General features: G+C 51.5%; 113 protein-coding genes, 2 tRNA genes and 1 pseudogene (2 of these 116 cut by a window edge). 83 read left to right on the forward strand and 33 right to left on the reverse strand.

Annotated elements, in window-relative coordinates:
* Positions 1–489, reverse strand: the 5' end (the start) of a protein-coding gene (locus AB9F26_RS00540) for a type I secretion system permease/ATPase (protein ID WP_369767057.1). Its footprint begins 1,248 nt before the window's first position; the window shows 489 of its 1,737 coding nt (coding positions 1–489); it begins with the start codon at positions 487–489; its stop codon lies beyond the left edge, outside the window.
* Positions 490–711: 222 nt separating this feature from the next.
* Between AB9F26_RS00540 and AB9F26_RS00545 the strand changes: the two genes are divergently transcribed.
* Positions 712–1,473: a VacJ family lipoprotein gene (locus tag AB9F26_RS00545; protein ID WP_369767058.1), complete on the forward strand. Its 762-nt coding sequence runs from the start codon at positions 712–714 to the stop codon at positions 1,471–1,473.
* Positions 1,474–1,482: 9 nt separating this feature from the next.
* Positions 1,483–2,088 (forward strand): ABC transporter substrate-binding protein, encoded by a 606-nt coding sequence (locus AB9F26_RS00550; protein WP_335585402.1) that lies wholly within the window; start codon positions 1,483–1,485, stop codon positions 2,086–2,088.
* Here AB9F26_RS00550 and AB9F26_RS00555 read toward each other — a convergent pair.
* The gene (locus AB9F26_RS00555; RefSeq protein ID WP_369767059.1) at positions 2,085–4,235 is read right to left on the reverse strand and encodes a transglycosylase domain-containing protein; all 2,151 of its coding nucleotides are present in this window, start codon (positions 4,233–4,235) and stop codon (positions 2,085–2,087) included. The genes AB9F26_RS00550 and AB9F26_RS00555 overlap by 4 nt on opposite strands.
* Positions 4,236–4,505: 270 nt before the next feature.
* On the opposite strand from AB9F26_RS00555, the gene AB9F26_RS00560 reads away from it, so the two are divergent.
* The 3 genes from AB9F26_RS00560 (at position 4,506) to AB9F26_RS00570 (ending at position 6,718) form a co-directional block, all read left to right on the forward strand.
* Positions 4,506–4,844, forward strand: a complete 339-nt coding sequence (locus tag AB9F26_RS00560) for a P-II family nitrogen regulator (RefSeq protein WP_335585404.1) — start codon at positions 4,506–4,508, stop codon at positions 4,842–4,844.
* 27 nt (positions 4,845–4,871) lie between these two features.
* On the forward strand, positions 4,872–6,209 hold the full coding sequence (locus tag AB9F26_RS00565; protein WP_335585405.1) for an ammonium transporter: 1,338 nt from the start codon (positions 4,872–4,874) through the stop codon (positions 6,207–6,209).
* Positions 6,210–6,310: 101 nt separating this feature from the next.
* The gene (locus AB9F26_RS00570; protein ID WP_335585406.1) at positions 6,311–6,718 is read left to right on the forward strand and encodes a DUF1801 domain-containing protein; all 408 of its coding nucleotides are present in this window, start codon (positions 6,311–6,313) and stop codon (positions 6,716–6,718) included.
* On the opposite strand, the gene AB9F26_RS00575 is transcribed toward AB9F26_RS00570, so the two are convergent.
* Positions 6,715–8,394, reverse strand: coding sequence for an acyl-CoA dehydrogenase family protein (locus tag AB9F26_RS00575; RefSeq protein WP_369767060.1), 1,680 nt, complete (start codon positions 8,392–8,394; stop codon positions 6,715–6,717). The genes AB9F26_RS00570 and AB9F26_RS00575 overlap by 4 nt on opposite strands.
* 158 nt (positions 8,395–8,552) lie before the next feature.
* Between AB9F26_RS00575 and AB9F26_RS00580 the strand changes: the two genes are divergently transcribed.
* Entirely contained in the window at positions 8,553–9,323 is a 771-nt protein-coding gene (locus AB9F26_RS00580) for a sulfite exporter TauE/SafE family protein (protein ID WP_369767061.1), read from the forward strand.
* A 47-nt stretch (positions 9,324–9,370) separates the two neighbouring features.
* On the opposite strand, the gene AB9F26_RS00585 is transcribed toward AB9F26_RS00580, so the two are convergent.
* Complete coding sequence (locus tag AB9F26_RS00585) at positions 9,371–10,969, reverse strand: phosphoenolpyruvate carboxykinase (RefSeq protein ID WP_335585409.1); 1,599 nt, start codon at positions 10,967–10,969, stop codon at positions 9,371–9,373.
* A 359-nt stretch (positions 10,970–11,328) separates the two neighbouring features.
* Between AB9F26_RS00585 and AB9F26_RS00590 the strand changes: the two genes are divergently transcribed.
* Genes AB9F26_RS00590 through AB9F26_RS00615 form a run of 6 tightly spaced genes read left to right on the forward strand, consistent with a single transcriptional unit; the run spans position 11,329 to position 15,787 of the window.
* Positions 11,329–12,030 (forward strand): response regulator transcription factor, encoded by a 702-nt coding sequence (locus tag AB9F26_RS00590; RefSeq protein ID WP_039000056.1) that lies wholly within the window; start codon positions 11,329–11,331, stop codon positions 12,028–12,030.
* Positions 12,030–13,748 (forward strand): sensor histidine kinase, encoded by a 1,719-nt coding sequence (locus AB9F26_RS00595; protein WP_335585410.1) that lies wholly within the window; start codon positions 12,030–12,032, stop codon positions 13,746–13,748. The genes AB9F26_RS00590 and AB9F26_RS00595 overlap by 1 nt, the downstream gene beginning before the upstream one ends.
* A gap of 22 nt (positions 13,749–13,770) precedes the next feature.
* Positions 13,771–14,193, forward strand: a complete 423-nt coding sequence (locus tag AB9F26_RS00600) for an HPr kinase/phosphorylase (RefSeq protein ID WP_369767062.1) — start codon at positions 13,771–13,773, stop codon at positions 14,191–14,193.
* A complete protein-coding gene (gene rapZ, locus AB9F26_RS00605; RefSeq protein WP_369767063.1) occupies positions 14,190–15,116 on the forward strand; it encodes an RNase adapter RapZ in 927 nt (308 codons plus the stop codon). Before AB9F26_RS00600 ends, rapZ begins: the two co-directional genes overlap by 4 nt.
* Positions 15,113–15,508: a PTS sugar transporter subunit IIA gene (locus AB9F26_RS00610; RefSeq protein WP_039000054.1), complete on the forward strand. Its 396-nt coding sequence runs from the start codon at positions 15,113–15,115 to the stop codon at positions 15,506–15,508. Before rapZ ends, AB9F26_RS00610 begins: the two co-directional genes overlap by 4 nt.
* A gap of 6 nt (positions 15,509–15,514) precedes the next feature.
* The gene (locus AB9F26_RS00615; RefSeq protein ID WP_369767064.1) at positions 15,515–15,787 is read left to right on the forward strand and encodes an HPr family phosphocarrier protein; all 273 of its coding nucleotides are present in this window, start codon (positions 15,515–15,517) and stop codon (positions 15,785–15,787) included.
* Here AB9F26_RS00615 and AB9F26_RS00620 read toward each other — a convergent pair.
* Entirely contained in the window at positions 15,784–16,659 is an 876-nt protein-coding gene (locus AB9F26_RS00620) for a 3-hydroxybutyryl-CoA dehydrogenase (RefSeq protein WP_335585413.1), read from the reverse strand. The two genes, AB9F26_RS00615 and AB9F26_RS00620, sit on opposite strands and share 4 nt — an antisense overlap.
* A 188-nt stretch (positions 16,660–16,847) precedes the next feature.
* Between AB9F26_RS00620 and AB9F26_RS00625 the strand changes: the two genes are divergently transcribed.
* The gene (locus AB9F26_RS00625; RefSeq protein WP_369767065.1) at positions 16,848–17,666 is read left to right on the forward strand and encodes a DUF6473 family protein; all 819 of its coding nucleotides are present in this window, start codon (positions 16,848–16,850) and stop codon (positions 17,664–17,666) included.
* A 64-nt stretch (positions 17,667–17,730) separates the two neighbouring features.
* Here the strand turns inward: AB9F26_RS00625 and AB9F26_RS00630 are convergent, their stop codons facing one another.
* From AB9F26_RS00630 to AB9F26_RS00650, 5 genes are all read right to left on the reverse strand, one after another.
* Positions 17,731–18,657, reverse strand: a complete 927-nt coding sequence (locus AB9F26_RS00630) for an FAD-binding protein (RefSeq protein ID WP_335585415.1) — start codon at positions 18,655–18,657, stop codon at positions 17,731–17,733.
* Positions 18,657–19,415, reverse strand: coding sequence for an electron transfer flavoprotein subunit beta/FixA family protein (locus AB9F26_RS00635; protein WP_039000048.1), 759 nt, complete (start codon positions 19,413–19,415; stop codon positions 18,657–18,659). Before AB9F26_RS00635 ends, AB9F26_RS00630 begins: the two co-directional genes overlap by 1 nt.
* A gap of 142 nt (positions 19,416–19,557) precedes the next feature.
* Positions 19,558–20,130 (reverse strand): cob(I)yrinic acid a,c-diamide adenosyltransferase, encoded by a 573-nt coding sequence (locus AB9F26_RS00640; RefSeq protein WP_369767066.1) that lies wholly within the window; start codon positions 20,128–20,130, stop codon positions 19,558–19,560.
* A gap of 8 nt (positions 20,131–20,138) precedes the next feature.
* Entirely contained in the window at positions 20,139–20,336 is a 198-nt protein-coding gene (locus AB9F26_RS00645) for a twin transmembrane helix small protein (RefSeq protein WP_039000046.1), read from the reverse strand.
* 84 nt (positions 20,337–20,420) lie between these two features.
* Complete coding sequence (locus AB9F26_RS00650) at positions 20,421–21,248, reverse strand: SDR family NAD(P)-dependent oxidoreductase (RefSeq protein WP_039000044.1); 828 nt, start codon at positions 21,246–21,248, stop codon at positions 20,421–20,423.
* Between the two features lie 147 nt (positions 21,249–21,395).
* Between AB9F26_RS00650 and parC the strand changes: the two genes are divergently transcribed.
* The 23 genes from parC (at position 21,396) to AB9F26_RS00765 (ending at position 47,881) form a co-directional block, all read left to right on the forward strand.
* Positions 21,396–23,633: a DNA topoisomerase IV subunit A gene (parC, locus tag AB9F26_RS00655; RefSeq protein ID WP_335585418.1), complete on the forward strand. Its 2,238-nt coding sequence runs from the start codon at positions 21,396–21,398 to the stop codon at positions 23,631–23,633.
* 183 nt (positions 23,634–23,816) lie between these two features.
* Positions 23,817–24,995 carry an elongation factor Tu gene (tuf, locus tag AB9F26_RS00660; RefSeq protein ID WP_369758199.1) on the forward strand — a complete coding sequence of 393 codons (1,179 nt, stop codon included), beginning with the start codon at positions 23,817–23,819 and terminating at the stop codon, positions 24,993–24,995.
* Between the two features lie 164 nt (positions 24,996–25,159).
* Positions 25,160–25,828 (forward strand): CatB-related O-acetyltransferase, encoded by a 669-nt coding sequence (locus tag AB9F26_RS00665; protein ID WP_369767067.1) that lies wholly within the window; start codon positions 25,160–25,162, stop codon positions 25,826–25,828.
* Between the two features lie 105 nt (positions 25,829–25,933).
* Positions 25,934–26,009, forward strand: a tRNA-Trp gene (locus tag AB9F26_RS00670).
* A 217-nt stretch (positions 26,010–26,226) separates the two neighbouring features.
* Positions 26,227–27,153 (forward strand): hypothetical protein, encoded by a 927-nt coding sequence (locus AB9F26_RS00675; protein ID WP_369767068.1) that lies wholly within the window; start codon positions 26,227–26,229, stop codon positions 27,151–27,153.
* Between the two features lie 88 nt (positions 27,154–27,241).
* Positions 27,242–27,445 carry a preprotein translocase subunit SecE gene (gene secE, locus AB9F26_RS00680; RefSeq protein ID WP_039003436.1) on the forward strand — a complete coding sequence of 68 codons (204 nt, stop codon included), beginning with the start codon at positions 27,242–27,244 and terminating at the stop codon, positions 27,443–27,445.
* 185 nt (positions 27,446–27,630) lie between these two features.
* Positions 27,631–28,164 carry a transcription termination/antitermination protein NusG gene (gene nusG, locus AB9F26_RS00685; protein ID WP_039003437.1) on the forward strand — a complete coding sequence of 178 codons (534 nt, stop codon included), beginning with the start codon at positions 27,631–27,633 and terminating at the stop codon, positions 28,162–28,164.
* Positions 28,165–28,288: 124 nt separating this feature from the next.
* Entirely contained in the window at positions 28,289–28,714 is a 426-nt protein-coding gene (rplK, locus tag AB9F26_RS00690) for a 50S ribosomal protein L11 (protein ID WP_039003438.1), read from the forward strand.
* A gap of 2 nt (positions 28,715–28,716) precedes the next feature.
* Positions 28,717–29,415, forward strand: a complete 699-nt coding sequence (rplA, locus tag AB9F26_RS00695) for a 50S ribosomal protein L1 (protein WP_039003439.1) — start codon at positions 28,717–28,719, stop codon at positions 29,413–29,415.
* Between the two features lie 249 nt (positions 29,416–29,664).
* Positions 29,665–30,180 carry a 50S ribosomal protein L10 gene (gene rplJ, locus AB9F26_RS00700; protein WP_335586677.1) on the forward strand — a complete coding sequence of 172 codons (516 nt, stop codon included), beginning with the start codon at positions 29,665–29,667 and terminating at the stop codon, positions 30,178–30,180.
* A 69-nt stretch (positions 30,181–30,249) separates the two neighbouring features.
* Positions 30,250–30,624, forward strand: coding sequence for a 50S ribosomal protein L7/L12 (rplL, locus tag AB9F26_RS00705; RefSeq protein ID WP_369767069.1), 375 nt, complete (start codon positions 30,250–30,252; stop codon positions 30,622–30,624).
* 244 nt (positions 30,625–30,868) lie between these two features.
* Positions 30,869–35,005 (forward strand): DNA-directed RNA polymerase subunit beta, encoded by a 4,137-nt coding sequence (rpoB, locus tag AB9F26_RS00710; RefSeq protein WP_039003442.1) that lies wholly within the window; start codon positions 30,869–30,871, stop codon positions 35,003–35,005.
* 50 nt (positions 35,006–35,055) lie between these two features.
* Complete coding sequence (rpoC, locus tag AB9F26_RS00715) at positions 35,056–39,306, forward strand: DNA-directed RNA polymerase subunit beta' (RefSeq protein WP_335586678.1); 4,251 nt, start codon at positions 35,056–35,058, stop codon at positions 39,304–39,306.
* 145 nt (positions 39,307–39,451) lie between these two features.
* Positions 39,452–40,264, forward strand: coding sequence for a glycosyltransferase (locus tag AB9F26_RS00720; RefSeq protein WP_335586679.1), 813 nt, complete (start codon positions 39,452–39,454; stop codon positions 40,262–40,264).
* Complete coding sequence (locus AB9F26_RS00725) at positions 40,264–41,178, forward strand: DMT family transporter (protein WP_369767070.1); 915 nt, start codon at positions 40,264–40,266, stop codon at positions 41,176–41,178. The genes AB9F26_RS00720 and AB9F26_RS00725 overlap by 1 nt, the downstream gene beginning before the upstream one ends.
* Before the next feature lie 377 nt (positions 41,179–41,555).
* Complete coding sequence (gene rpsL / locus AB9F26_RS00730) at positions 41,556–41,927, forward strand: 30S ribosomal protein S12 (RefSeq protein WP_039003445.1); 372 nt, start codon at positions 41,556–41,558, stop codon at positions 41,925–41,927.
* A gap of 12 nt (positions 41,928–41,939) precedes the next feature.
* Positions 41,940–42,410 (forward strand): 30S ribosomal protein S7, encoded by a 471-nt coding sequence (gene rpsG, locus AB9F26_RS00735; RefSeq protein WP_039003446.1) that lies wholly within the window; start codon positions 41,940–41,942, stop codon positions 42,408–42,410.
* A 25-nt stretch (positions 42,411–42,435) separates the two neighbouring features.
* Positions 42,436–44,553, forward strand: a complete 2,118-nt coding sequence (fusA, locus tag AB9F26_RS00740; protein ID WP_335586681.1) for an elongation factor G — start codon at positions 42,436–42,438, stop codon at positions 44,551–44,553.
* Between the two features lie 57 nt (positions 44,554–44,610).
* Positions 44,611–45,789 carry an elongation factor Tu gene (tuf, locus tag AB9F26_RS00745; RefSeq protein ID WP_369758199.1) on the forward strand — a complete coding sequence of 393 codons (1,179 nt, stop codon included), beginning with the start codon at positions 44,611–44,613 and terminating at the stop codon, positions 45,787–45,789.
* 138 nt (positions 45,790–45,927) lie between these two features.
* Positions 45,928–46,236: a 30S ribosomal protein S10 gene (gene rpsJ / locus AB9F26_RS00750; RefSeq protein WP_038999803.1), complete on the forward strand. Its 309-nt coding sequence runs from the start codon at positions 45,928–45,930 to the stop codon at positions 46,234–46,236.
* Positions 46,237–46,248: 12 nt separating this feature from the next.
* The gene (gene rplC / locus AB9F26_RS00755) at positions 46,249–46,971 is read left to right on the forward strand and encodes a 50S ribosomal protein L3 (protein ID WP_369756384.1); all 723 of its coding nucleotides are present in this window, start codon (positions 46,249–46,251) and stop codon (positions 46,969–46,971) included.
* Complete coding sequence (gene rplD / locus AB9F26_RS00760) at positions 46,968–47,588, forward strand: 50S ribosomal protein L4 (protein WP_038999800.1); 621 nt, start codon at positions 46,968–46,970, stop codon at positions 47,586–47,588. The genes rplC and rplD overlap by 4 nt, the downstream gene beginning before the upstream one ends.
* Complete coding sequence (locus AB9F26_RS00765) at positions 47,585–47,881, forward strand: 50S ribosomal protein L23 (protein ID WP_038999799.1); 297 nt, start codon at positions 47,585–47,587, stop codon at positions 47,879–47,881. The genes rplD and AB9F26_RS00765 overlap by 4 nt, the downstream gene beginning before the upstream one ends.
* 207 nt (positions 47,882–48,088) lie before the next feature.
* On the opposite strand, the gene AB9F26_RS00770 is transcribed toward AB9F26_RS00765, so the two are convergent.
* Together AB9F26_RS00770 and AB9F26_RS00775 are read right to left on the reverse strand one after the other, a co-directional pair.
* Positions 48,089–49,642: an alanine/glycine:cation symporter family protein gene (locus AB9F26_RS00770; protein ID WP_335586593.1), complete on the reverse strand. Its 1,554-nt coding sequence runs from the start codon at positions 49,640–49,642 to the stop codon at positions 48,089–48,091.
* An 8-nt stretch (positions 49,643–49,650) separates the two neighbouring features.
* Positions 49,651–50,088 (reverse strand): universal stress protein, encoded by a 438-nt coding sequence (locus tag AB9F26_RS00775; protein ID WP_335586592.1) that lies wholly within the window; start codon positions 50,086–50,088, stop codon positions 49,651–49,653.
* 610 nt (positions 50,089–50,698) lie between these two features.
* Between AB9F26_RS00775 and rplB the strand changes: the two genes are divergently transcribed.
* The 6 genes from rplB to AB9F26_RS00805 all read left to right on the forward strand — a co-directional run bounded on the left by rplB (position 50,699) and on the right by AB9F26_RS00805 (position 54,019).
* Positions 50,699–51,541 carry a 50S ribosomal protein L2 gene (gene rplB / locus AB9F26_RS00780; protein WP_039001092.1) on the forward strand — a complete coding sequence of 281 codons (843 nt, stop codon included), beginning with the start codon at positions 50,699–50,701 and terminating at the stop codon, positions 51,539–51,541.
* Between the two features lie 3 nt (positions 51,542–51,544).
* Positions 51,545–51,823, forward strand: a complete 279-nt coding sequence (gene rpsS, locus AB9F26_RS00785; RefSeq protein ID WP_039001093.1) for a 30S ribosomal protein S19 — start codon at positions 51,545–51,547, stop codon at positions 51,821–51,823.
* 3 nt (positions 51,824–51,826) lie between these two features.
* A complete protein-coding gene (gene rplV / locus AB9F26_RS00790; protein ID WP_039001094.1) occupies positions 51,827–52,207 on the forward strand; it encodes a 50S ribosomal protein L22 in 381 nt (126 codons plus the stop codon).
* Positions 52,207–52,914, forward strand: a complete 708-nt coding sequence (gene rpsC / locus AB9F26_RS00795) for a 30S ribosomal protein S3 (RefSeq protein ID WP_039001095.1) — start codon at positions 52,207–52,209, stop codon at positions 52,912–52,914. The genes rplV and rpsC overlap by 1 nt, the downstream gene beginning before the upstream one ends.
* An 11-nt stretch (positions 52,915–52,925) precedes the next feature.
* Positions 52,926–53,339: a 50S ribosomal protein L16 gene (rplP, locus tag AB9F26_RS00800; protein WP_039001096.1), complete on the forward strand. Its 414-nt coding sequence runs from the start codon at positions 52,926–52,928 to the stop codon at positions 53,337–53,339.
* Between the two features lie 107 nt (positions 53,340–53,446).
* Entirely contained in the window at positions 53,447–54,019 is a 573-nt protein-coding gene (locus AB9F26_RS00805) for a YceI family protein (protein ID WP_369767071.1), read from the forward strand.
* Between the two features lie 7 nt (positions 54,020–54,026).
* On the opposite strand, the gene AB9F26_RS00810 is transcribed toward AB9F26_RS00805, so the two are convergent.
* Positions 54,027–54,647: a 2OG-Fe(II) oxygenase family protein gene (locus AB9F26_RS00810; RefSeq protein WP_335586590.1), complete on the reverse strand. Its 621-nt coding sequence runs from the start codon at positions 54,645–54,647 to the stop codon at positions 54,027–54,029.
* 325 nt (positions 54,648–54,972) lie between these two features.
* Between AB9F26_RS00810 and rpmC the strand changes: the two genes are divergently transcribed.
* From rpmC to AB9F26_RS00960, 30 genes are all read left to right on the forward strand, one after another.
* A complete protein-coding gene (rpmC, locus tag AB9F26_RS00815; RefSeq protein WP_039004075.1) occupies positions 54,973–55,176 on the forward strand; it encodes a 50S ribosomal protein L29 in 204 nt (67 codons plus the stop codon).
* Between the two features lie 10 nt (positions 55,177–55,186).
* A complete protein-coding gene (gene rpsQ, locus AB9F26_RS00820) occupies positions 55,187–55,417 on the forward strand; it encodes a 30S ribosomal protein S17 (protein WP_039004074.1) in 231 nt (76 codons plus the stop codon).
* A gap of 73 nt (positions 55,418–55,490) precedes the next feature.
* Positions 55,491–55,859 (forward strand): 50S ribosomal protein L14, encoded by a 369-nt coding sequence (rplN, locus tag AB9F26_RS00825; RefSeq protein WP_039004073.1) that lies wholly within the window; start codon positions 55,491–55,493, stop codon positions 55,857–55,859.
* Between the two features lies 1 nt (position 55,860).
* Positions 55,861–56,166, forward strand: coding sequence for a 50S ribosomal protein L24 (rplX, locus tag AB9F26_RS00830; protein ID WP_039004072.1), 306 nt, complete (start codon positions 55,861–55,863; stop codon positions 56,164–56,166).
* Positions 56,166–56,726 (forward strand): 50S ribosomal protein L5, encoded by a 561-nt coding sequence (gene rplE, locus AB9F26_RS00835; protein WP_039004071.1) that lies wholly within the window; start codon positions 56,166–56,168, stop codon positions 56,724–56,726. Before rplX ends, rplE begins: the two co-directional genes overlap by 1 nt.
* 21 nt (positions 56,727–56,747) lie before the next feature.
* The gene (gene rpsN, locus AB9F26_RS00840; protein WP_039004070.1) at positions 56,748–57,053 is read left to right on the forward strand and encodes a 30S ribosomal protein S14; all 306 of its coding nucleotides are present in this window, start codon (positions 56,748–56,750) and stop codon (positions 57,051–57,053) included.
* Between the two features lie 12 nt (positions 57,054–57,065).
* Complete coding sequence (gene rpsH / locus AB9F26_RS00845) at positions 57,066–57,458, forward strand: 30S ribosomal protein S8 (protein WP_039004069.1); 393 nt, start codon at positions 57,066–57,068, stop codon at positions 57,456–57,458.
* A gap of 9 nt (positions 57,459–57,467) precedes the next feature.
* Positions 57,468–58,001, forward strand: a complete 534-nt coding sequence (gene rplF / locus AB9F26_RS00850; protein WP_039004068.1) for a 50S ribosomal protein L6 — start codon at positions 57,468–57,470, stop codon at positions 57,999–58,001.
* Positions 58,002–58,012: 11 nt separating this feature from the next.
* A complete protein-coding gene (rplR, locus tag AB9F26_RS00855; protein ID WP_039004067.1) occupies positions 58,013–58,372 on the forward strand; it encodes a 50S ribosomal protein L18 in 360 nt (119 codons plus the stop codon).
* Between the two features lie 114 nt (positions 58,373–58,486).
* Positions 58,487–59,083 (forward strand): 30S ribosomal protein S5, encoded by a 597-nt coding sequence (gene rpsE, locus AB9F26_RS00860; protein ID WP_039004066.1) that lies wholly within the window; start codon positions 58,487–58,489, stop codon positions 59,081–59,083.
* A gap of 10 nt (positions 59,084–59,093) precedes the next feature.
* Positions 59,094–59,282, forward strand: a complete 189-nt coding sequence (gene rpmD / locus AB9F26_RS00865; RefSeq protein ID WP_039004065.1) for a 50S ribosomal protein L30 — start codon at positions 59,094–59,096, stop codon at positions 59,280–59,282.
* Between the two features lie 125 nt (positions 59,283–59,407).
* Positions 59,408–59,788, forward strand: coding sequence for a GFA family protein (locus tag AB9F26_RS00870; protein WP_335586589.1), 381 nt, complete (start codon positions 59,408–59,410; stop codon positions 59,786–59,788).
* 170 nt (positions 59,789–59,958) lie between these two features.
* A complete protein-coding gene (gene rplO / locus AB9F26_RS00875) occupies positions 59,959–60,438 on the forward strand; it encodes a 50S ribosomal protein L15 (protein WP_335586588.1) in 480 nt (159 codons plus the stop codon).
* A gap of 103 nt (positions 60,439–60,541) precedes the next feature.
* A complete protein-coding gene (gene secY, locus AB9F26_RS00880) occupies positions 60,542–61,900 on the forward strand; it encodes a preprotein translocase subunit SecY (RefSeq protein WP_039004062.1) in 1,359 nt (452 codons plus the stop codon).
* Positions 61,897–62,541, forward strand: coding sequence for an adenylate kinase (locus AB9F26_RS00885; RefSeq protein WP_335586587.1), 645 nt, complete (start codon positions 61,897–61,899; stop codon positions 62,539–62,541). The genes secY and AB9F26_RS00885 overlap by 4 nt, the downstream gene beginning before the upstream one ends.
* Before the next feature lie 209 nt (positions 62,542–62,750).
* Positions 62,751–63,119 (forward strand): 30S ribosomal protein S13, encoded by a 369-nt coding sequence (gene rpsM / locus AB9F26_RS00890; RefSeq protein WP_039004083.1) that lies wholly within the window; start codon positions 62,751–62,753, stop codon positions 63,117–63,119.
* Between the two features lie 14 nt (positions 63,120–63,133).
* Entirely contained in the window at positions 63,134–63,523 is a 390-nt protein-coding gene (gene rpsK / locus AB9F26_RS00895) for a 30S ribosomal protein S11 (RefSeq protein WP_039004060.1), read from the forward strand.
* Between the two features lie 113 nt (positions 63,524–63,636).
* On the forward strand, positions 63,637–64,653 hold the full coding sequence (locus tag AB9F26_RS00900) for a DNA-directed RNA polymerase subunit alpha (protein WP_039004059.1): 1,017 nt from the start codon (positions 63,637–63,639) through the stop codon (positions 64,651–64,653).
* Positions 64,654–64,796: 143 nt separating this feature from the next.
* Positions 64,797–65,216: a 50S ribosomal protein L17 gene (gene rplQ / locus AB9F26_RS00905; RefSeq protein WP_039004058.1), complete on the forward strand. Its 420-nt coding sequence runs from the start codon at positions 64,797–64,799 to the stop codon at positions 65,214–65,216.
* A gap of 348 nt (positions 65,217–65,564) precedes the next feature.
* A complete protein-coding gene (locus tag AB9F26_RS00910; RefSeq protein ID WP_335586586.1) occupies positions 65,565–66,176 on the forward strand; it encodes an autoinducer binding domain-containing protein in 612 nt (203 codons plus the stop codon).
* Positions 66,177–66,239: 63 nt separating this feature from the next.
* Complete coding sequence (locus tag AB9F26_RS00915; RefSeq protein WP_335586585.1) at positions 66,240–66,827, forward strand: acyl-homoserine-lactone synthase; 588 nt, start codon at positions 66,240–66,242, stop codon at positions 66,825–66,827.
* Between the two features lie 99 nt (positions 66,828–66,926).
* Positions 66,927–68,243 (forward strand): replication-associated recombination protein A, encoded by a 1,317-nt coding sequence (locus AB9F26_RS00920; protein WP_369767072.1) that lies wholly within the window; start codon positions 66,927–66,929, stop codon positions 68,241–68,243.
* 31 nt (positions 68,244–68,274) lie between these two features.
* A complete protein-coding gene (crcB, locus tag AB9F26_RS00925) occupies positions 68,275–68,652 on the forward strand; it encodes a fluoride efflux transporter CrcB (protein WP_039004054.1) in 378 nt (125 codons plus the stop codon).
* On the forward strand, positions 68,649–69,683 hold the full coding sequence (locus tag AB9F26_RS00930; protein ID WP_039004053.1) for an RluA family pseudouridine synthase: 1,035 nt from the start codon (positions 68,649–68,651) through the stop codon (positions 69,681–69,683). The genes crcB and AB9F26_RS00930 overlap by 4 nt, the downstream gene beginning before the upstream one ends.
* Positions 69,680–70,366, forward strand: a complete 687-nt coding sequence (locus AB9F26_RS00935) for an HAD-IA family hydrolase (protein ID WP_369767073.1) — start codon at positions 69,680–69,682, stop codon at positions 70,364–70,366. The genes AB9F26_RS00930 and AB9F26_RS00935 overlap by 4 nt, the downstream gene beginning before the upstream one ends.
* Positions 70,363–71,079, forward strand: coding sequence for an ATP12 family protein (locus tag AB9F26_RS00940; RefSeq protein ID WP_335585999.1), 717 nt, complete (start codon positions 70,363–70,365; stop codon positions 71,077–71,079). Before AB9F26_RS00935 ends, AB9F26_RS00940 begins: the two co-directional genes overlap by 4 nt.
* Before the next feature lie 219 nt (positions 71,080–71,298).
* Positions 71,299–72,315: an amino acid ABC transporter substrate-binding protein gene (locus AB9F26_RS00945; RefSeq protein WP_335586000.1), complete on the forward strand. Its 1,017-nt coding sequence runs from the start codon at positions 71,299–71,301 to the stop codon at positions 72,313–72,315.
* 134 nt (positions 72,316–72,449) lie between these two features.
* Complete coding sequence (locus tag AB9F26_RS00950) at positions 72,450–73,706, forward strand: ABC transporter permease subunit (protein ID WP_335586001.1); 1,257 nt, start codon at positions 72,450–72,452, stop codon at positions 73,704–73,706.
* Between the two features lies 1 nt (position 73,707).
* On the forward strand, positions 73,708–75,090 hold the full coding sequence (locus AB9F26_RS00955; RefSeq protein ID WP_335586002.1) for an amino acid ABC transporter permease: 1,383 nt from the start codon (positions 73,708–73,710) through the stop codon (positions 75,088–75,090).
* A 15-nt stretch (positions 75,091–75,105) separates the two neighbouring features.
* A complete protein-coding gene (locus AB9F26_RS00960) occupies positions 75,106–75,897 on the forward strand; it encodes an amino acid ABC transporter ATP-binding protein (protein ID WP_039004048.1) in 792 nt (263 codons plus the stop codon).
* Between the two features lie 78 nt (positions 75,898–75,975).
* On the opposite strand, the gene AB9F26_RS00965 is transcribed toward AB9F26_RS00960, so the two are convergent.
* The 11 genes from AB9F26_RS00965 to rpmH form a co-directional block, all read right to left on the reverse strand.
* Positions 75,976–76,464 carry a histidine phosphatase family protein gene (locus tag AB9F26_RS00965; RefSeq protein WP_335586003.1) on the reverse strand — a complete coding sequence of 163 codons (489 nt, stop codon included), beginning with the start codon at positions 76,462–76,464 and terminating at the stop codon, positions 75,976–75,978.
* The gene (locus AB9F26_RS00970; protein ID WP_335586004.1) at positions 76,464–77,255 is read right to left on the reverse strand and encodes a sterol desaturase family protein; all 792 of its coding nucleotides are present in this window, start codon (positions 77,253–77,255) and stop codon (positions 76,464–76,466) included. The genes AB9F26_RS00965 and AB9F26_RS00970 overlap by 1 nt, the downstream gene beginning before the upstream one ends.
* A 42-nt stretch (positions 77,256–77,297) precedes the next feature.
* Entirely contained in the window at positions 77,298–78,164 is an 867-nt protein-coding gene (gene argB / locus AB9F26_RS00975; protein WP_039004045.1) for an acetylglutamate kinase, read from the reverse strand.
* A 74-nt stretch (positions 78,165–78,238) separates the two neighbouring features.
* Complete coding sequence (yihA, locus tag AB9F26_RS00980) at positions 78,239–78,889, reverse strand: ribosome biogenesis GTP-binding protein YihA/YsxC (RefSeq protein WP_335586005.1); 651 nt, start codon at positions 78,887–78,889, stop codon at positions 78,239–78,241.
* A complete protein-coding gene (locus AB9F26_RS00985) occupies positions 78,886–79,644 on the reverse strand; it encodes an MOSC domain-containing protein (RefSeq protein WP_369767074.1) in 759 nt (252 codons plus the stop codon). Before AB9F26_RS00985 ends, yihA begins: the two co-directional genes overlap by 4 nt.
* Entirely contained in the window at positions 79,641–81,440 is a 1,800-nt protein-coding gene (gene yidC, locus AB9F26_RS00990; protein ID WP_335586007.1) for a membrane protein insertase YidC, read from the reverse strand. The genes AB9F26_RS00985 and yidC overlap by 4 nt, the downstream gene beginning before the upstream one ends.
* A gap of 99 nt (positions 81,441–81,539) precedes the next feature.
* Positions 81,540–83,078 (reverse strand): bifunctional diguanylate cyclase/phosphodiesterase, encoded by a 1,539-nt coding sequence (locus tag AB9F26_RS00995; protein ID WP_052275083.1) that lies wholly within the window; start codon positions 83,076–83,078, stop codon positions 81,540–81,542.
* An 89-nt stretch (positions 83,079–83,167) separates the two neighbouring features.
* Entirely contained in the window at positions 83,168–84,049 is an 882-nt protein-coding gene (gene ttcA / locus AB9F26_RS01000; RefSeq protein ID WP_039004042.1) for a tRNA 2-thiocytidine(32) synthetase TtcA, read from the reverse strand.
* Positions 84,042–84,299: a membrane protein insertion efficiency factor YidD gene (gene yidD / locus AB9F26_RS01005; RefSeq protein WP_039004041.1), complete on the reverse strand. Its 258-nt coding sequence runs from the start codon at positions 84,297–84,299 to the stop codon at positions 84,042–84,044. Before yidD ends, ttcA begins: the two co-directional genes overlap by 8 nt.
* The gene (gene rnpA / locus AB9F26_RS01010) at positions 84,296–84,673 is read right to left on the reverse strand and encodes a ribonuclease P protein component (RefSeq protein ID WP_039004039.1); all 378 of its coding nucleotides are present in this window, start codon (positions 84,671–84,673) and stop codon (positions 84,296–84,298) included. Before rnpA ends, yidD begins: the two co-directional genes overlap by 4 nt.
* A gap of 170 nt (positions 84,674–84,843) precedes the next feature.
* Positions 84,844–84,978 (reverse strand): 50S ribosomal protein L34, encoded by a 135-nt coding sequence (rpmH, locus tag AB9F26_RS01015; RefSeq protein ID WP_039004038.1) that lies wholly within the window; start codon positions 84,976–84,978, stop codon positions 84,844–84,846.
* Between the two features lie 292 nt (positions 84,979–85,270).
* Here rpmH and AB9F26_RS01020 point away from each other — a divergent pair, with 292 nt between their 5' ends.
* The 4 genes from AB9F26_RS01020 to AB9F26_RS01035 all read left to right on the forward strand — a co-directional run bounded on the left by AB9F26_RS01020 (position 85,271) and on the right by AB9F26_RS01035 (position 89,023).
* Entirely contained in the window at positions 85,271–86,002 is a 732-nt protein-coding gene (locus AB9F26_RS01020; protein WP_335586008.1) for a VTT domain-containing protein, read from the forward strand.
* Positions 85,999–87,417, forward strand: coding sequence for an NAD(P)/FAD-dependent oxidoreductase (locus AB9F26_RS01025; RefSeq protein ID WP_369767075.1), 1,419 nt, complete (start codon positions 85,999–86,001; stop codon positions 87,415–87,417). The genes AB9F26_RS01020 and AB9F26_RS01025 overlap by 4 nt, the downstream gene beginning before the upstream one ends.
* A 17-nt stretch (positions 87,418–87,434) precedes the next feature.
* Positions 87,435–88,850 (forward strand): sensor histidine kinase, encoded by a 1,416-nt coding sequence (locus tag AB9F26_RS01030; RefSeq protein WP_369767076.1) that lies wholly within the window; start codon positions 87,435–87,437, stop codon positions 88,848–88,850.
* 96 nt (positions 88,851–88,946) lie between these two features.
* Positions 88,947–89,023, forward strand: a tRNA-Arg gene (locus AB9F26_RS01035).
* On the opposite strand, the gene AB9F26_RS01040 is transcribed toward AB9F26_RS01035, so the two are convergent.
* Positions 88,986–90,554, reverse strand: a complete 1,569-nt coding sequence (locus AB9F26_RS01040) for a recombinase family protein (protein ID WP_369767077.1) — start codon at positions 90,552–90,554, stop codon at positions 88,986–88,988. The two genes, AB9F26_RS01035 and AB9F26_RS01040, sit on opposite strands and share 38 nt — an antisense overlap.
* Complete coding sequence (locus tag AB9F26_RS01045; protein ID WP_369767078.1) at positions 90,547–90,873, reverse strand: hypothetical protein; 327 nt, start codon at positions 90,871–90,873, stop codon at positions 90,547–90,549. The genes AB9F26_RS01040 and AB9F26_RS01045 overlap by 8 nt, the downstream gene beginning before the upstream one ends.
* Before the next feature lie 531 nt (positions 90,874–91,404).
* Between AB9F26_RS01045 and AB9F26_RS01050 the strand changes: the two genes are divergently transcribed.
* The 3 genes and pseudogenes from AB9F26_RS01050 to AB9F26_RS01060 all read left to right on the forward strand — a co-directional run bounded on the left by AB9F26_RS01050 (position 91,405) and on the right by AB9F26_RS01060 (position 95,521).
* Positions 91,405–92,418, forward strand: coding sequence for a helix-turn-helix domain-containing protein (locus tag AB9F26_RS01050; RefSeq protein WP_369767079.1), 1,014 nt, complete (start codon positions 91,405–91,407; stop codon positions 92,416–92,418).
* Between the two features lie 243 nt (positions 92,419–92,661).
* On the forward strand, positions 92,662–93,531 hold the full coding sequence (locus tag AB9F26_RS01055; RefSeq protein ID WP_369767080.1) for a hypothetical protein: 870 nt from the start codon (positions 92,662–92,664) through the stop codon (positions 93,529–93,531).
* A gap of 939 nt (positions 93,532–94,470) precedes the next feature.
* A pseudogene (locus AB9F26_RS01060) lies at positions 94,471–95,521 on the forward strand (IS3 family transposase).
* An 895-nt stretch (positions 95,522–96,416) separates the two neighbouring features.
* Here the strand turns inward: AB9F26_RS01060 and AB9F26_RS01065 are convergent.
* A complete protein-coding gene (locus tag AB9F26_RS01065; RefSeq protein ID WP_369767081.1) occupies positions 96,417–99,224 on the reverse strand; it encodes a methyl-accepting chemotaxis protein in 2,808 nt (935 codons plus the stop codon).
* Positions 99,225–99,611: 387 nt separating this feature from the next.
* Between AB9F26_RS01065 and AB9F26_RS01070 the strand changes: the two genes are divergently transcribed.
* The 4 genes from AB9F26_RS01070 (at position 99,612) to AB9F26_RS01085 (ending at position 105,065) form a co-directional block, all read left to right on the forward strand.
* On the forward strand, positions 99,612–100,523 hold the full coding sequence (locus AB9F26_RS01070) for a LysR family transcriptional regulator (protein WP_369767082.1): 912 nt from the start codon (positions 99,612–99,614) through the stop codon (positions 100,521–100,523).
* A gap of 117 nt (positions 100,524–100,640) precedes the next feature.
* Positions 100,641–102,719, forward strand: a complete 2,079-nt coding sequence (locus AB9F26_RS01075; protein WP_369767083.1) for a hydantoinase/oxoprolinase family protein — start codon at positions 100,641–100,643, stop codon at positions 102,717–102,719.
* A 4-nt stretch (positions 102,720–102,723) separates the two neighbouring features.
* Positions 102,724–104,433, forward strand: coding sequence for a hydantoinase B/oxoprolinase family protein (locus AB9F26_RS01080; protein ID WP_369767084.1), 1,710 nt, complete (start codon positions 102,724–102,726; stop codon positions 104,431–104,433).
* Between the two features lie 167 nt (positions 104,434–104,600).
* Positions 104,601–105,065, forward strand: a complete 465-nt coding sequence (locus AB9F26_RS01085; protein WP_335586015.1) for a potassium channel family protein — start codon at positions 104,601–104,603, stop codon at positions 105,063–105,065.
* An 81-nt stretch (positions 105,066–105,146) separates the two neighbouring features.
* Here the strand turns inward: AB9F26_RS01085 and AB9F26_RS01090 are convergent, their stop codons facing one another.
* The 6 genes from AB9F26_RS01090 to AB9F26_RS01115 form a co-directional block, all read right to left on the reverse strand.
* Positions 105,147–106,019 carry a DmsC/YnfH family molybdoenzyme membrane anchor subunit gene (locus AB9F26_RS01090; protein WP_335586016.1) on the reverse strand — a complete coding sequence of 291 codons (873 nt, stop codon included), beginning with the start codon at positions 106,017–106,019 and terminating at the stop codon, positions 105,147–105,149.
* Positions 106,016–106,765 carry a 4Fe-4S dicluster domain-containing protein gene (locus tag AB9F26_RS01095; RefSeq protein WP_335586017.1) on the reverse strand — a complete coding sequence of 250 codons (750 nt, stop codon included), beginning with the start codon at positions 106,763–106,765 and terminating at the stop codon, positions 106,016–106,018. The genes AB9F26_RS01090 and AB9F26_RS01095 overlap by 4 nt, the downstream gene beginning before the upstream one ends.
* Complete coding sequence (locus AB9F26_RS01100; RefSeq protein WP_369767085.1) at positions 106,762–109,569, reverse strand: molybdopterin oxidoreductase family protein; 2,808 nt, start codon at positions 109,567–109,569, stop codon at positions 106,762–106,764. The genes AB9F26_RS01095 and AB9F26_RS01100 overlap by 4 nt, the downstream gene beginning before the upstream one ends.
* Before the next feature lie 140 nt (positions 109,570–109,709).
* The gene (locus tag AB9F26_RS01105) at positions 109,710–110,648 is read right to left on the reverse strand and encodes a phosphoadenosine phosphosulfate reductase (RefSeq protein WP_369767086.1); all 939 of its coding nucleotides are present in this window, start codon (positions 110,646–110,648) and stop codon (positions 109,710–109,712) included.
* A 42-nt stretch (positions 110,649–110,690) separates the two neighbouring features.
* Positions 110,691–112,931 (reverse strand): glycosyltransferase family 2 protein, encoded by a 2,241-nt coding sequence (locus AB9F26_RS01110; RefSeq protein WP_369767087.1) that lies wholly within the window; start codon positions 112,929–112,931, stop codon positions 110,691–110,693.
* Between the two features lie 172 nt (positions 112,932–113,103).
* Positions 113,104–113,655: the end of an iron-containing alcohol dehydrogenase gene (locus tag AB9F26_RS01115; RefSeq protein ID WP_335586021.1), read on the reverse strand. 594 nt of this gene lie beyond the right edge of the window; only the last 552 of its 1,146 coding nucleotides appear in the window; its start codon lies beyond the right edge, outside the window — the gene reads right to left on this strand; the stop codon is at positions 113,104–113,106.

Below are 113,655 nucleotides of genomic sequence, written 5' to 3' on the forward strand. Positions count from 1 at the left end.
GAGGATGCCAAGCCACGGGTGGAAGAGAAAAATTGTCGCGATAAAGAGCGGCGTCCACGGCAAGTCAACGAAGGCAATGAAAATGGGGGAGGAAATGAAGGATTGCACGGCATCGACATCTTGCAGCGCTGTATTGGCGTTCTTTTGCAATTGCGGCACCGTGTTGGCGCGTAAAACTGCGGAAAAAACCCGCTTGTTTAAACTGGCCTGAAAACGAGCCCCTGCACGCGCCATAATCCGCCCACGCGTGAAATCCAAAACGCCCATGCAAAAATAAAGGAACGTTGCCAATATCGAGAGTGCGATCAGCGTTTCAACAGAACGACTAGAAAGGACGCGGTCGTAAATTTGGAGCATAAACAACGGCCCCGTCAGCATTAACAAATTCACAAAGATGCTAAACAGAATCATCGCCCAGATTAGGGGGCGGTTCTGGCGCTGTGCCGCATTGAGTTCTTCGCGACCCAGATCAGTGAATTGTTTTTGCATTAGGTGTAAATGTCTCGTTTAATAGGAGTTGCGGTTGCAATTTCGTAGGCTGCGTTGTACCCAAAAAGCTTCAAAAGATAATCGGTCGGTCTGTTTGGGTTGGGCTTTGTCGATAACATCATTGTGTGACCCAAAAGTACAAATAACTCGTTGAGAAGTGTCGTGTTTTTGCCAGAATTTCGTATCCGCGCCAAGTGTAGCTTAATTATTTGTTTGTTAAGCGTGTCGTTATTGTCCTCCTGTGCGCACCCAGAGCGCACGGGCGAAATTTACGACCCTTACGAAAAATCAAATCGTGCACGCCACGAAAACACCAAACAGTCGGATCAGGGGATGATTGGGCCTGTCGCGCAGGCTTATGGAAAGACCCCAGAGTTTTTGCGGACCACGGTGACGAATTTTTCAGATTATCTCGCGCTGTATCCGATGGTTGGAAACAACCTTCTTCAGTTTAACTTGGCGGGGGCCGCGCAAAATTCAACGCGCCTCTTGGTGAATACGACCTTTGGCCTTGCTGGCTTGTTTGATGTCGCATCCGACATGGGTATTTACGAGGACAGCACAGGGTTTGGCGACACATTGGCAGTATGGGGGGTCGGTGAAGGGGCATATCTTGAAGCGCCGTTTTTGGGCCCAACGACCCAACGTGACGCCGTCGGTGGCGTTGTTGATTTGGCGACTAATCCAATGTTCTATTCTGATGGTGGGCGCTATGCCGCCGTTGGCCTTCTGGCATTGTTGGGTGCGAAGCTTGATAAGCGTTTCCGTTATTCAGGTTCCGTGGATCAGCTTTTCAATGAGAGCGCGGACAGTTATGTTCAGACACGTATGATGTACCTTCAGAACCGTCGCTATGAACTTGGGCAAGAAGTCGCTCCAAGTGCGGATGGTTGCACAAATGGCTATGCAGACCCATATGAGGACCCATATGCAGATCCCTACGCGGACCCTTCTGCATCTACAGGGTCCTGCGATACTGAATAAGAGGCAGTTATGACACATCAGGTTACACGACGCAGCATTTTGGGAGGCCTCGTTGCCTCTGGGCTTTGGCTATCGACGGCCCCCATGACTTTTGCGCTTTCGGTGGATGCATCTAAAACGCTCGTTATCAAACTGGTGGATGATATCAACGCTGTGATCGCCACGGGGAAGCCTGAACGGTCGATGTACAAAGATTTTCAGCGTATTTTCGCGGACTATGCGGATGTGCCCGCTATCGCACGCTATGCTTTGGGGTCGGATGCGCGCAGGGCCTCACCCGCCCAAATAAAGGCGTTTACGGGCGCTTTTGAAACTTACATCGCGCGTAAATACGGCAGCCAGTTCCACCAATTTATTGGGGGTCGAATTGAAGTCGATAGCGCCGAAACCGTGAAAAGCTTTGTCGAAGTTAAAACGACCGCGTTTATGCGCGGCGAAGCGCCGTTTGAAATCAAATTCCTGATCTCCGATAAATCGGGCAAACACAGGTTTTTCAACATGTTCATCGAGGGCATCAATATGCTCCTAACCGAGCGCTCCGAAATCGGCTCGATCATTGACGCCAACAATGGCGATCTTAATAAGGCAATCGCGCAGTTGAAGAAACTCAGCTAGTTCCCGCCGCCAAAAATCTGCAGGAGCAGGTTCTCGATCGGATTGGTTCCCTTGGGCTGGGGATTGGCACGTTGGGGCGCATTCGGGTCGACATAGGTGCTGGGCGCTTGTCCATCGATCATCGGCAGGGGAGAAATCGGGACCCCCTCGTTAATGCGGACCATAGCATCGTGCCAGATTTCAGCGGGAAGTCCGCTTCCCGTGACACCCGTTAGCGGCGTATTGTCGTCATAGCCAAGCCAAACACCGGTAACATAATCCGCCGTAAATCCGATAAACCACGCGTCGCGCGCGGCCTGTGTTGTGCCCGTTTTCCCTGCGGCTTGACGGCCGTCAAGTTTGGCACGACGGCCACTTCCGGATTCGATCACTTGATACATCATATAGGTGAGTTGCTCGGCAGCATTGGTTGTGATGACCCGCTCGCCCATACCACCGTCTTGACCAATCAGCGGCTCCGTGTCGCCTTGAAGGCGCAGTTCCGAAAGGCCGTAGGGGGTCACGCTACGGCCGCCATTAAGGATGCCAGCATAAGCACCCGTCATTTCAAGTAGCGTGCTCTCAGACGCGCCAAGGGCCAGCGCGGGACCCGCCGCAAGGTCGCTTTGAATGCCAAACATTTCGGCCACGGTGCGTACATTTTCGCGCCCTACGCCTTCGGATATGCGAACCGCAGGAATGTTCAGGGAGCGTCTTAAGGCTTCGGTTAAGGTAACTGTGCCGCTGAACTTATGGTCGTAATTCGATGGCGTCCACGGGCCCGAGCCCGGGATATCGATCGTTAGGGGTTCGTCTTTGACATAGTCGTTGTAGGAATATCCAAGGTCCAAAGCGGCCGCATAAACGAAGGGTTTGAATGCGGACCCTGTTTGGCGCGAAGCTTGGGTTGCGCGGTTAAAGGCGCCTGTTGCTTTAACATCGCGGCCACCAACCATTGCCCGTACTGCTCCGTCTGCCGACATGACCACAATCGCGGCTTGGGCCTTGGAACCATCGCGGACTTTGGTGTCAAAAATATGCAGCATGGCTTGTTCGGCAGCGCGTTGGACGCGCGGATCAAGCGTTGATTGAATGATCACATCTTCGGTGGTGTCGCGAGTTAGATAGCTCGGACCTTCGGACATAACCCAATCGGCAAAATACCCACCCGTACGCGACTTGGCTGCATCAGAAAGCGTGGCGGGATTTGCACGCGCTTCATTGGCTTGCGCAGTGGTTAGGAGACCTTGTTCTTCCATCAATTTCACCACGGTCTCTGCGCGATCTTGGCTGCGTTGAAGATCATTGGTCGGCGCATAGCGCGTGGGCGCCTTAAGTAGACCCGCCAGCATCGCCGCTTGCGCGGGCGAAATTTGGTTGGCGGACAGATTGAAATAGCGCTGGCTTGCAGCTTCAAATCCACGAGCGCCCGCACCGAGGAAGGCGCGGTTCAGGTAGATCGTTAGGATTTCATTCTTGGTGAACTTTACCTCAAGCGCCATCGCATACAGCGCTTCTTTAGCTTTACGAACGAGCGATCCTCGACGGCAATCGGACTCATACTCGCGTTCGGTCATTTTATTCGTGTCGTGTGGAACTCCAAGACACAACAGTTTCGCGGTTTGCTGTGTGATTGTGGACCCGCCATTCCCAGAGAGCGCCGAGCGCCCTTCGGACAGGTTGATTTTGACAGCACTCGCGATGCCGCGTGGCGAAACGCCAAAGTGCCAGAAAAAGCGTTTGTCCTCGGTCGCGGTGACGGCATTCTTGAGGTGTGGAGACACCGTTTCGGTGGTGACCATGCCGCCGAATTGATCACCGCGCCATGCAAAGACTTGGCCATTGGTGTCGAGAAGCGTTACCGAACCGCGTGTCCGCCCATCAACCAGTTCTTCAAGCTCGGGCAAAGTGGACGCGTAAAACAACACACCCAGCGCGACGAGAATGGTACAGACAGCCCCCACGCGCCACGTAATTCCCCAGAACAACCGGACGATCCAACGAAACAGCCGACTGATCGGATTTCTCTTCGGCGCGGGTCGAGCACGCCGCTTGGAGCGCGTTTTTCGCGTCGCAGTTTTAGGAACCGCCCGCTTAGGGCTGCTCTTCTTAGCGTTCGCGCGCTTCTCTGCCACCAATTTGGGGCGTTTTGGGCCTGTTCCGGTCATCTGCTACTCGTCTTAGGGCGTATTTTTCCTCAACTTACAGGGTCTGAACCGAATTGTAACGGGACTATTCGTGACTGATTCTTCTTTTTGGTGTGCTCAAATTTTAATCTAATCGCCCAATTTGTGCATTTTTTGTGCACTTTCGGTCGCCGGAGGCCCGCATTATAGGGTTTGCTTCCTTGAATCCGAACAAGTCTGCGCGTTTTTTAGCCTCATGGAAGCGCGGGCACCGAACAGATGTTCAACGCCTGAGAATGTAAGGGGAACGACGTGAAACTCATTATCGCAGCAATCAAACCGTTCAAGCTCGAAGAGGTGCGCGAAGCACTCACCGCCATCGGTGTTCGGGGCATGATGGTTACAGAAATTAAGGGGTTCGGATCTCAATCCGGCCATACCGAAATCTACCGTGGCGCAGAATACGCGGTGAATTTCGTGCCGAAGGTCAAATTGGAAATCGTCGTTTCGGCCGCCATGGCGGACCAAGTCGTAGAAACCATCCAAAAAACCGCCAAAACCGACAAAATTGGCGACGGCAAGATTTTTGTTCTGGACGTAGCCCATGCGGTGCGCGTGCGGACTGGCGAAACCAACGAAGACGCGCTGTAGGCGCTGGATTCGACAAAGGAATTATACATGAAACTGAATAAATTAATCCCGCTGAGCGCGACGGCAGCCTTGCTTCCCCTCGCCAGTTTTGCCCAAGACGCTGAAGCTGTTGTAGCGGTTGCTGTGCCAACAGATTCCGTCTTTATCCTCAACTCGCTCCTCTTTCTCATCGGTGGCTTCTTGGTCTTCTGGATGGCCGCTGGGTTCTCGATGCTCGAAGCCGGTCTTGTCCGTTCCAAAAACGTTACCATGCAGCTTACAAAGAACATGGCGCTCTTTGGTCTGGCCTGTATTTTCTACTACTTGATCGGTTACAACCTTATGTACCCATTGGGCAATTGGTCGGTTGACGGTGTTCTTTCCGGTGTGTTTGGCCCGGCAGTTCTTGAAGTTGTTGGCGTGACGGCTGACGGTGCAGACGATTACTCCTATGCGTCCACTGGCTCTGACTTCTTCTTCCAGTTGATGTTCTGTGCGGCGACGGCCTCTATTGTTTCTGGTACGCTTGCTGAGCGCATCAAACTTTGGCCCTTCTTGGCTTTCACAATTGTTCTAACGGCAATCATCTACCCAATCCAAGCGTCTTGGAAATGGGGCGGCGGTTTCCTTGATGCGGCTGGCTTCCTTGACTTCGCGGGCTCCACAGTTGTGCACTCCGTTGGTGGCTGGGCAGCTTTGACTGGCGCACTTGTTCTTGGTCCACGTTTGGGTAAATACAAAGACGGTCGAGTCATCCCAATGATGGGTTCCAACCTTACGCTCGCTACTTTGGGTACGTTCATCCTTTGGATGGGTTGGTTTGGCTTCAACGGTGCTTCGCAACTCGCAATGGGTTCGGTTGGCGACGTCGCTGATATCTCGCGGATCTTTGCAAACACAAACGCGGCGGCGGCAGGTGGTTTGATCACAGCCCTCTTGCTCACTCAAGCTCTCTATAAAAAGCCAGACCTTACAATGATCCTTAACGGCGCACTTGCTGGTCTGGTTTCCATCACAGCAGAGCCGCTGACGCCAACAATTGGTGAAGCAACGCTTATCGGTGCTATCGGTGGATTGATTGTTGTCTTCGCAGTACCAATGCTCGACAAACTCAAAATCGACGATGTTGTTGGTGCGATCCCAGTTCACCTTATGGCTGGTATCTGGGGCACAATCGCGGTTGTCTTCACAAACAGCGACGCGTCTTTGGGCACACAGCTTTACTCCATCGTAGTTGTAGGTGGGTTCACAGTTGTAACTTCTGGCGCCCTCTGGCTCCTCCTGAAACACACCGTTGGTATCCGAGTGAGTGCAGAAGCAGAGATCACAGGTCTTGATGTGGCGGAGCTTGGTATGGAAGCCTATCCCGAGTTCTCTAAAGGCTAACTACATCTGAGAAATTTCAAGAAACGCGCTCGGGCTGTCATGGCCCGAGCTTTTCCGTTTTTACTTGTTGTTCCGGCTCTTGAATGGCTGCAAAGTGTGGCATGACGCAGATCGATCCAACCATTTCCGACAAAGCTGTTGCGGCTGTTTTTGCCGGATTTCCAAGGCCTGCGCGGGACGGCACACTTCTCCTGCGCTCCATCATCTTTGAAATCGCCGATAGGGATGAGCGGGTCGGCGGCGTTTCGGAAACCCTCAAATGGGGGCAGCCTTCGTATTTACCGATTGCCAAAAATGTTGGCACCCCAATTAGGCTGGGTGTCCCAAAGGCGGGGGGCTTTGCTTTATTCGTCCATTGTCAAACGACTGTGATCAGTGAATTTCGAACGCTTTTTTCTGGTGACTTTGAATTCGACGGTAATCGCGCGGTGTTGTTTGACAGCAAGGAAGGCATCGAAATCGAGAAAATCACGCTGCTGATCAATCGCGCTTTGACATATAAGCTCTAGTTTAAAAGGCGACGCGCAATCACCTGCGCTTGAATTTCTGCCGCGCCCTCGAAGATGTTTAGGATGCGGGCGTCGCACAATATGCGGCTGATTTGATACTCAAGTGCGAAGCCGTTGCCTCCGTGGATTTGCAGGGCATTATCCGCCGCCGCCCAAGCGACCCGAGCTCCAAGGAGTTTCGCCATGCCAGCCTCAAGGTCGCAGCGGCGCTCATTATCTTTCTCACTCGCCGCGAAATAGGAAAGTTGCCGTGCGATCATGATCTCGACGGCCATCATCGCCAGCTTGCCCGAAACCCGCGGGAAATTAATGATGCTTTTGCCGAATTGCTTGCGGTCGATGGCGTATTGCATCCCGACTTCCAACGCATTCTGGGCAACGCCGATTGCGCGTGCGGCCGTTTGAATGCGCGCACTCTCAAAGGTTTGCATCAACTGCTTAAACCCTTTGCCCTCTACGCCACCCAGAAGGTTTTTGGCATCAACTTTGAACCCATCAAATGCCAGTTCGTATTCCTTCATGCCGCGATAGCCCAGCACCTCGATTTCACTGCCACTCATCCCCTGCGTAGGGAAAGGTACGTCGTTCGTACCGGGAAGTTTCTCAGCCAAGAACATGGAGAGCCCCTTGTGGTCATCGCTTGAGGTGTCGGTCCGCGCCAAGAGGGTCATCACGTGGGTTCGGGCGGCGTGGGTTATCCACGTTTTGTTGCCCGTCACGGTATAGCTTTCGCCATCTTTCACAGCGCGTGTCCGTAAGTAGCCAAGATCGCTGCCTGTGTTCGGTTCGGTGAAAACGGCGGTTGGCAGGATTTCTGCGCTGGCGATTTTGGGGAGCCAATACTGTTTTTGCTCCTCGGTTCCACCACATAGGATCAATTCCGCTGCAATTTCGCTGCGGGTACCCAGGCTACCAACACCGATGTAGCCGCGAGAAAGCTCTTCGCTGACCACACACATACTTGCCTTGGATAGCCCAAGCCCACCGTATTCTTCGGGAATGGTCAGTCCAAAAACGCCCATCTCGGCCATTTCATTGAGGATCTCAAGCGGGATTAATTCATCCTTGAGGTGCCAGCCGTGGGCAAAGGGAGTAACGCGTTCGTTGGCGAAACGGCGGAACTGATCGCGGATCATCTCAAGGTCTTCGTCTAGACCCGTAGCACCAAATGTGGCGTGGCCGGTGTTGTCTTGCATAAGGGTAACAAGTCTGGTGCGGGCGGCGGTAGAGTTGCCTAGGGCCATAAGCGTTTCCACCGCCGTCACGCGCAGAGCGTCAGGCGAGATTTCGAGGTCCTGCAAGCGGGCCATCTCCCCTTGGCTCATCGGGATACCACCTGAAATTTGACAGAGGTATTCGCCAAAACTGATCTGAAGGATCAGTTGTTCCATTTCCGCAAAAGTGCCGCTATCCGCGAGGGATTGTGCCCACGCCAGCATCCGAGTGAGGGCCGCCTGATAGGTCGCAAACCACGCAAAGACGTGGGCTTGGTGCTGATGGGTTTCGAGGTGTGCGGCGTTGACGCGACCATCGACGTGCACCTTTTGCAGGAGGTTTGCCCTGGCCTCCTCAAGCAATGATTCTAAGGGCGGCAAACTCTGGGCGCAGCAGTTTAGGAGGTCCGGCAGTATGGGCAGCGATTGGGATTTGCGCATATCTAGTCCATCTTTTGGCATTGGGCTCTCCTTAAGTTCGTTGATATGAATAATCCTTTCGCAACTGCAGCGCAAGAAAAATTCGTTTAACGCAGTAAAATTGATTTAAAAGAACTTTATCGAATTTGTGATGTTCTCCGAGTATTCCCTGTATAACGGGTACGAAATTGGGGACATTCTTGGAAAATATACTTACAGACATTCCCCTTTGGGTGCTTATAATTGCCTGTTTAATAACGGTTATTGCGGGTTTTGTGAAAGGCGCTATTGGGTTTGCGATGCCGATGATTATGATTTCGGGGTTGGCTTCTGTCTTGAGCGCCGAGGCTGCACTTGCAGCGCTGATTTTGCCCACGGTCATGACGAATGCTGCACAAGCATTGCGACAGGGCCTCCATGAAGCATTGCAAAGTGCGTGGCGATTCCGGCTGTATTTGGGGATCGTTTTGGTCTGCATTATGGGGAGTGCGCAACTTGTTACGCTCATGCCTCAAAACGCGATGTTCTTGATGATCGGCATTCCAGTTTTGCTGTTTTCGATTACGCAAATTTTGGGTTGGCATCTGTCTATCAAGAAGGAGCATCGCAAGCGCGCAGAGGTCATCATTGGATGTGTAGCTGGCTTTACCGGCGGGCTATCTGGGATTTGGGGGCCGCCCACTGTGGCCTATCTGACGGCCATTGGAACCGAAAAAAAAGAGCAAATCCGCGTTCAAGGCGTCATCTATGGGGCGGGCGCGGTGGTTCTTTTACTCGCCCATATTAAGTCGGGCGTCTTTACCGTAAGTACGGGGTCGTTTTCTGCGCTTATGTTGGCGCCCGCCCTGTTGGGAATGCTCTTGGGGATGCGGGTTCAGGATCGACTCGATCAAGCGAAATTCAAGAAGGCGACGCTGATCGTTCTAGCGATTGCGGGTCTCAATCTTATTCGTCGTGGGGTGTTTGGTTGAAACGCCCCAACCATTTGGAAGGGGCGTTTTGAAGCTCAATTGGATGACTAGCCGATTGCCGCAGAGCGAACATCATCGTCAATATAGTCTAGGTACTGTGTGAAATTGTCCGAAAACATTGAGACAAGCTTTGCGGCTTGCAGGTCATAGGCTTCGGAATCGCCCCAAGTCCGTCGAGGATCAAGCAGGATATCTGCAACACCGTCCACGGAAACCGGCACGTCGAAGCCGAAATTTTCATCCTTGCGGAAGCGCGCTTTCTCAAGGGAGCCGTCGAGCGCCGCTGTCAAAAGTGTCCGCGTGGCCTTGATGGGCATTCTGGAACCAGTCCCATAGGCACCGCCCGTCCAACCCGTGTTCACCAACCAACATGTCGCTCCGTGTTTCGCAATTTTTTCGCGCAGGAGGTTGCCGTAAATCTCAGGACGGCGTGGCATGAAGGGGGCGCCAAAACAAGTTGAGAATGTAGGCTCAGGTTCGGTCACACCCCGTTCGGTACCCGCCACTTTGGAGGTGAAGCCGGAAAGGAAATGATACATCGCTTGCGCGGGGGTTAAACGGCTGATCGGTGGAAGAACGCCAAAGGCATCGCAGGTCAACATGATGATGTTTTTGGGATGCCCGCCAAGCGCGCTTTTGGACGCGTTCGAAATGTAGTGAAGCGGGTAGGCGCACCGCATATTGGCCGTCAGACTATCATCCTTGAAGTCAAGTTCTTTGGTCTCGGGATCAAAAACCATGTTTTCGATTACGGTGCCAAAGGTCCGCGTGGTCTCATAGATTTCAGGTTCTGCATCGGCACTAAGATTGATGGTTTTCGCGTAACAGCCTCCCTCGAAATTGAAGGTTCCACGATCCGACCAACCATGCTCATCATCGCCGATCAAGGTACGGGAGGGATCGGCGGAAAGGGTCGTTTTCCCAGTGCCTGAGAGGCCAAAGAAAATGGCCGTATCGACGGGGTTTCCCGGGGCGTGGTTGGCCGAGCAATGCATCGGCATGATACCCTTTGCCGGTAGTAAGTAGTTGAGAAGTGAGAAGACGGATTTCTTATTTTCGCCGGCGTATTCAGACCCACCAATAAGGATGAGTTTCTGGTCGAAATTCATGGCAATAACGGTCTCGGAACGACATCCGTGGCGTTTGGGGTCGGCTTTGAATGTCGGGCAATTAATAACGGTAAACTCGGGAAGGAAATCCTCCAATTCATCGCGATCAGGGCGACGCAACATATGTCGAATGAAAAGCGCGTGCCATGCAAGCTCTGTGACCATGCGTACATCAAGACGCTGACTTGCATCGGCGCCCGCATAAAGGTCTTGGACGAAATAGTCGCGACCTTTCATATGCTCGAGCATGTCTGCATAAAGGATGTCGAATTTATCTTCCTGCATGGGGGCGTTGTTTTCCCACCAAATTCCGCCTTTTACAGAGTCACTTTGCACCACAAATTTATCTTTGGGCGAGCGACCAGTATGTTTGCCAGTGGTGACCAAAAGCGTGCCGCCTTGGCCTAATGTACCCTCGTCGCGCTTAAGAGCGGTCTCGATGAGGGCAGGTTCCAGATCGTTATAATAGACATTTCCCAGCCCCTTTATGCCTTGTGTCTCAAGGTTGCAGGTTGGGTTCACACGACCGTGTGTCATAATGTAGCTCCTCGCGCCGTGTCCTAGCAGCGCGCAATCTCTTCCAAAGCGCAAAGGGCCAATTCTGCGCACCAGCCGCGGGCCCGGCTGATAGGCAATTGTAGCACGGAAGATCGGTTTGAAAAGCGGTCAGGGGCGCGCAGTTTGCGCTAACATTTTGGGTTTAGCGTTACCGTTTAGCGCTAACGGGGCGCTTGGATTGAAAAATCCAGCCGTGTTTGCAAAGTTTTATGCCTTTTGGGGCACATTCTAATTCAAGAACGTAGGGTGATTCGCAGTTAAGAGTTGATTCGTCAAAGTGGAACACCCAGAGTGGATAAAAAATTGAGCATAAAAAAACTATATAAAGGAAGACCTCCATGTCGAAGATCGCTTTGGTCGACGACGACAGGAACATCCTGACGTCAGTAGCTATGACCCTTGAGGCAGAGGGTTTCGAAGTAGAAACATATAATGACGGTCAATCCGCACTAGACGCTTTTAACAAGAGTCTGCCGGATATGGCTGTTTTGGATATTAAAATGCCGCGCATGGATGGAATGGACTTGCTCCAACGTCTGCGCCAAAAAACCGCAATGCCGGTTATTTTTCTCACATCCAAAGATGATGAGATTGATGAAGTTCTTGGGCTGCGCATGGGGGCGGATGACTACGTAAAGAAGCCGTTTTCCCAACGTTTGCTGGTTGAACGCATTCGCGCTCTCCTGCGTAGGCAAGAAGCAATGAACGGTGTAGAGATTGCCGAAACCGAAGAAACCAAAGTTATCGAACGCGGTGATTTACGGATGGACCCATTGCGGCATTCCGTGCGTTGGAAAGGGAATGATGTTTCCCTAACTGTGACCGAATTCTTGTTACTGCAAGCTTTGGCCCAACGTCCTGGTTTTGTGAAAAGTCGTGATCAGTTGATGGATGTCGCCTATGACGATCAAGTTTACGTCGACGACCGCACGATCGACAGTCACATCAAACGGCTTCGTAAAAAGATGCGGACCGCAGATGATGATTTTTCGGCAATTGAGACGCTTTATGGTATCGGCTATCGATACAACGAAGATTGATGCCCCCAACTTTGGGTAAGAATGTGCGCGATACAAAAATGCAAAAAGAAGCGAATGTTGTTCTCGGTGAAGACTGGGATGGACCGAGCAGTGGCGTGGAAAGCGAGCTGCGCAAAAGGCGCGAGCAACGCGGGTTTATTTCCCTCAACCGTTCGCCACTTGCGCGCAAAATTATCACGTTCAATTTATTGGCCCTCGTCATTTTGGTGGCGGGTGTTTTGTATCTCAATCCGTTCCGTGACAGCCTTGTGTTGCAACGCGAACGGGGTCTTGTCATTGAGACACAACTGGTCGCGGACGTACTCGAAGCGCATTTTTGGGATGCAGAGACCCTTCCCAATGAGGCATCTGTTTTTGCAAATCTTGCAAAACTGTCGCTTCCTTCGGGCGTCGACGCATATGTTTACGATCCTGAAGGAAAGCTCGTAGCCTCTACGATTGGGATCGAGCGCTCGGGCATACCACCGGTAAGCGGTTTGGTTCAGAACACTCGTAGTACGCTTATTACCGACTTCTTGAATTCTATGTGGGAAGGTGTTTCCGGAGTATTTACCTCGGAACCCGCAAGCGATGGTTTTGGTTCAACTGTTGAGCCTCCCGTCGAATTTGTACAGAAGACTTCGGATGGCTCAACCCACGTGAACACCGGATTGGATTCCCAAGGTCGTGCAGTGTTTACCGTGGTAACTCCGATCCTTGTTGGTGGGGAGAATTTGGGTTCAGTCGCCGTGACGAGTGCTGAGGGCGAAATCGATTTTCTTGTTCGAAGTGAACGGGAGCAGGTGCTGCAAATGTTTGTAATCGCTATCCTCGTCTCAGTTGGGTTAAGTCTTGTGCTTGCTTCAACCATCGCCAATCCACTTTCGGATTTGGCCGCGGCCGCCGAACTTGGGCGCGACAAAAATGCGCGTAAAATGAGTCCGAACCGTGTGCGCATCCCTGACCTAACCGCTCGGCCAGATGAAATCGGGCGTCTTTCCGGTGCGCTTCGAGGGATGGTGACCGCCCTATATGATCGCATTGAGGGCAACGAACAATTTGCGGCTGATGTCGCGCATGAGATCAAGAATCCTTTGGCTTCCCTTCGATCTGCCGTCGGTACTTTACGTGTCGCAAAACGCGAAGATCAGCGGGACAAACTCCTCGATGTTATCGACCATGATGTGCGTCGCTTGGATCGTCTTGTCAGTGATATTTCAAACGCTTCTCGGCTCGACAGCGAGCTTGTCCGAGAAGAAGAAGAACAGTTTGATCTGTTGAAAATGCTTGGCAACATCAACGATTACCTTGGTGGCGATGCGAAATCCAAGGGGGTTGAGTTCATTTCCGACTTGCCTGCTGATCCGATCCATATTCACGGTCTTGAGGCGCGTTTGGCACAAGTTTTCGTTAATCTCATTACCAATGCGATCTCGTTTTGCGAAGACGGGGACGCAATTCGAGTTTGGGCGCGAAAACGAGAAAATCGCGTGCTTATAGTAATTGAGGACACTGGCCCAGGGATTCCTGACCAAGCATTGTACAAAATTTTCCAACGCTTTTATTCTGAACGCCCCGCTGGGCAATTCGGCAATAATTCCGGTCTAGGCTTGGCAATTTCAAAGCAAATCGTCGAAGCCCATGGCGGCGTGATTTGGGCGGAAAACATTCGCCCGACAGACGCTGATATTACCTCCGACCCCTTGGGCGCGCGTTTTGTGGTTGGGCTCCCTGTTTGAGCCATCAATTGTGAACTTTTAAATGGAAACGAATGAGCTCCACCATGCGTCCACGGTTGCTATCGATGGTAAAGCCGCGGTCATTTTCGGAAGTTCAGGCAGTGGTAAGTCGACCCTTGCGCTTAGGATGATCTCCCTTGGCGCGACACTTATTTCGGACGATCAAACCCAGTTGTCCTTAGAAGACGGAGTGCTTGTTGCTTTGGCTGTGCCTGAAATTTTAGGCAAGTTGGAGGTACGAGGTGTGGGGATCATTCGAACACCGTTTGCGCCCCGCGCAATAGTTTCCCTTTTCGTGGATATGGATAAAGTGGAGGAAGCGCGGCTTCCTCCTGCGAGAGAAATCGTCTTACTTGGCCAAAAAGCCACCTTGTATCATTGCATTAAGGGTGATCATTTCGCAGATGCACTCATGCAGATTCTAAAATACGGCAGATCAGATTGACACAACCTCGCCTAACAGATGACCCAGTTTTAAGGCAGCGCTTGGTTCTCGTGACTGGCCCGTCTGGTGCTGGGCGCTCTACCGCGATTAACACCCTCGAGGATGCGGGTTACGAAGCTATTGATAATCTACCTATTTCTCTTCTGCCACGATTGCTGGAAAATGGGGTGTCTGATCGCCCACTGGCACTCGGAATCGATGCGCGCAACCGCGATTTTTCTACGAAGGGCTTGTTGGAGCTTTTAGACAATTATTCACTGTCCGGTGATCAGGCGATAGAAGTCCTTTATTTAGATTGTAGTACCGAGGTTCTGTTGCGCCGTTTCTCTGAAACGCGGCGCAGGCATCCTTTGGCACCATCTGAAACTCCGGAAATTGGCATTCAGCGCGAACAAGACTTACTTGTTCCCATCCGCGCATGTGCGGATATACTTATTGATACTTCGGACATGTCACCACATGAGTTGCGAGCAGAAGTGGAACAATGGTACGCGGCAGAAAAAAGCCAAAAACTGGCCGTGTCAGTCCATAGCTTTTCCTACAAACAAGGTATGCCGCGTGGCATTGACATGGTTTTCGACTGTCGGTTTTTACAAAACCCGTATTGGCAAGAAGGCCTTCGCAGACTAAATGGTCTAGACAAAGCGGTCGCCGACTATGTGGCGCAAGACAAGCGGTATGATGACTTCTTTTCAAAAGTTTGCGACCTTTCAGAAATGTTGTTGCCTGCCTATATAGAAGAGGGTAAAGCTCATTTTTCGATCGGTTTCGGATGTACAGGCGGACAGCACAGATCGGTCGCCGTCGCTGAAAATGTGTCGAATGTACTTGCGAAGGCTGGTTGGCAAGTGTCAACTAGACATAGAGAAATTGAACGCCGCACACGCACTTCGTCCGGCACAAAATTGGGGAAAACGGCGTGATCGGAATTTTGATCGTCGCACATGGCGGATTGGCCAAAGAATACCTTTCTGCTGTCGAACATGTTGTCGGCAAGCAAGACGGTATGCGCGCTATTTCAATTGAGGACGATCACGATCGTGAAGAGAAGCAGTGTGAAATCTGCGATGCGGCAAATTCAGTTGATACAGGCGACGGGGTCGTTGTTGTTACGGACCTTTTTGGTGGGTCTCCCTCCAATCTTTCTCTCCGAGCATGCAACCCCAAGAACCGGAAAATTATCTACGGTGCCAATCTTCCAATGCTCGTCAAACTTACCAAATCACGCAGTTGCACAGTGCAAGAGGCGGTCGAAAACGCGCTGAACGCGGGTCGAAAATACATTAACAGCTTCGACGCAAATCCCACAAGTTAGGACGTCATGACCATTACGAGAACGTTGGATATCGTCAATGAAAAGGGCCTGCATGCCCGTGCTTCCGCCAAACTCGTGGAAGTGGTTGAAGGCCATGATGCGAGCGCCGAAGTCAGCAAAGACGGACTTAGCGCCTCTGGTGACTCGATCATGGGCTTGCTCATGCTGGCGGCATCAAAAGGCACACAGATCGAAATCACGACATCTGGCGACGAGGCAGAAAAGCTTGCTGATGCCTTGCAAGCCCTAGTTGTTAACAAATTCGGCGAAGATTTTTAGCGCGTCGGAACGGGTGTTTCTCCGCGATAGTCATAAAAGCCACGTTCCGTTTTTCGACCAAGCCATCCAGCTTCGACATATTTTGTCAGGAGCGGACACGGGCGATATTTTGTATCCGCGAGGCCATCGTGGAGTACGTTCATGATCGCCAAGCATGTGTCCAAACCAATAAAGTCAGCAAGTTCCAGCGGACCCATGGGATGATTTGCCCCTAGTTTTAGAGAACTGTCGATGGACGCCACCGATCCGACCCCCTCATACAATGTGTAGACGGCTTCGTTGATCATCGGCATGAGGATACGGTTTACGATGAACCCAGGAAAATCTTCTGCTGAGGCGGCCGTTTTTCCCAATTTTTCTACAACGGCCAAACACGCGCGATAAGTTTCCTCATCAGTTGCAATCCCGCGAATAAGTTCGACCAATTGCATAATGGGAACGGGATTCATGAAGTGAAAACCCATGAATTTTTCCGGACGGTCTGTGCCACTCGCGAGGCGTGTTATGGAAATCGACGACGTGTTGGACGTGAGGATTGTATGCGGCTGAAGATGTGGCAAAAGGTTAGCAAAAATTTTAACTTTTACGTCTTCTTTTTCCGTAGCGGCTTCAATTACGAGATCCGATTGCCCAACTTGTGCAATATCAAGCGTTGTTTGGAGCCGACTTAGTGCCGCGTCACGTGCATCGCTTGAAAGCTTGTCGCGGGCAACTTGCCTTTCAAGGTTTGACTCGATTAGGGCGAAAGACGCATCCAGCTGATCTTGAGAAATATCATTCAATACAACGTCATAACCAGCAACGGCCAAAACATGTGCGATTCCGTTTCCCATCTGGCCTGCGCCAATGACACCGATTTTTTTAATTTCCATTGGCTCAACTTCTCTTTTGAATTCGGCCCAAGAATATGTCGCGCCGCAGCGTCTATGCAAGGGGCGTTTCGTGTCCCTCCGGTAAAGAGTTTCACGTTTCAAGATAGCGCTAATTTTAAGGTTAGGGATTTGGCAAGAGGTCGCGCGCAAATTGGTCTTGGGTGAGTCGAAAATTAGTGAGGTGGGTTATGGCCTATGAGAACCTGAGCGAAGGCGCTCTTGATTATTTACCTTGTCGATACGGCAAGTCAAAACTGTTGTTTCGTGGACCGCGTAAGAAAATGGATGGCGACTATATTGCCGTCATCGGGGGAACGGAAACCTACGGTAAGTTCATCGAAAAGCCGTTTACGGAACTGGTTGAGGATGATGTTAGCACAACTGCGATTAATTTCGGGTGTGTGAATGCTGGCGCGGATGTCTTCTTAAACGAACCAGCTATCCTTGATGCCTGTTCCAAGGCACGTGTAACCGTCATTCAAGCGATGGGCGCTCAAAACATGTCCAATCGGTTTTATGCGGTGCATCCACGCCGGAACGACCGTTTTCTCAAGGCCTCAGTGTTGCTGAAAATGGTGTTTCGGGAGGTCGACTTTACGGACTTCCATTTCACACGGCATATGCTGAGCACGTTGAAAAAATTGTCTGAAGAGCGCTTTGCATTGGTCGAAGACGAGATCAAGGAAGCTTGGAAAGCGCGCATGCAGATTATGCTTGAAAAAATCGAAGGTAAAACCGTGATGCTTTGGATTGATGATTCAAACCCAGAAGGGAAAAGCGATCTTGGTCACGATCCGCTGTTTGTAGATCGGGAGATGATCGAAGCCATTCGGCCTTATTGTACGAAGGTTGTCGAAGTTAATTTGAGTGATCAGGCAAAATCTGAGGGTGTTGCTGGTATGATCTACCCTGAAATGGAAGAACCCATGGCAAAGGAAATGATGGGGATGAGGGCGCATCGAGAAATTGCTAAGTCCCTTTCGAACGCGCTTCGAGACATGCTTTAGCGCGCTGCAGAACAAAAAAAGGCTCGCCACTGGGGCGAGCCTTAACTGTTAGGAGTATCGTTGCTTACAGCGCGTCGATAAGGGCTGGAACTGCTTCAAACAAATCCGCAACAAGTCCATAGTCGGCGACCTGAAAAATTGGCGCTTCTTCGTCTTTGTTGATTGCGACAATGATTTTACTGTCTTTCATGCCTGCAAGATGTTGGATCGCACCAGAGATACCGATTGCGATATACAGGTCCGGAGCAACAACTTTACCGGTTTGGCCAACTTGCCAGTCATTTGGTGCATAGCCAGAGTCAACCGCAGCACGAGACGCGCCAACGGCGCCTCCAAGCTTATCTGCCAGCTTTTCGATGAGCGCAAAATCATCTTCTGATCCGACACCGCGTCCACCAGAAACAACGATGCCTGCGCTTGTAAGTTCAGGGCGGTCGCTCTTGGCAACTTTATCTTCAACCCATTCGGATAGCTTGGGATCGGCCGTCGCTGTTATGCTTTCGACAGTCGCTGAGCCATCTTCTCCTGCCGCGTCAAATGTAGCGGTACGAAGTGTGGCAACTTTGATAGAATCCGTTGTTTTGATCGTTTGGATTGCATTGCCCGCATAGATTGGCCGCTCAAACGTATCGGCGTCAACAATCGCCGTAACATCGGAAAGCACCATAACATCCAAAAGTGCGGCAACGCGTGGCAAAATATTCTTTGCATTGGCGGTCGCTGGGGCAAGGATGTGCGTATAGTTACCTGCAAGGCTAACAATGAGGTCGGCGATCGGCTCAGCCAAACCATGGCCATAAGCCGCGTCATCAGCGCAAAGAACCTTGGAAACACCCGCGATTTTGGCCGCGGCTTGGGCCGCATCACCGCAACCTGCCGAGGCACAAAGCAATGTGATGTCCCCTAAGGAAGAGGCGGCAGAGACTGCTTTGGCCGTTGCGTCAAGCGCGAGTTCTGCGCCGTTGATTTCAGCAAGAATTAAAACGGTCATTACACAGCCCCCGCATCTTTGAGTTTCGCAACAAGCTCGGCAACATCCGCAACCATGATCCCAGCACTGCGTTCAGAAGGAACAGCGGTTGAAATCACCTGAAGACGAGGAGAAACGTCGACGCCATAGTCAGCAGCGGTTTTCTCTTCGAGAGGCTTTTTCTTGGCCTTCATAATATTGGGAAGGGTTGCATATCGCGGTTCGTTCAAGCGCAGATCGGCGGTGACGATCGCTGGAAGTTTTACCTTGATGGTTTGAAGTCCACCGTCAACTTCGCGGGTAACAATTGCGCTATCGCCTTCAACGGAAAGTTCGCTTGCGAAGGTCGCTTGTGACCAGCCAAGGAGTGCCGCGAGCATTTGGCCCGTTGCGTTCATGTCGTTGTCGATGGCTTGTTTGCCTGCAATCACGAGGCCGGGAGCCTCTTCGGCAATAACTGCCTTGAGAAGTTTCGCAACCGCGAGAGGTTCGATGTCTGTTGTCGCTTCGTCAGTTGCAACGATTAAAATCGCCCGATCAGCGCCCATGGCAAGTGCCGTGCGGAGTTCCTTTTGTGCGTCTTTCACACCAATGGAGACAACAACAACTTCGTCAGCTTTTCCGGCCTCTTTCAAGCGGATAGCTTCTTCGACGGCTATCTCGTCAAATGGGTTCAGAGACATTTTTACATTGGCGAGATCGACGCCGCTGCCATCCGCTTTGACACGAACTTTCACGTTATAATCGATCACACGTTTGACCGGTACTAGGACCTTCATAGTGTGTATTCCCTTAGTTTTAATGATCGCAAAAATGCGAACCTAACAAGCTCTCGATTTTATCTAGCCTTTTGGGGCGACAGAAAATAGAGCAAAATCGACGGTCTGTCCCTTGGGACGCGGCGTTTTTTCGATGTTGGCGCTAACGGTTTGCCCCAGGAACCCAAAGCACATCATTTGCGCCGTTTTTATTTGCGGCACGTGAGGCCACGAAAAACCAGTCTGACAAACGGTTTAGATATTTCACAGCCGCAGGGTTTACAGATTCGAGACTCGCAAGTTCAACTGTGAGGCGTTCGGCGCGACGGGACACCGTTCGCGACAGGTGAAGTTGTGCCGCGAGGGGCGTTCCTCCGGGTAAAACAAAGCTGCGCAATGGCGGAATATTTGCATTCATGGCGTCAATTTCGGCCTCAAGCCGGTCGACTTGCGCATTGTTCATCCGAAGAGGGGGGTACTCCGCCGTCGCGTCTGATTCCAAATCTGGGCGGCAAAGATCGGCCCCTAGATCGAATAGATCGTTTTGAATCCGTGCAAGTTGTACGTCCATTTCACCGTCGGCGTGGAGCCGTGCAAGCCCGACGGTCGCATTGGTTTCGTCGACCGTTCCATATGCATTTACGCGAGCATCGTATTTATCGACGCGAGCGCCATTCCCCAGTGCAGTTTGACCAGCATCACCTGTACGGGTGTAGATTTTGTTGAGAACAACCATTTCGCCCCCTAACGCCGCAAAAGAACGTAAATGACGATTAATATTACGGCCCCAAGCTGTGCCCCCACACGATACCGCATGATACGATTGGCGTGTTTGCGATTGAACTCGCCGCCGGACATAAAGCCAACCAGGCCGACGATAAGTATGCCCAAGACGAGCAAAATGGCCGCAACGACCAATAGAAAAAGCGGATCCGAGTTCATGAAATTTCCTTTCGGTTTTGTCCAGACTTACGGGCATTTATAGGGGCTGCAAGGTCAAATCGCGGTGTGCGACTATTGCGCACCCTAGAACTTGGCTAAGACCTTATCCAACATTCGTGTCGATGTAACGCGTTTCAGCAAGCCCATCACATAAGTCGGGGTTGTTACATAGTATCGAGGCTTGGGGCGCGGGCTTTCGAGGGCATGAATGAGTTTTTTTGTGACTGCCGATGCAGGCAACTCAAACGTATCTGGTTTCTTATCTGCATAAAGTCGTTTTGTAAGTTGTGCATACTGAGCTTTGCGTGGCGAGTTTTCAATGTCGATGTGACGTTCAAAATGCGCAATAGAGTTTTGCCGGATTTTCGACGTGATCGGACCGGGTTCAATCAAGATGATTTTGATCGGAGTGCTCCGCATCTCTAAACGCAGTGTATCGGTAAGCCCCTCCATCGCGTGTTTCGTGGCATTATACGCGCCGCGCCAACGCATGGGGGCAAAGCCAAGTATTGAACTGCAATTGACAATTCTTCCGTGCCCCTGTGCGCGCATGATCTTGATAACTTGGCACGTAAGGTCATGATACCCAAAGAGATTAACCTCAAATATTTCCCGAAGTGCGGCGCGGGGAAGGTCTTCAACTGCGCCAGGGACAGCAAAGGCTCCGTTGTTATATAAGGCGTCAAGCGTGCCTCCGGTGCGCGCAAGGCATTCGGCAAGCGCCGCCTCGATATTGGCCTCGTCGGCATAATCTAGCGGGAAGCTTTCCAGCCCCTCGGCGCGAAGGCGTTCGCAGTCTTTTTCTTGGCGACAGGTAGCAAAAACACGCCATCCTCGGTTCTTGAGGCCATGGGCCGCGTCATATCCGATGCCGCTAGAGCAGCCGGTAATGAGGATGGATTTGCTGGGCATATTTTTCTTTCGCGCGATGTGTATCTGAGTGATCACCTTTGAGGCATGAAAAAACAAGGGTAATTGCGCGCACAGTTCGTGGTGCAAAATTTTGCAGGAAGCGACCTAGTTCTTGTGCGCACCAATTCTCGGCGTTATCACCGTTTTATGAGCAAAGAAAACGACCCCTCCGACATCGAACCTGTGGAAATAGCTGAGCCGTTGCGCCGCGCAATTGGGGACCGCTACCTGACCTATGCGCTTTCGACGATTATGCATCGTGCGTTACCCGATGCGCGTGACGGGCTGAAGCCTGTGCACCGACGCATTCTTTATGCGATGAATCGGCTGCGTCTGAATTCGACGGGGGGGTATTTGAAGTCGGCCAAAATTTCGGGCGACACAATGGGGGATTTCCACCCTCACGGCGACATGGCGATTTACGACGCCATGGCCCGTTTGGCGCAGGACTTCAACGTGCGCTATCCACTGGTGGATGGCCAAGGGAATTTCGGTAATATCGACGGCGACAATCCAGCGGCCAGTCGGTACACCGAGGCGCGTATGACGTTTGTCGCGGAAGCGATGCTTGAGGGATTGAACGAAAACTCCGTTGATTTTCGGGATAATTATGACGGGCGCCTAACGGAGCCAACGGTGCTTCCTGCGACTTTCCCAAATCTGTTGGCTAATGGGTCAACGGGGATCGCCGTTGGTATGGCCACCAACATTCCACCCCACAATGTTGTTGAACTTGTTGACGCGTGTTTGCATCTGATCAAAACGCCCGATGCGCGGGACGAGACCTTGGTGAACTTTGTGCCCGGTCCAGATTTCCCGACGGGCGGCATCATTGTAGAGCCGCGCGAAAACATCGTCGAGGCGTATCGCACAGGGCGGGGTTCGTTCCGACTGCGGTGTAAATATGAAGTTGAGGATTTGGGGCGCGGCACGTGGCAAATTGTTGTCACCGAGATTCCTTATCAGGTTCAGAAAAGTAAATTGATCGAGAAACTGGCTGAAGTCATTCAGCTTAAGAAAGTGCCGATTCTTGGGGATGTGCGGGACGAAAGCGCCGAAGATGTGCGCATCGTTCTAGAGCCGAAATCAAAGAATGTAATACCTGAAGTTTTGATGAACACCCTGTATCGCAACAGCGATCTTGAGGTGCGGTTTAGCATGAATATGAACGTGCTGATCGATGGTTTGACGCCGAAGGTTTGCAGCCTCAAAGAGGTTCTGCGGGCGTTTTTGGATCACCGTCGTGATGTGCTTATGCGGCGCAGCCAGTACCGGTTGGAGCAAATCGATCACCGCCTAGAGGTGCTCGCAGGGTACATTATTGCGTTCCTCAATCTTGATCGCATCATCGAAATCATTCGTTTTGAGGATCATCCACGCGCCGTGATGATGCAAGAGTTTGCACTGACTGAAGTTCAGGCTGAAGCCATTTTGAACATGCGTTTGCGCAGCTTGCGAAAGCTGGAAGAACTTGAACTCAAAAAAGAGAATGACGCCCTAACTCTGGAACGAGCGGGTCTCGTCGAATTGATGGGAAGCGAAGATCTCCAGTGGTCAAAAATTTCCGAACAGTTGCGGGAAACCAAGAAAAAATTTGGCAAGAATTTTGAAGGCGGCGCACGTCGTACTCAATTCGCCGAGGCGCTTGAAGTCGAAGACGTGCCGATCGAAGCCATGATTGAGCGTGAACCGATCACCGTTGTCTGCTCCAAAATGGGATGGATCCGCGCGATGTCGGGTCATATTGATCTCACACGCGAGTTGAAATTCAAAGACGGTGACGGCCCCCGCTTTGCCTTCCATGCTGAAACGACTGATCGCCTGCTTTTGCTCGGTGCCAATGGCCGTTTCTTTACCATGGGGGCGAGTACGCTACCAGGTGGGCGCGGCATGGGTGAGCCGGTCCGTCTGATGGTCGACCTTGCCAACGAAAGCGAAATTGTCGACCTGTTTATCCACGTTCCGAACCGCAAGCTTTTGATCGCCTCCTCGGCGGGCGATGGGTTTGTTGCGCCTGAAAATGAGGTGATTGCGCAAACTCGAAGCGGCAAACAGGTGCTCAATGTGCGCGGCGATGTGACGGCCATTGTTTGCCTGCCGATTAACGGCGATCACGTTGCAACCGTTGGCGATAATCATAAAATGCTGGTGTTTGCTGTGGATGAACTGCCCGAAATGGGACGCGGTAAAGGTGTGCGTCTCCAGAAATTCAAGGATGGTGGCCTAAGCGATGCGCGCGCGTTCAATATTGCGGACGGCCTGACGTGGCATGATCCTGCGGGGCGTACGCGGACCGTGACCGAGCTTGCAGATTGGTTGGGCAAGCGTGCCGCGACCGGACGGATGGCGCCGCGTGGCTTCCCACACGACAATAAATTTACCTAAGCTTGCGGTCAAATACTCCAAGGGGATCAAGACTATCCTTGAATAAGCGGCGCTGAAGCCACATTTAGGCATCAAGGGGAAAGTATGAAACGAAACGCTTGATTTATCCTGCGTAAAATCATACTTCACCCGCGATGTAATGTGGGGTCGGTTCCGGCCCCCTTGTTTAAGGATGAGGCTTTCATGGGTAAGGAAAAATTCCAACGTAACAAACCGCATTGTAACATTGGTACAATCGGCCACGTTGACCACGGTAAGACGACTTTGACAGCTGCGATTACGAAGCAGTTTTCGGACAACTTCCAAGCATACGACCAAATTGACGGCGCGCCCGAAGAAAAAGCACGCGGCATCACCATCTCGACAGCACACGTTGAGTATGAGACTGAAGCACGTCACTATGCGCACGTTGATTGCCCAGGCCACGCTGACTATGTGAAAAACATGATCACCGGTGCGGCGCAAATGGACGGCGCGATCTTGGTTGTGAACGCAGCCGATGGTCCGATGCCACAAACACGTGAGCACATCCTTTTGGGTCGCCAAGTTGGCATCCCTGAAATGGTTGTCTTCATGAACAAAGTTGACCAAGTAGACGACGATGAGCTTCTTGAGTTGGTTGAAATGGAAATCCGTGAGCTTCTCACAGAGTATGGTTATGACGGCGATAATATCCCCGTAATTGCTGGTTCTGCTTTGGCTGCTTTGGAAGACCGTGACGAAGAAATCGGCGCCAAGAAAATCGCTGAGTTGATGGCGGCGGTTGATTCCTTCATTCCACAGCCTCCACGTGCGATTGACGAACCTTTCTTGATGCCAATCGAGGACGTGTTCTCGATCTCTGGTCGCGGTACTGTTGTAACAGGCCGTATCGAGCGCGGAGTTGTTAACGTTGGGGATTCCATCGAAATCGTTGGTCTCAAAGACACAACAACAACCACTTGTACTGGTGTTGAAATGTTCCGCAAACTGCTTGATCGCGGTGAAGCGGGTGACAACATTGGTGCGCTTCTTCGCGGTGTTGACCGTGAAGGTGTTGAGCGTGGTCAGATCCTTTGTAAGCCAGGTTCCGTTAAGCCACACACGAAGTTTGAAGCTGAGGTCTATATTTTGACCAAAGAAGAGGGTGGCCGTCACACGCCGTTCTTTGCGAACTACCGTCCACAGTTCTACTTCCGTACAACGGACGTAACGGGCACAGTTACGCTTCCTGAAGGCACAGAAATGGTAATGCCAGGCGACAACTTGAAGTTCACAGTTGAACTGATCGCGCCAATCGCCATGGAAGCTGGCCTGCGCTTTGCGATCCGCGAAGGCGGCCGCACTGTTGGTTCCGGTGTTGTCTCTAAAATCATCGAGTAAGCATTAGCTGCTTGAGTTTGAAAGGGTCGCCTTCGGGCGGCCCTTTTTCGTTTAGAGCAACTCAAAAGCGATCTTCAGTTAGAGAAACAAAAATTTTCGGCGTGACAAGATGGGCGAACATACGGCATTTCTTGTTTGACGATTTACCCAACTAAAGGCTTTTCATGCCCTCTTCTTTTTTGCGTCCCGAAGCGGCGAACCCTGTAACCCTCCCCGATGGAACGGTTCTGGAAAACCTCGTTTACCTCAATCAGGTCATTGATCACCCCAATATTGAGATTGGCGATTACAGTTACTTCAACTCATTCCACCCCGTTGAGGATTGGGCGAGCCGCATTGCACCCTATCTTTATGCGGGTGCGCCTGAGCGCCTGACGATTGGTAAGTTCTGCCAATTTGCACAGGGTGTGCTGTTTATTACGAGCTCGGCGAACCATCCGATGGGCGGTTTTTCAACCTATCCCTTTGCGATCTTTAACCTGGAAACCATGGGCGTTTACGCACAAAACACGGAGGCATTTCAGGATACGCATATTGGCAATGATGTTTGGATCGGCCATGACGCCAAAATCATGCCGGGCGTGATCGTATCTGATGGGGCAATCATTGCCACGGGCTCGGTGGTCACAAGTGACGTTGGCCCCTATATGATCGTTGGTGGCAATCCAGCAAAGCCCATCCGTCCACGTTTTGAAGCTGACGTGATTGATTCCCTGTTGGAGACTAAATGGTGGGATTGGCCGATCGAGGACATTCAACGTCACCTTCCTCTCATTGTCGGCGCGGATATTGGCGCTTTGAAGGCGGTTTCCGTTTCTAAGGCTGCGAAATAATCCGCCTTGAAAGGTAAATTCGACCTCACAGGGCGGAGATTGCTTGATTGTTGTAAATCGCTCTTGATTCCAATCGCTGGGTGCCGTACTTCCTGCGACGACTTTAGGGGTTTAGCTCAGTTGGTAGAGCATCGGTCTCCAAAACCGAGGGTCGTGGGTTCGAGCCCCTCAGCCCCTGCCAGGTCACCTTGCGTCTCGCGCATTTTGGCCTGAAGAAAGTCAGAACGGTGAATGGATTTATGTCCTTACCAGCGCCCTTCAGATTATTCGTACGGTGTTCCCGTTGAAACTTTAGCGAAGTCGGCTAAGGTGGGGCAGGTATCCTGAAGGCAGCAGCATGATTTTTAACTCGTTGAACCCCGTACCGCCGACATGGCGCTTATTTGGATCACATCCCCTTGCCTGACATCCCTTCACAAAAACTCCGGATTTCCATGCATTTGGGCGCGCATAAAACCGCGACAACGCATCTGCAACACTCGTTGGATGCAAATGCGGACCTCTTGGCGCAATCCAAGGTGATATTCAGAGGGCCTTTAGATCTGCGCGGGCCGAAAAAATCGCTCCAGAGTCGGTTTGGGCTGCTTACAAACACACCCCCAAAATCTAAGGAATTGGCCGAACAAGAACTTTGGGCCTTGGCGGGCGGGGCCAATCGTTTGGTGCTCTCCGAAGAAAATTTTCTTGGTCCAATGTGGCGGATCAAAAAGGGGAGGCGCGTTCCCCCCCTTTATCCGAATTCCGACTCCCAGTTGGAAAAGCTTATTCCTTATTTCGGGGGCCGCCCGTTGTCACTTTTTCTTGCCGTCCGCAATCCCGCCGATTTGATCGCCTCAGCGTATTCGCAATCGCTCGTTGGCGGGAAGGCCGAACCTTTCAAAGATTTTTCCGAAGGGATGACATTTCACGACGTGCGCTGGTCAAACGTTGTACGGCGTCTGAGTCTTGTCCCAGAGGTGGCCGAGATTTATGTTTGGCGCTATGAGGATTATCCGGCCAACTTTGTGCGAATCATGCGCAAACTGGTTGGATGGAAACTTGGCCAATTTGTTGAGCCGATTGCCCGTCGGGTCCATTCTGGGATGTCGCAACGTGCGGTCGAAAAGGTCTTGCAGGAAGCGTCGCCGACGGACAGTCGCGCCCAGCAACGCGAGATGGCCATTGCAGCTCGATCCCTGTACCCGACGGCGCCTGAAAACCCACGATATTCTCCTTGGACGCAAAATGAGATTGAATTAGCGGCCTCTGCCTATCGTTCGGACTTTGAAGATGTCTCGAAGATGGAGAAGGTCAAAGTGATCGGGGCGTGGCAACCCCGCAAGTAACTCAAACCAACGCGCGTGCCTTGCCAAGCGCGTCACCATAGCATATATCGCTTTCGTCGCATGTGGCGACGGCATAAAGGGCAGCATCATGGCAGCAAAACGCACAAATCCGCTTCAGTTCATTCAAGAAGTGCGCGGCGAAGGGGCGAAAATCACATGGCCAACACGTCGTGAGGTCGTTTTGACCACGGCGATGGTTATGGTGATGGCAACGCTCATGGGAATCTTCTTTTCCTTGGTTGATATGGCGATCCGCTCGGGTCTGCAATTTGGCCTTGGGTTCTTCGCATAAAAAAATCGCCTCAATTGGCTTGAATTCACTTGGTTTCAGGGATACTTGAGGCATCAACATCATGGCAGGCGTGCAGCGATTCGGGCTGCGCGCTGTTTTTTGTTCAGGGTTGGATCGCACTAACCCTTTAGAATTTATACATCTTTTGGGGTTTTCCCAAAAATTGAGACAAGGACTGTGGCAAAATGGCTAAGCGTTGGTATTCGGTGAGCGTCCTCTCGAATTTCGAGAAAAAGATCGCCGAAGCAATTAAACTTGCTGCTGCGGAAGCCGGTCTTGAGGAAGAGATCGAAGAAGTACTGGTACCGACGGAGGAAATCATTGAGATCCGCCGTGGGAAAAAAGTGACCGCCGAGCGTCGCTTTATGCCGGGTTACGTTTTGATTCGCATGGAGATGAGCGACGAAGGCTACCACCTTGTAACCTCGATCAATCGCGTCACAGGATTTTTGGGTCCGCAGGGGCGTCCGATGCCGATGCGCGACGCAGAAGTGAATCAGATTTTGAACCGCGTTGAAGAGGGTCTAGAGGCGCCACGTACCTTGATCCATTTCGAAACCGGCGAAAAAGTTCAGGTCACCGACGGTCCGTTCGAAGGTTTCGACGGCATGGTCGAGGACGTGGACGAAGCAAATGGTCGCCTGAAAGTGACCGTAAGTATTTTTGGCCGCGCGACACCGGTCGAGTTGGAATTCACACAGGTAACAAAAGATATCTAGTGTGTGGTGTGGGCCTTCGGGTGCACGAAATTGTGGGAGGGGACCTGAGCGCGCTCAGAAATCCGAACCACACAACCATAGTCCCGCAAACGCGTTTGCGGTGAGTTGAAGAAGGAGAGGCCCGATGGCCAAGAAGATTGCTGGCACTATGAAGCTGCAGGTTCCTGCAGGCAAAGCCAACCCAAGCCCCCCCGTGGGACCCGCGCTGGGTCAGCGCGGCATCAACATCATGGAATTCTGTAAAGCGTTTAACGCGAAAACAGCGGACCTTGAAGTTGGCGCCCCTTGCCCGACCGTGATCACGTATTACCAAGACAAATCTTTCTCGATGGAAGTTAAGACTCCTCCGGCGTCTTATTTCTTGAAAAAAGCTGCAAACATCACGTCGGGTGCGAAAACACCTAGCCGTGAAACTGTGGGTACTGTGACTGCGAAGCAAGTCAAAGAAATCGCAGAAGCAAAAATGAAAGACCTGAACGCAAACGACATTGAGTCAGCTATGCTGATCATCATGGGTTCTGCGCGTTCTATGGGTATCGAGGTAAAATAATCATGGCAAAGCTCGGAAAACGCACAACCGCGGCACGCGCGGCATTTGCTGGTAAAGCAAACCTCACAGTTGAAGATGCTGTTGCATTGGTGAAAGCCAGTGCCGTTGCAAAATTCGACGAAACAGTTGAAATCGCGATGAACCTTGGTGTTGACCCACGTCACGCTGACCAAATGGTTCGCGGTGTTGTTGGCTTGCCAAACGGCACTGGCAAAACAGTACGTGTTGCTGTTTTCGCTCGTGGCCCTAAGGCTGACGAAGCGACAGCTGCTGGTGCAGATATCGTTGGTGCCGAGGACCTTATGGAAATCGTGCAAAGCGGCAAGATCGAATTCGATCGCTGCATTGCGACACCAGACATGATGGGTGTTGTTGGTCGCCTAGGTAAGATCCTAGGCCCACGCAACCTGATGCCAAACCCACGCGTCGGTACTGTGACTATGGACGTTGAAGCTGCTGTTAAAGCGGCCAAAGGCGGCGAAGTTCAGTTCAAAGTTGAAAAAGCCGGTGTGATCCATGCTGGTGTTGGCAAAGTGTCCTTCACTGAAGCGCAACTGATTGAAAACATTCGTGCTTTCGTTGATGCGGTTGCCAAATTGCGCCCGTCGGGCAGCAAGGGTACCTACATGAAATCGATCGCTGTCAGCTCCACAATGGGCCCAGGCGTGACTTTGAATGTTGAAAGCGCAACTGGCAACTAAGCCAGTCTAAAGAATTCCGCGGGGCAACCCGCAGAATGGTGGGGCCGCCGATTTGGCCCCATCCTGTCCGAGACGGAGGGTGGCTTCGGCCATAAATCCTTCCTGAGATGGGGAACGAGACAATTTTTCGAGGGGCAACCCTCGGGTGATCTGGCCTCGGGACCCTGAAATTGGACCCGAACGGCCCAATCCCACACTGGGGGCGGGTCAAACTGAGCCGGGGGGCAACCCCCAAATTTGGAGAAAACTGTGGATAGAGCACAAAAAGAACAGTTGGTCGACGAACTCGGCCAAATCTTTGACAGCTCTGGCGTTGTAGTGGTTTGCCGCTACGAAGGCCTCACGGTTGCTGAAATGCAAGACCTTCGCGCTCAAATGAGCGAAGTCGATGGGTCTGTTCGCGTTGCCAAAAACAAGCTCGCCAAGATCGCCCTTGAGGGTAAGCCATGCGCAAGCATTGCGAGCCTCCTCAATGGCATGACTGTTCTCGCCTACTCTGAAGATCCTGTGGCTGCGGCCAAGGTTGTTCAGGCATACTCCAAAGGGAATTCCAAACTGGAAATTCTCGGTGGTGCTATGGGTGAGACGGCACTGGACGTCGCTGGTGTTATAGCCGTTGCAGCGATGCCGTCACGCGAGGAGCTTATCGCTTCTATCGTTGGCTGCATTGGGGCACCTGCTTCCAACATCGCCGGGGCCATTGGCGCGCCTGCAAGCAATATCGCGAGCATCTTGTCTACAATTGAAGACAAGCTTGCTGCTTAAGCAACATGAGCCTTCGTGGGGATTGTCCTTACACGTTGGAACACAACTTAAACGAACGGAAACAGTATAATGGCTGATCTGAAAAAACTTGCTGAAGAGATTGTTGGTCTTACCCTTCTCGAAGCACAAGAACTGAAAACTATCCTTAAAGACGAGTATGGCATTGAGCCTGCTGCTGGCGGAGCTGTTATGATGGCTGGCCCAGCAGATGCTGGTGCAGACGCAGAAGAGCAAACAGAATTCACAGTAATTCTGAAATCTGCTGGTGCGTCCAAAATCGGCGTCATCAAAGAAGTCCGCGGCATCACAGGTCTTGGCCTGAAAGAAGCTAAAGACCTCGTAGACGCTGGCGGCAAAGCTGTCAAAGAAGGCGTTTCGAAAGAAGAAGCTGAAGCCATCAAAGCTAAGCTCGAAGCAGCTGGCGCAGAAGTCGAAGTTAAGTAATTACGTCGGGCATTGCGCCCGAGTGATTGCAAAAATTGGCTGGATCCGGGGTTATTCCGGGTCCAGCTTATCGCGTCTTAGAAACGGTCTGCGGCACGCGGGCATTTCCTAAGAGGCGGTTCAATGGATCGGGCGGAGCCGGTGGGCCGGTTTCGAGAATAGATCCGAATAGCTTTGTTTTGCGATACGTCTCTGTTGCCCAGCTTGGATGTCTCTGCGAAAAATCTGAAAGGTGACCACGCACATGGCTCAATCTTACCTTGGCCAAAAACGGCTTCGCAAATACTTCGGTAAAATCCGCGAAGTTCTCGAGATGCCGAATCTTATCGAGGTTCAGAAATCCTCGTACGACTTGTTCTTGAAATCTGGTGATCAGCTTACGCCCCTCGACGGCGAAGGCATCAACGGCGTATTTCAGTCGGTTTTCCCGATCAAAGATTTCAACGAAACATCCATTCTTGAGTTCGTAAAGTACGAGCTCGAAAAGCCGAAATACGATGTAGAAGAATGTCAGCAACGTGACATGACTTACAGCGCGCCTTTGAAGGTGACGCTCCGCCTCATCGTGTTTGATATCGACGAAGATACAGGCGCGAAATCGGTTAAAGACATCAAAGAACAAGACGTGTTCATGGGCGATATGCCTTTGATGACACCGAATGGCACCTTTGTTGTGAACGGTACCGAGCGCGTAATCGTTTCGCAAATGCACCGCTCACCCGGCGTGTTCTTTGATCACGACAAAGGCAAAACCCACTCCTCGGGTAAACTTTTGTTCGCGTGTCGGATCATTCCTTACCGTGGGTCTTGGTTGGATTTCGAATTCGACGCCAAAGACATCGTGTTCTCACGGATTGACCGTCGTCGCAAATTGCCTGTGACCACATTGCTTTATGCTTTGGGCATGGATCAAGAAGACATTTGCAACGCGTATTATGATACCGTGAACTACACGCTTAAGAAGAACAAAGGTTGGGCAACCAAGTTCTTCCCAGAGCGCGTACGTGGCACACGTCCGACTTATGATCTGGTTGACGCGAAAACGGGTGAAGTGATTGCCGAAGCTGGCAAGAAGATCACTCCTCGCGCCGTGAAGAAACTTGTTGAAGACGCTGCCGTTACTCAGCTTCTTTTGCCGTTCGAGCAAATCCTGGGCAAGTTTGTTGCACGAGACATGATCAATGAAGAAACTGGCGCGATCTATGCCGAAGCTGGCGATGAGTTGGCGTTCGAGTACGATAAAGCTGGCGAAATCACGGGCGGTTCTTTGCAGGAACTTCTTGATGCGGGCATCACCGAGATCCCCGTTCTTGACATCGATAACGTCAATGTTGGGCCTTACATCCGCAACACAATGGCGGCAGATAAAAACATGGGTCGCGACACAGCGCTCATGGATATCTACCGTGTGATGCGTCCTGGCGAGCCACCCACCGTTGAAAGCGCGAGCGCGTTGTTTGACACATTGTTCTTTGATAGCGAACGTTATGATCTCTCGGCCGTTGGTCGTGTGAAAATGAACATGCGTCTTGATCTGGATGCGGATGATTCCATTCGTACCCTGCGCAAAGAAGACATCGTTTCCTGTATCAAAGCGCTTGTTCAATTGCGTGATGGCAAAGGCGACATCGACGACATTGACCACCTCGGCAACCGTCGTGTGCGTTCTGTTGGCGAATTGATGGAAAATCAATACCGTGTTGGCCTGTTGCGCATGGAACGTGCGATCAAAGAGCGGATGTCTTCCGTCGAGATCGACACTGTCATGCCACAAGACCTGATCAATGCGAAACCAGCGGCTGCTGCTGTTCGTGAATTCTTCGGCTCCTCGCAGCTGTCGCAGTTCATGGACCAAACCAACCCGCTCTCGGAAGTCACGCACAAGCGTCGTCTTTCTGCGCTTGGGCCTGGCGGCTTGACGCGCGAACGTGCGGGCTTTGAGGTTCGTGACGTTCACCCAACACACTATGGTCGTATGTGTCCAATTGAGACTCCAGAGGGTCCGAATATTGGTCTGATCAACTCGCTGGCGACTTTTGCCCGCGTGAACAAATACGGCTTTATCGAAACGCCTTATCGCAAGGTTGTCGACACCAAAGTGACTGACGAAGTTCAGTACATGTCGGCTACCGAAGAGATGCGTCACACGGTTGCGCAAGCAAACGCGCAGCTCGATGACGAAGGCAAGTTCAAAAACGACCTCGTGTCTGCACGTCAATCTGGCGAGTATACATTGAGCCCAGCGGCAAACATCGACTTGATCGACGTTTCGCCAAAACAGCTGGTCTCGGTTGCGGCTTCGCTTATTCCGTTCCTCGAAAACGATGACGCCAACCGTGCCTTGATGGGCTCGAACATGATGCGTCAAGCCGTTCCATTGCTACAGGCTGAAGCGCCTTTGGTTGGGACTGGTATTGAGGAAGTGGTTGCACGCGACTCCGGTGCTTCGATCATGGCGAAACGCCAAGGTATCGTTGACCAAGTTGATGCGCAGCGTATCGTTGTTCGTGCGACGCATGATCTTGAACTCGGCGATGCTGGCGTAGACATCTATCGTCTGCGTAAGTTCCAACGCTCAAACCAAAACACCTGTATTAACCAACGCCCGTTGGTAAAAGTAGGCGATATTGTCGGCAAAAACGAAGTTATTGCTGACGGCCCGTCCACGGATATTGGCGAATTGGCTTTGGGTAAAAACGTGATTGTCGCGTTTATGCCTTGGAATGGCTACAACTACGAAGACTCCATCCTGATCTCTGAGCGTATCGTTCGTGACGACGTGTTTACTTCGGTTCACATCGAAGAATTCGAAGTCGCCGCACGTGATACAAAGCTTGGTCCTGAGGAAATCACACGCGATATTCCAAACGTTGGTGAAGAAGCGCTGCGCAACCTCGACGAGGCCGGCATTGTTTACATCGGTGCGGAAGTTCACCCCGGTGACATCCTTGTGGGTAAAATCACACCGAAGGGCGAAAGCCCAATGACGCCTGAAGAAAAGCTTCTTCGCGCGATCTTCGGTGAAAAAGCCTCTGACGTACGTGACACATCGTTGCGTGTGAAACCGGGTGATTTCGGGACTGTTGTTGAAGTTCGTGTTTTCAACCGCCACGGCGTTGAAAAAGACGAACGTGCGTTGCAAATCGAGCGTGAAGAAGTCGAACGTTTGGCGCGTGACCGCGACGACGAGCTGACAATTCTTGATCGCAACATCTATCAGCGTCTTAAATCTATGGTTCTGGGTAAAACCGTTGCCAAGGGTCCGAAGGGCGTTAAGCCTGGGTCCGAAGTAACCGAAGATCTATTGGGCATGTTGTCCAAGGGTCTATGGTGGCAGCTCGCACTTGAAGATGAAGAAGCAGCAAAAATTATCGAAGCTCTGAACGCGCAATACGACGTTCAGAAAAAGATGATGGAAGCGCGCTTCGAGGATAAAGTCGAGAAAGTACGTCGCGGCGATGATTTGCCTCCGGGTGTGATGAAGATGGTTAAAGTCTTTATTGCTGTGAAGCGTAAGCTTCAGCCAGGTGATAAAATGGCGGGTCGTCACGGGAACAAAGGTGTTATTTCTAAGGTTGTGCCTATGGAAGACATGCCGTTCCTCGCGGATGGTACGCCGGTTGACTTCTGTTTGAACCCACTGGGTGTGCCTTCGCGGATGAACGTTGGTCAGATCCTAGAAACCCACATGGGTTGGGCGAGCCGTGGTTTGGGTATCCAAATCGACGAAGCGCTCGGCGAGTACCGCCGTTCTGGCGATATGACCCCTGTTCGGGATGCGATGAAGTTTGCTTATGGCGATGATGTCTATGACGAAGGCATCGCCGACATGACTGAAAAGCAATTGTTGGAAGCTGCGGGTAACGTTACCGGCGGTGTGCCAATCGCGACACCGGTTTTTGACGGCGCCAAAGAGGCGGATGTTAACGACGCGTTGACGCGGGCTGGCTTTGACACTTCTGGTCAATCGGTTCTGTTTGATGGTCGTACAGGCGAGCAATTCGCCCGTAAAGTGACCGTGGGTATGAAATACCTGCTCAAACTGCATCACCTCGTGGACGACAAAATCCACGCACGTTCAACTGGGCCTTACAGTCTTGTCACGCAGCAACCTTTGGGCGGTAAAGCTCAGTTCGGTGGCCAGCGTTTCGGGGAGATGGAAGTCTGGGCACTCGAAGCATATGGCGCGGCTTACACGCTGCAAGAGATGCTGACCGTGAAATCCGATGACGTTGCTGGACGGACGAAAGTCTATGAAAGCATTGTCAAAGGTGAAGATAATTACGAGGCCGGTGTGCCCGAAAGCTTCAACGTGCTTGTCAAAGAAGTCCGGGGCCTCGGCCTGAACATGGAACTCCTGGATGCGGAGGAGGATGAGTAGGGCCCCGTGCCTTACTCATCCCACCTTCCCCTGATTATAAGGAACGCAAAATGAACCAGGAACTTACAAACAACCCGTTTAACCCGCTCACACCCCAAAAGACTTTTGACGAGATCAAAGTTTCTTTGGCGAGCCCGGAACGGATTCTCTCGTGGTCTTACGGCGAAATCAAAAAGCCAGAGACCATCAACTATCGTACGTTCAAACCAGAGCGTGACGGTCTTTTCTGTGCGCGTATTTTTGGCCCCATCAAAGACTACGAATGTCTCTGTGGCAAATATAAGCGTATGAAATATCGCGGCGTTGTCTGCGAGAAATGTGGTGTTGAAGTTACGCTTCAAAAAGTGCGTCGTGAGCGCATGGGCCACATTGAACTTGCAGCACCTGTTGCGCACATCTGGTTCCTCAAGTCGTTGCCATCGCGCATCGGCCTGATGCTGGATATGACACTGCGCGATCTTGAACGTATTCTCTACTTTGAAAACTACGTTGTGATCGAGCCGGGCCTCACCGACCTCACTTATGGTCAATTGATGTCCGAAGAAGAGTATATGGACGCCCAAGACGCGTTCGGCATGGACGCTTTCACTGCCGGTATTGGCGCTGAAGCGATCCGTGAAATGCTCTCCTTGATCGACCTTGAATCCGAGGCCGAAACGCTGCGGGCCGACTTGGCCGAAGCAACGGGTGAGTTGAAGCCTAAGAAGATCATCAAACGTCTTAAAATCGTTGAGAGCTTCCTTGAGTCCGGCAACCGTCCTGAGTGGATGGTTATGACGGTGATCCCAGTGATCCCGCCAGAGTTGCGCCCCTTGGTTCCGCTTGATGGCGGTCGTTTTGCGACCTCCGACCTCAACGATCTGTATCGTCGGGTGATCAACCGTAACAACCGTTTGAAACGCCTTCTTGAGCTGCGTGCGCCCGATATCATCGTGCGCAACGAAAAACGTATGCTGCAAGAATCCGTTGATGCGCTGTTTGACAACGGCCGTCGTGGTCGTGTGATTACTGGGGCCAACAAGCGTCCTTTGAAATCATTGTCTGACATGCTCAAAGGTAAGCAAGGCCGTTTCCGTCAAAACCTTTTGGGTAAACGCGTCGACTTCTCTGGCCGTTCGGTGATTGTGACCGGTCCTGAGTTGAAACTGCATCAATGTGGTCTTCCTAAGAAGATGGCGTTGGAACTGTTTAAACCGTTTATCTACTCGCGTCTTGAAGCCAAAGGCCTGTCTTCCACTGTGAAGCAAGCCAAGAAACTCGTGGAAAAAGAGCGTCCCGAAGTTTGGGACATCTTGGATGAGGTTATTCGGGAACACCCCGTTATGCTCAACCGCGCGCCGACGCTTCACCGTCTTGGTATCCAAGCGTTTGAACCGATCCTGATTGAAGGGAAAGCTATTCAGCTTCACCCCCTCGTTTGTTCGGCCTTTAACGCTGACTTTGACGGCGACCAAATGGCGGTTCACGTTCCTTTGAGCCTTGAAGCACAGCTTGAAGCACGTGTTTTGATGATGTCCACGAACAACGTTTTGTCGCCCGCCAACGGTGCGCCAATTATCGTTCCGTCACAGGACATGATCTTGGGCCTTTATTACATCACTCTCATGCGTCAAGGCATGATTGGTGAAGGCATGGCCTTCGCGGATGTGGATGAGGTTCAACACGCTCTTGATGCTGGTGTCGTTCACTTGCACTCCAAAATCATCGCGCGGGTTCCGCAAATCGATGAAGAAGGCAACGAGATCATGGTGCGGTTTGAAACCACACCTGGTCGTGTGCGCCTTGGTGCGCTTTTGCCGAAGAATGCAAAAGCACCGTTTGAGTTGGTCAACAACTTGCTGCGGAAAAAGGACGTTCAGAAAGTCATCGATACGGTCTACCGTTATTGCGGTCAGAAAGAGTCGGTTATCTTCTGTGACCACATCATGACTATGGGTTTCCGTGAAGCGTTCAAAGCGGGTATTTCCTTTGGCAAAGACGACATGGTTATCCCAGATACAAAATGGGCAACCGTTGACGAAACACGCGATCAAGTGCGTGATTTCGAACTTCAATATATGGACGGCCTGATTACTCAGGGCGAGAAATATAACAAAGTTGTCGATGCTTGGTCCAAGTGTAACGACAAAGTCACTGATGCGATGATGAACACCATTTCCGCTCTGAAAATTGACGAAAATGGCGCTGAAATGGAGCCGAACTCGGTTTACATGATGGCCCACTCTGGTGCGCGTGGTTCGGTTACTCAGATGAAACAGCTCGGCGGGATGCGTGGTCTTATGGCCAAGCCGAACGGCGACATCATCGAGACACCGATTATCTCGAACTTTAAAGAGGGCCTCTCGGTTCTTGAGTACTTCAACTCTACCCACGGTGCACGTAAAGGTCTGTCTGATACCGCGCTTAAAACGGCGAACTCGGGTTACCTGACACGTCGTCTGGTGGACGTTGCTCAGGATTGTATCGTTCGCGAACATGACTGTGGAACGGAATTGTCTATTACCGCTGAAGCTGCGGTAAAAGACGGTGAAGTTGTTGCAAGCATCGCCGAGATCGTTCTGGGTCGTGTTGCTGCGGAGGATGTCCTGAAACCAGGCACCGACGAAGTGATCGTTTCCAAAAACGAAGTCATCGACGAGCGTAAATCCGACCTTATCGAAGCTGCTGGTGTGGCAACGATGCGGATGCGGAGCCCGTTGACATGTGAGGCCGAAGAAGGCGTCTGCGCCATGTGTTACGGTCGTGACCTTGCACGCGGTACTTTGGTGAACCAAGGCGAAGCGGTTGGTATTATCGCGGCGCAATCCATTGGTGAGCCTGGCACACAGCTTACAATGCGGACGTTCCACATTGGTGGCGTTGCACAGGGTGGTCAACAGTCGTTCCAAGAAGCCAGCCACACAGGCAAAGTCGGGTTCAAGAACGAGCTTCTGCTTAAGAACTCTTCGGGTGAATCGATTGTTATGGGCCGCAACATGCTCCTCACAATCGAGGACGAAAGCGGCGCTGAGCTTGTAAGTCATAAGATCAGCTACGGTTCGAAAATCCACGTCAAAGCGGGTTCGAATGTTACCCGTGGCGACAAACTGTTTGAATGGGATCCCTATACGCTCCCAATCATTGCCGAAAAAGCGGGTACTGCGAAATTCGTGGACCTCGTAAGCGGTATTTCCGTGCGCGACGAAACCGATGACGCAACAGGCATGACACAGAAAATCGTTATCGATTGGCGTGCTGCACCTAAAGGCAACGAACTCAAGCCTGAGATTTTCATCATTGGTGAAGATGGTGAACCGTTGCGCAATGATGTGGGCAACCTTGTTTCCTATCCAATGTCGGTTGACGCTGTGCTCTCGATAGAAGAGAGCTCGGAAGTTCAAGCGGGTGATGTGATTGCGCGTATTCCTCGTGAAGGCGCGAAAACCAAGGACATTACCGGTGGTCTGCCACGGGTTGCGGAACTCTTTGAGGCACGTCGTCCCAAAGACCACGCGATCATCGCAGAAATCGACGGCTTTGTTCGTTTCGGTCGCGACTACAAAAACAAGCGTCGGATCTCGATTGAGCCAAAAGACGAGAGTCTGGAGCCAGTGGAATACATGGTTCCAAAAGGGAAGCACATCCCAGTAGCCGAGGGCGATTTCGTCCAAAAAGGCGACTACATCATGGATGGCAACCCTGCGCCGCATGACATTCTTGCAGTTATGGGTGTTGAAGCTCTTGCCAACTATATGGTCGAGGAAGTTCAAGAAGTTTACCGTCTCCAGGGCGTGAAGATTAACGATAAACACATCGAGGTTATCGTTCGTCAGATGCTCCAGAAATGGGAAATTCTGGACAGCGGTGAAACCACATTGCTCAAAGGCGAGCACGTGGATAAAGCCGAGTTTGATGCCGCAAATGCCAAAGCGGAGGCCGCTGGTCGCCGTCTTGCATCTGGGGAACCCATCCTTCTTGGTATCACCAAAGCGTCGCTTCAAACGCGTTCGTTCATCTCGGCGGCGTCCTTCCAAGAGACAACCCGCGTGCTCACCGAGGCTTCGGTCCAAGGCAAGCGCGACAAACTGGTTGGCCTCAAAGAGAACGTCATCGTGGGCCGCTTGATCCCTGCTGGCACCGGTGGTGCCACGCAACAAGCGCGTGCCATTGCTGTTCAGCGTGACAACGTGGTTCTGGAAGCCCGCCGCGCGGAAGCCGAGCAGGCAGCCGCAATTGCTGCCCCTGTGGTGCCCAAGGACGTGATCGGCGGCGATGTGTTCTCAACACCCGCTTCCGAGACCGAAGAAAGCCGCGACTCTTAATAAAGTCCGACTAGCAAATTAAATTGGGCCCCTGCGTTTACCAACGCGGGGGCCTTTTCCGTTTATCGCCGCTTGGTGCGAACTTTGGGCTGGGAAAATCGAAAAGGCAGGCCTAGGTTGTCAAAAAACAACCGCGAGATCGCCCATGGCTCAGGACTACAACAATCAAGTGATCGGTCTTGTTCGGTTCTCGTTTCCGGCGCTGTCGGGCTTTTCTAAGGGCGGTGATGATCTCAACGAACTTGAGGCGTTTCTCTATGATCCTGAGAGGCTTGAACGCCGGTTTTATTTGTTCGAAAAGCTTTGCCTGCCGTCTTTACTTGCGCAAACCGACCCCGATTTTACGTGCGTCTTCCTTGTGGGGAACAGCCTCCCGCTAGCGGCAAAAGACAACCTTAAGGCGCTACTTGCTCCGCTCTCGAACGCACGGATCGTTGCGCGTGAGAGTGAACACAATTATGCGGCCATTCGCAAAGTCTATGACAGCATCCCTCAAGACGGTTTTAGCCACCGGACGAGTTTTCGGCTGGATGATGATGATGCGGTCTCCAATGATTATATCAAACGCCTAAAGCGAACGGCGCGGAAGTTAGAACCCCTTTGCAAACCGAAGCAACCTATTGCGCTTTCCTTCAATCGAGGGTTTTACGTTCAGATTAAAAACGGCGAAAATCGCATTTTTGACGCCTGCGAACGCACACCTTTATCGGTTGGCTCGGCACTTTTCGCCCAAGCGGGGCACCCCGAAAATGTCTATGCCCGCAATCATCGATTTCTCGGTCAATTCTTTAATCTTTATTCCGATGTCTCGGAACCAAATTTCATTCGCGCAATCCATCGGGACAATGACAGCGATCCGGTGATTGTCGGACATTCAAACAAGCTCTCCAACGCGGAGATCAAGACGGGTATCGATACGCATTTTCCGATCCCTTTTGACACATTACAGGACCTCTAATGTACGAGTCTACGCAGGGTGAAAATTTACGCGGCGCCGCGATGATGAGCGCTTCGATGGCGGGCTTTACGGTGAACGATGCGTTCATGAAAGTCCTGCTAGAGGATATGCCATTTTATCAAGGCTTGTTGATTCGAGCTGTGATTGTCGGGGTGATGATTGTCGCATTTGCAAAGTTCACAGGAGGACTAGACCTTCGTTTGACCCGCCGCGATAGCTGGATCGTTTTTTGGCGGACCGTCGGTGAAGTTTCTGCTTCTTTCCTTTTCATAACGGCCCTCATGCATATGCCTCTGGCCAACACCACGGCTATTATGCAATCGCTCCCCTTAACTGTCGCCCTCGCAGGGGCCCTCTTTTTCAGGGAGCCGCTTGGTTGGCGTAGGCTGACTGCGATTTTTGCTGGGTTCTGCGGGGTGATACTCATTGTCCGGCCCGGGACTGATTTCAATTTCTATGCGCTCTATGCCTTGGGGGCGGTCTTTGCCGTGACGTTACGCGATCTTGCGTCACGCCAACTTTCCCCCACCGTTAGGACCTTGCCCGTTATATTTTTTGCGACCATCGGGAATGCGGGCTTAGGATTCGCTCTGTTTGTTCTAGGGGGAGGTGCCTCGGAGCCTTGGCAGGACATCGGAGCCCAACAGGTTTTCTTGCTCGTAGGAGCGTCGGCATTCTTGGTTGTCGGGTATGCGTTTTCCGTGAGTTCGATGCGGGTAGGAGCCCTCGCGGTTGTGACACCTTTTCGCTACACGGCGATCCTCTTTGCGCTTGTCCTTGGGTTTGTGGTGTTTGATGACTGGCCAGATACGTTCACGCTTATTGGGGCGGGAATCGTTGTGTTATCTGGGCTGGTGACATTGTTCAGGGAACAACTTGCCGCGAAGCGGGCGCGCTTGGCCTTAAACCGATGAGAATTCGATCTGGTGGGAATGCGCGTTTGCGAACAGAAAAATCGTGGGGCAAATTACGCGCAACGCATGATCTCGGCGAAAAATTGGCCTCGTTTTCGCATTGGGTAGGAATCGCGCTGACCTGTGTTGACAATGGCGGCGACTCCCCATAAATAGCGCCTACTTGGCATGGGTGTATTCCCGATTTGCCGTATTCAAAACCGAAGTGGTCACGATCCGGGCCTTATTGCTCCGATCCTCTGAATGCCCACCGCGTCGTTCCCACACTGGGGATGGATGTGGTTTTTTTGCGTTTTGTGCACGGGATGTGCCTATGAGCCATACGGGGCGTCGTCCCGTTTTGAAATTTTGTGTTGCAACACGGGGAAATAACCGGAATGCCAACTATACAACAGCTGATCCGCAAGCCGCGCCAGCCGAAAGTAAAGCGTCAGAAATCCATGCACCTGCAGGCTTGTCCTCAGAAGCGTGGCGTCTGCACACGTGTCTATACAACGACACCAAAGAAACCAAACTCTGCTATGCGTCGCGTCGCCAAAGTGCGTCTGACAAATGGTTTTGAGGTCATTAGCTACATCCCGGGTGAAGGTCACAACCTTCAGGAGCACTCTGTTGTTCTTATCCGCGGCGGTCGTGTAAAAGACCTTCCGGGTGTTCGCTACCACGTTCTGCGCGGTGTGCTGGATACCCAAGGTGTTAAAGATCGTAAGCAACGTCGTTCGAAATACGGCGCTAAGCGTCCTAAATAAAGGGAGACTGAGATGTCCCGTCGTCACGCCGCTGAAAAGCGCGAAGTTCTTCCAGACGCTAAGTTTGGGGATAAAGTTCTTACCAAGTTCATGAATAACCTCATGATCGATGGTAAAAAATCCGTTGCTGAGAGCATTGTTTACAACGCGTTTGATCGCGTTGAAGACAAGATCAAACGCGCACCTGTAGAAGTGTTCCATGAAGCACTCGAAAACATCAAACCTTCCCTCGAAGTGCGTTCGCGCCGCGTGGGTGGTGCGACGTATCAGGTGCCTGTTGATGTGCGCCCTGAGCGCCGCGAAGCACTTGCGATCCGTTGGTTGATCACGTCTGCGCGCAAGCGTAACGAGAACACAATGGAAGAGCGTCTTGCTGGTGAGTTGTTGGATGCGGTTAATAACCGTGGCACAGCCGTCAAAAAGCGCGAAGATACCCACAAAATGGCCGAAGCGAACAAAGCTTTCAGCCATTACCGCTGGTAAACCCTTAGGGCTTAGGACCAACATAATGGCACGCGATTATCCCCTCGACAGATACCGCAACTTCGGCATCATGGCGCACATCGACGCAGGTAAAACTACCTGTTCCGAGCGCATCCTGTTTTATACAGGCAAGTCCCACAATATTGGTGAGGTGCACGATGGTGCGGCCACTATGGACTGGATGGAGCAAGAGCAAGAGCGCGGTATTACTATTACTTCGGCTGCAACAACGACGTTCTGGGAGCGCACCGAAGACGGTGACAACCCAGACGGCGAAAAGCACCGGATGAACATTATCGACACACCAGGTCACGTTGACTTCACAATCGAAGTTGAGCGTTCCTTGGCTGTTCTCGATGGTGCTGTTGCGGTTCTAGACGCGAATGCGGGTGTTGAACCACAGACTGAAACTGTTTGGCGTCAGGCTGACCGTTATAAAGTTCCGCGCATTGTTTTTGTCAACAAAATGGACAAAATCGGCGCGGACTTCTTCAACTGTGTTCATATGATCGAAGATCGTACGGGCGCTGTTGCGGCTCCAATCCAAATCCCAATCGGTTCAGAAACCGAACTCGAAGGCTTGGTCGATCTTGTGACCATGGAAGAGTGGGTTTGGGAAGGTGAAGACCTTGGCGCATCTTGGGAAAAACGCCCAATCCGTGCTGAACTTCTTGAGTTGGCGACTGAATGGCGCGGCAAACTGATTGAGATTGCTGTCGATATGGATGACGCGGCAATGGAAGCTTACCTCGAAGGCAATGAGCCTGATGTTCCAACCTTGCGTCGCCTTATTCGCGCAGGGACTTTGGCCATCAAATTCATTCCCGTTCTTTGTGGTTCTGCGTTCAAAAACAAAGGCGTTCAGCCTCTGTTGAATGCTGTGATCGACTATCTTCCATCCCCGATGGACGTTGTGGATTACATGGGCTTTAGACCAGGTGACGAGACAGAAACCCGTAATATCCCGCGTCGCGCGGATGATAATATGGCGTTCTCGGGACTTGCGTTCAAAATCATGAACGACCCCTTCGTTGGTACTCTTACGTTCACACGCATCTACTCTGGCGTTCTGAACAAAGGTGACAACCTTCTGAACTCTACGAAAGGCCGCAAAGAGCGCGTCGGTCGTATGATGATGATGCACTCTAACGATCGCGAAGAGATCCAAGAAGCATTTGCGGGCGACATTATCGCGCTTGCAGGCCTCAAAGATACAACAACGGGTGACACTCTGTGTTCCGTTGCTGATCCAGTAGTTTTGGAAACGATGACGTTCCCAGAGCCTGTTATCGAGATCGCGATTGAGCCTAAAACAAAGGCTGACCAAGAAAAAATGTCGACTGGCCTTGGCCGTTTGGCTGCTGAGGATCCTTCCTTCCGCGTTGAGACTGACCTTGAGTCCGGTCAAACAATTATGCGCGGCATGGGCGAGCTTCACCTCGATATCCTCGTGGACCGTCTTAAGCGTGAGTTTAAGGTTGAAGCAAATATCGGTGCTCCACAAGTTGCCTACCGCGAGACCATTGGCCACGAAGTTGAGCACGTTTACACCCACAAGAAACAGTCGGGTGGTTCGGGTCAATACGCTGAAGTTAAACTACAGATCATCCCAACTGAGCCGGGCGAGGGTTACTCCTTCGAAAGCAAAGTCGTTGGTGGGTCTGTTCCGAAAGAATACGTACCGGGTGTTGAAAAAGGCATTAAATCGGTTATGGATAGTGGCCCCCTTGCTGGCTTCCCCGTGATCGACTTTAAAGTCATTCTTATCGAGGGTAAGTACCACGATGTTGACTCCAGCATCCTCGCATTCGAAATCGCTGCACGTATGTGTATGCGGGAAGGTATGCGGAAAGCTGGCGCGAAATTGCTTGAGCCAATCATGAAGGTCGAAGTCATCACTCCAGATGAATACACTGGTAGTGTTATTGGCGATCTGACATCGCGTCGCGGTCATATTCAAGGGCAAGATACACGCGGTAACGCCATTGCTATCGATGCTTTCGTCCCATTGGCTAACATGTTCGGCTACATCAACAATTTGCGCTCAATGTCTTCGGGCCGCGCAAACTTCTCGATGCAGTTTGACCATTACGAACCAGTACCGTCGAATATCTCGGAAGAAATTCAGGCGAAATTCGCCTAATCGTAATTGCGGGTCAGACTTTTTTCTGACCCGCTCACTAACCACTAGGAGAGCCTCATGGGTAAGGAAAAATTCCAACGTAACAAACCGCATTGTAACATTGGTACAATCGGCCACGTTGACCACGGTAAGACGACTTTGACAGCTGCGATTACGAAGCAGTTTTCGGACAACTTCCAAGCATACGACCAAATTGACGGCGCGCCCGAAGAAAAAGCACGCGGCATCACCATCTCGACAGCACACGTTGAGTATGAGACTGAAGCACGTCACTATGCGCACGTTGATTGCCCAGGCCACGCTGACTATGTGAAAAACATGATCACCGGTGCGGCGCAAATGGACGGCGCGATCTTGGTTGTGAACGCAGCCGATGGTCCGATGCCACAAACACGTGAGCACATCCTTTTGGGTCGCCAAGTTGGCATCCCTGAAATGGTTGTCTTCATGAACAAAGTTGACCAAGTAGACGACGATGAGCTTCTTGAGTTGGTTGAAATGGAAATCCGTGAGCTTCTCACAGAGTATGGTTATGACGGCGATAATATCCCCGTAATTGCTGGTTCTGCTTTGGCTGCTTTGGAAGACCGTGACGAAGAAATCGGCGCCAAGAAAATCGCTGAGTTGATGGCGGCGGTTGATTCCTTCATTCCACAGCCTCCACGTGCGATTGACGAACCTTTCTTGATGCCAATCGAGGACGTGTTCTCGATCTCTGGTCGCGGTACTGTTGTAACAGGCCGTATCGAGCGCGGAGTTGTTAACGTTGGGGATTCCATCGAAATCGTTGGTCTCAAAGACACAACAACAACCACTTGTACTGGTGTTGAAATGTTCCGCAAACTGCTTGATCGCGGTGAAGCGGGTGACAACATTGGTGCGCTTCTTCGCGGTGTTGACCGTGAAGGTGTTGAGCGTGGTCAGATCCTTTGTAAGCCAGGTTCCGTTAAGCCACACACGAAGTTTGAAGCTGAGGTCTATATTTTGACCAAAGAAGAGGGTGGCCGTCACACGCCGTTCTTTGCGAACTACCGTCCACAGTTCTACTTCCGTACAACGGACGTAACGGGCACAGTTACGCTTCCTGAAGGCACAGAAATGGTAATGCCAGGCGACAACTTGAAGTTCACAGTTGAACTGATCGCGCCAATCGCCATGGAAGCTGGCCTGCGCTTTGCGATCCGCGAAGGCGGCCGCACTGTTGGTTCCGGTGTTGTCTCTAAAATCATCGAGTAAGCATTAGCTGCTTGACCAATTGATTGGCGTCCCTTACTTGGGGCGCCAATTCTTCTTAAAGAATCTGAATTCGATGTAGGTCGTACAATCCCGTGCGGTCCCACCTCTCAATTCTTAAAAGCCGCGAAAGGCTACGACATGCAGTCGCAAAATATTCGCATTCGGCTCAAGGCGTTTGATTTCCGTGTACTGGACGCCAGCACACAAGAAATCGTAAGCACCGCAAAGCGCACAGGCGCCACAGTTCGTGGACCTATCCCGCTGCCGAACAAAATCGAGAAGTTCACAGTTCTTCGCAGTCCTCACGTGAACAAGAAATCCCGTGATCAGTTCGAAATCCGCACGCACAAGCGCCTGCTGGATATCGTCGACCCAACACCCCAAACAGTAGACGCGCTGATGAAGCTCGACCTTGCTGCGGGTGTTGACGTCGAGATCAAGGTTTAAGGAGGGTATTTGATGCGCTCTGGTGTAATCGCAAAAAAGGTTGGTATGACCCGCCTTTTCTTGGAAGACGGCAAACAGATTCCTGTAACCGTTCTCCAACTCGAAAACTTGCAAGTCGTTGATCAGCGTACGTCTGATCGTGACGGCTATACTGCTGTTCAGCTTGGTGCTGGTACGGCCAAAGCAAAACGCACGTCCCAAGGGATGCGCGGCCACTTTGCTAAAGCCAACGTAGCGCCAAAACGGAAAGTTGCGGAATTCCGCGTCTCCGAAGCAAACCTCATCGCCATTGGCGAAGAGATTTCTGCTGAGCACTATATTGCAGGTCAAAAAGTTGACGTCTCTGGTACGTCGATCGGTAAAGGCTTTCAGGGTGCTATGAAGCGTCACAACTTTGGGGGCCTTCGTGCTACTCACGGTGTGTCCGTTTCCCACCGCTCGCACGGCTCTACTGGTCAATGTCAAGACCCCGGCAAAGTTTTCAAAGGTAAGAAAATGGCCGGACACATGGGTTCCGCTCGTGTGACAACTCAAAACCTTGAAGTTATGCGTACAGATGCTGACCGTGGCTTGATCATGGTTAAAGGCGCTGTTCCTGGTTCCAAGGGCGGTTGGGTCACTGTCAAAGACGCAGTGAAAAAGAAACTGCCTGACGGCGTTCCTTTCCCAGCAGCACTGAAAAGTGCCGTTGTTGAAGCAGCTGTCGCGGCTCCCGCAGAAGGAGCAGTAGAATGAAGGCCGATGTAATCAAACTCGACGGTAGCAGTGCCGGCACATTGGATTTGGACGAGGCCCTGTTTGGTCTTGAGCCACGTGCTGACATCCTGCACCGCGTCGTTCGCTGGCAGCGCAACAATGCGCAAGCTGGTACACACAAGGTTAAGACTCGCTCAGAAGTGAGCTACTCGACCAAGAAGATTGTTCGCCAAAAAGGCAGCGGTGGCGCTCGCCACGGTGCCCGTTCTGCGCCGATCTTCCGCGGTGGTGGTGTTTACAAGGGCCCAACGCCCCGTAGCCACGGCCACGAGCTGACGAAGAAATTCCGCAAGCTTGGTCTTTGCCACGCATTGTCCGCTAAGGCAGTTGCTGGTGAATTGGTTGTTATCGACTCAATCGATTTCAATGACGTAAAAACTTCGGTTCTGGCGAAAGCTATTAAAGAGCTGGGTTGGAAACGCGCATTGATCATCGACGGTGCCACCGTGAACGAAAACTTTGCGCGCGCCGCACGTAACATCGAAGGCTTGGATATCCTGCCATCGATGGGCGCTAACGTATTCGATATCCTGAAGCGTGACACTCTTGTGATCACTAAAGCAGGTCTCGAAGCATTGGAGGCACGTTTAAAATGAGCACCAAAGCAGCACAATATGATGTGATCCGTAAGCCGATCATTACTGAAAAAGCAACTATGGTTTCCGAAAACGGTGCCGTTGTTTTTGAAGTCGCGATCGACAGCAACAAGCCCCAAATCAAAGACGCTGTTGAAGCGCTCTTTGGCGTAAAGGTCAAAGCTGTAAACACAACGATCACTAAGGGTAAAACCAAACGTTTCCGCGGCCGCCCAGGCAAGCGTAAAGACGTTAAAAAGGCTTATGTGACCCTTGAAGAAGGCAATACAATCGACGTGTCCACCGGACTCTAAGATTAGCTTTCTGAAGCTTTAAAGAGGCCCTCGCAGAAATGCGGGGGCCTCTTTGCGTTTGTGTTGGATGACCGCTAAGCGGACTTTTGTGCCGTTCAGTAGCATTTGACCAACGGCTGTTTACGTGATGCTTACCGCAGCCCTAGACGATTAAACGCCTGGTAAAATAGACTCTGGCGCACATTGCAGCGCGCCAGAGATGTTTGTTTAATGCGTGAACTTTTTGATTTCGCCGCTTTTGAGGCGCGAAGAATAGGACGCAAGTTCAGTACGAACCAACTTCATCAAGAAGTAGAGGCAGAAGATGTTCACAACCGCCATGGCAAAGATCGCAGCATCGGAGAAGTCGATGACAGGACCCAGCGACGCCGCAGCCCCGATTACGATGAACACACAGAAGATGACTTTAAACGTCAGTTCCGATGCTTTGCTTTCCCCAAACAAATAGGTCCAGCTTTTCAAGCCGTAGTAGGACCAAGAAATCATCGTCGAGAAGGCAAACAGCACAACTGCGATGGCCAAGACATACGGGAACCAACTGATGCTAGACCCGAAGGCCGCAGATGTTAGTGCAACGCCTGTGTTGCCGTCGACTGTTGCAATAGCCGATCCTGCCTCGTTCAGAAGGTAGTTACCTGTTGCCGGGTCGAGAACCAACTGTTGCGAAATCACGATCACCAATGCGGTCATTGTGCAAATCACGACAGTATCGATCAATGGCTCGAGCAAGGACACAAAGCCCTCGGTGATAGGCTCTTTGGTTTTCACCGCAGAGTGGGCAATCGCCGCAGACCCAACACCAGCCTCATTCGAAAATGCGGCCCGTTTGAAACCTTGGATCAAGGCCCCGACAAAACCGCCAGCAACGCCAAGCCCTGTAAAGGCACCGTCGAAAATCTGACCAAAAGCCCAGCCGATTTTGTCGTAGTTTACCAGCAGAATGATCAACGCCGCACCGACATACAGGATGCCCATAAATGGCACGACTTTTTCTGTTACGTTGGCTATGGATTTGATCCCGCCCACGATAACCGAGAATACAACAACTGCGAAAATGATCCCTGTGATCCAGCCTGGATATTCGCCGACAATACCAGAAATCTGTGCATGCGCTTGATTGGCTTGGAACATATTACCGCCGCCAAGAGCACCAAGAATACAAAAGACCGAGAAAAGAACCGCGAGGAATTTACCCCCCGGCAAACCCAATTCTTTGAAGCCCTTCGAGATGTAGTACATTGGGCCCCCCGAAACAGTGCCGTCGGGGTATTCGTTACGATATTTCACGCCCAGCGTACATTCGGTGAATTTGGACGCCATGCCAAGCAGACCGGCAAGGATCATCCAGAACGTAGCCCCCGGCCCACCAATCCCAACGGCAACAGCGACACCCGCGATATTTCCTAAGCCGACAGTTCCCGACAGAGCCGTGGCAAGCGCTTGGAAATGACTAACCTCGCCCGCGTCATTGGGATCGGAATAATCGCCTTTAACCAGTTCGATAGAATGCCGAAGAAATCGAAATTGAACAAAACCGAAGTAGACGGTAAAAATAGAAGCGGCGATCACCAGCCACATCACGATCCACGGAAAGCTTGTTCCGGGGAAGGGTGCGAAAATTAGGCTCACGAATGGGCCGGTTATTTTTGCGAAGATTTGGTTGACCTTTTCATCGATCCCCATCGCCTCTTGTGCCATTAGAGGACTGGCGGCGATGGTCAAGGCTATTGAGGCCAGCGAGATTTTTGATGTGATTTTCATAGTGTCCCCTATCCTACAACTGTGACAGGCACATCGGCGTGCATCACAAGGTTTTGTGTTGAGCTACCAAAAATACGCTTCGCAAACCCATGCGATGATGCGCGACCAACAATGATCTGCGTACCGCCGTTTTGAACGGTGAGTTCATTCAAAGTTTCGGCAACATCCCCATGTCGCACGAGACCGCTGGCATTAAAGCCCGCCTCTTTTAGGGCCTTAACCGCAGGGTCAACAATCCGCGATGTGGCGAGCGCAATCTCTTCCTCACGGCGTTTGTGCCGTTGCGCGTTTTCTTCCGCAGTTTGAAAGGTGAACGGGGACCATTCGATAACGTAAATGGCGAGCAGTTCGCAGTCATCCATTCTGGATGCCAAGTCTTTGGCAAATGCTAAAGCGCGGTCTCCCGTCTCTGCACCGTCAAGTCCAATAACAATCTTCGGTTTCATTCCATCCTCCGTTTTTGCTGTTTTTACTCGTTTGAGGATCTGATTGCCCTCTTAGGAGAAAGTCTGCCGTAAAAATGAGCAGAAAGCTTCTCTCAATTTCAGCATTCGTGATTTTCCTGAACAAGAGCATGTTTTTTCGCGAATATTTCACATTTTTGTCAGGTACTTAGAACCAAATTTGGAATGTCCTCAATATGTGGCGATTCAGGCAGGACAGTATCAAATAGCTACAGAATGAGCCTTAAACTTGAGGCTGTAGCCCTCCAAGCTACCGTTCGCTTCGCGGTGACCGACGGGTGCTTGTTTTCTTTCTTCATTCGATAACCTTCCACAACAGCGGACATTGACCCGAACGTTTGTTTTGCCTAATTATGAGTGTCCCAAACCCTTTCCCGCCATCCCACGAAAATAATCCCCATCCGGTGTGGACCCCCCCAGGTTAATCTGGTACTCCCCGCCAATGGTTCTCGGCCTCAGATTCGTTCTGGGGCTGTTTGCTGTTTTTATCGGGGACCTTCGGGGCTCTATAATTTGGCCACCTTCGGGGGGCTCACACCGCGGATCACGCCAGTAGGGCAGGGTTCGCTTAGCTAAACGGAAGACAGAAAGCATGGCATTAAAGTCGTATAAACCGACGACGCCAGGCCAGCGTGGGCTGGTTCTGATTGACCGTTCGGAGCTTTGGAAAGGACGTCCCGTCAAGACCCTCACAGAGGGTTTGACGAAATCGGGCGGCCGGAACAACACCGGACGAATCACAATGCGTCGCATTGGTGGGGGTGCTAAGCGCCTCTACCGTATCGTTGATTTCAAACGCAACAAAATGGACATCGCAGCCACCGTAGAGCGGATCGAGTATGACCCGAACCGGACGGCGTTTATTGCGTTGGTCAAATATGATGACGGCGAGCAAACTTATGTTCTCGCGCCTCAGCGTCTCGCAATTGGGGATAAAATCATCTCCTCTGCAAAAGCTGACATCAAACCTGGTAACGCGATGCCTTTCTCTGGCATGCCTATCGGTACAATCGTTCACAACATCGAGCTGAAACAGGGTAAGGGCGGTCAAATCGCTCGTGCTGCTGGGACATATGCTCAGTTTGTTGGACGGGATGGTGCCTATGCACAAATCCGCCTCTCTTCTGGCGAATTGCGCTTGGTCCGTCAGGAATGCATGGCCACCGTTGGTGCCGTGTCCAACCCCGATAATAGCAACCAAAACATTGGTAAAGCTGGTCGCAACCGTCACAAGGGCATCCGTCCTTCTGTACGTGGTGTTGCCATGAACCCGGTCGATCACCCCCACGGTGGTGGTGAAGGTCGGACATCCGGTGGTCGTCATCCTGTGACGCCATGGGGCAAACCAACCAAAGGTGCGCGTACACGTAACAAGAAAAAAGCGTCTAGCAAGCTGATTGTCCGCTCGCGTCACGCCAAGAAAAAGGGGCGCTAATCCATGTCTCGTTCTGTATGGAAAGGCCCATTTGTCGACTCTTACGTGCTTAAGAAAGCCGAAAAGAGCCGTGAATCTGGCCGCAATGAAGTTATTAAAATTTGGTCCCGTCGTAGCACGATCCTGCCCCAGTTTGTGGGTTTGACGTTCGGTGTTTACAACGGCCATAAACATATTCCCGTAAACGTCACAGAAGACATGATTGGTCAAAAGTTTGGTGAGTATTCGCCAACTCGTACTTATTATGGCCACTCTGCTGACAAAAAAGCGAAGCGGAAATAAGTCATGGCAAAAGTAAAAAACGCACGCCGCGTAGCGGAAAACGAAGCAATGGCGAAAGTCAAAATGCTCCGCACTTCCCCTATCAAGCTGAACCTTGTTGCGGCGATGATCCGTGGCAAGAAAGTTGACAAGGCTTTGACAGACCTGACCTTCAGCAACAAACGTATTGCTGCTGACGTTAAGAAATGTCTCCAGTCCGCGATCGCTAACGCAGAAAACAACCACAATCTGGATGTTGACTCGTTGATCGTTGCCGAAGCCTATGTTGGTAAAAACCTGACACTGAAACGTGGTCGTCCACGCGCACGTGGCCGGTTCGGCAAAATTCTGAAGCCATTCTCGGAACTAACTATCTTGGTTCGCCAGAATGAGGAGCAAGCATAATGGGTAATAAAGTAAATCCAATTGGCATGCGCCTTCAGGTTAACCGTACTTGGGATAGCCGCTGGTATGCCGACACTAAAGATTTTGGGAATCTTCTTCTGGAAGACCTCAAGATGCGCGAATTCATCAAGGAAGAATGCAAGCAAGCTGGCATCTCCCGGGTGATTATCGAGCGTCCACACCGTAAGTGCCGTGTAACAATTTACACAGCCCGTCCCGGTGTGATCATTGGTAAAAAAGGCGCCGATATCGAAGGCCTTCGCAAGAAGCTCGCAGCTTTCACCAAATCTGAATTGCACCTCAACATCGTTGAAGTTCGCAAGCCAGAGATGGATGCTGCTCTCGTTGGTGAGAATATCGCACAACAACTCGAGCGTCGGGTTTCTTTCCGTCGCGCGATGAAACGTGCGGTGCAAAACGCAATGCGTATGGGTGCCCTTGGTATCCGTGTTAACGTTGCGGGCCGTCTTGGCGGTGCCGAGATCGCGCGGACCGAATGGTACCGTGAGGGTCGCGTGCCTTTGCACACACTTCGTGCCGATATCGATTACGCACATGTCGAAGCGATGACTGCCTATGGCATCATCGGGATTAAAACCTGGATCTTCAAAGGCGAGATCATGGAACACGATCCTTCGGCGCATGAGCGTAAGCAACAGGAACTCCAAGACGGTCCAACACCTCGCGGTGCTGGCGGTCGTCGCTAAGGAGAAGATAGATGCTTCAGCCAAAACGCAGTAAATTCCGCAAAATGTTTAAGGGCCGTATCCACGGTCTTGCAAAAGGCGGATCGACGCTAACGTTCGGTACATATGGTCTCAAAACCATTGAACCAGAACGCATCACAGCGCGTCAAATCGAAGCCGCGCGTCGTGCAATGACACGTCACATGAAACGCCAAGGCCGTGTGTGGATCCGGATTTTCCCAGATTTGCCCGTCACCTCCAAGCCAACCGAAGTTCGGATGGGTAAAGGTAAAGGTTCTGTCGATTTTTGGGCCGCGAAAGTTAAGCCTGGTCGGATTCTCTTTGAAATCGACGGTGTAGACGAAGTTACTGCTCGTGAGGCTCTTCGCCTTGCAGCGATGAAACTGCCGGTGAAAACCCGCACAGTTGTTCGCGAAGACTGGTAAATCTACCCCAAGCGCTCCGCGCATATGGTGAAAAAATTGAAGCCCCCGCCGAGCAATCGGTGGGGGTTTTTCTGTTCTGAAGACGGGTTCTCAAGTAGGCTGGGTGGATGAATAAGTTTTTCCGAACGCTGGTGATGGGACTCTTTGTGCTTGCGGCCCCAGTGCGCGCGGCGCCTTTGCCCTACGACATGGATACGCAACACAGCAAAGTGTCATTTTCCTACTCGCTTGAGGGCCTTGAATTTTCAGGCTCATTTCCGGATTTTTCAACCAAGCTTATTCTGGATTTCGACAGCGTCTCGAAATCAACGGTCGATGTGACGCTCAATGCGCGCACCGTCAGAGGCGGAATTATCTTCGCCACAGACGCTTTGCGCGGGCCCGAGGTCCTCGATGTGGCGAAGTTTCCGATCATTCGGTTTACGTCGACAAAAATTGATACGGTGGGGCAAAGTGTCCGCATTAGGGGGAACATGACGATCAAAGATGTCACGCGTCCAATGACGCTCCTTGCGAAACTCTATCGTGCACCTGATTCAAACCCCGATGAACAAGACAATTTGACGATCAGGATTTCCGGTCAAATCAATCGAAATGCGTTCAACGTCGTGGGATATGACACTCTTGTGGGGAGCGTCATAAAAATCAATGTGACGGCGCAAATCAGGAAACGGCAATAGGCTGAGTTCAGCGCCAAGCGTAGTTGAAACTCACGCTAATGCGTTCCTCTTCTGTCATATTCATCGGTACTTCGTGGCGCAGCCAGCTCTCCCACAATAGGACGTCACTCACTTCTGGTTTGATATAGGTGAAGTTGCGCATTTCTGGTCGGGCATTGGCAATGCGGGTTGGTGCGGCCATCATCATTTGGGAGCGGGGATCCTCGAATTTAATCGCGCTCGCACCTTCAGGCATGGTGACATAGGTCGTGCCACTAACGATGCTGTGAGGATGGATATGGGAGGTATGAATGCCGCCTTGGGGCAGGATGTTTATCCAGATATTGTCGAGAACAACCTCTTTGCCATCCAGATCAAATTCGAGGTCCTTGACGAAGGCCGCAACATGTTTGTCGAGCGCTTTGACGAGATCCTCAAAGATGGGAAACCGCCAGCCCAGATCCGTGAGGGACGCATAGCTGGTATAACCCGGAAAATCATTGTCTTCGCACCATTGCTGTCCCGCCTCATCATCTTCAGCGATTGAGAGGCACGACGTTTCGAGTTCACCCGCATCAATGGCATCCCCGAATTCATTTAAGGCGGCGCGATAGAGGCGGGTAACAAAGAGGGAATTGATCTGTGACATTTGAGGGATACCTGTGTGGTCTTTGGTGTGGGAAAATCCGTGAGCGCAGTTTATCAGGTGGGGGAGGGCATGTCTTGTGCGATTGTGCGGCCTGTCACTCGCATACTGGAATACCTCGAAATTGGTGCTCCCAGTGGGGAAACCTCAACATTTACTGGCCTCGGCAAACTTTCCCTTGCCCTCCCTGCGACTCCCAATTATAGACACACATCTCGTGGATTCCAGCTCGCTGGGATTCGCTTGTTTTGCTATTCATCCACCAGGCTTTTGGTGACCCTGAAATAACGTCAGGGGCCGGCTGGTGTTTTGAGAAAGGAAGAGGCGCATGAACGCCAATGAACTACGTGATAAGACACCAGATCAGCTTCAAGACGAGCTGGTTGCGCTGAAAAAGGAATCGTTCAATCTTCGGTTCCAACAAGCGACGTCGCAACTCGAAAACACCGCACAAGTTAAAACTGCACGTCGTGCAGCCGCTCGTGTAAAAACAATTCTTAACGAAAAGGCCGCAAAAGCGGCTGGCGAATAGGAGCCACGATATGCCTAAACGTATTTTGACTGGCACTGTAACAAGCAACCAAAACGCGCAAACAGTAACTGTTTCCGTTGAACGTCGCTTCACGCACCCTGTTTTGAAGAAAACCATTCGTAAGTCCAAAAAATATCGGGCGCACGATGAACAGAACGCTTTCAACGTTGGTGATCAAGTTCGCATTCAAGAATGTGCACCAAAGTCGAAAACGAAACGCTGGGAAGTTCTTTCCGCTTAAGCGGGGACTTTTCAGATTTACGAAACCCTGGGGACAAGCCATTGGATGGCCCCCATAGGTCGGGAGAAATCGCATGATCCAAATGCAGACAAATCTCGATGTTGCTGACAACTCCGGCGCTCGCCGTGTTCAGTGCATTAAGGTTTTGGGTGGCTCTAAGCGTAGATACGCTTCCGTAGGTGACGTTATCGTCGTCTCGGTTAAAGAAGCCATCCCTCGTGGGCGCGTTAAAAAAGGGGACGTCCGTAAGGCCGTCGTCGTACGCACCGCTAAAGAAGTATTTCGTGAAGATGGCACAGTGATCCGTTTTGATCGCAATGCAGCCGTTATTCTGAACAACGCTAATGAGCCAGTAGGTACACGTATCTTCGGCCCAGTTGTTCGTGAGTTGCGCGCAAAAAGCTTCATGAAGATCATCTCGCTTGCACCGGAGGTGCTGTAAGATGGCTGCTAAATTGAAAAAAGGCGATAAAATCGTCGTGCTTGCCGGTAAAGACAAAGGTAAAGAGGGCGCTATCGCGTCTATCGATCCTAAGTCCGGCAAAGCTGTTGTTGAAGGTGTCAATGTTGCGATCCGCCACGTGCGTGCTTCGCAAACTGACCAAGGCGGTCGCGTTCCTAAAGCGATGCCAATTCAACTTTCTAACCTCGCACTGCTCGACTCCAAAGGTAAGGCAACTCGCGTTGGCTTCCGTGAGGAAGACGGCAAGAAAGTGCGTTTCGCGAAGACAACAGGGGAGACCGTATAATGCTTGATACTGCAAACTACACCCCCCGTTTGAAGACTGTTTACAAAGACGTCATTCGTGCAGCTCTTAAAGAAGAGTTCGCTTACAAAAACGAAATGATGATCCCTAAGCTCGACAAAATTGTCTTGAACATGGGTATCGGCGAAACAACACGCGACACCAAAAAGATCAAATCCGCTGAGGCTGACCTCACTGCGATTGCTGGTCAAAAGGTTCTCATCACAAAAGCCAAGAAATCCATCGCTGGTTTCCGCGTTCGTGAAGATATGCCGCTTGGTGTTAAAGTGACTCTTCGTGGCGAAAAGATGTACGAATTTCTGGATCGTTTGATCACCGTTGCAATGCCTCGTATCCGCGACTTCCGCGGCATCTCTGGCAAAAGCTTTGACGGTCGTGGCAACTACGCCATGGGTCTGAAAGAACACATCGTCTTTCCTGAGATTGAGTACGACAAAGTCGACGAAATCTGGGGTATGGATATCGTAATCGCCACCACCGCAAAAACCGACGCGGAAGCAAAGGCGCTGTTGAAAGCTTTCAACATGCCCTTTAACAGCTGATCGCGGAAGGAAAGGTTAGACATGGCTAAAAAAGCAATGATCGAACGCGAGAAAAAGCGCGCACTTTTGGTGGAGAAATTCGCCGGTAAACGTGCTGCTCTTAAAGAGATCGCAAACGATGAAAGCAAGACAATGGAAGAGCGTTTCACTGCTCGCCTGAAGCTTGCTAAACTTCCTCGCAATTCGTCCGCGACACGGCTTCACAACCGTTGCCAGCTGACGGGTCGTCCTCATGCTTACTACCGTAAGTTCAAAATCAGCCGTATCGCGCTGCGGGAACTTGGCTCGAATGGCCAAATCCCCGGCATGGTTAAGTCCAGCTGGTAAGGGAGAGACGATATGAATGATCCTATCGGTGATATGCTCACCCGTATTCGCAACGCACAAATGCGCGGCAAATCAACAGTAGAGACTCCTGCGTCTAAGCTTCGTGCTTGGGTTCTCGACGTTCTTCTTTCTGAAGGTTATATCCGTGGCTATGAAGCGACAACAGGCAAAGATGGCCATCCGGCTCTCGACATTAGCTTGAAGTATCTTGATGGCACTCCAGTTATCCGTGACCTAAAGCGTGTTTCGACACCTGGCCGTCGCGTTTATATGGGCGTTAAAGACATCCCAGTCGTCCGTCAGGGCTTGGGAATTTCCGTGGTCTCCACACCTCAGGGTGTGATGTCGGACGCATCTGCACGCAATGCCAATGTTGGCGGCGAAGTGCTCTGCACCGTATTCTAGGAGGATCGGATGTCAAGAATTGGTAAAAAATCTGTTAAGTTGCCCGCAGGAGTTAGTGCCGCGGTCTCCGGACAAACAGTCGAAGTAAAAGGCCCTAAAGGGACTTTGAATTTCACAGCAACGGATGATATTTCAATCGTTGTTGCGAATGATGAAGTTTCTGTTGTGCCGCGCTCTAAGTCTAAGCGCGCGCGTCAACAATGGGGTATGTCCCGCACTTGTATCCAAAATTTGGTGACCGGTGTTACGGAAGGCTTCAAGAAAGAACTGGAAATCAACGGTGTTGGTTATCGTGCTACAGTTCAGGGGACTACTCTGAAACTGAGCCTTGGTTTTTCCCACGAAGTTAACTTCGAGGTGCCTGCTGGCGTAACCGTCACATCACCAAAAAACACGATCATCTTTGTTGAAGGTATCGACTCTCAACTTGTTGGCCAAGTCGCGGCGAATATTCGCGAATGGCGTAAACCCGAGCCCTATAAAGGCAAAGGCATCAAGTACAAAGACGAGTACATCTTCCGCAAAGCCGGTAAAAAGAAATAAGGACCCAGGAAATGGCAAACAGCAAAAGAACTCTGTTTCTGAAGCGCCGCCTGCGCGTTCGGAACAAACTTCGGAAGATGGCAAATGGGCGTGCGCGCCTGTCTGTTCATCGTTCCAACAAAAACATCAGCGTACAGTTGATCGACGATTTGAACGGCGTAACGATCGCTTCGGCTTCTTCTCTCGAGAAGGATCTGGGCGTTTTGAACACCAACAACATCGCCGCAGCAACGAAAGTAGGCGCAGCTATTGCTGAGCGTGCTAAAAAAGCTGGTGTTGAAGCATGCTACTTTGATCGTGGCGGCTTCCTCTTTCACGGTAAGATCAAGGCTTTGGCCGAGGCTGCTCGTGAAGGTGGTTTGAAGTTCTAAAAAAGTGTGGGTGGCTCTTAGGCCACCCCGATGATCCAGGGGGCTGTTCGTTCTGAGCGGCCCCACTCGGATTGACAGATTATGGCGCAGAGCGCCTGAAGAAAGGAATGCCACATGGCAGAACGTGATAACAACCGTCGCGGCCCTCGTCGCGACCGCGAAGAGACACCAGAATTTGCGGATCGTCTCGTAGCGATCAACCGCGTTTCCAAAACCGTGAAAGGTGGTAAACGCTTCGGCTTTGCCGCGCTCGTGGTTGTTGGAGATCAAAAAGGCCGCGTGGGTTTTGGCAAAGGGAAAGCAAAAGAAGTTCCCGAAGCTATCCGCAAAGCAACTGAACAAGCTAAACGTCAACTTGTGCGCGTTCCATTGCGTGAAGGCCGTACGTTGCACCACGACATCGAGGGCCGTCATGGCGCTGGTAAAGTTGTGATGCGTACAGCTCCACAGGGTACTGGTATTATTGCCGGTGGTCCGATGCGCGCTGTGTTCGAAATGCTTGGTGTACAGGACGTTGTTGCGAAATCTATTGGTTCGCAAAACCCGTACAACATGATCCGTGCAACGATTGATGGTCTCACAAAAGAGAGCAGCCCTCGTATGGTCGCACAACGTCGTGGCAAAAAAGTCGCTGACATTCTTCAACGTGGTGGTGCTGCTCCGGCTGCTGAGGCTCCGGCCGAAGTAGAAGCTGCAGACGCAGACGCATAGGAAAAATATCATGGCTAAAACTATCGTTGTAAAACAGATCGGTTCTCCGATCCGTCGTCCCGCCAAACAGCGTCAAACGCTGATCGGCTTGGGCCTCAACAAGATGCACAAAACCCGTGAGTTGGAAGACACACCTGCCGTACGCGGCATGGTTGCGAAACTTCCCCACATGGTGGTGATCATCGAAGAAAAAGGCTAAGCCCTTCTTCTAAAGACCTTAAAAGGCGCTCTCGGGAAACTGAGGGCGCTTTTTTTATGGCTGAATGGGATTGATTAAGGTGGGGTTCGGTGGTTTCGTTTGGGGGAACAACCAAGGAGGACATCATGCATAAAGGATCCTGCCTGTGTGGCGCTGTGAGTTTTACCGTTGACGGAGACCTTGCCGCCCCCAATGCCTGTCACTGTACAAAATGCCGCAAACACACGGGGCATTTCCTTGTGAGCACGGGCGTTCAGAAAACCGATTTGACTGTCACAGGGGCCGAGAACGTGACGTGGTACAGCTCATCCGTCAAAGTGAATCGCGGGTTTTGTCAGCACTGTGGGTCAACTTTGTTCTTTGACCCGCCGCATCTGGATTGGATTGCCATTTCCATGGGGGCTTTTGATGGCCCAACCCACACAAAGATGGACTTGCACATATTTGTCGCAGACAAAGGCGATTATTATGAGATCACGGACGGACTCCCGCAGAATTTACAATAACGTGAGTTTTGCGAAATCTTCCGGCACAAAGTGGCCTGTCGGCCCTTGATCCATGAGATGTATCTGTGTAGACACGCGCGGTATCCCCTTGTGGGAACAGAATCATTTGTAACGCCGTGTTTGTCTCTTTGGTCGCTCTTGGGACAGTTCCGGCAAGAAGGAGTAGCGACATGAGATTGAATGAACTGCACGACAACCCAGGTGCAACAAAGAACCGCAAACGCGTTGGTCGCGGTGCTGGTTCCGGTACCGGTAAAACTGGTGGCCGTGGTATCAAGGGTCAAAAATCCCGTTCGGGTGTTGCGATCAAGGGTTTTGAAGGCGGTCAAATGCCTTTGTACCAACGTCTTCCTAAGCGTGGCTTCACCAAGCCAAACCGCAAAGAGTTCTCTGTATTGAACCTTGGCATGATCCAAAAGTTTATCGACGCCAAAAAACTCGACGCAAAAGCAGCGATCACCGAAGACGCACTTATTGCGTGCGGTTTGGTTCGTCGCAAACTCGATGGTATCCGCGTTTTGGGCAAAGGCGAGATCACATCCAAAGTTACGATCGAAGTAACGGGTGCCTCTGCTGGAGCTGTTGAAGCTGTTGAAAAAGCCGGTGGTAAACTGACTGTTACAGCAACACCTAAGGCCGCAGCTGAATAAGCGCTTGTGAGCGGTCGCTTGGCCGCTTACATACAAATTAGTTTTCCAGCGCCGCCGACCGGAGAATGGTCTGGCGGCGCTTTTCGTGACAGGGAGAGGCCGAATGGCATCCGCAGCAGAACAAATGGCAGCCAACATGAGCTGGGGGGCTTTTGGTAAAGCCACCGAGCTTCGCCAACGTATTGTTTTCACCATCGGTCTTTTGATCGTCTACCGTTTGGGGACCTATATCCCCGTCCCGGGTATTGACGGCGCTGAACTGCGCAACTTCATGGAGGGTGCGGCCGCTGGTATCGGTGGTATTCTTTCGATGTTTACCGGTGGTGCCCTGAGCCGCATGGGCATTCTTGCGCTCGGCATCATGCCCTACATCTCGGCCTCGATCATTATCCAGCTTCTAAGCTCCATGTGGGCCCCGCTTGAGCAACTCAAGAAAGAGGGCGACGCGGGTCGCCGGAAGATCAATCAATATACCCGTTATGGCACGGTATTCTTGGCGACGTTCCAAGCCTATGGCCTTGCGGTCAGTCTTGAGGCAGGTAGCCTTGTGACCGATCCGGGCTGGTTCTTCCGTATTTCGACCGTTGTGACCCTTGTTGGCGGCACAATGTTCCTAATGTGGTTGGGTGAGCAGATTACAGCACGCGGGATTGGCAACGGTATTTCGTTGATCATCTTCGTGGGCATTATTGCCGAGCTTCCAGCCGCTCTGACACAATTCCTCGTACAATCCTCCGAATCTGGAGCGAATCCCCTGATCGTTGTCGGTGTCTTTATTATGGTTGTCGCTGTGGTCGGGTTCGTGGTCTTCATGGAGCGGGCGCTCCGCAAGATCCACATTCAGTACCCGCGCCGTCAAGTTGGCATGAAGATGTATGAAGGCGGCGCAAGCCATCTTCCGATCAAAGTGAACCCTGCTGGCGTTATTCCTGCGATTTTTGCCAGCTCGCTTCTCTTGCTGCCAACCACGCTTGCCACCTTCTCGGGCGACTCCACCAGCGGCGTTCTGTCCATTATTCTCGCGTATTTTGGGCCGGGAAAACCGCTCTATCTGGCGTTCTTTACAGTTATGATCGTGTTCTTTGCGTTCTTCTATACGCATAACGTGGCGTTTAAGACTGATGAAGTTGCGGACAACCTGAAAAACCAAGGCGGCTTTATTCCCGCAATTCGTCCGGGCAAGAAAACCGCCGAGTATTTGGACAAAGTTGTGAACCGCATCTTGGTCATCGGTTCGGCCTACCTTGCGGCAGTTTGTCTCCTTCCTGAAATTTTACGTTACCAATTCTCGATTCCCTTCTACTTTGGCGGCACTTCGGTTCTGATTGTCGTATCCGTGACAATGGACACAATTCAACAAGTTCAGTCACACATGCTGGCACACCAGTATGAAGGCCTGATCGAAAAGTCGCAGCTACGTGGCAAGAAGCGCGGCGGTAAAAAAGGGACAGCGAGAAAATGAACATAATCCTTTTGGGGCCACCGGGCGCCGGAAAAGGAACCCAAGCACGACTTCTGGTTGAAGAGCGTGACATGGTCCAACTTTCCACAGGCGATATGCTGCGCGCGGCGAAAACTTCTGGCACAGAGATGGGCAAGAAAGTCGCAAAAGTTATGGATGCGGGCGAATTGGTTACCGATGACATTGTGATTGGATTGATCGAAGAGCAGCTCAAAGGCACCGACCGCCAAGGGGGATTCATCTTTGATGGCTTTCCCCGCACGCTGGCGCAGGCCGACGCGCTTGGTCAACTTCTTGGCCGCGTAGGGCAAAAGCTGGATGCCGTTATTGAAATGCGCGTCCAGGACGATATCCTGATCAAACGCATCTCTGGCCGCTATACCTGTGGCAACTGCGGCGAAGGCTATCACGACGAGCTAAAAGCCCCCAAAGTCGAGGGTGTTTGTGATGTCTGTGGCAGCACAGATATGGTGCACCGCGCCGACGACAATGAGGATTCCCTCAAGACACGTTTGATGGCCTATTACCGTGATACCTCCCCTTTGATTGGCTATTATTATGCCAAGGGCGATTTGGCTCCGGTAAATGGCTTGGGTGAAATCGACGAAGTTGCCAAAGCAATTCGTGTGATCTTGGATTAGGCATATCGCGGGTTGACCTTGTGGTAAAAAGGGCTTAATTCCAGCCATCTCGTAAGAGAATCGGCTTTTGTCCATTGATACGCAATCTGCGGACAAGTATATGGCCGAGAACAGAAATTCAGCGTAGCCCGCAGGAGATAATCCTACGGGCTTATGTTGTGAAAAAAGGTTCTGGAAATACGGAACCGCAACAAAAAGGAATACATAACGTGGCACGTATCGCCGGCGTAAATATCCCGACCCATAAACGGGTCCCGATCGCCCTGACTTATATTACCGGTATCGGTACAACTTCCGCACAAGCTATTTGTGAAGCCGTAGGCATCGACGCAGCGCGTCGTGTTAACGAACTTTCCGATGGTGAAGTGCTTTCCATTCGTGAGTATATCGACGCGAACTACGCTGTCGAAGGTGACTTGCGTCGTGAAACACAAATGAACATCAAACGTTTGATGGATCTCGGTTGCTACCGTGGCTTGCGTCATCGTCGTAATCTTCCTGTTCGTGGTCAACGTACACACACGAACGCTCGCACTCGCAAAGGTCCTGCACGGGCTATTGCTGGTAAGAAGAAATAGGGGGGATTTGATCAATGGCACGTGAAAAAGTTCGCGCAAAGAAAAAAGAGCGCAAGAATATTGCCTCTGGTGTTGCGCATGTGAACAGCTCGTTCAACAACACAAAAATTCTGATTTCCGATGTTCAAGGCAATGCGATCGCATGGTCCTCTGCTGGAACAATGGGCTTTAAAGGCTCGCGGAAATCTACACCCTACGCAGCTCAAATGGCTGCTGAGGATGCAGGTAAAAAAGCACAAGAGCACGGCGTGAAAACGCTTGAAGTCGAAGTGCAAGGCCCGGGTGGCGGTCGCGAAAGCGCATTGCGCGCTCTGGCCGCAGTTGGGTTTAACATCACATCTATTCGTGACGTTACACCAATGGCTCACAACGGCTGTCGCCCTCCAAAGCGTCGTCGCGTGTAGTACTAAATGATCTCGGGTCTGTAATTCGTACGCCAGACCCGAGATTGTTATTTTTTACCTCGGGTGTTTCCGGCTTAGGGACATGGGCCAGAAACAAGAATGGAGGCGACAGCATGATCCATAAAAATTGGCAAGAACTGATTAAACCAACACAGTTGGAAGTGAAGCCAGGCAACGAGCCTGCGCGTCAAGCAACTGTAGTTGCAGAGCCGCTTGAACGCGGTTTTGGTTTGACATTGGGCAATGCTCTGCGTCGCGTGCTTATGAGCTCGCTACAGGGTGCTGCGATTACCAGCGTTCAAATCGACAATGTTTTGCATGAGTTTTCCTCGATTTCTGGTGTTCGCGAAGACGTAACCGATGTGGTTCTGAACCTCAAAGGCGTCGCGATACGTATGGAAGTAGACGGTCCAAAGCGTGTTTCCATCTCGGCCAAAGGCCCGATGGTTGTAACCGCTGGCGACATCTCCGAGAGCGCGGGTATCGAGGTTCTGAACAAGGATCACGTTATCTGTCACCTCGACGAAGGCGCAGACTTGTTCATGGAATTGACTGTTGAAACTGGCAAAGGCTATGTTTCCGCTGACAAGAACCGTCCTGAGGACGCACCTATCGGTCTTATTCCGATCGATTCGATCTTTTCCCCTGTGAAGCGCGTGTCTTATGACGTGCAGCCCACACGTGAAGGTCAAGTTCTCGACTATGACAAGCTCACGTTGACGCTTGAAACAGACGGTTCCATCCCTCCAGAAGACGCCGTGGCTTATGCTGCGCGTATTCTTCAGGACCAGCTTGCGACATTCGTTAACTTTGACGAGCCAGAGTCTGCAAACCGTCAAGAAGAAGACGATGGCCTCGAATTCAATCCGCTTCTTCTCAAGAAAGTGGACGAATTGGAACTTTCCGTACGTTCCGCAAATTGCCTCAAGAACGACAACATCGTTTACATTGGCGATTTGATCCAAAAAACCGAAGCAGAAATGCTCCGCACACCAAACTTCGGCCGCAAGTCTTTGAACGAGATCAAAGAAGTGTTGTCGGGCATGGGTCTGCACCTCGGTATGGACGTCGAAGATTGGCCACCGGACAATATTGAAGATCTTGCGAAGAAATTCGAAGATCAATTCTAAGAAATTTGGGGTGGGCTTAACGGTCCGCCCCAACCTCATAAATGCCCGGAATGCCGGGGAATGTCAGGGCAATTGCCCCAAGGAGAGTAGCTGACACGCATCGGCTGCCGGACAAAGTAAAACAACGCTATAGGAGATACACCATGCGTCACGCTAGAGGCTACCGCCGCTTAAACCGTACTCACGAGCACCGTAAGGCGCTCTTTGCCAACATGGCAGGCTCACTCATCGAGCACGAGCAAATCAAAACAACACTGCCTAAAGCAAAAGAGCTTAAGCGCATCATCGACAAACTTATCACTCTTGGTAAACGTGGCGATCTTCACGCCCGCCGCCAAGCAGGTGCTCGCCTTAAGCAAGACGCTTATGTTGCGAAATTGTTTGAAGTTCTCGGCCCACGCTACAAAGATCGCCAAGGTGGTTATGTGCGGGTTCTTAAGGCTGGTTTCCGTTACGGTGACATGGCGCCAATGGCGATCATCGAATTGGTTGACCGCGACGTGAATGCAAAAGGCGCAGGCGACAAAGCACGCGTTTTGGCAGAAGACGCCGCAGCAGAATAATTCAGAGACCTTCATTGATCTCAAATAGAAAGCCCCGCCAGATTTGGCGGGGCTTTTATTGTTTTGGTACATCGTTCCGTTAGGAATAGGTCTAGTTATGCGACTTTTTAGCCGCGATTCGAAGCTGAATGGAGTTCTCGATTCGCTCCAGCAAAGCTGTTAAACTGTTCTCTCCGGAGGGCGAATTTCTCAAAAAATCCAGTAAATCGCCACGTGCGCTCTCTGAAAGGGAGTTCAACTTCGTCTTTAAATCTATGTCCATTGTTTTCACGGTAACATCACTCACTACTATTTCTGTACCATACACTTTAAGGTTGACTAAGATTCTGACAACTAGTCTAAAAAGACATGTCTAATAAGATAGGTCTCGACCTCGAACTTCATAAGCTCACGTTGCTTGCGCCTGCGGGTTACTTTTTGGGGCTCCATATTCGCTTCGCCGCGCCTCTTATGTCTTTTCAGACGTATGATCACCGCTGGACGGATTATTATACCGAGCAAGGGTTCGCACTGCGCGACCCGACAATTGCTTGGGGCTTCAGCACGGATGGCGCGAGTCGTTGGAGCGAATTCGGGATTCCCGACACATTCAATATTTTGGGACTGGCAAAGGAATATGGACTCAATTTTGGGGTTACTGTATCCTGTGGTCCGATTTCCTCTCGCACAATCGCTAGCTTTGCACGTAGCGATCGCGAGTTTACAGATAGCGAAATGGAAGAAGTTTCGCGCGTAGTTCGTCGGCTTCATGACTTAACAGAGCCGCCGGAGAGCCTAACTAAGGCTCAAGTTGAAGCCCTGCGGTGTATCGCAGACGGCGATCGGCATGCGGCGGCAGCTGCAAAATTGAATATCTCAGAAAGCGCCCTTAAAGCACGCTTAATAGCGGCCCGTCAGAAACTGCTCGCTCGGACGACCGCTGAGGCCATTCAACGCGCGAAGGATTATAGGCTGCTTTAACCGGATCTGATCGTTGTTTGAACGTGGGGCTTTGTTTTTTTTAAACAAGCTGGGGGATCTACCATGCAAACAACTACACTTTCGTTCGAAAATATGCACAACCATGGCGAGCTATTCGCAAATCTGTTTCGCGCTAGGCGGCAGTCTTTTATTGTGCAAAAAAACTGGGACCTGCCTGAAGCCCTTGGAATGGAGTATGATCAATATGATACTCCGGCAAGTCGTTGGATTGCCATCCACGAATATGGCGAAGTCTACGCAGGCATTCGCCTGACGCCCACAGTCGCGCGCTGTGGGATTTATAGTTACATGATCCGTGATGCACAACGTGGGTTGCTCGGGACCATTCCTCAAGACCTCCTATTTGAGGAAGCCCCCGTTGATGAGAACATTTGGGAGAGCACGCGCGTGTTTGTTTCCCATACCACGCCACAGCGTATTCGTCGGCGCGTGCACGCCTATATGGTGATGGCGATGCTCAAGTCCGCCCGCGAGTTGGGTGCAACAAAGATCGTTGCATTGACCGCAGCGAATTGGCCACGTTGGTTTGGCCGGTGTGGTTTGGATGCTGAAGCTGCTGGGCGTCCGATGTTTATTGGCGATGGTGACTATCAATGTGTTTCCATCAATCTGAGTTCTAAGCTGCACTAAACGACTGCGAAACGAAAAAGGGCCTCCCCCTCCTGAGGGGCCCTTTATCGCACCAAAACGATGCTTCCCCCTGTTCCACACAAGGCATAGTGTCACCCCATGACAGATTTGTTTGATTCCAGTGCCTCCGAGGCCAAAGTTCAGAACGCGCCGCGCCCTTTGGCGGATCGTCTGCGCCCCAAAACTTTGTCGGAAGTGATCGGGCAGCAACAAGTTTTGGGTCCTGAAGCCCCCTTGGGGACGATGCTCGCATCCAACAGTTTGGGGTCGCTCATCTTTTGGGGACCACCTGGCGTTGGTAAAACCACAATTGCGCGTCTTTTGGCGGATGAAACAGATCTCACCTTTGTGCAGATAAGCGCGATTTTTACCGGCATGCCCGACCTTCGCAAAGTTTTTGAAGCCGCTAAAATCCGTCGCCAAAACGGGCAGGGGACACTGCTGTTTGTCGATGAAATTCATAGATTCAATAAAGCCCAGCAAGACGGCTTCCTCCCCCATATGGAGGACGGCACGATCCTTTTGGTAGGGGCCACCACAGAAAATCCCAGCTTTGAGCTCAATGCGGCGGTGTTAAGTCGCTCGCAAGTTATGGTGCTCACGCGGCTTACCCTCGCAGACCTTGATCTGTTGCTTGCGCGCGCTGAAGGCGAAATAGACCGCGAGCTTCCTCTTACCCAAGACGCCCGAGATGCGCTTTTGGAAATGGCGGACGGCGATGGCCGCACTTTGCTCAATCTTGTTGAGCAGGTCTCAGCTTGGAAGGTCAAGGAGCCATTGGACGCAAAGGGGCTCGGCCAACGCTTGATGAAACGCGCGGCGGTTTATGACAAATCCGGCGATTCCCATTACAATCTGATTTCCGCGCTCCATAAATCCGTGCGTGGCTCGGATCCCGACGCAGCCCTTTATTGGCTCGCCCGCATGCTCAAGGGCGGCGAAGACCCCCGTTACTTGGCGCGCCGCATTACGCGCATGGCAATTGAGGATATCGGCCTTGCAGACCCCGATGCGCAAACTCATTGTTTGAACGCATGGCAAGTTTACGAGCGTTTGGGCAGTCCCGAAGGCGAATTGGCTTTGGCGCAAGCGGTGACCTATTTGGCCCTCGCCCCCAAGTCAAACGCGGCCTATGCGGGGTACAAAATGGCAATGGTTGCGGCGCAAAAAACCGGTTCCGAGCCGCCCCCAAAGCATATTCTCAATGCACCAACCTCCCTGATGGAAGATCAAGGATATGGGGCGGGATATGCCTATGATCACGACGCCGAAGATGGATTTTCGGGCCAAAATTATTTTCCTGAAACCATGGAGCGCCCCGAGTTCTATCTACCGGTTGAGCGCGGATTCGAGCGCGAACTTAAAAAACGTCAAGATTACTTTGCTAAACTGAGATCTAAGCGCGCTAGCGGTTGACATTCCGGGCGCTAGAGGGAAAACACGGCCGATGTTTTTGACCCTATTATATGTGGCGCTTGGAGGTGCTTTAGGCGCCGTGATGCGCTTTTTGACTCAGGCTTACGCGGTGCGACTTTTGGGTATGAGTTTCCCATGGGGGACCTTAAGTGTGAATGTCGTTGGGTCGTTTGTAATGGGGCTGCTTTTTGTGCTACTTGCAGGGCGTGACTCCTCGGTTATGGCGCCGTTCTTAATGATCGGTGTCTTGGGCGGGTTCACAACGTTTTCGGCGTTTTCACTCGATACGTTACGGCTCTTTGAAGCTGGGCAACTCGGCTCGGCGGCACTCTATGTCGCTCTATCAATGGTTATGTCCCTCTCGGCGGTTGCGCTCGGGGTATGGTGTGCAAAAGGGGGCTTCGCATGAGCGGTGTTCAACATATTACGATTACGCCTGACGACAATGATCAACGACTCGATCGTTGGTTTCGCCGCCAGTTTCCACAAGTTAGCCAAGCACGGATCGAAAAGCTCTGCCGCAAAGGCGATATCCGGGTTGATAAGGGGCGGGTTAAGCCTGCGTCGCGTTTGACCACAGGACAAATCGTCCGCGTGCCACCGCTGCCAACCGCCAGCCAGATCACAGCCAAAGCGAAGCCTGCGGCTCCGATGTCGGACGAAGATGCGGATATGATCCGCGCCACGGTCCTGTATCGCGACGATTATATGATTGTAATTAACAAGCCTCCGGGATTGCCAACACAGGGCGGCACCAATCATCACCGTCACGTCGATGGTATGGCGGATGCGCTTCGTTTTGGGCTGGAAGAAAAGCCGCGCCTTGTGCACCGTCTTGATAAAGACACGTCCGGTGTCTTGGTTCTTGCCCGCACACGTGCGTCAGCAGCAGCCATTACCCGCACCTTCCGTGACCGCGAATCGCGTAAAATTTACTGGGCAGCCGTCGCAGGACAGCCAAAACCCCGTTTGGGGACCATTCGCTTTGGCCTTGTGAAAGCCGGTGCTGATTTCGAAAAAATGCACTGTATTCACCCGCGCGAAGTTGACTCTACTGAGGGCGCTAAGCGCGCGACAACCGATTACGCCGTGCTTTCTGCACTCGGTGGGCGGGTCTCTTGGGTGGCGCTTGTGCCAATCACGGGCCGCACACACCAGTTGCGCGCGCATATGGCCGAACTTGGGCATCCGATTATTGGCGACGGTAAATACGGCGGCTCAGGGCAGGAAAACCTTGGCGACGGTTGGGGCGCACAATTGGGCGGGGAGATCTCGAAAAAACTTCACCTGCACGCGCGCAGCCTGACCATGACGCATCCTTCCACGGGGGCCCGTATGACGTTTACGGCGCCGATGCCCAAACACATGGTCCATACGTGGGATACCCTTGCGTGGGACGTGCGCGATGTGCCGCTTGACCCCTTCGACGAGGAACAATGAGTACCGAGCTAAAGCTCATAATCTTTGATGTCGATGGAACGCTTGTCGACAGTCAGGACCATATTCTCGCAGCGATGACAGCCGCTTGCGCCTCGGTGGAGGTTGCACCTCCAAGTCGGGAGGCGGTTTTGTCGATTGTGGGCCTCTCCCTCCCTGAGGCTGTTTTGCGCCTGATGCCTGAGAGCGCGTTAAGCCAACGTGAGAAAATGGTGGAGGCCTATAAAGGGGCCTTCAACGCGCAACGCGAAGAACTGGGCGCGCAATCCGGGTCACCCTTTTACGACGGGGCGCTCGACGTCCTGCGCGCGCTTGAGACGGTGGACCATCATATCCTTGGTATTGCCACGGGCAAAAGTCGTCGTGGTTTGGACAGCCTTCTAAGCGGTCACGGCCTAGAAAAAATGTTCTTCACCCAGCAGGTCGCCGACGACCACCCCTCCAAACCACACCCTTCCATGATCTTTCAGGCGCTTTCGGAATCCGGTGTTGATGCCGCGAATGCGGTGATGATTGGCGACACGAGTTTTGACATGGCGATGGCAAAATCTGCGGGGGTAGGGCGCATTGGGGTCGATTGGGGTTATCATTCACAAGTTGACCTCACGGAAGCTGGCGCGGAAGTGATCTTGCAGGGATTTGACGAATTGATTCCCTATTTGGACCAAATCTGGAGTGGCAAATGACGAGTTGGGCGACGAAAAAGTTTTGGAAAAATGCCGAAGTGGCCGCCACCGAAGGGGGCTTTGAAGTCCTGTTGGATGGGCGCAAATTGCGCACGCCCTCCAAGGCCGCATTGGTTATCCCAACCCTTGAGATTGCCCAAAAAGTTGCTCATGAATGGCAGTCGCAGGATACGAAAATTGATCCGGTCACCATGCCGGTTACCCGCATGGCCAACTCTGCGATCGACAAGGTCGCCCATCAATTCGACGCGGTTGCCGATATGCTTGCGTCCTATGGGGAAACCGATTTGTTGTGTTACCGCGCGGCCTTCCCGATTGAACTTGTTGAGAAGCAACATGCGGTTTGGACACCCTTTTTACTTTGGGCTGAAACGACTTTCGACGCGCCGCTCGTCCTTGGCGAAGGCATCATGCATGTCGCCCAACCCGCGGCAAGTATCGCGAAATTGCGGGCGCCTGTGTTTGCTTTGAACACATTTGAACTGGTCGCTTTCCATGATCTTGTGGCGATAAGTGGTTCCCTTGTTCTTGGGCTTGCGGCGCTCCACGCCTTTAAATCCCCCGAAGACATTTGGCAGGCCTCCCGTCTGGATGAAAATTGGCAGGAAAGCCAATGGGGGCAAGACGACGAAGCCACCGAATTGGCCGCGAAAAAGCGGCAAGCGTTTTTTGAGGCATTTGAATTCTATCAAGGCCTGCAAGTCGCACTTTGATCCTGTGAATTACGAATAACGAACGGGAAGCTCCCCACCTTTGCGGGGGGCCCCCAAGGGAACGGACCACTGGCGTATCGTTGCCCCCTTGACGGCTGCAACAGAAATTGTCCATTCTACGCGTAATGCGGACAGCATTGCTGTCTTCATGTCTACTGCCGATGTTACTCCATTGGCCAAACCACCCAAAAAAGGGTGGACAATCAGGAAGAGGTTAAAATGAATAAATCCGTATTTTTTGGTGCACTGACCGTGGCAAGCCTTGCTGCAGGTGTTGCCGCAGCAAGTACGTTGGATGACGTAAAAGCGCGCGGCAAACTAAACTGTGGCGTTACCACCGGCGTTCCGGGTTTTGGTGCTCCAGATGCGAACGGCGAATGGGCCGGCTTTGATGTTGCTGTTTGTCGCGCCGTTGCTGCGGCAGTTTTGGGAGATGGCAGTGCTGTAGAATTTATCCCGACAACCGGTAAGACACGTTTTACCGCGTTGGCTTCCGGCGAGATCGACATGTTGGCCCGTAACACAACATGGACATTCAGCCGCGATGTGGACCTGAAGTTCGATTTCGCAGGTGTGAACTACTACGATGGTCAAGGCTTCATGATTCCAACAGCGCTGGGTGTTAGCTCCGCTAAAGAACTTGATGGCGCAACGGTTTGTATTCAAACTGGGACGACAACTGAGTTGAACTTGGCCGACTACTTCCGCGCCAACAATCTCTCATATGAGCCTGTGCCAATCGAAACAAACGCTGAAGGTCAACAACAGTACCTTGCGGGCGCTTGTGACGTTTACACAACGGACGCTTCCGCGTTGGCAGCGACTCGTGCAACCTTCGAAGCACCAAGCGAGCACATCGTCCTTCCTGAAATCATCTCCAAAGAGCCACTCGGTCCTCTTGTTCGCCACGGCGACAACGAATGGGCAGACATCGTTCGTTGGTCTTTGAATGCTTTGATCGCCGCTGAAGAACTCGGTGTGACTTCTGCAAACATCGAAGAGATGGAAGCAAGCACAACGAACCCAGAAATCGCACGCCTTTTGGGCAAAGAGGGTAACCTCGGCGAAATGCTTGGTCTTGACGCTGGTTGGGCCAAAGCGGCCATTATGGCTGGTGGCAACTACGGCGAAATCTTCGAGCAAAACATTGGTCAAAGCACACCAATCGGAATCGCTCGCGGCTTGAACGCACAGTGGACAAATGGTGGTCTGCTTTATTCCCCACCCTTCCGCTAGGGCTTACTAATAAAAGGGCGCGGTTCATTCCGCGCCCTTTTGACTATCTATAAGAACAATAACTAAACAACAGTCTTAGGTTGTATGAGCGCAAATAATGCGCCGGAATGCCTAGCGACGACGGGGATATTTTCATGACAACAATAACCGACCCTCCTAAGGAGTCGTTTCGGCTATCTATGCTGATTTACGATACCCGATACAGGTCAATGACCATTCAAGTTGTTGCACTTCTCGGGTTCATGGCAGTGTTTGCTTGGCTCATTGGTAATACAGCGCAAAACCTTTCGGATCTCGGAAAAGAACCGTCGTTTACTTATTTGAACGACTCCGCAGGGTATGACATCAACCAACGGTTAATTGACTATACCTCCCGTGACAGCCATTGGCGCGCGGCGGGCGTGGGTCTTCTTAATACGCTGCTGATTGCGTTCCTCGGCTGTATCACAGCGACGATTATCGGTGTTTTTGTCGGCATCCTGCGCCTCTCAAACAATTGGATCGTTTCCAAAATCATGACGGTCTATGTCGAGACCTTCCGCAACGTCCCCGTCCTGCTGTGGATCGTGTTTACGATGGCGATTATGATCGAGACATTGCCTCAGCCCAATGATTTCAGAGGCGACAACGCGACCGCGTCTATGATTTTGAACGACACCGTCGCCATAACGAACCGAGGCATTTACGTTCCCGAACCCCTGTTCAGCAGGAGTTTGGGCGACATCAGCGTTTTCGGGTTCTTGAATATTAGTTTGAACCTCGTTCTCATTGCCGCTGTTCTGATCGCTGGCATCGTTGTCTCAAAGAAAATCAAAGAGCGCGCAAATCGCATTCAAGAAGCGACGGGCATTAGACCGACCACATGGTATCTGCGTTTGGGAGCGGTGCTGCTTCCCGTAACGATCGCGCTTGTTGCTCTTGGGTTTCATCTTGGCTATCCGGCGCTGAAGGGCTTCAACTTCCAAGGCGGGACTCATCTACGCAACTCCCTGCTCGCGCTCTGGATTGCCCTCTCGCTCTATACCGCCGCCTTTATCGCCGAGATCGTTCGCTCGGGCATTATGTCTGTCTCAAAAGGGCAAAGTGAGGCCGCTGAGGCCCTTGGCATGAGTTCGAGACGCACCATGAGTCTGGTGATTTTGCCACAGGCGATGCGGGTGATTATCCCGCCAATGATCTCTAACTACTTGAATCTCACCAAGAACTCCTCACTCGCGATTGCGGTTGGGTACATGGATATTACCGCCACACTCGGCGGGATCACCATGAACCAAACGGGGCGCGAGCTTGAGTCCATCCTGCTTTTGATGCTGATCTATCTCACGATTTCCCTCAGCATTTCGGCCGTGATGAATTGGTATAATAACTCAGTTAAATTGGTGGAGCGGTAATATGCCAGAAGTTAGTTTTGTCCGCACAGAAATGCTCTCGCAGCAAGTCCCGCCTTCAACCATGGTTGGCCCAATCGGTTGGTTGCGTCAAAATCTGTTCAACGGCATTTGGAATTCGATCATATCGGTCCTGTTTCTCCTCGCCGTTGTATGGACGGTCCTCAACCTTCTTGGTTGGGGGGTTTCTCCAACATGGAACGCCAAGTCACTAACCGAATGCCGCGAGATCATCGGCGCGGGCGGGCATGGTGCCTGTTGGGGTGTGATCAACGATCGTTGGTTGCAGCTTCTTTATGGCTTCTATCCCCTAGACGTTGGTCTTCTGTCGTCCTTAAGCGGCGTTGATCCTGAGCTTATCAGTTCCGACCCACGTGCACATGTTGCGACCCCGATTGTGATGATCCTTGGCTACTGGCGTTTGAATTTGGCCTTGGTGCTGATGTTCGTTGGTCTGCTTCCGGTTCTTTCGGAAAAAGCACCGCGCAAGTTATTGATCGTGACGATGCTCTTCCCGTTTGTGGACGTGTTCCTCATGTGGGGTGGCTCGATTTGGGGGCCGACTATGGCCTTTGCGGGCTTCGTGATCGGGTATTTGGTTTTCCACTATGTGCGCCCTCATACCGGCAGTTTGGTCGGGATCATATTGACCGCCGTGGTGCCAATCCTTTGGTGGCTATTTGCGGCTGGCCCCGTTGCGGGTGTCCTCGCAAATCTAACGCCTGGTTTGGCTCTGGAAGCCGTTTCCAGCCGACAGTTTGGGGGCTTCGTTCTGTCGATCTCCATTGGGATCGTCGCGATCCTCGGGTCATTGCCGATTGGGGTACTCCTTGCTCTCGGTCGCCAGTCTGACTTGCTGATCGTGAAATCGATCTGCATCGGTTTCATCGAGTTTATTCGCGGTGTGCCTCTGATTACCCTCCTGTTTGTGGCCAACAACCTGCTCAATATCTTCATGCCTCCGGGTACGAACTTTGATGTGATCCTGCGGGTTATGATCATGGTAACGCTCTTTGCGTCGGCCTATATGGCCGAGGTTGTGCGCGGCGGGCTCGCTGCTTTGCCAAAAGGGCAGTACGAGGCGGCGGATGCTCTGGGACTTGATTATTGGAAGGCGCAGCGGCTGATCATTATGCCGCAAGCGCTCAAGATTTCCATTCCGGGCATCGTGAGTACCTTTATCGGCGTGTTCAAAGACACGACGTTGGTTTCGATCATTAGCCTCATGGATCCCGTTGGCCTGTCCAGTGCGATCCGCGCAAACCAAGAATGGAACGGTATTGTGTGGGAGCTTTATGCCTTCATCGCGCTGCTTTTCTTCGTCGTTTGCTTTTCTATGTCCCGTTATTCCATGTTCTTGGAGCGCAAGCTCAAGACTGGCCATTAATAAGGAGTTCACGATATGTCTGAACTTGCTACACAACGCCAAATTGATCGTTCCAAAATGCAGGTCTCTGAAGAGGTTGCGGTCCAAATCAACAATATGAACAAGTGGTACGGGAGCTTCCACGTGCTGCGCGACATCAACCTGACGGTCAATCAGGGCGAGCGTATCGTTATTGCGGGGCCATCCGGCTCGGGGAAATCGACGCTCATCCGCTGTATCAACCGTCTTGAGGAGCACCAAAAGGGCGACATTATTGTCGATGGAACCGAGCTCACGTCCGATCTCAAAAACATCGACAAAATCCGTTCCGAAGTGGGAATGTGTTTTCAGCACTTCAACCTTTTTCCGCATCTGACGATTTTGGAGAACTGTACCTTGGCTCCGATCTGGGTGCGCAAAACACCCAAAAAAGAAGCCGAGGAAATTGCGATGCACTTCCTTGAGAAGGTTAAAATCCCCGAGCAAGCCAACAAATACCCCGGCATGCTTTCGGGTGGGCAGCAACAGCGCGTGGCGATTGCCCGTTCGCTTTGTATGAAACCCCGCATCATGCTCTTTGACGAGCCAACCTCAGCTCTTGACCCAGAGATGATCAAAGAGGTTCTCGACACCATGATTGAACTGGCCGAAGAGGGCATGACCATGCTGTGCGTGACCCACGAGATGGGTTTTGCCCGTCAGGTTGCGAACCGTGTGATCTTTATGGACGACGGTCAGATCGTGGAGCAAAACGAGCCTGAGGAGTTCTTCAACAATCCAAAATCCGAGCGCACGAAATTGTTCCTCTCCCAGATTTTGGGGCACTAAGGATCCATTTCGGCGTCTTGGAAAACTTTAAAAACTTTAAAAACCGGCTCTTTCTGAGGGCCGGTTTTTTAAATAACTCTACAATTCACGCGGAATTACGAAACCAAGTGGTTTACCTTTATGGGGTGCGATTTCCCCATCAAATTCCAGTACCGTCGTCGCGCCCGTGGGATAGTCATAGAACTTCGGATGGCGCGGCTCCTCCTCCACTAGGGTGGCCGCAAGCGCCGCAATCCCGGGATTATGCGCCAGCAGGAGAACCGTGCTTGTAGGGGCTGGCTTATGGGCTGCAAGGACCGCAAGTATGGCAGCGGGTTCCGCCAGATAGAGCGCGCGGGTAAACACCAGAACAAGGTTTTGCGACAGGTATGGCGCCAACCCGTCGAAGGTTTCGCGGGTCCGTTGGGAATCTGAAACCAGTGCCAAATCAGGTAAAAACCCTTTGTTCTCAAGCCAGAACCCGATCTTCGATGCAGAGGCACGGCCGCGCGGATTGAGGGGGCGCGCATGATCGCTCGTCATTCCGTCCCAATCAGACTTCATATGCCGCATCAAAATAAGTTTCATTACCGTCCCTTTCGAAACGGCATCATAAGTGCATGAATGAAACCCTTGGGTTTCGCGTATTCCCCCAAAAGACCAATGCGCATACCCGTATGACCATCCTTAGGCTGCGCAATATACGTTCCAAACAAACGGTCCCATAACGACAGCGAAAACCCGTAATTGCTGTCGGTTTCCTCGCGATAAACCGAATGATGAACACGGTGCATATCCGGCGTCACCAAAACTCGCCGTACAACGCGATCCAACGGAATCGGTAGACGAAGGTTTGCATGATTAAACATCGCGGTGCCATTTAGCAAAACCTCGAATAAAATCACGGCAACCGCCGATGGTCCAAACACATAGACCAGACCAATTTTAAATCCTGCTGAAAGGGCGATTTCCACAGGGTGAAATCGAATGGCCGTTGTGACATCCATTTCAGGGTCAGCATGGTGAACTTGATGAAAACGCCATAAAAACGGTACCTTATGGGTGATCAAATGCTGCAACCAGATAAAAAAGTCCAAGATAATGATGGCCAAAAGGACTTCGATCCACGACGGCAAAGTTGTGTGGTTGAACAGGCCAATGCCACGATGTGAAGCCTCAAGCGCGGCACCAACGGCCAACAGCGGCACGGCAATTGCCATGATCCTGAGGGTTATTGAATCCAGAATAATCATGGCCCAATTGATCGGCCAACGCCCCATGCGTGTACTGGGGCGGCGAGGAAGCATGGCCTCTGCGAGTGCCAGTACAACGAAGAGACCGAGGAAGACGCCTAGCCTAAGGAAAGTTTCATTTTGCATATTTCATGGTGCTCCGAAATTCGGCGCGGTTCAACGAAAACATTACCCTTGCCGGATAATTGTACCCGCGCCATGTTCGGTGAACAACTCAAGCAAACAGGCGTTTGGAGCGCGCCCATCCAGAATAACAGCCGCACGGACACCCGCCTGCAACGCTGCAAGCGCAGTTTCAGTTTTCGGAATCATCCCGCCCGCAATAATGCCAAGTTCAGTCAACTCATGAACATGGGCGGCCGTTAGCTCTGTCACAACCTCGCCCGATGCGTCTTTTACACCCGCGACATCGGTAAGGAGAAGGAGCCTATCGGCTTTCAACGCGCCAGCGATTGCCCCCGCCGCCGTGTCGCCGTTCACATTGTAAGTCTCGCCAGTACGGCCCATACCAAGCGGCGCAATCACGGGAATCATATCCGCCTCAAACAAGGTTTTAAGGACGGCTGGGTTCATTTCGACAGGCGTACCGACGAATCCAAGTTTCGCATCCGTCTGCTCACAAATCATCAAGTTGGCGTCTTTGCCTGAAAGTCCGACAGCGCGGCCCCCTTGCGCATTGATCGCCTGAACGATTCGCTTGTTTACCCGACCAGAAAGCACCATTTCGACAACTTCAACTGTCGCCGCATCCGTTACACGTTTGCCGCCGACGAACTCGGATTGAATGTCGAGTTTGCTAAGCATTTCGTTGATCATCGGACCGCCACCGTGCACGACGACAGGGTTCACGCCAACTTGCTGCATCAAAACGACGTCGCGCGCAAAGCTGTCCATCGCCTCGTCGCTGCCCATTGCATGTCCACCGAACTTGATGACAACCGTCGCGCCATCATATCGCTGTAAAAAAGGCAGGGCTTGAGAAAGTGTACGGGCGGTAGCAATCCAGTCTTTGTTCATCGCATCTTGTTTCTTCATGAGCTCATCCTAAGGTTCACCCCTATTGGTAGTGGGTGAACGCGGGTTATCCAAGGTTGGAAAATGGGCAATGTTTAGATGAGCGTTGCAATGATAGACCGCAACTCAGAGATTCCATGACCTTTTTCCGAACTCGTTAGGACAATCTCGGGGAAGGCCGCGGGATGTTTGGCTAGTGCGCCACGAACTTGCTCAATAACTTTGTCCAGATCCGCCTTGCTGGGTTTATCAATTTTGGTCAAAACACATTGAAACGTGACAGCAGAGCGATCAAGAAGAGACATGATTTCTTCGTCGACAACCTTGACGCCATGTCGCGCGTCAACCAGCACAAAAGCGCGGCGCAGATTGGCGCGACCTGAAAGATATGCCTTAAGAAGGCGCTGCCATTTTGCGACGATGGCGACGGGTGCGTTGGCGTAGCCATATCCGGGTAAATCGACGAGATAATGGCTGTCTGCCGCGGTGAAAAAGTTAATTTCCTGTGTCCGGCCGGGGGTGTTTGACGCACGTGCAAGGGCCTTTCGACCCGTTACAGCGTTGATAAGGCTAGACTTCCCGACGTTGGAACGGCCCGCGAAACAAACTTCCAGAAGGTCACCGGGAGGCATACCTTCCATCTCGACAACGCCTTTTAGGAACTCGGTCTCGCCCGCAAAAAGCATGCGCCCTTTTTCGGCGGATTCAGCATCAGGGGTTTCTACGATTGAAAACGTTTGTGTCATATTGCGATCTCCACATTGTCGCCGATGGTAACAGTGCCGCCGGTGGACACTTGGGCAAAAACGCCGAAATCCCGGTGATCCCAGTTTTCGTGCAAAGCCCCGAGCGTATCGACATCGCGCAGGCCCGTCTCTGGATCTACCTCAGTTGCCCGACATCGCGTAATGTGTTGCGTAACGTCAAACTCAACTGAACCGGAAGATACCTTTTGACCGATCCATTCGCGCTCCGCCCAAGCGGGCAATCCATCGATCCAAAAATTCCCGCGAAAGCGCCGCGGGTCCAATGTTGTTCCTAACTTATCAGACAGCGCGCGCAAAGAGGCAAGATTTAGAATCGAAACCCATGGTTTGGATTGATCCGTCATACCCTGAGCTGTGGCCCGCAAAAGGCCTGTTGGCGAGGGGCGTTCAGGTGGAAGCAAAGGGGTAACCCATTCCAAAAATGCGACAGGGTTATTGTCGGGTCGGAACTGAATATTTTCGCGGTCAGGATGCGAAAGCGTGATCTCTTCGGAATTGCTATCAAACTGGGCATCAATGGCCATAAGGCTTGGATAGCCAGCACCACGCGTAAAGTTTCGGCACGACACCCATTTTCCGCCATCCGTCTTGGCTGCGCTATGCGGTAAAGCCCAAACACGATCCCACGGCAGAGTCTTTCCTGCCAAGAGATCAACACACTTTAGATGTTCGGCCCCATGCGCCTTGATTGGATGACGCCAAATTTGAGCGACAAAGGGGGCCGAATGGTTCACTTCGCGTCCGACTTCTTGCGTTTCAATCCGGAGATGATGTTGCCAAAAACATCCGGTTTAACACCTTGGCTGCGCATGATGAGATACTGTTGCGTAAAGGTGATCATGTTGTTTGCAATCCAGTAGATAACAAGTCCGGCTGCAAAATTCCCTAGCATAAACATGAAGACCCACGGCATCCATGCCATGACCATTGCTTGTGTTGGCTCGGTGGGGGCTGGATTGAGCTTCTGTTGAAGCCACATTGAGATGCCAAGAATAATTGGCAAGATTCCGAGGGAAATAATCGCAAAAATACTTCCAGCTTCGGGCGTCGCGTAGGGCAAAAGACCAAACAAGTTCAGGATTGAACTGGGATCGGGCTCAGAAAGATCGTTGACCCAACCAAACCAAGGCGCGTGGCGTAGGAGGATGGTTACAAAAATCACCTTGTAGAGCGAAAAGAAAATTGGAATTTGCAGCAAGATTGGCAAACAGCCTGAGGCGGGATTCGCCTTCTCTTTCTTATAAAGAGCCATCATTTCTTGCTGGAGTTTTTGTTTATCATCTCCCGCGTTCTTTTTGATTATTTCCATTTCTGGCTGAAGTTTTTTCATCTTGGCCATGGAAACGTAAGACTTGTAGGCAAGCGGGAAGAGCATTGCCTTGATGATCAAAGTCAAAACGATGATCGACCAGCCCATGTTACCGATAAATCCGTAAATTGTGTAAAGGAGCCAGAACATTGGTTTGGTGATCATAGAGAACACGCCCCAATCGATTGAATCGATGAAGCGCTCGACGGCTTCGTCGCGTTCGTAATGCTTGATCAGCGACCATTCTTTTGCGCCCGCAAAGAGGCGGCTATCGTTCAGGATAGTGCCACCGGGGGAAACTTCCATAACTGGAAAGCGCGCCTCGGCCGTATAAACGTCTTGGCTCTCAATGTATTTTGCAACAGATGTGAAGGGTTGGCCCTGTTCAGGAATGAGCGTTGTCATCCATTCCTTACCTGTGAAGCCAATCCAGCCACTTTCCACGACTTCTTGCTTGTCTACTCGCGCTCTCTCTTGCTCCGAATAGTCCATGTCAGGCATTTTTTTGTATTTGTTTTTTGTCAGATGGCCGTCCGACATGCGAATGGCGCCTTCATGTAGGATGAAAAAGCCAATTTGATCAGGCGTGCCGTGCTGGGCGATCATGCCGTAAGGATAGAGGCGCTGGGATGTTGTTGTATTATTGGTGACGGATTGTTCGATGGAGAAGAGGAAGTCTTTGTCGATTGAAACTTTTTGCTTAAACAAAAGCCCCTGACCATTGTCCCAAGCGAGCGTAATCGGCGTTTCTGGAGTGAGGATCTTTCCTTCGGACAGTGACCAAATTGTACCGCGATTAGGCACGAGTTTTGGATCCATTCCGCCAGCGGGCCCCCAGCCATAGAGTGCGTAATACGCATGCTCTTCACCTTCGGGGCGAAGGACTTGAACAAGGTCTGAATCGGGGTCAAGATCAACGGTGTAGTCTTTTAGGGAAAGACTATCGATCCGCCCACCGCGTGTGGAAATTGAGCCAACGACACGGTCTGTTTCAATTGGAATCCTTTGTTCTTCAACCGACTGGTCTATGGTCTCGGCTACAACTTCTGTCGCCGGAACAAGTGAAGTTGCCGGCGGCATTAAGTCCCCATCATTGGCAGTGATTGCTCCGGCCTCAGGGTCTACAAGCGGTGTTGACTGAGGCGCTATGAACGACCAGCCAATAAGCACAAGGAGGCTTAAAGCGATTGCAAGGATTAGGTTCTTATTCTGATCGTCCATTGGACCCGCCATTTTCCGGAAAAAACACAGTCAGGTTCAACCCGTCTGAGCGGAAAAGGTCAAGGGGAAACCCCTGTTATTTGTGAGGATCGGGTATGTTTACCCTTGTTTGCGGCCAATGGCAGGCGTTTGGGTTAGTTTTCCCGCATGCTTTTCCATCCAAAGCACTGTTTCAGAAAGGGGCATCGGACGGCCGATACCAAAGCCCTGAACATGTCCGCAACCAAGTTGCGAAAGTGTCGCATGTTCTCCGACACTTTCTACGCCTTCAGCGAGGGTCTCGATTTCGAGTCTCTCGGCCATTGTAAGAATGGCGGAGACCATTCGGTTTTGTTCAGGGTCGACATCGACTTTCGTTACAAAAGATCTGTCTATTTTTATGCGGTTGATTGCAAAACGGCGAATATTTGCAATGGAAGCGTGACCGGTGCCGAAATCGTCGAGGTCAATGCCGCATCCAAGTTTTGAGAGGCCGCTTATGTTGCGGGTGATTGTATCATCGTCCGAACCAGCGACGACAGATTCTAGGATTTCAACAGACAGGCGATCAGCGGTCATGTCAAAACGATCCAACTCCCAGCGTATTTTTTCTACAAGTTTGGGGTTCCGGAGCTCTTCGGATGAGAAGTTTACGCCAACACTTGGAATGTGAATACCCGTTTGGTCCCAGCTGCGAAGGGCAGACAGGGCGTGAAACAGAATTATTTCACTAAGGCGTTCGGACAATCCAGCTTGTTGAATTGCGGGAAGAAATTCTGCAGGGGAGACAATACCTCTGGTTGGGTGGCTCCAGCGTGCAAGAGCTTCAAATCCAGAAATTTCTCCCGTGTCAGTCGATACCTGTGGTTGGAACCATGGTTGAATTTGACCCGCTTCTAAAGCAGCCCCAACTTCGCCAATAAGCGCGGACTGGTCCTCGGCCTTTTTCTTCATTTCGGGTGAAAAAGCTCGTAGCCCGCCCGGGCCGTGTCGCCTTGCTTCGAAGAGTGCGCACTCCGCGGCTTCAAGCATTGCGGACCCCGAACGGATAGACGTCCGCGTCGAAAGACAGAAACCAATTGATGCGGTGAGATACACATTCGTCGCGTCGAGACTAAAGGGCTCGGCGATGGTGGATTGAATTCTAGACCCCATTTGTATGAGATTCTCTAAATCAGCGCGACGTATTGGGGCCACGGCAATCGAGAAACTACCACCATCAAGGCGCGCCATTACGTCATTGCTGCGTAATGCGCCCAATATACGCTCGCTTGCGCGGACCAAAATGTCTTCCGCCGCCTTGCGTCCGAATCGATCTGTGAAGTCCCGAAAATCGTCCAGTTCCACTTGTAAACAGGCTGTCGAAAGACCGCTCTTGGGCTGGCTTTCCAAAGATGTGTCAAGCGCTCCCTCAACGGCGTCGCGTAAATGTAAGCCGGTTAACCCGTCACGCGCTTCGGGAGGGGGGATACGCGCGGTGGCTCCTCCTACGAGGCCCAAGGCAGCAGGGAGCAAGAGCGCGACGACAAGCAGCGCGGACTCTCCTCCGAGCCAAAACGCCCCCAAAGTGATCGCTGGAAGGAAGGCTAGGATGTGCGGGCCGTTGATTGCACCACGAAATGACTTCACGTTTTCGTAGATCATTTGCCGAGACAACATAACAGTTTCCTTTTGAAACCCAGTATTGGGTGTGCACCGCGTTTGTGGTGCGTTCATTTGGAAACTAGCGGGTCACCTTTAGCGGACGGTTAACGTAAAATGGGGACTGAATTGCTTTTATCTACAATTGAATCTTTAGGCTCGACACTTCTACGCTCAAGACCCGCAAAATCGAAGAGGTTTGGATCCAACAAATGGGTTGGGCGCGCATTTGTTAAGGCCTTGAACATAACTTGACGCCGCCCAGGAGAATTTTTCTCCCAACCATCTAAAATTTGCTTCACTTGTTGACGCTGTAGCCCGTCTTGGCTTCCGCAAAGGTCGCAGGGAATGATTGGATAGGCCATCTTTTGTGCAAACTTCTCGCAATCCGCTTCGGAGACATGCGCAAGGGGGCGATAGACAAACAAATCCCCCTCTTCATTGACCAATTTTGGCGGCATTGTTGCCAAGCGCCCCCCGTGGAAAAGGTTCATGAAAAAGGTTTCTAGGATGTCGTCGCGATGGTGCCCAAGTACAACGGCGGAGCAACCTTCTTCGCGGGCAACTCGGTACAGATTGCCGCGCCTTAAACGCGAACAAAGGGCGCAGAATGTCCGTCCGGCCGGCACTTTATCCATAACAATTGAGTAGGTGTCTTGATATTCGATTCGATGCTCAACCCCCATCTTTTTCAGGAACTCTGGGAGCACTGTCGCGGGAAATCCGGGTTGGCCTTGGTCAAGGTTGCAAGCCAATAGGTCGACTGGCAGTAGGCCGCGCCACTTGAGTTCATGCAAAACCGCGAGCAGCGTGTAGCTGTCTTTGCCACCAGACAAACAGACAAGCCACCGTGCATCGCGTTCGATCATGCCGTATTGCTCGATCGCCTCGCGCGTCTGGCGCACAATACGTTTGCGTAGTTTCTTGAAACTAGCCGACTTGGGCGCACCGTAAAACAGAGGATGAATTTCGTCGTGCTCATCAAGCATTATCTGATTCTCTTTTTGATTTGGCCTTCGGCTCAGGAACGGGATCGTATCCGTCACTCCCAAAGGGATGGCAGCGGCCAATCCGTTTCGCCGCCAAATAGCTTCCCTTGAGGGCTCCATGTTTTTCCAAGGCTTCCAGCGCATAGGCAGAACACGTGGGTTGGTAGCGACAGTTAAAACCTACCCAAGGTGAAAAAACGGCACGGTAGGCGCGCACGGGGAGGGAGAGGATAAAGGCTATGGGGGTCATGACAGACCTGCCGAGGAATTAGGCTTTGGCGCGTGGAGTTTGCGAAGAGCAAATGCCAGATCCTCTTGCAGCGCTGCGAACGTGCGGGTTGTGGTCGCCCCTTGACGACCGATCAGGACATAGTCCCAACCTGGCAGACCACCGGACGTCAAGCCTGAGCGCGCTACTTCACGCAGCCGACGCTTAGCACGGTTGCGCAGCACGGCATTGCCGACTTTTTTTGAACAGGTATACCCAATTCTAATGTCTTCAGAGTTCACGGCGGCATCACTCTCGTCACGCTTGCGCGCTTGGAGAATAAACCCAGCCGTTGCCTGACGCTTCGCGCGGGCGGCTTTTAAGAAGTCGGGTCGGTTTTTTAGAGTGAGCAACATAGTGACCTCAATCCGAGTCGTCGCAAAAGGAGGACTGACCCACAGATAAGCTGTTTTCACTGGATCGAAAAGGGGGAGGCAATAGACAAACGAAAACCGCCGGGAACCCAAGGTTCCGGCGGTAACGAACTAAAAGGCCCAATGACGAGCCCAAGCCAAAGCCTAAACGCTTATGCGCTCAAGGATTTCCGGCCCTTCGCACGACGTGCGTTCAGAATATTGCGGCCCGCTTTTGTTGCCATACGCGACCGGAAGCCGTGGCGGTGTTTGCGAACTAGGTTCGATGGTTGAAAGGTGCGTTTCATCGCCCGTCTCCGTTATGTTGCCTGCGAATCCTTGGCGCCCCGAAGAGCGGAATCGAAGAGAAATGTATCTCGAAGCCCGTTCTTTAGGGGTGTGCAACAAAGAAGTCAATTCTTGAGGGGAGGGTTTTTGCAACAAGGCGGTCGATTTTGCCGACGAATGTTACAAAGAGGCGCCCATAAGTTACAAACGGTACCCATCCCATCACTCAACATCAAGCAGACGTGATACCCCTATCGCTCAAACCCGATTGGCCACATGTTATGCGTCACAGGCGATTATAAAGGCGAAACGATGGTAGACAACTCTGTTCCGGTGACGCACCGATTTTTGCGTTTGATTCCCTTAGTGGTGATCTTGATTGTGGCCGTTTTGGGGGCCTTTCTATTGAGGGAGCAGTTGAGCTTTGAGGCGCTGCGCGCGAATCATGAAGCTTTGGTTGTTTTTCGCGATAACAATTTTATCCTAACGATGCTGGGGTTTATCACTATCTACACACTCATCGTCACATTCTCCCTTCCCGGAGCGGGTATGTCTTCGATCACGGGTGGGTTTCTGTTTTCGCTATTCCCTGGTGTTCTTTTGAATATGACTGCTGCGACTATTGGCGCCACGCTCATTTTTCTCGCGGCGCGGTGGGGGATTGGCGCAACCTTGGCCGAGAAAATGGAGAACAGCTCAGGTGCGGTAAAAAAAATCAAAGATGGAATCGACGAAAATCAATGGTCTGTGCTCTTCGCGGTGCGCCTTGTACCGATTTTGCCGTTTTTCCTCGTTAACTTGGTGCTGTCTTCGGTGGGGGTCCCACTCTACCGTTTCATCATCTCAACCTTCCTTGGCATTATTCCTGGGGCATTGGTTTACACGTCGATCGGGGCAGGGGTCGGCGAAGTTCTAGCGCAGGGTGGCACGCCAGATTTTGGTGTCATCTTTGAGGCGCATATCTTGCTGCCCATTCTGGGACTTGCGGCTCTTGCGCTCCTTCCAATTGCATTGAAAATTTTCAAAAAGGACCTCATTGAATGAAACGTTTAGAAACAGATATTTGCGTTATCGGCGGTGGGTCAGGGGGTCTTTCCGTTGCGTCTGGGGCTGTGCAGATGGGCGCGCGGGTTGTCCTTGTCGAAGGGCATAAAATGGGGGGGGACTGTCTGAATTACGGATGCGTACCCTCCAAGGCGTTGATTGCAGCAGGGAAGGCGGCTCATGCACAAACATCGGGCGCGCGCTTTGGTGTGACGCCCGTCCAACCACAAATAAATTATGCGGCGGCTAAGGATTTTGTTCACTCAGTTATCTCCACAATTGAACCAAACGATTCTGTGGAGCGCTTTGAGGGCTTGGGAGTGACGGTACTTTCGGAATTCGGAGAATTCATTTCGCCGACGGAACTGCAGGTGGGTGACACCATTATCAAAGCACGTCGTTTTGTAATTGCGACAGGCTCCTCCCCCTTAGTGCCGCCGATTCCGGGCCTTGATACTGTGCCGTACTTAACAAACGAAAGCCTTTTTGATTTGCGCGATCAACCTGAGCATTTACTGGTGATTGGTGGCGGTCCAATCGGTCTTGAGATGGCTCAAGCACATGCGCGATTGGGATCTAAAGTAACCGTCATCGAAGGGGCTAACGCGCTGGGTAAGGATGACCCCGAGTTGGCGGAAATCGCCCTGAAGAACCTGCGGGCCGAGGGGATTATAATTGAAGAAAACGCACTCGTGTCGGAAGTGAGCGGAAAGGCCGGCGCGCTTGAAGTAACGGCAAAAGACGGGCGCGTGTTTAAGGGCAGCCACCTGCTAATGGCGGTTGGTCGCAAGGTGAATATTGAGCGTTTGAACCTTGAGAAGGCTGGTGTTGAAACCACGCGATCGGGGGTGACGGTCGACGCGCAACTAAAAAGCAGCAACCGAAAAATCTATGCCATTGGCGATGTTTCTGGCGGCCTTCAGTTTACCCATGTTGCCGGATATCACGCAGGAGTCGTGATCAAATCGGCCCTCTTTGGCCTGCCCTCGAAAGCAAAAAACAACCACCTCCCTTGGGCGACCTATATTGATCCTGAATTGGCGCAAGTGGGGCTGTCCGAAGCGCACGCGCGGGAAAAATATGGCGATAAAGTCACCGTAATTCGATTTCCATATAGCGAAAATGATCGCGCCATAACTGAAGCGAAAACTGAGGGGCTGGTTAAAGTAATGGTTGTGAAATCGCGACCTGTTGGGGCCTCGATCGTTGGCGCGCAGGCGGGCGAGTTGATCGGCACATGGGCGATGGCGATTGCAAATAACCTCAAAATGGGTGCGATTGCGGCCACAGTTCTCCCCTATCCGACCTTGGGGGAGGTTAACAAACGTGTGGCGGGTGCCTATTTTAGCCCTATGATCTTTGAAAGCTCAAAGGTGAAACGCGTTGTGCGGCTAGTTCAGCGATTTATACCCTAGGGTAAACGGGAAAAAGAATGAGAAAAAACAGCGTTCTTAACTCGCTTTCGGGGCGATTTCTGATTTTGACGGCTCTTTTTGTGATGCTGGCAGAAGTCATGATCTTTGTGCCGTCTGTCGCGCGCTTCCGAGAAGATTTTCTTTTACTTAAGTTGGAGAAGGCACAAATTGCGTCATTGGCATTGTTGGCTGATGACATGATTGATCCTGAACTAGAAAGCGAACTTCTTGCGAATGCTGGAGTTTTTAACGTGGTTTTACGGCGGGACGAGGTGCGCCAACTTATGTTGTCCTCCCCAATTCCCGCGCCGATTTACGAAACCTATGATCTTAGGGATGCATCGCCAGTAACTCTAATCCGTGACGCAATGGTACGTCTTTGGGATAGCGAAAATCGGGTGATACGTGTGATGGGTGAACCCGTGCGCGGCGCGGGTTTGTTGATCGAATTGACAACCGATACACAAGATTTGCGCGCAGCAATGCTGGCCTATGGCGTTAACATCCTGCTACTTTCCGCTGTAATCTCAGTATTCACCGCAATTCTTTTGTTTGTCGCGGTTCGGGGATTTCTTGTGGTGCCAATCAAACGTGTGGTGCGCCACATGCAGGCCTATGCGGCAGCACCTGAAGATCCTCGGAACATTATCCAACCCAACGCGGGCGTGACCGAATTGCGTGAAGCCGAAGAGGCTTTGATGTCGATGCAAAACCAGCTTACGGGGGCCTTGAAGCAAAAAGAGCGTCTTGCCCAGCTTGGAAGCGCGGTCGCAAAAATTAGCCACGATTTACGCAATATTTTAACCACGGCCCAACTGTTTGCTGACCGTATGGAGGATTCCGACGATCCTGCAGTGAAACGAGCGGCTCCCAAATTGCTGAACTCGATTCGGCGCGCCGTGAACCTTTGTGAAACAACTCTCGCGTTCGGGAAGGCCGAAGAAGCGCCTCCGGGTTTGCGGGATGTCAATTTATTTCAACTCGCAACTGACGTTGTCGAAAACGAGCGGTTGGCTTCGGGGGGTACGTTGGTTTCCATTTCCGCGGACATGCCAGAAACTCTTGTTGTCAGAGCGGATCCGGAACAGTTGTATCGTGTGCTGTCGAACCTAACAAGGAACGGCCGACAGGCCATCGCCGGAACAGGTCAGGCGGGGAACGTCACCATCTCGGCCACCCAGAACGAAGAAAATTGGCTTATTGAAGTTCGTGACACTGGGCCAGGACTGCCACCCAAAGCGCGTGAACATTTATTTACGGCCTTTCAAGGAGGGATTCGCAAGGGTGGGACTGGGCTTGGGCTTGTGATCTCGGCAGAACTTATCCGCGGCCATGGTGGTCGGCTTGAATTGGCGCAAAGTGATTCTTCGGGTACATGCTTTTTAATTTGTCTTCCCAAGGTCGGAGGTGCAGTGGATGCCTTATTCGGATGAGTAAATAAGGAGCTTTTATGCACTTACAGTATTTGCTCAAGTTTTTGATGTTTAGCCCTTGCAAACTTTAGCCGGCACAGCTAAATCACCCCTAATGCACCCGTAGCTCAGCTGGATAGAGTACCTGACTACGAATCAGGGGGTCAGAGGTTCGAATCCTCTCGGGTGCACCATTTTACTTTCCGACGAAGCTAAGAAGCGTAAGGCCTTGAACGGTAAGGTGGTTTCTGCGGTTCGAACACCCTTTTCTCGGTCAAAGCTCAAAGGCCTAGCGAAGGCTAGTCTGAGGACAGTTCGTTTGGCAAAGTGCCCACCTTTTTTCCATACGTCATGAGGGTTTGCGAGAAAACGCATCGAAAGTTCGAACATATCTTCAAATTTTTTATGTGGGACGGCAATTGTCTCGATCCTCTCTGCGACAAGCGCCCGTTCCGACTGCAATTCGACGATCTTCCTTTCATATGCGCGTACCGTCACATTCTCTTGAGTTTGAACAACCCGCCCTAGGAAAACTTCAATTTCGCTTTCGATTTGACGAACACGAGTTCGAAGCCGTTTGCTTTCTTCTTCGGTGTTCAAGCACTGTTTATGCCAAGCATCGGAAAACATCCTTGTCGCTAATTCATGTGTGTCAGATGTAGGCACCAATTGTGCGAGCAGGTTTTCGAATTGCTTTTCTATAGTCTCGCGGTTGGTTGACTTCCCTCGTTCTGTGCATCCTTTGTGGTGGCATAGGTAGTAAGGGTATAGTTTTCCTGTGCCGCTTCTCGACCAGCAAGACGTCAGCCCGTAGCCACAATGCTCACACAATAGGAAACCTCGAAGAGGGAAGTCTTTGTCGATGTCTTTTCGCGAAGGAGCAACCGATTTGCTTTTGATGCGATCTTGGTTGATTAGGAAGGTATCATAGCTGATGAGTGGTTCATGCTGCGCTTTGGTTAAAGGGATGCCCCAATCATCTTTTTGGAGGTATCCAGCGTAGACCAGCCGCGTCAGGAGCGCCGTGACACGGTCAAACTTGACCTCTTTGCATCCTTTTGTTTTTGGAAACTCAGGTTTGCTGTCAAGAAAACGCTTCACTTCCGCTTGTGATTGAAACCGGCCTGAAGCAAAACCTTGGAGTGCTTCTTGAATGATCGATGCAAGAGGCTCGTCTCTAATGAGCAATTTCCCCCCTCCCGGAGCTTTTGTGTATTGATACCCAATAGGCGCGGAGAACGTCCAGAATCCGTTCTTTAGGCGCGAAATGGTTCTAGACTTCGACTGTTCGGCATTCGTTTCGCGATCCCTTGATGCAAGAAGCGCAAAGAGTAGTTCCAAAAAGCGGCTCTCAGCATCGTCGCCGAATTTTGTTTTTGGGCTATCAATTGCGCCACCAGCCGTAATGATTTTGTTTCGGAGTTCAGTGTGAGCGCCGATATCTCGAGCGAAGCGAGAGATGTCATCCACGATGACCACGTATTCTTTCGCCACCACGCTATTTAGGAAGTCTAAAAGCTGGTTCATTCCGGGGCGGTTGGACTTTGCACCAGAGATGACGTCGGTGAATACAGTTTCAACTTTGCAACCACATTGATCCGCATAGTCTCGGCAACTCCTTTCTTGGCTTGATAGTCCCGCGCCGTCCAAGGTCTGTTTGGTTGATGAAACACGGCAATAAATAATACACTTCTTTCGCTTGATTTTTGTCTTTTGGTCAAACATTGTCGTTTCCCTTTCCAACTGCTTTGCAATTACGTTCAACTTCGATGTTGCTTGCTAGTTCAATTACTTCAGCAGTGTGGTTGGCATCGAACTGTCCACGTTGGGTGGGGTGGATTCCGAATCCAAGATCAACGAAGGCAACCATTACCACCCACAAGGCTTGCATGAAGTCATTGCGCTGCTTGTCCGTCAGGTCGGAGCCGTCCAGAAACTCCTGATATTTCTGGGTGTCGATCTCGATTTTCTGTTTGCGCAAGTAATGACTATTTCGCGCCGTGTGAAAATCAACTACGTTCGTCTCGTTCATTTTTGTATCCATGTTCGAACTCTCCCTACATGTTTGCGTTGGTCAATGAAATTTAATCAAATGATTTAATAACAGTAGGTTAGTGGCGTTTTCATGGGCTTGGAAAGGTAAGTCTCCGTGACATGGTCAATTGGAAAATGGCACAAAACGTTTTGGGTGAGGCCGTAAAAGCAGGGTGCAGAAGGCGTTGCGGATGTGCCTTTTGGGAAATGGCACATAATCACACATTTTTTAGAAATGAATGTCAGCTCTACTTGCGTGAAAAGGCGCGAATCGTTCGAGAGAACGCTGAAAAATTATTTATATTCAATGAACCGGGCAAAGTTCGATCGTGCGCGGGCTTTTGTCAGAAGCTCCTGAGCAGATGAACGGTCGTGATAAAGGTGGTAAGGAAAGTTTATGGACATGACTGACCAAATCAATCGGCTTTGGAGTTTTGTTGTTTGAATTCCGCATGAAACAGAATGCTTCTATGGACTTCAATGTAGCATATCAGCAATCATGCGAAGTATTTTAGTTAACACAAAAAATAAGGTACTTTTAATGATCGTTCATTCTGAAATTATTTCTTTTCTGGCAGTAAAAGGACTGCATTTATACCGCCGTGAAAGTCAGATACTTGAGTTTAAGGAGCAGTTCAATTTTGCGGGGCTGGCAGACTACTTTAGAGACTTCGCGGCTTTCGCTAACAACCGAGGGGGGTATTTGATCTTCGGTGTAACTGACTCCCCACGTACGGCTTCGGGATTATCAGACCGGGCGCTAGACCAATTTAGCAAGTTAGACCCCGAAGCAATCACCGGCTATATTCTTGAAAATTTTTCGACTGATATCTATTGGGATTCTGCGATAGTCGAACATGAAGGCAAATATTTTGGAGCCTTTAAAGTTGAAGAAGCGAAATCAAAACCGATCATTGCTCGCAAGGATTTAGGTACAAATCAAACCCTCCAAAATGGTTCAATCTACTATCGATACGGAGGTAGAACTCAAAAAATTCAATCTGCCGAACTTGAAAGTATAATCAATAAACGCATTGAGCGAACTAATAAGGATTGGATTGATCATGTTACTGAAATTGGATCATCGGGGCCGCGTGAAGCATTCGTTTTTAGAGCGAACAGTAAGATTGAGCATACGAGGAATGGTGCATTTATTGTAGATGAGGAACTAGCTAAGAAGTTGAAGTTCGTAAGAGAAGGACATTTCACCGAGAATGGTGGAGCCGCAGCTCTAAAACTTGTTGGAGACATCGTACCGGTAGACACTCTTGAAGTTGAAAGAATAATTGAAGAGGATTTGTTTAAAAAGTATCCACTCTCCGCCACAGAACTCGCGAATGAAGTAGTGAAAACGGGTAGGGGCGTTTCAAAAAATTCTGTCTGGACGGCTATTGCCGACAACAATATGAAAACTAATTCTGACTACTCAGTCTACAATTTTCGGAATAAAAAGCAGAAAACAGACTATGAAAATAGTGGTAAATTATCCTCTGTAACCAGTTCGATATATTCGGTTCAAGCGTTAAGTTTTTTACAAAACCTATTCAAAAACTGATTTTATCAGCAGATATTAGGCTGAAAGTCATGCTAAATCTCCAAGTAAGAAGCTAGGGTTTAAGTTTCCCCGAGTTCCGTAATTAGTTTTTGCAGTGCGTTTGCTACTTCTATTAATGCTACTTAATCCGCAGCTTTCAATAAAGTTGGAGTGTCAGCTCGGGGTAACCACGTAGACTCTTTTGCCGCATGCCTTTACGTGGGAGAGGAATTCCTTTTTATCTCTTTGGTTAATTTTTCGCAAATGCTCGAACTTATCAGTCTAATAGAAAACTCTAGCCAAACTGTCCGTTCCGATTTTCGCAATTGGTTCAAAGATGTCCCTGTTGCTTCGAATTGGACGCTGGCGTCAGACTATAGTGTTGGCAATAAGAATAAGAAAAGTGATGCATTCTCATTCGTTGTGATCCTAAGGCACGATACCGACCAAAATATTGAGTCTTATATCTCTTCTGTCGCCCCCAAAGATATCAAATCTACACGCAACCCTTCGGAAGGGTTGCTAGATTACCTCTGTTGCCCTGTTACATTTAGTTACAGCTTTGTCGTGGAACGGCAGAGTAACTATCTCAAGAATGCGATGACCGTTGATGTGATGAAGTCCATCTCTGCTCAATTACAGAATACGGTTCGAGAATGGAAAGCGGCGGAACCACGAAACGAAAAGTATTATAGTGACTTTGACAAAAAATTAAATTTACTCCTTGAAGAGTTGTCATCGAAAAGACCTTCTACTTCACTCCTCCGGCGCATTTTTCTGGTCTCATCTTTTGCTGCTGTTGTTCTCAGTCTAATACATGAAGAGAAGGCTCCAATGAGCATTCGATGGATCAGTGATCGGGATGCTATGTTTGATCGGCATGAAGGCCTCGCGTTTGATCTCACTTGGTTACTTTTTCAATTGATGCGGCGGCGAAAAGGAGGGGCTATAGATGTTCTTCGACCGCAAATTTCGTTCGCGGCACCTTTAATGGATGGTCATACCGAGTACGCGGAGTTCATCCGATTGCCTGACTATTTGGCGGGTACGTTGGCTGACATCCGTTTGCCTCAGGTAATGTTCAGCCATCGTAAGTTCCCCCCAGTTTTTGACAGGCTTTTTTTGACGCTTTGAACAACGCCATTGTTGAGATTATCGCGCCTCCGGGGACCATCACAACGCGGCGCATCGCTTTTGGAAAGCCGCCTAATGGAGCAAAAACTATCCGAGCTAACGTAAACCCGAAAGGTGACACAACTTCCTGAGAAGAAAACCGTCACCTCATGTATGATTTGCGCCATGAGAGGCAGCCGTGGCGGGATGAAAGTGGGCATTTGAGGCATTGGTTCAGATAATTAGGGTTCGCTTTCGCACGCTAACGTTCAAATTTTAGCACTTGCTGCTAAAATTTGTGGTATGCCTTTCAAGGCCTATTCGTGGTGTTAATCTAAGCTGGCAAGCAAGCCCTCCCAACGAGATAGCTCCGTAAATGCGTAGTTCGAAGTTTCTCCCTTTAGGTGCACCACTTAAACTTACTATAGTTATTATTAAATTGCTTGGACTAGCAGATGCATTTCAGCCCCTGTTTAGCCCAACTAAACACTTTGGATAGGCGCACCTGTCGGTGTAGCGGCCTTCGACGCCATTTTTGAACAAGTGTTTTGGGGAAACATCCTTCGTTTTGGCGCGAATTCTACGAACAAGATGTTTGAATATCTCTACTTTAGAGGATTCCCGGCAACACGGCGGCAATGGCGTATGACTTTTTACCTTTCAACTGCCCGTGTGTAAATTTGGTATCCCCGCTGGTCCCAAATGTTAGGCGAGAGAGATTAGTCCCCCCTCACATTTCTCGATTCCAAGGGGCGCTCGCGATGCTGAGCAATGTTAAGGCTACGGATGTAATGCCAGACTCCCTAGACGCTGTTGGCCAACGTTGCCGTTGCTTTGAATATTTGCACTAGGATAAATGGCTATCAACAGACCCACGCGGCTATAGCCATTTCCAATTGACTTGAGCCCCTGAATTTCCTCCAAATTTGTGTAGAGTCCGCCCAACAAAAGGACGGAAAAATGAAGGCACGATTCACGGACGAACAGATCATTGCGACGAGCAAGGAACAGGAAGCTGGTGAGAAGACCATTGACGTATGTCGGCGGCACGGGATCCATTGGCTGGCAGGTTAATGCTTAACATTGACTGAGAAGCAGTTCGGTGACGTTCTATAAATACAAATCAAAGTATGGCGGTATGGAGCCTTCGCACGCGAAGCGACTGCGCGCGCTTGAAGATGAGAACGGTAAATTGAAGAAGCTACTTGCCGAGCAAATGCTGGATAATTCGATGCTCCGAGATATCAATTCAAAAAAATGGTGAGGCCCGCAGTAAGGCGGAAAGCCGTGGCTCAATTGATGGAGGTCTATCAGGTGAGCAAACGTCCATTGCCCGGCAGTCGCTGCTTGCAGCGATGAGAGGGGGCGTATCCACGTGATGGTCGCGCGGGAGGTTTTTGAGATAAACCACAAGTAGCTGAGGCGCCTTTATACTGAGGAGAATCTACTGGTGCGCCGCAGAGGCGGTAGAAAGCGCGCCTTAGGTACTCGATAGCCAATGGTGCAGCCGGATGGTCCGAACCAACGCTGGAGTTTAGATTTCGTATCGGATGGACTGACGGAGGGTCACAGGTTTCGCATCCTGACGCTTTTTGATGACTTCAGCCGAGAGAATTTGGTGCTTGTCGCCGACAGATCTTTGTCGAGCCAGCGAGTGACGCGAGAGTTGGATCGGGTAATTGCTGAACGCGGAATGCCGAAAACAATTGTTTCAGATAACAGAACCGAGTTTACCAGTATGGCGATCCTCAAATTGGTCCAGGATACTGGAATCGATCGGCACCACATCGCCCCTGGAAAGCCGCAACAGAATGGATTTACCGAAAGCTTCAACGGCAAGCTGAGGGACGAATGCCTCAATGAGACATTGTTTGGCACGGTAGCCGAAGCTCGTGAAACGTTGGAAAAGTGGCAGGAGGGTTGCAACTGGCACAGGCCACATTCAGCAATGAGAAACATGACACCAATGGAATTCTTGCAGCGAAAGGTGATGGATAAAATGGCCGTGTAAGGTCACAGATTTAACCCCAAGGATGCCGTGTCAACAGGAGAGAATTTGGGGCGCAGGTCACCAGCATAGTAAGGATCTTTATATATGGGGTGAATAGCCGTTCTTACCAAAATTACTCTACTGCAATCATCTTTGTCACGGACAGCAGAAATTCTTGGCGAGCCACACAAATGCCGCATTTAATGAATGCGACTTTCCGTGCTCTGTTGTTAAGAGTTTGAGAGTCTACTGCCAGACATGCGGTAAGTTCGTCCGGTGCTTCAATCCAATCGGGGCCATCCACATAAAGGGGGCAGATGGCGTCAATTTTTGATTTTTGGCCTGTCCACTGGCCATGTTGCAAGCGTCACCAAAGGCGGCGCATTTTCTGTACATAAATTCAAAGGCCATTCGCTGTTTAGTGCCAGTGGACGAGTATTCGCGAAACGCCGCGAAGTTGTCTCGGGTCCAAGGGGTGAAACCGTCTGATTGGTCTGCTTTTCTTTGGGAAACTTACCGTGCCACGCGAATTTCGATCATGCCCTTTTCATCACAAAAGGCACGAAGTGAATACCAAACTTTTAGACGGTTGTTTCGGGAGTGGCGCTCGAAAGCTGCCAAGTCTGTTTTGATAATACGTGCGTTCAGGCATTCGAGTGTCACAGCGCCATAAAGGCGCTGTCGGATTGGTCGGCCGCCCAATGGCTTTTGTCGGTTGTGTTCCTTGGACCGTTGCGCTTGATGGCGTCATCTTGGCCTTACTTGTGATCTCGTTCAGGCATTGTTCTGTTATTGATGGCAAACATTGCTCGAAAGAGACCGGAACTAAACTGCGACAAGACCAAGTTGCGCATTTGAGTCCTGGTTCCTACGCAATTTGACACAGAATCAACGCTACAGGACGAATTTTATTCGTCTAGGCGGCAGTCTTCCGAGCCAGTGCCTTTGATTGTGCTTCCCCTATAGTGTGGGAGATTGAGAACTTTGAGACCAAGTGATTAAGTTTTTCCGCTTCCGATGTCAGAGAGTGGCTCGCGGCTGTGGTTTCTTCGAACATAGCTGCGTTCATTTGGGTTACTTGGTCTAACTGGTTGATAGAATTGTTTATTTCGGCAAGCCCAGATGATTGCTCCGATGAAGAATTTGTAATTTCCACCATATGCGCGGAAATATCTTTAACAGACAAAACAATTTCACGAAGAGCCGATCCGGTTTCGCCAACGAGTTGTTCTCCAAGCTTTACATGGTTTGCGCTTTCCAGAATTATTTCGTTGATTTGTTTTGCAGCGTCTGATGAGCGCAGAGAAAGATCACGAACTTCCGATGCGACGACAGCAAAGCCCCGCCCCGCCTCGCCAGCCCTTGCGGCTTCAACACCAGCATTGAGTGCTAACAGATTTGTTTGAAAAGCAATTTCGTCAATTACACTGGATATTCTTGAAATTCTGTCTGACGATTCGGCAATTGCGCTCATGGCTGAGATCGTCTTTTCCACAACTAATCCGCTGTTTTCCGCCTTGCCTTTTGCAGCATCCACAACAATATTCGCTTGGAGCGCACCTTTGGCAGTGGACTGGACGCTCTGAGTCATGGCGTCCAGCGAGGAAGCCGTTTCCTCAAGGGTTGCGGCTTGCTGTTCGGTTCGTTTGGCCAAATCATCTGCTGCACAACTGATGTCATGGGCCTCGTGGCGGATCGAAGCAGTATTGCTCGCAACGGCGGTCATTGCCGCGCAAAGGTTTTCTACGGCAGCGTTGAAATTCTTGCGGAGTTTTTCGTGATCTTCCGAAAACGCATCACTAATTTTGGTGGTGAGGTCGCCCTCCGAAAGCCTATCTAGCGCCACGCTGAGCGCCAGAACAACAGCTTCCTGCTCCTTTTGAGTCCTTGCACGTTGCGCCAGAGAATTCTGCAAGTTGGTGTGAGCAACGGAAACATCGCTGGCGATAAGGTTGATTTTAAAAGGTATTCCGTCGGAATTTAGAACCGGATTGAACGACCCCTCTAACCAAAGCGCTCTATCGATTGCAGTTCTTCCTTTAAACAATCCAATTACAGACTTACCTTCTGCCAGAGTTTTCCAGAAATCCTCGGTTTCAGCAGCGGTTTTAGCGTCGAATTCGATTATCGTTTTAAAGGATTGCCCGCGATAACTCGCTTCTCCAAACGCCGACATAAAGTTTTCGTTTGTTGAAATGATGGCTCCTTCGACACTAAACTCTGCTGTTATTTGATTGGAATCGATAGCGTTCAGCAGGCTCTCATTCCCACGAATTTCGGTGACATCCTGCCATTCAACTACGTTGCCATTGTAATGGTTATCCGTTCCAAAAACGCCACCCATTTTTATCCCAATTCGCCGATCCAACATGTCGAATTCAATGGCATATGGGAGGCTAGAAGGATCCTCCGTTTGAGTGAGGATGTCTATATCTTCGGGGTAAAACTGGCTCAGGCTTTTGCCAACAGTATTTTTCGAAACTTCGCGATCTTGAATATTGGCTAGGTGTGAAAAGTGAGTGTTGATCATGCCGTACATGGCGGGGTTCACGTGGGTGATGATGAGGTCGCGATCAACCATCATCATTGGTACGGATGACCCCGAGAACGCGGCTCCCTTGAATTCCGTATCCACTTGCATTTCCGCTGCCTCCGCGAGGTCTTCGCGCAAATTTTCAAGGCTCTGGGCAATTGTTCCGATCTCATCGCGCCTATTTGCGAAAGGAATCGCACTCAATAAGTCATGGTTTGCTACTTGTTTCATCGAGTGCCCAATTGCAATGATCGGCCTCGAAATACCTCGAGCAACTAAAATGGAAATCAAGACGATCCCAGTCATAATGAGTGAGATATCTCTTATCATCTTCTTGCGTAGACTTGCCGCGGGAGCAAAGAGTTCAGAGTCCGTCTGATCAGCAACAAGTGCCCATTGAATGTTTTTGTATGTGAATCCCATGAATGCCGTGTGCACGGGTAAGCCGTTTGCACGAACACCGTTGATGCGCCCGGTCTCTCCCGCAAGAGCCATTGAAACCGCGTCTGTTTGGGGCGCTTCACTTAGAATGTCTGGGGTTTCGGAAAAACGGGTATTACTCCGCAGCAAACCATCGCTACCGGCGATGAAAATTTCTCCGGTTTCGCCAAGACCTATAGGCTGCGTCATTAAAGTGTCGATGCTTTCGGTGGAGAGTTGAAAAGCGAGTACGCCAAGTTTTAACCCGTTTGGGTCAATAATAGGCGCGGCAACAAAGCTCGAAGCCAGATTTTCGCGTGCGCCATATGGGCCGATATCGCTAAAAGCTACATCGGCCATATTCGTTAAGCCAAGAGCGGCGGTGTAAACTTCAGCGAGACCACTGTTTTCGAGAACGGGCCCTGATAATGTCTCAGCAAAATCGTTCCCCTTGCGGACAGAATAAATCACATTTCCATTGGTATCCAACAAATAGACGTCCTGATGCCCACCTAAGGTCATCAAGTCGCGAAAAAACTGATGATATTGCCCATGGGCAAAAGCATAGAACGAACCATCAAATGACTTGTCAAATAGATGTCGTTCATCCGCGGGCTTTGGATTGTTCGTCACATAAATTTTCTGAAGGAAAGATTGTGGGCTGCCTTCTATCTGTGAAAAGGCTAAAACAAGGTCCTTTGTTGCCGTTTGCGTCGTTGGCCCACTCGTTTGCGAGAGCAGTTCCTTTTCGACCCCTTCGTACCAGTCCAACAACCCGTTTCCACGTGTTTGAAGCGTGGCTGAAAGGCGGACCTGGGCCTGCTCACTCAAAATATCGCGCGCGCCTGAGTAGGCGGTAATGCCAGTGGTTGCGAGGCCGATCAGAGCCAAAGTCGAGAAAACTAGAGGGAGCTTAATTGAAAAAGGAATATTCCCAAAGAACTGCATTTTTTGCCTCGTAGTTTAAAGTTGCATGTGAATTTGGGTCACCTTGACGGCAAAATTTAAAAAAAAAGATAACGTTTCTGGTGTGGGATCGGTTCTTAGATACAATTTTATCAACCATCCATTCAGGCGATTGTTTTTGCGCTTTGACTTCATTGGCTGGTCTCCGCACACTGATACACATAAAAATTCACATAATTTGCGGCGATGAACATGATCGGAAGTATTCTTAATCTCAAACAACTCGAAGCCTTGGTTTGGGTTGCCGATCTGGGTAGTTTTCGAAAGGCAGCACATCATTTGAATACCACGCAACCGAATATTTCTTCTCGTATTGCCGGTCTTGAGCAGTCTTTTGGAATCAGTTTGATGTTGCGGGATGCCGGCTCAGTTCGAATGACTGCAAAGGGGGCGGTTTTCCTAAAGCAGGCACGTGAAATTTTGCGTGAATCGGAAAAGTTAGTCGATATCGCATCGCGTCCCGATTTGGTTAACAACCGGTTGCGGCTTGGGGTGACGGAGCTTATCGCAGCGACGTGGTTGCGCCCCTATATGGTGCGTATGAAGGAAGCCTATCCCAATGTCTCGGTTGAGCTTACGGTCGATCTATCGTGGCAATTGGACAAGGAATTGTCCGCTGGATCGCTTGATCTTGCCATTCAGTCGGAACCCTTCGCGGCGCCGGTGAGTGGGACTATTGAATTGGGAAGTTATGAGTACGTCTGGGTTGCAAATGTCGATGTCGCGCGCCAAATCGGAGCGGGTGATATTTCTCGAAAAGCCTTAATGAAGCACCCGATTTTGACACATACACGCCAAACGCAAGCCTATCTTGAGTTGACGGAAAGATTCGGTAAATCCGCGGGCGATGCGATGCGGCTCGCGCCATCAAACAGTATGGCGGCGGCGGTGCACATGGCATTGGACGGTATGGGGATTGCAGTTTTGCCGAGGTCTGTGGTGGCAGCACAGTTAGCGGAGGAAACGCTGGTGGAAATCCACTATTCTTGGCGTCCTAGCCCGTTGAAGTTTGCAGCGCGATTCCATGCCGAGAAAGCCACGCGGTTTGTGCGGCATGCCGCCGAAATAGCGGCAGAATGTGCTGCGAAATTCCAGAGGGGATGACATGGTCGCCAAAAGGCGGCCTAGGATAAATAAAATCTATCACCTGTATAGAATTAAATAATTTGCAACTATCTATTGTTGGGTCATATCCTCCCATAAAATATATGGGGTCATAGTATGCTAAAATCATCAAACCGGCTGGGCGTCGATATTGGCGGTACGTTCACGGATGTCGTTCTTGAGAAGGCTGGGCAACAGTTTTCGGCCAAGGTTTTGACAACCTATACTGCCCCCGAAAACGCGATTATCGACGGGTTGCATCAAGTGTGCAAAAAGGCGGGCATTGCCCCCGCTGATATTGGGCAAATCATTCACGGCACCACGCTGGCCACCAATGCGCTGATTGAACGACGGGGTGCCAAGACTGCGCTGATTACGACACAGGGCTTTCGCGACGTCATCGAAATGCGCACCGAGTCTCGGTTTGAACAATATGATCTGAATCTGTGCCTACCCGAGCCTCTCCTGCCGCGCCAAATGCGCTATACGGTTGAGGAGCGCGTGGACGCCCGTGGCGAGGTGTTGATCCCGCTTGATCGATCCGAAGTTGAAGCCCTTGTCGACCAGATTATTGAGGCAGGGTACGAAAGCGTTGCGGTTGGCTTGATGCATTCGTATTTAAATGACGCTCACGAGAAGATGGTGCGCGATGTGTTGGTTGAGAAGATGCCGCATGTCATGGTGTCGATCTCGTCCGAAGTGTCCCCGCAAATGCGTGAATATGAGCGGTTCAATACCGTTGTGGCGAACGCCTATATTAAGCCGCTCATGAAGTCCTATTTGGGGCGCCTCGAGGGGCGTTTGCGCAGCGAAGGGGTGGATTGCAACATCTTCCTGATGCACTCGGGCGGTGGGATTATTTCCATTGAAAATGCGGCTGACTTCCCTGTGCGATTGGTCGAATCTGGCCCTGCGGGTGGGGCCGTTTTTGCCGCGCATATTGCGGCGGGATACGGTCTGGATAAGGTGTTGTCGTTCGATATGGGCGGCACAACGGCCAAAATCTGTCTCATCAAAAATCAAACGCCCAAGACCTCGCGCGTTTTTGAAGTTGCGCGAACTTATCGGTTCAAAAAGGGATCGGGTATGCCGATTTCGATTCCAGTGATTGATATGGTCGAAATTGGCGCGGGGGGGGGGTCGCTCGCTCATGTGGACAGCATGCGCCAAATCCGCGTGGGGCCTGAAAGCGCTGGATCAGAACCCGGACCTGCTTGCTATGGTCGCGGGGGAGCCAAGCCTGCGGTAACGGATGCCGACCTTGTGTTGGGCAAGCTGGACCCAAACAACTTTGCCGGCGGATCGTTTAAGCTCGACGTCAATGGCTCCGAGGGCGCCTTGATGGAAGTATTGGGTTCTGTGCTCGATATGGATGCCGCCACCGCCGCTTTTGGCCTTGCCGAAGTTGTCGATGAAAACATGGCCAATGCCGCGCGGGTACATGCGGTTGAAAATGGCGAAGACCTGAGCGAATATACGATGATTGCTTTTGGCGGCGCCGCGCCACTTCACGCGGGGCGCCTGTGTGAAAAGCTGGGCGTTGAGCGCCTTTTGGTGCCACCTGGTGCGGGTGTTGGATCTGCCATTGGATTTCTGCGCGCACCCTTTAGTTTTGAAGCGAACCGCTCCGTCTATATGAAATTGTCGAATTTCGATGGAGGGCGGATCAAATCCCTGCTTGAGGAGTTGCAATCTGAAGCTACAGGTTTTGTGCGCAACTGCGATGCCGACGCGACGATCTTGCCCGAGTTCAAAGCCTATATGCGCTATACAGGGCAGGGCTGGGAAATCCCAATCATGTTGACGGCGGAACAAGCAGCCAATCCAGATATGGCCACGTTTGAACGTTTGTTTGAGGAAGATTATACTAAACTGTTTGGCCGCACAGTCGAAGGTTTGGATGTCGAAATCACGGTGTGGTCGGTCAACGCGACGACTCCCCCTGAACAGGTCGCGCGTGTGGCCACGGCCTCGCGTAAAGGGGACGCGCCCATCGCTGGCCGACGGCGCATATTTGATCCCGCACAAGCTGCATTTATCGACAGCGCCGTCGTTATGCGGAGTGATATGGGAGAGGGGCAGGAGGCCCAAGGCCCCGCAGCCATTACCGAGGATGAAACCACCATTATTGTTCCGGCGTCCCGCCGCGCAATTCGCCAGCCTGATGGCTGTATCGACGTTATCGTGAAAGGCTAAACCCATGGCAAAACAACACTCCAACGTCGCCTACCAAGTCATGTGGAACCGCATGATTTCCATCGTGGAAGAGCAGGCGCAAGCATTGGTTCGGACGGCGTTCTCAACTTCGGTGCGAGAAGCGGGCGACCTGTCAGCGGGCGTTTATGACACACATGGACAGATGCTTGCGCAGGCGGTTACCGGCACACCCGGTCACGTAAATGCAATGGCCGACGCCGTTGCACATTTCATCCGCAAAATCGGACGCCAGAACATTTTCGAAGGCGATATCTACCTTACCAACGACCCTTGGCAAGGCACGGGCCACCTGCATGACATCACGATGGTCACGCCCTCCTTTTGCAACGGGCTGTTGGTCGGTTTCTTTGCTTGTACAGCGCACGTCGTTGATATCGGCGGACGCGGGCTCGGCGCAGATGCTGCATCTGTCTATGAGGAAGGTCTCTATATTCCGATCATGAAATTCGCGGCTGCGGGTGAAGTGGACAAAACGCTTGTGTCGATTATTCGCGGCAATGTGCGCGAACCCGATCAGATTATTGGCGACGTCTATGCTTTGGCCGCTTGCAATGAAATTGGCCACCGCCGCCTGATCGACATGATGACGGAATTCGAACTGAGCGACCTTGACGGTATTGCAACCTTTATCCTTGAGAATTCACGTCGCGCAACGATTGAACGGATTTCAGCCCTGCCGCGACAGTCGGCTACGGGCGAAATGACCGTGGACGGGTTTAGCGATCCGATCACTCTCAAGGTCAAACTCACGATTGAAGCGGACCGCATTATTTCTGACTTTGAGGGCACCTCTGGGTTGGACCGCAAAGGCATCAACTGTCCGTTGGTCTATGCCAAGGCCTATGCGTGCTACGCGCTGAAATGTGCGATTGCACCAGAAATTCCGAACAACGCGGCTTCTCTAGCCCCGTTCGAAATCAAAGCGCCGGAGAACTGCATCGTCAACGCGCTACATCCTGCGCCAGTGGCCTTGCGGCATATCGTTGGGCATTTTGTACCAGATACGGTTTACAACGCGTTGGACAAAATTTTGCCCAACGTTGTCCCCGCGGAGGGGGCGGGCTGTTTGTGCAATTTCCAAGTTTCGCTGCGTCCACGCATGGACGCGCCTGCTCCGGCTGGCGCGGTCCGTTCCGAAGTGCTTACCTTCAACTCTGGTGGGTCTGGCGCGCGGCCCGGACATGATGGCCTCAATGCCACAGCTTTTCCGTCGGGCGTGATGACGATGCCTGTAGAGGCTACTGAACACGCGGGGCCGGTGATTATTTGGCGCAAAGAATTGCGTCCGGACTCCGGTGGCGCAGGGAAACAACGGGGCGGCTTGGGGCAATACATGGTCGTGGGCGCGCAGGAAGGCTATGAGTTTGATTTCCAAGCCATGCTGGATCGGGTCGATCATCCGGCGCGCGGCCGCCGCGGTGGCGGCTCGGGGGCTGCGACAACCATTGGCCAAGATGATGGGAGCAAGATGAAAGGCAAAGGCAAGCAGTTTGTACCGCATGGGCGCAAAGTGATGATGGCCTTCCCCGGTGGCGCGGGGTACGGAAACCCCGACGAGCGGTTAAAAGCCCAAGTGATGCGCGACCTCGCCCTTGGGTACATCTCGAATGAAACCGCAACCAAAGATTATAACTTAAGCGCTGAAGATATCGCATCTGTCGAAGCCGCAGTGCGTAAAGGCGAAGTCGTCTGAGGCGTAAAGGGGCATTGACCACATGGCAAATACCCAACTGCTTTTAATCGGCCACAGGCCTTTTTGATGTGCAAAGGGCGGTTTTAACGTGCTAGGCAGTAGCGGGAACAGGATTGCGACCCAGAGAATTACGCCATAATGTTTGGCTTCAATAATGTGGGACTACAATGGAACTTACGGGACAAATACTTTCGGGCACTGGGCTACTGAGCCTCTGTGCAATTCTACATGTTGTCCTTGTGTCAAAAAGTGTTGATGCAATCCCGCATTTTTCCAAACGCATTGAGAACTTGAGTTACTCTTGGCGGTTACCAATTTTTGTTGGCGTAACCTTTGTAATGGTGGTCTTTTCCCTCACGCTTCAGGTGTGGATTTGGGCGATCAGCTTTATCTATATCGGTGCCTTTTCCGACTGGCCAACCTCGGTCTATTTTTCCCTCGTGACTTTTACAACCCTTGGCTATGGGGATATCACCTTAGGGCCGGAGCATCGCGTTTTTGCAGCGTTTGCGGCAGTTACGGGCTTGCTCACGTTTGGGATTAGCACCGCTTTCCTTGTAGGTTTGGTTTCACACGTACTTTCGCTTTCACCCGTACTCGACGTTGCAATCCTTAGTAAAAAACAGCCTTGATCGCGTTGCCTGTTGGGTACCCATTGCCATTTCCAACTGGCTCTAGGTGGTGATGCCCACAGGGACGCGCGGCCAAACAAGTTACCTTTTGCCGTAATACAGTCCAACAACGTGCTCGGCTTCTGCGAAAAAGAGCCAGCGCGCCGCAAGCACTCCGGCAACGTGAAAAATCACTGCAAATAGCGCAGCAATGTGACTGTGAGAGAGTGTAAGCAAAACTGCAGGGATGACCGAAAACCCTAAAACTGCGATGACCCGTAATCGCTGTGCGTGCTTGCGCCCAACGACATATACCATCTCGTTGAGGACATAGTTCCCACCCGTATGAGGGGATTCAAAAAGACGAACTTTGCCGAGAAATCCAAGACCTGTGGCTGTTTCCAGCGTTGTACCGCGCTGCGCGAAGCGGGCATCTCCGAGAATCCAAGCGGTGATTTGTACACCTCCTGCGGCGAGAAGCAGGGGGATCGCGAGGCTAATTCTTCCAGCCAGCAAAGCCCCCCCCGACAGGGAAAGCGCCAAAAATAACAGCGTTGTAATTGGATGATTCCACCGGGGAACCGTCGCAAGCTGAGCGTAGATCATGGATGTTGAAAAGACTGTTGTGATCGACAAAAGGGCACCTATTACTCCCAAAGTTGACCAAAGTTGGCCGAGAAATATCGCGCCAATGGCATAAACCCCCATCGTCCCTAGGGCGCTCACCGCCAAGATGCCTTCGCGTGAAAGCCAACTAGTGCGCCATTGGGAAAAGGCTTTTAACGCGTTCTTTGGATTGCCGAGGTGAAATGTCGAGGCCACAAGCCCTCCCACCGCGAGCGCAAAGGCGATGAAGTAAAACACGAAGGCGATCCAGCCCGTAACTGCAGGCACGCCGAAGCCTAAAAATGTCAGAAGGCCAAAACCGAGACCCGAAAAAGCAGTGAAAAGGATCACTGAGGGGGCAGGATTCATCCGAGTTTCTCCAGTGTTTTATCAAGCCAGCCTAGAAAACCTTTTGGCTCAACGGCAATCGGCGTAAGGAACGGAGCTAGGATATCGATTTCCGTACCAGTGTCTTTTGGTCGAGGAGGAAGGTATTTGTTGACGGGTTTTGTGCCCATTTCGGGCATGAGGTCGAACCCACCCCGCTCAGCCACAAGCTGACTTACGGCGCTGGTTTCATCGGCGAAATCCCCGAAATGCCGTGCGCCTGCGGGGCAGGTGCGCACACAGGCGGGTTCGCGGTCTTCCTCGGGAAGGTTTTCATTGTAAATACGGTCTACACAGAGCGTGCATTTTTTCATTACACCCGCCGCTTTGTCGAGTTCGCGTGCGCCATATGGGCAGGCCCACGCGCAAAGGCCACATCCGATACAGGAGTCCTCATTGACTAAAACGATGCCATCCTCGACGCGTTTGTAGCTCGCACCTGTCGGACAAACCGTGACACAGGGTGCATCCTCGCAGTGCAGGCAGGACTTAGGGAAATGTACGGTTTTTGCGGTGCCAACTTCGGGCTGTACCTCGAAAGTGTGCACTCGATTGAGGAACGTTCCCTGGGGATCTGCGCCATAGGCGTCTTGGTCGGACAGAGACGCGCCGTAGTTTTCGGTGTTCCACCCTTTGCATGATATGACGCAAGCGTGGCACCCGACACAGGTATCAAGGTCTATTACGAGGCCAAGTTTGCGCTCGGTTTTCTGCGGTAATGCGGTCATTTCCCCACCTTCCACGTTAGGTTTTTCGGGCCTTGTCCAACAGGGGACTTTATCGGTGGAAAGGCGGGCTGCGCGTTTTGAGGTGGCGCGTTTTTTTTCAACCGAACTTTCAGGTCAAACCACGCGGCTTGGCCGGTGACGGGGTCAGAATTCGCCCAGCGAAGTCCGTCCCCTTTGGGAGGCAGTAGTTCGTGGATCAAATGGTTGAGCAAAAACCCATTGGTTGCCTCCGGCGCATTTTCATCCAATGCCCAAGTGCCCTTCCGCTTACCAATCGCATTCCATGTCCAAATCGTGTGCTCATTGAGGGCCGCATGGAGCGCCACGGGCACTATAATCTCGCCATGGGGGGAGGTGACACACGCCCAATCTCCCTCAGAAAATCCATGTTTCGCCCATATTTTTGTGGATAGATACAATGGGTTACGCCCATGAATCTGACGCAACCATGCGTTTTGCGACCCCCAGCTGTGGTACATAGCCATTGGGCGTTGCGTGAGGGCATGGATGGGATATTGATCGTCGTTTTTTGCGGATTCGGTCCACGTGGGAAGGGGTTGCATCGCATTGTGTACTTGTTGCCGCAGATGTTCGGGCGGTTGACGCTCGCCGTGCCCTTCGGCGGCCAATTGGAAGCGGCGCATGGGTTCGGAATAGAGCGAAAACAGATAGGGTTGCGGGCTGTCAAAGATGCCCATCCCAACCGCCCAGTCTTGGTATTCTGTGTTCCATGGTTTGTAGTAGGAGGCGGATTTGGGAATATGCGTGACCGAAAAACCGCCGTTTTCAATATAACGATCAAGTTGCGCTGGATTAACGGCACCACGACCCTGTTGCGTACCGTCGCCACGGAATCCCGACAGCGGGCCAATGCCCGGTTTGCGTTCGTGATTAACGATATAGTCGGCGTAATCGGCGAATTTCTGGCTCCCGTCCTCGTTGACGAAATTTGGCAATCCAAGGCGTGCGCCCAAATCACAGAGGACCGATTGAAATCCGCGCACATCGCGATCAGGTTCGATAACAGGCCACCGAATGGCATCTGCCGCCGCGTCCGCTTCGCTTATGGGACGGTCCAAAAGCGAGATGCAATCGTGGCGCTCAAGGTAGGTTGTATCGGGCAAAATGAGGTCGGCATAGGCGACCATTTCGCTCGAATAAGCATCGGAATAAATGATGTTGGGTATGACGTAATCGCCGTTCTCGTCCGTGTCCGTCAGCATCTTAATGACGCCACTTGTGTTCATCGACGAATTCCACGCCATATTAGCCATGTACAAGAAGAGCGTGTCAATTTTGTAGGGGTCGCCCGCGTGGGCGTTTGAAATGACCATATGCATAAGGCCATGAGAAGACATTGGATTTTCCCACGTGAAGGCTTTATCAATGCGGGCGGCACTCCCGTCGGGGCGCAGCGCGAGATCTTCTGGCCCATGGACAAAACCGAGGTGCGGGCCATCAAGGGGCGCATCTGGTTTCGCGTTGCAATGTGGCTTGGGATGCGCCTCGAAGGGCTTGGGGTAGGGGGGCTTGAAGCGAAAGCCTCCCGGTACTTCAACGCTTCCCAAGATGATTTGCAAGATGTGGAGGGCGCGACACGTCTGGAAGCCATTGGCATGGGCCGAAATACCCCGCATGGCATGAAACGAGACGGGGCGACCGATCATTTCGCTATGTTTTTCACCTCTAAAATCAGTCCATGCAATGGGGAGGGTGATTGCCTCCTCAAAGGCCACATGGGCCAATTCGGCGGCAATCCTGCGGATAGTTTCCGCAGGTATCCCGCATCGGTTCGTTACATTCTCAGGCGCATATTCGTCGACCATATAGGTTTCGGCCAATTGGTGGAATACGGGGTGATGGGTAATGCCAGACTTACGATAGGTGGCGGAAAGATCGGGTTGAACACCTTGCTTATCGAAGGCGGTCGGTTTTTTTGTGGCACGATCAATAACCAACATTTTTCCGTTTCCGTCGCGCATCAGCAAGCCAAACTCAGCGGATTTCGGATCACAATTCAACAACACCGGCGCGTTCGTATATTGCGCGAGATAGTGTAGGTCGATCTTTCCAGCCATCAGCAATTCGCGGATAAGGGACATGATGAACAGGCCATCTGTGCCCGGTGTGATGCCAATCCATTCGTCGGCAATCGCGTTGTATCCAGAACGGATGGGATTGACGCCAATGACCTTCGCACCTCGTTTCTTCAGCTTCCCAAGGCCCATTTTGAGCGGGTTGCTGTCATGATCCTCGGCCACACCAAAAAGCATGAACATTTTGGTGTGGTCCCAATCGGGTTGGCCAAATTCCCAAAAAGCACCCCCGATAGTATAGATGCCTGCAGTCGCCATATTAACGGAACAAAAACCACCGTGGGCCGCGTAATTTGGGGTGCCATAAGCCTGTGCCCAAAAGGAGGTAAAGCTCTGGGACTGATCGCGGCCTGTAAAAAACGCCAGTTTTTCCGGTGCGTCTTTGCGGATTTTCCCAAGGCGTTTGGTTGCGATTTCTAGGGCCTCGTCCCAGCTGATCTTTTCGAATTCGCCAGACCCGCGCGGCCCAACCCGTTTGAGGGGGGCGTGTAGGCGTGAAGGGGCATTAACTTGCATGATCCCCGCCGACCCTTTGGCGCAAAGGACCCCTTTGTTGACGGGGTGGTCGCGGTTGCCCTCAATATAGGCGACTTTTCCGTCTTTCATGTGGACGTTAATCCCGCAGCGGCAAGCGCACATGTAGCAGGTTGTTTTGCGGACTTCGTCTGAGACTTTTGGAGATGTGTCAATTTGGGGTTGATGGGTCATCGAGAATACCTCCATAGCTGAAAATCAATAGAATTGAATTTCACCAAGAAGGGAAGATTATTTCCCAATTGTTCGAGTTAAACGGGAAAATAGTTCCGAATTGGCAGATGCAAATAGAATAGATGTGCCGCCAGATCTGGTTAAATTTTTAGTTTTGCCTTCGCCGCCTTCAACGCTTGGCGAAATTTTGGCCCTCGATTTTGTGCGAGAACATATTCACACAGGCGCACAACCAGATCGTGCCGCCCACGAGACTGCACACGGCCCAGCAATTCACGTTTGTACCGCATGCTCTCTCGGCGCGCGCGCATTCTCTCATAGAACGTCGGTTCCGTTAGGGTGCCATCGACACAATCCTGAATGATAGGTTTCAACAAGCCGAGAGAAATCCAAAAGCTTGCGATCCGATGCCCCAAGTATCGGCATTTAAATTTCTGCACATTCGGGCCTTGGAAAAGGCTCGCATGCATCGCGTCTAAGGCTTCAGTGGGATCGTAGAATAAATAGACATTTTCGGCGGCTGAAGTCATTTCCGGCGCATAGCCATAGCGTGTGGTGTAATCGCGCCGCCATGCCTTTTTGTAGCGCGTTTCCCAGCTTGCGATTTGGCGGTCGAGTGTGGCCTGCGGGCTTATGGCGATGACCGTGGATTTTGGCGCGGCTGCACTGAAGGCACAGGCGGCATAGGCCCCCATCGAAGCGCCATAAAACACAACCTTATCAAAACCTTCAAAGAAACTTTCGTCGCGCAAACGGTCAAAAAAATCATATACGGATTCGTCGCGATACCACGACCATGTGTGCGCCATCATCCCAAGGAATGACCAGCCACGGTCTTCGACAAAATTGAAACCCCAAGGCATGCGTGACTCGGAGTTTTCATAGACGTGATCTAGGTTTTCGAAGGTTACAATTAGGGTCGCGCCACGTCGTACAAAAAGCGCGGTATGCTCGTCTCCGATGTCTTCGTAAAATCCCTCGGCATCCCCCATGGCTTTCATGTGTGCGCGCCAATCCTTGCGACCCATGTCGGATTTGTCCACCTGTGCCAGGGCTACCGTGTCTGCTTCCTCGGGCATTGTTTTCGCTTTGGGGGCCATTTTTAAACTTTCTGACAGGCGCTAGTGCACTGTTTCGCCTTTTTCGACGGTAAAAAAGAAGTCTTCGGGGTGATCTTGCATGACGATGTTATCCGGCACAACTTCTGGCCCCGAAAGGAAGACATTGGCCCCGAAGTACGCATGCATTTTTGACATTCTCTGCATGCGCTCCCCAGTCAACTCTTGGTAAAATTTTGCATAGTTGTCGGTCGCGCGCAAAGCATCGATTTTCTCGCGATGCCTTTGCACGGAGAATTCATGCGCGGCGCGGATATTTGGGTCGGCCATAAGCCGATCAAACTCGGCCTTGGCGGCGGGTAAATTTCGATGGATTTGGGTGTTGTGTTCAGCGTTGTTGTTCATACGAAACCAATAGGCAAGCCCTTGGTCGCGGTCCACGTGATTGACCCGCCCGCGATCCCGTTTCACAAGGAAACTCTCGGCGGACCTCACCGCATAATGGTTGAGCGTCACAAGATCATAGCCATAGGTGTCAGGTGTGCTGCGCCACCCGTTGCGGAACATTTTACTGGGGAGGGGCGCGCCTGAGCCATTGACCCACTTGATCTGTTCCCAAAGCTGTGGCCGCAACCCCTTGGGGCGATGTACGCCAAGTTTTTTGAAAATCCCAATGGTGCGGAACAACGTCTTGAAGCCCCATGCTTGATGCGGTTTTCGAATATATTCTGGCGCACAGGAATTGAACTGTTCTGTGATGAAACCGTCCTTGAATTCATGCACGTTGTCGTTGCCAAAAAGCCGCCAAGTCATTGAAATCATGTTCGCATCTTTGACGGCATGAAAAAGATCCGCGAGCTTGCCTTTCCCAGCATGAATTGTAATAAATTCATCGACGTCGATACAGGTCACCCAATCGGCGTTTTTGATTTGCGGCTCGGATTCTGCGGCCTGAAGGGCTGCATGTTGAGGCTTTAAGCCGCTTTCCTTAAAAGGATTATCGCGGTGCTGAAGCTCGCCTTTTTCCTGTAGAACGTCGAGCAAAGTATCGGTGCCATCGTCGCAATCATTGGTGTAAACGAGCAGTTCATCGACGCCAATGGATTTGTGATATGCAACCCATTCCAAAATAAACGGGCCTTCGTTTTTCATCGTGGTGACAATCGCCGAAGAGTTGGTGTGAACTGTTTTCGGGGCTTTTTGTTCGGGGACACGAACTGGCTTGTGGTTGAAATGCACCTCGGCAATTTTCAACAAGGCGTCATCTTCAACCAAGCTGGTTTTGGGGACAATTTCACTGACAGTTTTACAATGATGCCGCAGGGCCATACAGCGGTAAAACTGTGCAGTATCCTGTGGTGCGGCCTCCGCGCCGACAACCCGCGCGAGGCGCCAAATTCGATCAATCCCAATGCGCGACAAGTCAATCGCCCAGCGGCGATAGGCCTTTTGTGCATCAAATTGCCGACAGATATGGTCGCCAAAACTTGGTTTCGTCCCTTTGCGCAATCGCCAAGGATAACAGCGTTGTCCAAGCAACAGGAGCGCCCCTGTTTCACTCTTTTGAACCGCATCAAAAATGGTTCTGTCAGGGATCGGCGCGAGCATGTCATAGCATTCAAGGCTTACCACCGCGTGGGCCTGTGACAGGAAGAGAGTTTTCAAAAGCTCATAAATCAGCATATCCCCAAGAGGCGCACGCCATGGATCGGCCGGTGGGATTTCCATTCGGTCCTTACCGGGAGCGTCGGGGGCATTAAAAGCATGGCCCTCATCAGGCAGGTTTTTCGCGCCAAGGGGCACGGGGCTGTTTACCAAAACAAGGGATTTTAAACCTGCAACAGGATTGTTTTCAAGCTTATTGGCAAAGCTATCATCCGTCTCTGGTTCCGCGCGATCTAGTATAATCACACCTTCTGCGCCATGGACTGTGACGTGATACTCGAGCCAAGCCAAAACCGTGTCGGCGCTCTCCCCATTGCGCTGTGCCATGATGGTATTGAGGCCTGCGAAAAGCTCTGGTTCGGGTTTGTTGGGGGTCACAGGCAAGCGCTGGCCGATAAGGGGAAGCGGCGGGTTCGTGAGGCTTTTGGGGGCCTGGGCAATCGACAATAGGCCGCCACCGATGCTGCGGTTGGATTTAAAGCGATAGTCCTTGAGGGGCGCGATCATTTCAACGGGCGTGCCGGATTGAAAATAGAAACGCAGTTCCTGTCCGTCGACCATGTCAATTGAGACGGCATCCAGCAGTGTGACACTGCCAGCTTGGCAGCCCAAAAGACTGCGTTGATGAAAAACACTCATGTTTTGCCCGTCTTCGATTGCGCTTGGGGCTTTGGCCCAGCTTGCTAGATAACCTGCGGTTTGATGCAGGCAAACTCTATATGCAACAAGTCTAACAAATCGGTAACAGCTTGGTCCACCGCCCATATTCTTCGGGCGGTGGGTGAAGGTTTTCGCGCAACAGGCGGGTGGTTTAGAAGCAAGCCTCAAACAAGGCGCGCGTGTTTTTCGGCGTCATTTCCACGGGATTTCCCCCTGTCGATGGGTCGATCAGCGCTCCCTGAACAAGCTTGTCCATATCTGGATTTGTGATGCCCATTGCGGTCAGGTTCGCAGGGATTTTCAAGCCAGCATTAAGCGTTCCGACATAGTCGTAAAAGCCGTCAAAGCCACCCTCGATGCCAAGATAGCGTGCCGCCGCGTTGATGCGATCTTCAATCTCCACACGGTTCATGCGCAATACAGGTTGCATCACGACGGCGTTGGTTGTGCCGTGGTGCGTGTTGTACATCGCGCCGATTGGGTGGCTCAACGCGTGAATGGCGCCAAGTCCCTTTTGGAAAGCAGTTGCCCCCATCATCGCCGCCGACATCATATGCGCACGTGCCTCAAGGTCGTTTGGCTTGGTGAAAGCCGTCATGAGGTTTTCTTTCACCAAACGCATACCTTCGAGCGCAATGCCTTGGCTCATCGGGTGGTAGTGTGGTGACGAGAAAGCTTCGAGACAGTGCGCGAAAGCATCCAT

This window comes from Falsihalocynthiibacter sp. BN13B15, from assembly GCF_041205415.1.
GTDB classification, from domain to species: Bacteria; Pseudomonadota; Alphaproteobacteria; order Rhodobacterales; family Rhodobacteraceae; genus Falsihalocynthiibacter; species Falsihalocynthiibacter arcticus.

Excerpts from the sequence above, each read along its gene's own strand:
- AB9F26_RS00550 (WP_335585402.1), top strand. The coding sequence starts at position 1,483 with ATGACACATCAGGTTACACGACGCAGCATTTTGGGAGGCCTCGTTGCC.
- AB9F26_RS00555 (WP_369767059.1), bottom strand. The coding sequence starts at position 4,235 with ATGACCGGAACAGGCCCAAAACGCCCCAAATTGGTGGCAGAGAAGCGC.
- AB9F26_RS00565 (WP_335585405.1), top strand. The coding sequence starts at position 4,872 with ATGAAACTGAATAAATTAATCCCGCTGAGCGCGACGGCAGCCTTGCTT.
- AB9F26_RS00570 (WP_335585406.1), top strand. The coding sequence starts at position 6,311 with ATGACGCAGATCGATCCAACCATTTCCGACAAAGCTGTTGCGGCTGTT.
- AB9F26_RS00575 (WP_369767060.1), bottom strand. The coding sequence starts at position 8,394 with ATGCCAAAAGATGGACTAGATATGCGCAAATCCCAATCGCTGCCCATA.
- AB9F26_RS00585 (WP_335585409.1), bottom strand. The coding sequence starts at position 10,969 with ATGACACACGGTCGTGTGAACCCAACCTGCAACCTTGAGACACAAGGC.
- AB9F26_RS00590 (WP_039000056.1), top strand. The coding sequence starts at position 11,329 with ATGTCGAAGATCGCTTTGGTCGACGACGACAGGAACATCCTGACGTCA.
- AB9F26_RS00595 (WP_335585410.1), top strand. The coding sequence starts at position 12,030 with ATGCCCCCAACTTTGGGTAAGAATGTGCGCGATACAAAAATGCAAAAA.
- AB9F26_RS00600 (WP_369767062.1), top strand. The coding sequence starts at position 13,771 with ATGGAAACGAATGAGCTCCACCATGCGTCCACGGTTGCTATCGATGGT.
- AB9F26_RS00615 (WP_369767064.1), top strand. The coding sequence starts at position 15,515 with ATGACCATTACGAGAACGTTGGATATCGTCAATGAAAAGGGCCTGCAT.
- AB9F26_RS00620 (WP_335585413.1), bottom strand. The coding sequence starts at position 16,659 with ATGGAAATTAAAAAAATCGGTGTCATTGGCGCAGGCCAGATGGGAAAC.
- AB9F26_RS00625 (WP_369767065.1), top strand. The coding sequence starts at position 16,848 with ATGGCCTATGAGAACCTGAGCGAAGGCGCTCTTGATTATTTACCTTGT.
- AB9F26_RS00630 (WP_335585415.1), bottom strand. The coding sequence starts at position 18,657 with ATGACCGTTTTAATTCTTGCTGAAATCAACGGCGCAGAACTCGCGCTT.
- AB9F26_RS00635 (WP_039000048.1), bottom strand. The coding sequence starts at position 19,415 with ATGAAGGTCCTAGTACCGGTCAAACGTGTGATCGATTATAACGTGAAA.
- AB9F26_RS00640 (WP_369767066.1), bottom strand. The coding sequence starts at position 20,130 with ATGGTTGTTCTCAACAAAATCTACACCCGTACAGGTGATGCTGGTCAA.
- AB9F26_RS00645 (WP_039000046.1), bottom strand. The coding sequence starts at position 20,336 with ATGAACTCGGATCCGCTTTTTCTATTGGTCGTTGCGGCCATTTTGCTC.
- AB9F26_RS00650 (WP_039000044.1), bottom strand. The coding sequence starts at position 21,248 with ATGCCCAGCAAATCCATCCTCATTACCGGCTGCTCTAGCGGCATCGGA.
- parC (WP_335585418.1), top strand. The coding sequence starts at position 21,396 with ATGAGCAAAGAAAACGACCCCTCCGACATCGAACCTGTGGAAATAGCT.
- tuf (WP_369758199.1), top strand. The coding sequence starts at position 23,817 with ATGGGTAAGGAAAAATTCCAACGTAACAAACCGCATTGTAACATTGGT.
- AB9F26_RS00665 (WP_369767067.1), top strand. The coding sequence starts at position 25,160 with ATGCCCTCTTCTTTTTTGCGTCCCGAAGCGGCGAACCCTGTAACCCTC.
- secE (WP_039003436.1), top strand. The coding sequence starts at position 27,242 with ATGGCAGCAAAACGCACAAATCCGCTTCAGTTCATTCAAGAAGTGCGC.
- nusG (WP_039003437.1), top strand. The coding sequence starts at position 27,631 with ATGGCTAAGCGTTGGTATTCGGTGAGCGTCCTCTCGAATTTCGAGAAA.
- rplK (WP_039003438.1), top strand. The coding sequence starts at position 28,289 with ATGGCCAAGAAGATTGCTGGCACTATGAAGCTGCAGGTTCCTGCAGGC.
- rplA (WP_039003439.1), top strand. The coding sequence starts at position 28,717 with ATGGCAAAGCTCGGAAAACGCACAACCGCGGCACGCGCGGCATTTGCT.
- rplL (WP_369767069.1), top strand. The coding sequence starts at position 30,250 with ATGGCTGATCTGAAAAAACTTGCTGAAGAGATTGTTGGTCTTACCCTT.
- rpoB (WP_039003442.1), top strand. The coding sequence starts at position 30,869 with ATGGCTCAATCTTACCTTGGCCAAAAACGGCTTCGCAAATACTTCGGT.
- rpoC (WP_335586678.1), top strand. The coding sequence starts at position 35,056 with ATGAACCAGGAACTTACAAACAACCCGTTTAACCCGCTCACACCCCAA.
- AB9F26_RS00720 (WP_335586679.1), top strand. The coding sequence starts at position 39,452 with ATGGCTCAGGACTACAACAATCAAGTGATCGGTCTTGTTCGGTTCTCG.
- AB9F26_RS00725 (WP_369767070.1), top strand. The coding sequence starts at position 40,264 with ATGTACGAGTCTACGCAGGGTGAAAATTTACGCGGCGCCGCGATGATG.
- rpsL (WP_039003445.1), top strand. The coding sequence starts at position 41,556 with ATGCCAACTATACAACAGCTGATCCGCAAGCCGCGCCAGCCGAAAGTA.
- rpsG (WP_039003446.1), top strand. The coding sequence starts at position 41,940 with ATGTCCCGTCGTCACGCCGCTGAAAAGCGCGAAGTTCTTCCAGACGCT.
- fusA (WP_335586681.1), top strand. The coding sequence starts at position 42,436 with ATGGCACGCGATTATCCCCTCGACAGATACCGCAACTTCGGCATCATG.
- tuf (WP_369758199.1), top strand. The coding sequence starts at position 44,611 with ATGGGTAAGGAAAAATTCCAACGTAACAAACCGCATTGTAACATTGGT.
- rpsJ (WP_038999803.1), top strand. The coding sequence starts at position 45,928 with ATGCAGTCGCAAAATATTCGCATTCGGCTCAAGGCGTTTGATTTCCGT.
- rplC (WP_369756384.1), top strand. The coding sequence starts at position 46,249 with ATGCGCTCTGGTGTAATCGCAAAAAAGGTTGGTATGACCCGCCTTTTC.
- rplD (WP_038999800.1), top strand. The coding sequence starts at position 46,968 with ATGAAGGCCGATGTAATCAAACTCGACGGTAGCAGTGCCGGCACATTG.
- AB9F26_RS00765 (WP_038999799.1), top strand. The coding sequence starts at position 47,585 with ATGAGCACCAAAGCAGCACAATATGATGTGATCCGTAAGCCGATCATT.
- AB9F26_RS00770 (WP_335586593.1), bottom strand. The coding sequence starts at position 49,642 with ATGAAAATCACATCAAAAATCTCGCTGGCCTCAATAGCCTTGACCATC.
- AB9F26_RS00775 (WP_335586592.1), bottom strand. The coding sequence starts at position 50,088 with ATGAAACCGAAGATTGTTATTGGACTTGACGGTGCAGAGACGGGAGAC.
- rplB (WP_039001092.1), top strand. The coding sequence starts at position 50,699 with ATGGCATTAAAGTCGTATAAACCGACGACGCCAGGCCAGCGTGGGCTG.
- rpsS (WP_039001093.1), top strand. The coding sequence starts at position 51,545 with ATGTCTCGTTCTGTATGGAAAGGCCCATTTGTCGACTCTTACGTGCTT.
- rplV (WP_039001094.1), top strand. The coding sequence starts at position 51,827 with ATGGCAAAAGTAAAAAACGCACGCCGCGTAGCGGAAAACGAAGCAATG.
- rpsC (WP_039001095.1), top strand. The coding sequence starts at position 52,207 with ATGGGTAATAAAGTAAATCCAATTGGCATGCGCCTTCAGGTTAACCGT.
- rplP (WP_039001096.1), top strand. The coding sequence starts at position 52,926 with ATGCTTCAGCCAAAACGCAGTAAATTCCGCAAAATGTTTAAGGGCCGT.
- AB9F26_RS00805 (WP_369767071.1), top strand. The coding sequence starts at position 53,447 with ATGAATAAGTTTTTCCGAACGCTGGTGATGGGACTCTTTGTGCTTGCG.
- AB9F26_RS00810 (WP_335586590.1), bottom strand. The coding sequence starts at position 54,647 with ATGTCACAGATCAATTCCCTCTTTGTTACCCGCCTCTATCGCGCCGCC.
- rpmC (WP_039004075.1), top strand. The coding sequence starts at position 54,973 with ATGAACGCCAATGAACTACGTGATAAGACACCAGATCAGCTTCAAGAC.
- rpsQ (WP_039004074.1), top strand. The coding sequence starts at position 55,187 with ATGCCTAAACGTATTTTGACTGGCACTGTAACAAGCAACCAAAACGCG.
- rplN (WP_039004073.1), top strand. The coding sequence starts at position 55,491 with ATGATCCAAATGCAGACAAATCTCGATGTTGCTGACAACTCCGGCGCT.
- rplX (WP_039004072.1), top strand. The coding sequence starts at position 55,861 with ATGGCTGCTAAATTGAAAAAAGGCGATAAAATCGTCGTGCTTGCCGGT.
- rplE (WP_039004071.1), top strand. The coding sequence starts at position 56,166 with ATGCTTGATACTGCAAACTACACCCCCCGTTTGAAGACTGTTTACAAA.
- rpsN (WP_039004070.1), top strand. The coding sequence starts at position 56,748 with ATGGCTAAAAAAGCAATGATCGAACGCGAGAAAAAGCGCGCACTTTTG.
- rpsH (WP_039004069.1), top strand. The coding sequence starts at position 57,066 with ATGAATGATCCTATCGGTGATATGCTCACCCGTATTCGCAACGCACAA.
- rplF (WP_039004068.1), top strand. The coding sequence starts at position 57,468 with ATGTCAAGAATTGGTAAAAAATCTGTTAAGTTGCCCGCAGGAGTTAGT.
- rplR (WP_039004067.1), top strand. The coding sequence starts at position 58,013 with ATGGCAAACAGCAAAAGAACTCTGTTTCTGAAGCGCCGCCTGCGCGTT.
- rpsE (WP_039004066.1), top strand. The coding sequence starts at position 58,487 with ATGGCAGAACGTGATAACAACCGTCGCGGCCCTCGTCGCGACCGCGAA.
- rpmD (WP_039004065.1), top strand. The coding sequence starts at position 59,094 with ATGGCTAAAACTATCGTTGTAAAACAGATCGGTTCTCCGATCCGTCGT.
- AB9F26_RS00870 (WP_335586589.1), top strand. The coding sequence starts at position 59,408 with ATGCATAAAGGATCCTGCCTGTGTGGCGCTGTGAGTTTTACCGTTGAC.
- rplO (WP_335586588.1), top strand. The coding sequence starts at position 59,959 with ATGAGATTGAATGAACTGCACGACAACCCAGGTGCAACAAAGAACCGC.
- secY (WP_039004062.1), top strand. The coding sequence starts at position 60,542 with ATGGCATCCGCAGCAGAACAAATGGCAGCCAACATGAGCTGGGGGGCT.
- AB9F26_RS00885 (WP_335586587.1), top strand. The coding sequence starts at position 61,897 with ATGAACATAATCCTTTTGGGGCCACCGGGCGCCGGAAAAGGAACCCAA.
- rpsK (WP_039004060.1), top strand. The coding sequence starts at position 63,134 with ATGGCACGTGAAAAAGTTCGCGCAAAGAAAAAAGAGCGCAAGAATATT.
- AB9F26_RS00900 (WP_039004059.1), top strand. The coding sequence starts at position 63,637 with ATGATCCATAAAAATTGGCAAGAACTGATTAAACCAACACAGTTGGAA.
- rplQ (WP_039004058.1), top strand. The coding sequence starts at position 64,797 with ATGCGTCACGCTAGAGGCTACCGCCGCTTAAACCGTACTCACGAGCAC.
- AB9F26_RS00910 (WP_335586586.1), top strand. The coding sequence starts at position 65,565 with ATGTCTAATAAGATAGGTCTCGACCTCGAACTTCATAAGCTCACGTTG.
- AB9F26_RS00915 (WP_335586585.1), top strand. The coding sequence starts at position 66,240 with ATGCAAACAACTACACTTTCGTTCGAAAATATGCACAACCATGGCGAG.
- AB9F26_RS00920 (WP_369767072.1), top strand. The coding sequence starts at position 66,927 with ATGACAGATTTGTTTGATTCCAGTGCCTCCGAGGCCAAAGTTCAGAAC.
- crcB (WP_039004054.1), top strand. The coding sequence starts at position 68,275 with ATGTTTTTGACCCTATTATATGTGGCGCTTGGAGGTGCTTTAGGCGCC.
- AB9F26_RS00930 (WP_039004053.1), top strand. The coding sequence starts at position 68,649 with ATGAGCGGTGTTCAACATATTACGATTACGCCTGACGACAATGATCAA.
- AB9F26_RS00935 (WP_369767073.1), top strand. The coding sequence starts at position 69,680 with ATGAGTACCGAGCTAAAGCTCATAATCTTTGATGTCGATGGAACGCTT.
- AB9F26_RS00940 (WP_335585999.1), top strand. The coding sequence starts at position 70,363 with ATGACGAGTTGGGCGACGAAAAAGTTTTGGAAAAATGCCGAAGTGGCC.
- AB9F26_RS00945 (WP_335586000.1), top strand. The coding sequence starts at position 71,299 with ATGAATAAATCCGTATTTTTTGGTGCACTGACCGTGGCAAGCCTTGCT.
- AB9F26_RS00950 (WP_335586001.1), top strand. The coding sequence starts at position 72,450 with ATGACAACAATAACCGACCCTCCTAAGGAGTCGTTTCGGCTATCTATG.
- AB9F26_RS00955 (WP_335586002.1), top strand. The coding sequence starts at position 73,708 with ATGCCAGAAGTTAGTTTTGTCCGCACAGAAATGCTCTCGCAGCAAGTC.
- AB9F26_RS00960 (WP_039004048.1), top strand. The coding sequence starts at position 75,106 with ATGTCTGAACTTGCTACACAACGCCAAATTGATCGTTCCAAAATGCAG.
- AB9F26_RS00965 (WP_335586003.1), bottom strand. The coding sequence starts at position 76,464 with ATGAAACTTATTTTGATGCGGCATATGAAGTCTGATTGGGACGGAATG.
- AB9F26_RS00970 (WP_335586004.1), bottom strand. The coding sequence starts at position 77,255 with ATGCAAAATGAAACTTTCCTTAGGCTAGGCGTCTTCCTCGGTCTCTTC.
- argB (WP_039004045.1), bottom strand. The coding sequence starts at position 78,164 with ATGAAGAAACAAGATGCGATGAACAAAGACTGGATTGCTACCGCCCGT.
- yihA (WP_335586005.1), bottom strand. The coding sequence starts at position 78,889 with ATGACACAAACGTTTTCAATCGTAGAAACCCCTGATGCTGAATCCGCC.
- yidC (WP_335586007.1), bottom strand. The coding sequence starts at position 81,440 with ATGGACGATCAGAATAAGAACCTAATCCTTGCAATCGCTTTAAGCCTC.
- AB9F26_RS00995 (WP_052275083.1), bottom strand. The coding sequence starts at position 83,078 with ATGTTGTCTCGGCAAATGATCTACGAAAACGTGAAGTCATTTCGTGGT.
- ttcA (WP_039004042.1), bottom strand. The coding sequence starts at position 84,049 with ATGCTTGATGAGCACGACGAAATTCATCCTCTGTTTTACGGTGCGCCC.
- yidD (WP_039004041.1), bottom strand. The coding sequence starts at position 84,299 with ATGACCCCCATAGCCTTTATCCTCTCCCTCCCCGTGCGCGCCTACCGT.
- rnpA (WP_039004039.1), bottom strand. The coding sequence starts at position 84,673 with ATGTTGCTCACTCTAAAAAACCGACCCGACTTCTTAAAAGCCGCCCGC.
- rpmH (WP_039004038.1), bottom strand. The coding sequence starts at position 84,978 with ATGAAACGCACCTTTCAACCATCGAACCTAGTTCGCAAACACCGCCAC.
- AB9F26_RS01020 (WP_335586008.1), top strand. The coding sequence starts at position 85,271 with ATGGTAGACAACTCTGTTCCGGTGACGCACCGATTTTTGCGTTTGATT.
- AB9F26_RS01025 (WP_369767075.1), top strand. The coding sequence starts at position 85,999 with ATGAAACGTTTAGAAACAGATATTTGCGTTATCGGCGGTGGGTCAGGG.
- AB9F26_RS01030 (WP_369767076.1), top strand. The coding sequence starts at position 87,435 with ATGAGAAAAAACAGCGTTCTTAACTCGCTTTCGGGGCGATTTCTGATT.
- AB9F26_RS01040 (WP_369767077.1), bottom strand. The coding sequence starts at position 90,554 with ATGTTTGACCAAAAGACAAAAATCAAGCGAAAGAAGTGTATTATTTAT.
- AB9F26_RS01045 (WP_369767078.1), bottom strand. The coding sequence starts at position 90,873 with ATGGATACAAAAATGAACGAGACGAACGTAGTTGATTTTCACACGGCG.
- AB9F26_RS01050 (WP_369767079.1), top strand. The coding sequence starts at position 91,405 with ATGATCGTTCATTCTGAAATTATTTCTTTTCTGGCAGTAAAAGGACTG.
- AB9F26_RS01055 (WP_369767080.1), top strand. The coding sequence starts at position 92,662 with ATGCTCGAACTTATCAGTCTAATAGAAAACTCTAGCCAAACTGTCCGT.
- AB9F26_RS01070 (WP_369767082.1), top strand. The coding sequence starts at position 99,612 with ATGATCGGAAGTATTCTTAATCTCAAACAACTCGAAGCCTTGGTTTGG.
- AB9F26_RS01075 (WP_369767083.1), top strand. The coding sequence starts at position 100,641 with ATGCTAAAATCATCAAACCGGCTGGGCGTCGATATTGGCGGTACGTTC.
- AB9F26_RS01080 (WP_369767084.1), top strand. The coding sequence starts at position 102,724 with ATGGCAAAACAACACTCCAACGTCGCCTACCAAGTCATGTGGAACCGC.
- AB9F26_RS01085 (WP_335586015.1), top strand. The coding sequence starts at position 104,601 with ATGGAACTTACGGGACAAATACTTTCGGGCACTGGGCTACTGAGCCTC.
- AB9F26_RS01090 (WP_335586016.1), bottom strand. The coding sequence starts at position 106,019 with ATGAATCCTGCCCCCTCAGTGATCCTTTTCACTGCTTTTTCGGGTCTC.
- AB9F26_RS01095 (WP_335586017.1), bottom strand. The coding sequence starts at position 106,765 with ATGACCGCATTACCGCAGAAAACCGAGCGCAAACTTGGCCTCGTAATA.
- AB9F26_RS01100 (WP_369767085.1), bottom strand. The coding sequence starts at position 109,569 with ATGACCCATCAACCCCAAATTGACACATCTCCAAAAGTCTCAGACGAA.
- AB9F26_RS01105 (WP_369767086.1), bottom strand. The coding sequence starts at position 110,648 with ATGCCCGAGGAAGCAGACACGGTAGCCCTGGCACAGGTGGACAAATCC.
- AB9F26_RS01110 (WP_369767087.1), bottom strand. The coding sequence starts at position 112,931 with ATGAGTGTTTTTCATCAACGCAGTCTTTTGGGCTGCCAAGCTGGCAGT.